This is a genomic window from Catenuloplanes indicus, from assembly GCF_030813715.1.
Taxonomy (GTDB): Bacteria; Actinomycetota; Actinomycetes; order Mycobacteriales; family Micromonosporaceae; genus Catenuloplanes; species Catenuloplanes indicus.
Window position 1 is genome coordinate 7,018,290 of the sequence record NZ_JAUSUZ010000001.1, and the last position, 113,085, is coordinate 7,131,374.

A 113,085-nucleotide genomic window follows, 5' to 3' on the forward strand; every position below is an offset into this window, starting at 1 on the left:
CCGCTGTCCTCGTTCACCGAGATGAAGGACGACGGGAGCACGCTGGGCGGCTGCTGGATCTACACCGGCGTGTTCAAGGACGGCGTGAACCAGGCCGCCCGGCGCAAGCCGCGGTCCGAGCAGGACTACGTGGCGGCGGAGTGGGGCTGGGCCTGGCCGGCGAACCGGCGCACGCTCTACAACCGCGCGTCAGCGGACCCGTCCGGTGCGCCGTGGTCCGCCCGGAAGGCGTACGTCTGGTGGGACGCGGAGAAGGGCGAGTGGACCGGGCACGACGTGCCGGACTTCGAGAGGACGAAGCCGCCGTCGTACCGGCCGCCGGAGGGCGCGGCCGGCGTGGACGCGATCGCGGGCGACGACGCGTTCATCATGCAGGGCGACGGGAAGGGCTGGCTGTTCGTGCCGAGCGGGCTCATCGACGGCCCGATGCCGACGCACTACGAGCCGGCCGAGTCGCCGATCCGCAACCCGCTGTACGGGCAGCAGGGCAACCCGACCCGGAAGATCTACGTACGCGCGGACAACGTGATCAACCCGAGCCCGCCGGAGCCGCACAGCGAGGTCTTCCCGTACATCTTCACGGTCAGCCGGCTCACCGAGCACCACACGGCCGGCGGCATGAGCCGCACGCTGCCGTACCTGGCGGAGCTGCAACCGGGCCTGTTCGTCGAGGTGTCACCGGCGCTGGCCGGCGAGCTCGGCCTGCGGCACATGGACTGGGCGCACCTGGTCACCGGGCGGTCCGCGGTGGAGGCCCGGGTGTTCGTCACCGACCGGCTGCGGCCGCTGCGTGTCGAGGGGCGGATCGTGCACCAGATCTGGCTGCCGTACCACTTCGGCACGAACGGCGTGGTCACCGGCGACTCGACGAACGACCTGTTCGGCATCACGCTCGACCCGAACACGCTGATCCAGGAAAGCAAGATCGGCACGTGCGATCTGGTGCCGGGGCGGCGTCCGAGGGGTCAGGCGCTGCTGTCCTACGTGGCCGCCTACCGGCGCCGCGCCGGCCTGACCGACGACCACGTGACGCCGATCCAGACGACTGGGGATGACGATGGGTAACCTCTCCGGCCCGGGGAACAACAGCCTGTACGGTCCGCTGGATCCGGCGCCGGACGCGGGATATGCCGACGCGCCGCCGCGGATGGGGTTCTTCACCGACACCAGCGTGTGCATCGGCTGCAAGGCGTGCGAGGTGGCCTGCAAGGAATGGAACGGCGTGCCCGCGGACGGGTACGACCTGCTCGGCCAGTCCTTCGACAACACCGGCGGGCTGACCGCGAACTCGTGGCGGGCCGTGCACTTCATCGAGCAGCCGATGCCGGCATCGGTGTCCGCGGTCGACGCGGCGCCCGCCGCCGCGCCCGCGCCGGCCGCGGTGGCGCTCGGCATGCCGGGCATCGGGCCGCCGGCCGGGGAGGCACGGCCGGACTTCCGCTGGCTGATGATGTCCAACGTCTGCAAGCACTGTACGCACGCGGCCTGCCTGGACGTGTGCCCGACCGGTGCGCTGTTCCGCACCGAGTACGGCACCGTGGTGGTGCAGGAGGACATCTGCAACGGCTGCGGCTACTGCATCCCGGCCTGCCCGTACGGCGTGGTCGACCAGCGCAAGGACGACGGCCGCGCGTGGAAGTGCACGCTCTGCTACGACCGGATCGGCGACGGGCTCACGCCCGCGTGCGCGCAAGCCTGCCCGACCGAGTCCATCCAGTACGGCGAGCTGTCCGAGCTGCGGGAACGGGCGGCGGAACGGGTGGACGCGCTGCGCGCGGCGGGGGAGACGACCGCGCGGCTGTACGGGCACGACGAGAACGACGGGGTCGGCGGCGACGGCGCGTTCTTCCTGCTGCTGGACGAACCCGAGGTGTACGGGCTGCCGCCGGACCCGGTCGTCACCACGCGCGACCTGCCGGCGATGTGGAAGCGTGCGGGCGTGGCCGCACTGACGATGGTGGGAGCGGCGATAGTGGCGTTCGCGGGACGGTCGCGGTGAGTACACCGTCCGGCATCCCGTCGCGGGACGGTGTCGGTAAGGCCGGGCAGGGGGTCGATCGGCGGGGTGAGCGGGACGTAGTGGGCCGGCCGGATTCACCCGGCCGACCGGGCCGCCGGGACAGGTCGCGGTCGCGGTCGCGGGAAGAGATCATGGTGCCGGAGGCCGAGTTCCGGTCGTACTACAACCGGCCGATCGTCAAGGCCGCGGTCTGGAAGCACGACATCGCCGCGTACCTGTTCACCGGCGGGCTCGCGGCCGGGTCCGCGCTGCTCGGCGCCGGTGGCGACCTCACCGGGCGGCCCGCGCTGCGCCGCGCCGGACGCCTTGCCGCGCTCGGTGCGATCGGCGCCAGCACGTACTTCCTGATCGCCGACCTCGGCCGGCCGGCGCGGTTCCACCACATGCTGCGGATCGCGCGGCCGACCTCGCCGATGTCGATGGGCACCTGGATCCTCTCCGCGTTCGGCGGCGCGGCCGGAGTGGCGGCCGCGGCCGAGATCGCCCCGGCGCTGCTGCCCGAACGCGGGCTGCTCGGGCTGGTCCGCCGCGCGATGCCGCTCACCGGCCGGGCGACCGGGATCGCCGCGGCGGCGGCCGCCCCGGCGCTCGCCACCTACACCGCGGTGCTGCTGGCGGACACGGCCACGCCGTCCTGGCACGAGGCGTACCCGGAACTGCCGTTCGTCTTCGGCGGCAGCGCGCTGGCCAGCGGGGCCGCGGTCGGGCTGATCGCGGCGCCGGTCGCACAGAACGGCCCGGCGGCGCGGCTCGCGGTCGCGGGCGCGGTCATCGAGCAGATCGCGGCGCACCGGGTCGAGCACGGGATGGGACTGCTCAGCGAGCCGTACCGGCAGGGCCGGGCCGGGAAGCTGCTCAAGGTGAGCCGGGCGCTGACGATCGCGGGCGCGGTGGGCGCGGTGCTCGGCCGCCGTAGCCGGGTGGTGTCCGCGCTCTCCGGGGTCGCGCTGCTGGCGGCCTCGGCGGCGACCCGCTTCGGGATCTTCGACGGCGGCATCGCCTCGGCGCGGGATCCGAAGTACACGGTGATCCCGCAGCGCGCCCGGCTCGCGGACCGCACGGCGGGTTCCGGCGGCACCGGGGGTCTGGCCGGCGCAGGGAGTTCCGGCGTCACCGGCGCTTCGGCCGGGACGCCCGCGGCCGGCGGTATCGCGGTCACCGGCGGTGCGGTCCTCGGCGATCGCGGTGACGGCACCGCCGACGCCGCCGGCCACTCCGCCGATGACGACTCCGTGCGGTGACCACGACGCTCGCACCGGCCGGCTTCCGGACCGGGCCGGGTGCGCGCCCTCGGGGCCGCGGTCGGCGGATCGGCCTCGGCGGACCGTCCGGTGAGGGACGACCGCCGAGGCCTGATGACGCCTCCCTGAGACGGTCAGCGGCGGTTACGGTCCGGCAGGTCGGCCTCGATCCGTTCCTTGCGGACGCGCCCGCCGACCGTCTCCTCGTCCTGTACGGTCTCCGTGCCGAGACGGACCCGCTCGACCGGCACCGCCTCCGTGCGCACCACCGGACGTTCCGCGTGCAGCGTCACCTCGTGCTCGGACTCGCTGATCGCCGGGCCGGCGAACGCGTCCTCCCGGTTCGCGTCCGTGATCGGCTCGCGTTCCAGGCGCACCTCCTCGCGCTGCACCGGCACGGTGGTCCGCACGTCCTCGGTGACCACGTACTTGCGCAGCCGTGCCGTACCGGTCGCGTGCCGTTCCGTATCCACGTGCAGACGTTCCTCGGAGCGGGTCATCGCGTGCCGGCCGGCGTTCTCACCGCCGGCGTAGTACGCGTACAGGCGCTGCACCTCGGACTGGTCGAGCGGCTCGTCGGCGTCGCTCTCCACCCGCGGCGCACCCTTGATCGTGGACTTGTCGAACGGCACGAACAGCTCCCCGTCGCGCAGTTCGGCCGCGCCGAGCGGGATCAGCGTGTCGCGCAGGCCGAACAGGCCGGTGCGCACGCTCACCCACTCGGCGCCGGTGCCGTCCGCGCCCGTCCACACCTGGTCCACGGTGCCGACGCGGTCACCGTCCCGGTCGAAGACGGTGCGGCCAGGAAGGGAGTTCCAGTGCTCGGACGTGATGCTCATGGTTCCTCCTCGTGTCGCGGTGCTGGGTGCTGCGATACCCGCGTCACACAGCGCGAGTCAGTCGGACACGAAAGGTGACATGAGTGAGCGGACCGCTCATGTCAACGAACGATCAGCGTACGTCCGTCCTGGTCAGCCGCGCGCAGCTCGCCGATCACGGGGTGACCCGGCACCTCGCCCGCGATCAGTAGACCGCCGGACGTCTGCGCGTCCGCGAGAAGCAGAAGTTCATCCTCGGGTACGCCGTCCGCGTCCAGATGCGGCCGGACCCAGTCCAGATTGCGCCGGGTGCCACCGCTGACGAACCCGTCCGCGAGCGCGGCCCGCGCGCCGTCCAGGTAGGGCACCGCGGACGCGTCCACGAACGCGGTCACGCCGCTGGCCCGCGCGAGTTTGTGCAGGTGGCCGAGCAGCCCGAAGCCGGTCACGTCGGTCGCGGCGACCGCACCGGCCGCCACCGCCGCGTCGGCCGCGTCCCGGTTCAGCGCGATCATCGCGGCCACCGCGTGCGGGAACACCTCACCGGTCGCCTTGTGCCGGCTGTTCAGCACGCCGATGCCGAGCGGCTTGGTCAGCGTCAGCGGCACGCCGGGCCGCCCCGCGTCGTTGCGCAACAGCCGGTCCGGGTCGACCAGGCCGGTCACCGCCATGCCGTACTTCGGCTCCGGGTCGTCGACGCTGTGCCCGCCCGCGACCGGGCACCCGGCCGACCGGGCCACGTCCAGCCCCCCGCGCAGCACCTCCGCGGCCAGCTCCATCGGCAGCAGGTCACGCGGCCAGGCCAGCAGATTGATCGCGACGATCGGCGTGCCACCCATGGCGTACACGTCGGACAGCGCGTTCGCGGCCGCGATCCGCCCCCAGTCGTACGCGTCGTCCACCACCGGCGTGAAGAAGTCCGCCGTGGACACCACCGCCCGGTCCGCCCCGATCCGGACCACCGCCGCGTCGTCCCCGTCGTCCAGCCCGACGATCAGCTCGCGCTCCGCGTCGTGCGGCGCACCGCGCAGCCCCGCGACCACCGTCTCCAGCTCACCCGGGGGAATCTTGCAGGCACAGCCACCGCCGTGCGCGTACCCAGTCAGACGTACCGTCATGATCCGACTCTCGCACGCCCCTTGCTAGGCTGCTCGCCGAAGGCGATCGAGTGGCTGGTGCCCTCCCCGATCTTCAAAATCGGTGTGACCGAGTCTCTCGGTCAGGCGGGTTCGATTCCCGTCCGCCTTCGCTCACATCATCTCCCGGCTGTTGTCCGGGAGCCGGCGCGTGATGCCCGCGCGGTCGAGCAGTTCCAGGAGCGGGACCGCGACGCGGCGGCTGCAGCCGAGGGCTCGGCGGGCCTCGCTGACGGTGAACGGGCTCGGCAGGGAGGTCAGCACGTGGCCGGCCCGGTCGAGCGCGTCCGGGAGCAGGAAGACGTTGTCGGCCACCCGGAGCAGGAGGCCGGCGCGGACCGCGGCGGCGGCCTCGCGCCGGCCCAGGCCGACCTCGGTCAGGCGGGCGGCCTCGGGCGCGGCGAACGGGGTGTCGCGCAGGTCGTCGCGGATGGTGGCGACCATGCGGGCCAGCCTCGGTGGAACGCCGGAGCCGGCGGCGACCACGCGACCGTCGCGGTAGGACAGCGGGGGAGTGACCAGGGCCTCGACCAGCGCGATGTCGGGCAGGCCGAGGCGGTGGCGGAGTGCCTCGGCGGGAGCACCGGGCTCCAGCGGGTGTTCCGTCGCGTACGTGGTGGCCGCGTCGGCCAGCCGGGCGCCGAGCGCGGACCAGTGCGCGGGGTCGGCCAGCCAGTCGCCGGTGACCGGGGCGATCGTCACCGGGACGCCCATCCGGCGCAGGTCGTCGCGCCGGATCAGGGCGCGGCGGCGCAGCTCGTCGTGCTCGTCCGGGACGCCGGTCACGGCGGCCAGCACGGCGGCGCGGGCGGCGGCGGCACCGCGCCGGCCGAGCGCGGGCGGGGCCACGTCGAGCACGGTGGCGCCGCCGAGCACGCGCGGGCCGGACCGGCCGGGGTCGCGCAGCAGCACCCGGTCGCCGAGGTGCAGCGGCAGCGGGCGGGTGAGGCGCAGGCGCAGCGTGTCCGGGCCGAGCGGGCGGACACGGGCCACGACGGCGGCGGAGCCGACGTGCACGGTGACGGACGGGGGCAGATCGGCGACCGGGAACCCGTCCAGGCGCAGGTCCAGTTCCGTGGTCGGCGCGTAGGCACCGGGCGTGAGCAGCACGGTGCCGCGGCCGGCGGCGTCCCGGTCGACGCCGCGCAGGTTGATCGCGACGCGCGCCACCGGGCCGACCCGCTCGGCGGTCCGGCCGAGTGACTGGAGGCCGCGCACCCGTACCGGGCGGCCGTCCAGGCTGAGTTCGTCGCCGACGTGCAGCCGGCCGGTGCCGAGCGTGCCGGTGACCACGGTGCCGGCGCCGCGCACGGTGAAGGCGCGGTCCACCCAGAGCCGTACCGGTGCGGTGGGGTCCGGCTCCGGCAGCGCGGCGACCAGGGCGTCCAGCGCGCCGCGCAGCTCGGGGATGCCGAGACCGGTGGTGCCGCTGACCGCGACGACCGGGACGCGGCCGAGCGACGTGCGCGCGACGCGGTCGAGCGCGTCGGCGATCACGGGCTCCGGCGGGGCCAGGTCAGCGCGGGTCACGCAGAGCAGCCCGTGCCGTACGCCGAGCGCGTCCAGCGCGGCCAGGTGCTCCTCGGACTGCGGCATCCAGCCGCCGTCCGCCGCGACGACCAGCATCGCGGCCGGGACCGGGCCGATCCCGGCCAGCATGTTCGGGACGAACCGTTCGTGGCCGGGCACGTCCACGAACGCCACGGTCTCGCCGGACGGCAGCCCGGTCCAGGCGAAACCGAGGTCGATGGTCATGCCGCGCCGCCGCTCCTCGGCCCAGCGGTCCGGCTCCATCCCGGTCAGCGCGCGGACCAGCGTGGACTTGCCGTGGTCGACGTGCCCGGCGGTCGCTACGACATGCATGCGGTGTGCAGCTCCGGATCGCGTTCCACCGGTACACAGCGCAGGTCCAGCAGCAGCCGGCCGCGTTCGACCCGCCCGAGCACCGCGGGGTCGCCGAGCCGCAGCCGGCGCGCGTACGTCTCGGGCAGCGCGACCGCCCAGGACGGCAGCGTGTGGCCGGGGGCGCCACCGCCGCCGACGACCGCCTCGGTGGCGACTGGCACCGCGTCGACGCCGTCCGCCCGCAGCTTCCCGGCCAGCGCCTCCGCCCTGGCTCGCAGCGCGGCCGGCTCCTCGTCCAGCGCGGCCAGCACGGGCACGGCCGGGTCGCGCAGCGTCGCCTCCAGCGCGGCCAGCGTCAGCTTGTCCACCCGCAGCGCCCGTGCCAGTGGGTGCCGCCGCAGCCGTTCCACGGTCGCCGCGTCGCCGAGCAACAGTCCGGCCTGCGGCCCGCCGAGCAGCTTGTCGCCACTCGCGGTCACCAGCGTCGCGCCCGCGGCCAGCGCCGTCGCCGCGTCCGGCTCGTCCGGCAGCCCCGGGTGCGGCGTCAGCAGCCCGGACCCGATGTCGGCCACCACCGGAACCCCGAGACCCGACAGATCCTCCACGGGTACGGCCGAGGTGAACCCCTGAACCACGAAGTTCGACGGGTGCACCTTCAGCACGAACCCCGTGTCCGGCCCGATCGCGCCCGCGTAGTCGGCCGCGGTCGTCCGGTTCGTCGTCCCGACCTCCCGCAGCCGGGCGCCGGTGCTGACCAGCAGGTCCGGCAGGCGGAACCCGTCGCCGATCTCCACCATCTCGCCGCGGCTGACCACGATCTCGCGCCCGGCGGCCAGCGCGGTCGCGGCCAGCACCAGCGCGGCGGCCCCGTTGTTGACCACGTGCACGCCACCGGCGCCCGGCACCGCGGCCGCTAGCGCCGCCATCGCGGTCCGCCCGCGCCGGGCCCGCCGCCCGTCCGCCAGATCGAGTTCCACGTCCGTGTACCCGGCCGCCTCCACCACCGCGCTGACGGCATCCGCGGACAGCGGCGCCCGGCCGAGGTTCGTGTGCACGATGACGCCGGTTGCGTTGATCACCGGCCGCATGCCCGCGGCGGGCAGCGCGCCGACCGCGGCCGCGATCACGTCCTCCGGCGCGATCTCGCCGCGCCGGGCCCGCTCCTGCGCGGCCACGACCGCGCTCTTCACCGCACCACGCCCGAGCCGCGCACCCGCGGCCACCAGCCGCGGATCGGCCAGCGCCGTGTCGGTCCGCGGAATCCGCCGCCGGAAGTCGGTCATGCTCCCGACCGTAGTACAGCGCCGACTGGCGGCAACCCGGCGGATACCGAGGGCTTACGGGAGGGCACCCGGTCGATTCGTCAGCCGCCGGGCGGGCACGCCGAATGAACAGGTGCAAGCGCAACACCCCGCCGACAGGAAAGAGTTACTCTTGCGCCGCTTCGCCAGCCGGGTCGTCCTCGCCGTTCTCGCTCCCGCCGCCGCCCTCGGCATGACGCTCGTCGCTCCCGCGGCCCCCGCGTCCGCAGCCGTGGCGACGACGGCGCTCGAGGCGCAGGTCGTCACGTTGACGAACGAGGCCCGGGTGAAGGCCGGTTGCAAGAAGCTGACCGTCAATGCCAACCTGACGCAGGCCGCGCAGGCGTTCTCGAAGGACATGGCGGACAAGAACTACTTCTCCCACACCGGTAAGGACGGCTCGAACTTCGTGACCCGTGCGAAGCGGGCGGGGTTCAAGAAGACCGCGACGGGCGAGAACATCGCGTGGGGTTACAAGGACGCGCAGGGTGTGGTGAAGGGCTGGATGAACAGCCCGGGTCACCGGAAGAACATCCTGAACTGCAAGTCGACCCTGATCGGTGTCGGTGCGGCCCGTAACGCCAAGGGTGTCGTGTACTGGACCCAGGAGTTCGGCAAGTAATGCGCACAAAAGGCCCGAGGCGGCTTGGGTTCTAGCAGTCGTCGCAACACCCCAGTTCAGGGGATGCGATGGACTTCGAGATCCGGGATCGGTCGGTTGTTCAGGGCCGTCGGCGTCTGACCCGCGAGCGTGAGGTTTATCTTGCGCTCGTGGGTCAGGGTGTCGGAACAGCGGAAGCGTGCAGGATCGTCGGGATCAACATCCGGACCGGCCGGCGGTGGCGTAACGGCCGGAACCCGACCGGCCGAAACGTCGGCGCGGCGCCGATCACGGCCGTGACGGCGCCGTCGGTGCGAGGCCGGTTCCTCAACGAGGACGAGCGTGTGTATATCGCCGATCGGCATCGTGAGCAGGTCACGGTCCGGCAGATCGCCGTCGAACTGGACCGTGACCCGGCGACGATCAGCCGTGAGCTACGACGTAACGCGCATCCGGTCAGTGGGGACTACCGGCCCCATGCGGCGCAGGCGCGTGCCGAGGCGCGCCGTTCGCGTCCGAAGATCAGCAAGATCGCTGCTAATCCTGCACTGCGCCAGGCCGTTCAGGACGGGCTGGACCTCAGGTGGAGCCCTGAACAGATCGTGCGACGCTTGCGGCGGGACTTTCCTGAGCGCCCGGAGCTGCACGTGACGCACGAGACGATCTACCAGGCCCTCTACGTCCAAGGCCGCGGTGAACTGCGTCGCGAGCTGACCAAGGCGCTGCGTACCGGCCGCGCGATGCGTCGCCCTCGCCGTCAGACGCAGCAGCGCACACCCCGGATGGCCACCGAGATGGTCATGATCAGCGAACGCCCCGCCGAGATCGAGGATCGAGCCGTGCCAGGTCACTGGGAAGGCGACCTGATCATCGGTAAGGACAACCGCTCCGCGATCGGCACCCTGGTCGAACGCCACACCCGCTACGTCATGCTCGTGCACCTGCCGGCCGGCCGCACCGCAGACCTCGTCCGTGACGCCCTGACCGCCACCATCGGCCGCCTGCCCACGCACCTACGCCGTTCGCTGACCTGGGATCAAGGCATCGAGATGAGCCTGCACCAGCAGTTCACCATCGCCACCGACACCCCGGTCTACTTTTGCGACCCGCACTCACCCTGGCAACGCGGCAGCAACGAGAACACCAACGGCCTGCTACGCCAATACTTCCCGAAAAGCACCGACCTGTCCGTCCACGACCGCGACCATCTCGACACTGTCGCCGCCGAACTCAACGGACGCCCACGCAAAACGCTCGGCTGGGACACCCCAGCCGAGCGCTTCGCTAAACTCCTGGCCGAAACCAGCTGACCACTGTGTTGCGACGACCCCTGGAATCCGCCCGGACGCCCCGGGCCTTTTCGCTTTCTCAGCCCTCGGAGGCGGTGAGTTCCTGTGCCGGCTCCGGGAAGCCGTAGCGGGCCGCGTGTTCCGGGTTCGCCGGGTCGATGAGGCGGATGCCCTCGGCCGCGAGGCGCTCGTTGATCTTGTCGAGGTTCTCGCGGACCAGCTCGGCCTCCTCGTCCGTGGTCTTGCCCCGGTGCGGCTTGCCGGCGTGCTCCATGGTCGCGTAGTCGAGCTTGTCCGCCGGGGCCTTGCGGGCCGTCTTCGGCGGCTTGACCCGCTCCGCGGTCTTCAGCACGTCGGCCATCGGCGTGCCGGTGGCGAGCGCGTCGAACTCGCTGGCGTTGAGCGTGACCCGCCGGGCCTCGCCGTCGCCGTGCGCGTCGAAGATGTCCACCACCACCACGTCCAGCGCGGCGTCGTCGATGCTCTCCACCTCGGCGGGGAGCGCCTCCAGCTGCACCGGCCCGGTCATCAGGTCGGGGTGCTCGAGCACGACGATGCGCACCACATCAGCGTCGTCGCCGATGACGGCGCCGCTGAAGTCGGACACGTGGACGGTCTTCTTACCCATAGGGTGAGCTGCTCCTTCAATCGGCCGTGTGGCACACGGACCCTGAGAACCTACCCGACAGGCGTACGAAACTCAGAAGTGCCGCTCCGCCAGGCGCCGCCGCTGCTTCTCGGACATGCTGCCCCACAGCCGCAGCCGGGCCACGCCGCCGTCCGGGTACACGTCGAGTCGCACATGCGTCACCTTGGGCGCGTCGCTGACCGCGAACCGGTGCCGGGTGTCCGGCTGCGCGCGGGTCCGCGGCAGCAGCTCGACCCAGTCGCCGGGCGTGTCCAGCGAGCGTGCGTCGGGAATCCCGCGCAGGCGGAACTCGCCGGGCGCGTTGCCCTTGAAGTGTGACGTGTCGATCTCGGCGAGCTGGATCCGGCCCGGCACGCCGAGCCGGACCAGCACCCAGTCGTTGCCGTCGTCGCGGCGCCGGGACGTCTCCCAGCCCTCGCCCATCGACCGGGCCAGGCCGGGGAGCAGCATCTTCGGTGCGGAGCCGTAGAACATGTTGCTGCACGCGGTCACCGTGCCGCCGTTCTCGGCCGCGGCCAGGTCGAACACCTCGGGCAGCAGCGCCGGGTCGGGGACCGCCTCGCCGTGCACGCGCAGCCGGGCGACACCGCCGTCCGGGTAGATCCGCAGCCGGACGTGGGTCCAGACCCGGTCGTCGGCGTGCACCCGGAACGTGTTCCGGGTGTCGCCCTTGAGCGCGGACCGGGGCAGGACCGGCGTCCACGACGCGGCCAGCAGCTCGTCCGGCGACGGGTACCCGGGCAGCCGGGTCGCCTCGACGGACGCGGCCGGCGGGTAGTTGCCGGTGAAGAACGCGGTGTCGATCACCACGCCGTGGATCACGCCGGGCGCGCCGAGCCGGACGACGGCCAGGTCATGGTCGTCGCCGGTGCCGCGCGGGCGGCGGCGCCGGGTCTCCCAGCCGTCGTAGAGCTGGCCGCGCGCGCCGAAGCTCTGCGGCGTGAACGCGGGCGCGTGGTCGTTGATCAGGTCGGCCGCGAACGCGAAGAACTCGTCGCTGGCGTACATCACGCCGCCGCCGAACGCGCGCGCGGCCAGGTCGGGCATCTGCTGCCAGTCGGTCATGCCGCACCCCGCTCCAGCAGACGCCCGTTCGGCTCGCCGACCGTGGGTATGCCGCGCAGCCAGCTGCCCAGCACCACCCCGGTCAGGACCCGGTCGTGGTACGGCGAGACCGGGTGGCGGTGCTGCAGGCGATTGACGTCGACGCGCTGGGTGGTGTCCGGGTCGAAGACGACCAGGTCCGCGTCCGCGCCGGCGGCCAGCCGGCCCTTCGTGTCCAGGCCGGCGAGCGCGGCCGGGCCGGACGCCATCCAGCGAACCACGTCGCTCAGCGAATGGCCGCGCTCCCGGGCCTGGGTCCAGATGATCGGCAGGCCGAGCTGCAGCGACGCGATCCCGCCCCAGGCCGCGGCGAAGTCGCCGGTGTCCGTGCGTTTGAGCTCCGGCGTGCACGGCGAGTGGTCGGAGACGATCAGGTCGATCACGCCGTCCGCGAGCGCGGCCCAGAGCGCGTCCCGGTTGCCGGCGTCCCGGATCGGCGGGCAGCACTTGAACTGCGTCGCGCCGTCCGGGACCTCCTCCGCGGTCAGCGTCAGGTAGTGCGGGCAGGTCTCGGCCGTGATCCGTACCCTCTCGGCCTTGGCCGCCGCGATCAGCGGCACCGCCTCGGACGAGGAGAGGTGCAGGATGTGTGCGCGTGCGCCGGTCTTCCGGGCGGCCGCGACGACGCGTGCGATCGCGGTGTTCTCCGCGCTGCGCGGCCGGGACGCGACGAAGTCGGCGTAGCTGGCGGAGGATTCGTGGCCGGCCACCAGATCCGGGTCCTCCGCGTGCACCAGGAACAGCGCGTCGACGGCCCGGAACGCCTCGGTCAGCTCGGCGGGTGACAACGGCGGGAATTCCGGCACACCGGAGTCGATCAGGAACGCCTTGAAGCCGAACACACCCGCGTCGCGCATCGGCGCGAGGTCCTTGACGTTGCCCGGCACCGCGCCGCCCCAGAAGCCGACGTCCACCTGGATCTGCCCGGCCGCGGCCTTCCGCTTGACGGCCAGCGCGTCCGCGGTGGTGGTCGGCGGCAGCGAGTTCAGCGGCATGTCGACGATCGTGGTGACGCCACCGGCCGCGGCGGCCCGGGTCGCGCTGGCGAACCCCTCCCACTCGGTCCGGCCGGGCTCGTTGACGTGCACGTGTGTGTCCACCAGGCCGGGCAGCAGCGCGAGCTTGCCCAGGTCCTCCTCGCGGTCCGCGCGCAGCGGCGCGTCATAGGCCGCGATCCGGGCGATCCGGCCGTCCCGCACCGCGATCGCGGCCGGCCGTTCGCCGTCCGGGGTGATGGCCCGCCGGGACCGGACGACCAGGTCGAAATCCGTCACATCCGCCTCCTTGGTACTGAGGTGGTCTCGGACCCGGGATCGGCGTTGATCACAGGGTGGGGGTCACAGGCCGGCGAGCCGGTCCTCGGTGAAGCCGCCGAGTTCGTCGTCGTCGAGTGCGCCGCAGCGTAGTCCGCGCAGCAGGAACCCGGCCAGCGCGCGGGCGGTGGCCGGTTCGTCCAGGATGCCGGTGTCGCGGCGGTCCAGGTAGGCGGTGAGTCGGTCGCGGGCCGCGGCGGCGCCGTCCCGGAAGAACGCGTAGGTGGCCGCGAACCGGGTCGGCAGTTGCGCCGGGTGCAGATCCCAGCCCTGGTAGAAGCCGCGTTCCAGCGAGCGCCGGACCAGTCGCGCGTGCAGCGCCCAGGCCTCGGCGATCCGGTCGTCCGTGCCGACCGGCAGCACGTTGGTCGACCCGTCGGACAGCCGCACGCCGGTGCCGGCGGCCGCGACCTGCATGACCGCCTTCGCATGGTCCGCGGCCGGATGCTCCATGCTCTGGTAGGCCGCGCCGATGCCGCAGGCCGCGCTGTAGTCGTAGGTGCCGTAGTGCAGGCCGGTGCAGCGGCCGTCCGCCGCGGTGATCATCCGGGCGACCGTGGCGGTGCCGTCCGCGCCCAGGATCGCGGTCGGCGTCTCGATCTGAATCTCGAACCGCAGCGCGATGCCGTAGGCCGCGTCCAGCCGCCCGCACACGGCCGCGAACGCGGCGACCTGCGCCGGATCGCTCACCTTGGGCAGCGTGATCACGAAGTTCACCGGGAGTTCCGCCGCGCCGGCGAACCAGCGATCAAGAAATACGTCGAGGGTACGGAGAGAGCGCCGCCGCGTGTGCGCCTCCATCGACTTGATCCGCAGGCCGACGAACGGGGTGCTCCGCTCGGCGGCGCTCAACGCCGTGGCGGCGGCCTCGGCGGCCGCGTCCTCCTCGTCGTCGGCGCGGATGCCGTACCCGTCCTCGAAGTCGATTCTCAGGTCCTCGATCGGCTCCGCGGCGAGCTTGGCGGTGACGCGTGCGTGCAGGTGCTCCGGGTACGGCAGCGCGGGAGCGGTCTCCAGGGCCGCGCGCGCGAGGCCACCCCACTCCGAGACCAGGTTCTGGTGGAACCGGTCGGCCGGCACGTAGACCGTGTGCACCGGCTGCCGGCCGTGCCGGTCGCCCGGATAGCGCGTGCTGAGGTGCGTGTCCACGGCCGCGAGCCGCGCGTCCAGCTCCGCGTGGATCCCCGGGTCCAGTCGCATGCGCTAGTCGATCAGCTCGTAGGCCGGCACGGTCAGGAAGTTCGCGAAGTCGTCCGCGAGCGCGACCCGTTCGAAGAGCCCGCGCGCGTCGCCGAAGCGGCTGCGCCGGAATCCGTCCTCGCCGAGCTGTTCCCGGACCTCGGCCAGCACCTCGTCCTCCAGCCGGCGCACCAGCTCGGACGTGATCGGGGTGCCCTCCTCGGTCCGTACCCCCTGGTGGATCCACTGCCAGATCTGGGAGCGGGAGATCTCCGCGGTGGCCGCGTCCTCCATCAGGTCGTGGATGCCGACCGCGCCGTTGCCGCGCAGCCACGCCTCCAGGTAGCGCAGCGCCACCTCGACGTTGCCGCGCACGCCCGCGTCCGTCACGCTGCCCGGTGTCGCCGCGATGTTCAGCAGGTCGTCCGCGGTGACGTGCACCTCCGGGCGCTGCCGGGTCACCTGGTTCGGGCCGTCCCGCAGCGTGGCGTCGAAGATCTCCCGGCACACCGGCACCAGGTCCGGGTGGGCGACCCACGAGCCGTCGAAGCCGTCCCGGGCCTCACGTTCCTTGTCCTCCCGCACCTTGCCGATCGCGACCGCGTTGACCTCCGGGTCGCGGCGGCTCGGGATGAACGCGGCCATCCCGCCCATCGCGAACGCGCCGCGCCGGTGGCACGTGGCGACCAGCAGTTCGGTGTAGGCGCGCATGAACGGCGCGGTCATCGTCACGGCCGCGCGGTCCGGCAGCGTCACCCGGAAGTACTTGATGATGCTGAACAGGTAGTCCCAGCGGCCCGCGTTCAGCCCGGACGCGTGGTCGCGCAGCTCGTGCAGGATCTCGTCCATCTCGAACGCGGCCGGGATCGTCTCGATCAGCACGGTCGCGCGGATCGTGCCGCGCGGGATGCCGAGGTGGTCCTGCGCGTAGTTGAAGACGTCGTTCCAGAGCCGCGCCTCCAGGTGCGACTCCATCTTGGGCAGGTAGAAGTACGGTCCGGAGCCGCGCTCGATCAGCTCCTGCGCGTTGTGGAAGAAGTACAGCCCGAAGTCGACCAGCGCGCCCACGCCGGGTGTGCCGTCGCCCCAGGTGAGGTGCCGCTCGTCCAGGTGCCAGCCGCGCGGCCGGACCACGATCGTCGGGTACGGCCCCGGGCCCAGCTCGTAGTGCTTGCCCTCCGGCGAGTCGAACGTGATCGTCCGGCGCACCGCCTCGTACAGGTTGACCTGCCCGCCGATCACGTTCGCCCAGTGCGGCGTGTTCGCGTCCTCCAGGTCGGCCAGCCACACCTTCGCACCGGAGTTCATCGCGTTGATCGTCATCTTGCGCTCGGTCGGGCCGGTGATCTCCACCCGGCGGTCGGTGAGGTCGGCCGGTGCGGCCGGGACCGTCCACGCGCCCTCCCGCACGTCCACGGTCTCCGGCAGGAAGTCCAGCCGGCCAGTGCGGGCGGCCTCGGCCCGGCGCAGCGCGCGCAGTGCGAGCAGCTCGTCCCGCCGCGCCGCGAAGTGCCGGTGCAGGTCCGCGACGAACTCCCGGGCCTCGGGCGTGAGGATCTCGGTCATTACCCCTCCAGGCGTCAACGGTATACCGAAATGATCACTGCCAGGAGTGCCACCACTACGGCGGCGAGCGCGAAAGCGATCAGCAGATGGCGGGCGTCCGCGCTCGGCTGCGCCTCCGCGGGGAGGTCACTCGTGAGGTGGCCCAGGTCACCGTGGGTGCGTGCGGCCAGCACCGCGTCGACCCGGGTGGTGAATTCGTCCAGGGACAGGCGCCCGGCCGCGGTGTGCCGCTCGAGGTCGGCGACAACGCGCTGCCGGTCCGCGTCCGATGCGCGTAGCCGGGGGTCGGTCACCGGCACAGACTACGCAACTTTCCGACCCCCGGAACACGTCTTCTTCGATGTACCCTCAGCCAACTCATCATCGGCCTACTTCCGGCCTTGGAGGACTCAGTGTCGAACTCCCCAGGCGGGTTGCTCATCATCGAGCGGCTGCTGCGCGACCGGGACGGCGTGTGGCGGCAGATCATCGACGAGCGGCAGCTCGGCTCGATCAGCCTCCAGATGCTGGCGAGCTCCTCGCTCAGCTTCGCGCTCTACGGCGTCGTGCTCGGCGCCTCGCACAGCTGGGTCCAGGCCGCCTCGTCGTTCGTGAAGCTGCCGCTGCTGTTCCTCGCCACGCTGGCCATCTGCCTGCCCACGCTCTACCTGTTCAACCTGGTCTTCGGCGCGCGGCTGTCGGTCATGCAGGCGGTCACGCTGATCCTGGTGCCGATCACGGTCACCGCGGTGCTCACGCTGGCGTTCGCGCCGATTAGCCTGTTCTTCCTGATCACGTCGAACAGCTACTCGTTCTTCAAGCTGCTCAACGTGGCGATCCTGGTGCTGACCGCGATCGTCGGGCTGCGGTTCCTGACCGCGGGGATGACCGCGTTCAACGAGCACCAGCTCAAGCTCGCGCTGGTCGCCTCCGCGGTGGAGAAGGAGCCCGCGCCGGAGCCCGCGCCGGCGCTCGTGGGCGCGAACGGGGCCGCGGCCGCTCCGGTGCCGGCCGGGCCCACCGGCGACGGCGTGCTCGCGGTCGGCTGGGAGCCGTACGCACAGCCGCGCCGGCCGTCCGCCGCGGACCTGCCGCCCGGGCAGCGGCCGGCCAGCATGACACTGCTCTACATCTGGATCGGCCTGTTCGGCTTCGTCGGCACCCAGCTGGCGTGGACGCTGCGCCCGTTCTTCGGCAGCCCGGACGAGCCGTTCGCGGTGTTCCGCGACGTGAACGGCACGTTCTACGCGGACATTCTGACCACGATCGGCCGTCTGATCGCCGGTTGAGAATCTTTCACCGGTCACGGTGAGCCGTTTCGCGTTTCTCTCCGTATCTACCCCCGACGGGGTGGGACGAACCGTGGAGGCGCAGATGGCATCGCTGGGGCGAGACGACACGGACTCGCAGAGCTGGCGGCGTCCGGTCTCCTACGGCAGCTACGACTACGAGCCGACCGGACGGCCCGGCCGCCGGCGGGCTCCCGAGCACGACGAGTACGCATCGCCGGCGCCGTTCACCGCGTACGGCACCAGCGGTGCGTACCCGACCTACAACGACGGCTCGGACCCGTACGCCGGCTTCTCCGGCGCGTCCGGGCCGGCGGTCGCCACCTCCACGTACCGCGCACCAGCCGCTGCGGCTGCTCCGGTGGCTCCGGCCGCTCCGGCCTGGGAGGCGCCCGCGGACCCGTGGGCGACCGTCGGCTACGAACCGGCCCCGACACGCGCCGCCCGCCGCCGCGATGCCGACAGCCCGCGCCGCGGTCCCCGGTTCATGCTGGCCGGCGCGCTGATCGTGGCCGTCGCGGCCGGGGCCGGCACCGCCGGAGCCTGGTACGGCGCGAACCGCGTCGGCGTCGCCAACCAGGCCGGCAACTCCACCAGCACCCAGCTGGTCGGCGCGGACGGCGAACTCACCAGCACCGCCGAGCAGGTGCTGACCGGCGTGGTCTCGATCGAGGTCCGCACCGACGACGGCGCGTCCTCCGGCTCCGGGTTCGTCATCGACGACGCCCAGCACATCATCACGAACAACCACGTGGTCGAGGGCGCCAGCCGGGTCACGGTCAGCGGCCAGGACGGCGAGAGCCTGGACGCCGACGTGATCGGCACCGACCCCGGCATGGACATCGCGGTACTGCGCATCGCCCCGTCCGACACGCTCGAGCCGCTGCCGATGGGCAAGTCCAGCACGCTGCGCGTCGGCGAGACCGTCCTCGCGGTCGGCGCCCCGCTCGGCCTCTCCGGCAGCGTCACCTCCGGCATCGTCAGCGCCGTCGACCGCCGCGTCCGCCTCGGCGGCGAGGGCGCCACCCGCCAGTCCGCGGTCCAGACCGACGCCTCCATCAACCCGGGCAACTCCGGCGGCCCACTGGTCAACTCGGCCGGCGAGGTGATCGGCGTCAACACCGCCATCGCCACGCTCGAGGGCGGCGGCTCGATCGGCATCGGCTTCGCCATCCCGATCGAACGCGCCGCCGAGGTGGCACAGGCGCTGATCGCGGCCGAGGGCTGACAGGCTTCAAAGCTGTTTTCCGGCTTCCGGCGTGGTGCGGCCCGCATGCTCCCGCGGGCACCGGCCCGGCCCGGTCTGGAGGCCCGGCCCGGATACTTCGCGCTGGCCGCCGCGCTGTTGCCGGCCCGCGCCGCCGCTGCGGGCCGCAATGGCGTCCCTCCCTCAGCGTTCGCTCCACCAGCGCTAGATTCACGCGTTCCTCAACGTGAGCCGGAAAAGCCCGAGGCGGACGCCCCGGGCCTTTCCCTGTTACTTGCCGAACTCCTGGGTCCAGTACACGACACCCTTGGCGTTACGGGCCGCACCGACACCGATCAGGGTCGACTTGCAGTTCAGGATGTTCTTCCGGTGACCCGGGCTGTTCATCCAGCCCTTCACCACACCCTGCGCGTCCTTGTAACCCCACGCGATGTTCTCGCCCATCGCGGTCTTGGCGAAACCGGCTCGCTTCGCCCGCTGCACGAAGTTGCTGCCGTCCTTGCCCGTGTGACTGAAAAAGCCCTGCTGCGCCATGTCCGTGGAAAACGCCTGCGCTGCCTTGGTCAGGTTGGCGTTCACGGTCAGCTTCTTGCAGCCGGCCTTCACCCGGGCCTCGTTCGTCAGCGCCACGACCTGCGACTCCAGCGTCGTCGTCGCGACAGCGGCCGACGCGGAGGCCGCGGGGGCGACGAGCGTCATGCCGAGGGCGGCGGCGGGAGCGAGAACGGCGAGGACGACCCGGCTGGCGAAGCGGCGCAAGAAACTCTCATCTCTGTCAGTGGGGTGCTGCGCTTACACCCGTTCATTCGGCCGCACGCCCGGACGGCTGACGAATCGACCGGGTGCCCTCCCGTAAGCCCTCGGTATCCACCGAGTTGCGCGGCTACGTACGGCGCAGGGAGCGGGTCAGCGCGGCCGCGATCGTGGTGGCCAGGATCCAGCCGGCCGCGATCAGCGCGTAGGAGAGCCACTGGTACGCCCCGGCCGGCAGGAACGCGGTCTGCTGGCCGAAGTCGACCAGCGGGAGCAGCAGGTCGAGCGTGTAGATCACGGCGTGGAACGCGGGTGCCTCGTCCGGCTTCGCGGCGCGCGGTGGGTGCGCCGAGTACGCGGCCGTACCGGCACCGAGCAGCACCAGCAGCCAGAGCGCAGCCAGCAGCGGGCGGTAGCCGTACCCGACCGTGACGTCCTGGAGCACGCCCCAGACCCGGGCCGGCCAGCCGGCGGTACGGGTCCGTGCCCGCTGCCGGGTGAGCAGCACCGCGCGCGCCGCGTCGTCGTCGCCCTGGGCGCGGAGCACGGACGCGAGCTGCTCGTACGGCTGCCGGTGCGCCTCGGCCGGGTCGCGGGCCAGCCACGCCCGCCGGTCCGTCTCGGTGGCCGGCGGCTCGAGCGTCTCGTACGTGAGCCCGGTCAGGTGCAGCGCCTCCGGCCAGGTCGCCGGGTCGTCGCGCAGTAGACCGACGCGGGCGTGGCGCAGGTCGACCGGGCCGGTCACCGCGGTCGTGCGCATCCGCAGCTCGGGCACTTGCAGCCGCCACAGCCGCAGCGCGAACGGCGCGCTCGGCCGGACGTCCGCCGGATCCGGCGACGCGGTCAGCGTGGCCGTGTCCAGGCAGAGGACGCTGCCGATCCGGCTGCCGGAGACCTGCACCTGCCCGACGGCCGAGAAACCGTCGCACAGGTTCACCGTGTTGCTCGCCACCACGCCGTTCAGGTTGAGCGCGACGCCACCCGGGTTGGTCAGCGAGGCGCCGTTGAAGCTCGCCGGGCCGTTCAGCACCGAGTCCTCCAGCCCGACCCGGCCGTCTGCCACGATCCGGCGCGCGTCCAGCGTGCCCTGCAGCGTCATCCACTCGGCGCGCAGCGCGGCGCCGCCCGGGTTCGACAACCGGGCGCCGCGCAGCGTGAACGTGCGGCTGATCTCCGCGTGCGCGGCCCGGATCTCGCCGGTCGCGGTGAACGCGCCGCCGAGGAAGAGCCCGCCGGCCAGCGTGGCCGCGTCCAGCCGCAGCGCGACCCGGCCCGGGTTCGTCATGGTGGCGTCCGTGAAGCTGACCGCGCCGGTGATCCGGGCGTGCCACATCCGCAGCTCGCCGTCGAACATCGCGCCGCGGGCGAAGACTCCGCCCTCGACCACCAGGCTGTCCGCGCCGAGCACGCCCCGGGCGGCCGCGAGGAGCGCGTTCGGCTCGTCGATGCGTTCCGGGGCGGACGGCGCGACGCACCGCGCCCGGTCCAGGTCGACGTCACCGGAGATCCGTCCCTGGGACACGACGATCAGGCCCTCGATGTCCGCGCGGCCGGCCGCCAGGTCGCCGCCGATCGTGATCCGTTCCGCCTGTAGCGCGATGCCCGCGGAGCGCACGCGCGCCCGGTCCAGCACCAGGCCGCCGCTGATCCGGGCGCCGGGCATCCGCAACTCGCCGTCGACCCGCGCGCCGTTCAGCTTGAGGTGCCCCTCCACGATCACGTTCGACGCGTGCAGGCCGGGCAGCGTGCACCGGGCGAAGCTGATGAAACCGAGCCGCGCCCAGTTGATCACGGGCATCCGCTCGAACTCGCAGTCATCCAGGATGATCGGCGCGTCCACCTGCGCGAACCGCAGCGAGAACTCGCCGGTGATCCGTGCGCCGGACAGACGGAGCGAGGCCCTGGCCCCGGGCGCCGGCGCCTGAGCGCCGAGCAGCAACCGGGTCAGGACCTCGCCGCTGACCTCGCGTTCCCCGTCCGGGCCGGCCGTGACCGGCGTACCCGTGGGGAAGGCCTCCCAGAGACGTCGTTCGAGCGTGTTCACACACTCATGATCGTCGCTGGGGGCAAATCTAGACGATCGACATGTGTACGTGGTCCTCGTGCGTACTGTCGCCGGAGTAGGCACTCCAGCCCGTCGCCGGGAACCACACCATCTGGTTCCAGATCACGTAGAGGATGCCGAGCCGGTCGGCGTTGCGGACCAGGAACGCCATCAGGTCGTTGCCGTACTTCAGCTCGTCGTCGGTGTCCCAGACCGAGAAGCCGCTGTTCTGCAGCGACCAGTCGCAGGCACGCCCCTTGGGATGCTCCCAGATGTCACCGGTACGGAAACACCCGACGAACCGGTTGAAGCCGGCCTTCTTCACCTCGTTGTACGCGTGCAGCGTGCGTGGCGTCAGGCAGCCGCTGGTGGTCGGGTCGTCCTGGGTGCAGGACTCGGCCGGCCATCCGCTGTTCGCGCCCGGCCCCGGTGCCGCGATCGGCGAGGTGGCGGTGACCAGGCCCCGCGTGGTGACGTTGCCGCCGACCAGGGTGAGCGCCTTCTCCGCCTCCTTCTTCTGCTTGTCGATCGCGGCGAGCGCCTTCTGCTCCGACGCCACCTCGGCGTCCAGCTCGGCCTTGGCCCGGTCGATCGTGTCGCGGGCCTCAAGGAACTCGTGCAGCTTCGCGTCGTTGTGCGCGGCCAGCTCGTTCAGCGAGGTCATCCGGCTGATGAAGCCGGTCGGGTCGGCGCTGCCCAGCATCAGGCTCGGGCCGGTCAGCCGGCCCTGGCGGTACTGCTGGGAGGCCATCTCGCCGACCTGCTTGGTGAGCCGGTCCACGTCGGCCTGGGCCGCGTCGAGCTGCTTGGTGATCTCGGCCTGCTTCTTCTTCGACGCGTCCAGCACGGCCTTGGCCTCGAGGTACCGCTTACCCGTGGACTCCAGAACGTCACCCAGAGTGGCGTTACCGCCGGCGTCCGGGTTGTTCGGCGCCGCGCTCGCGGGGGAGAGCGGTGCGGTCAGCAGCGCCACCGCGGTGGCGGCCGCGGCGACCGCTGCGGCACATCGACGACCGAGTGGGGTCATCAGAACGGATTCCTCTCGTCGTGCTGGGAAGCTCTCGTCGGCGGCGGTGATGATCCGCCTTTCCCTGGGACTTACGGAGTCGGGGGCGCGGCGGTTCGATGTCGCCGGGCCCACGCGGAGAGCGTCACGGCAAAGAAGGGTACGTCAACCTTCGGACGAATGCTTAGGTCAGGGCACGTGCCCACGCACCGTGACCGGGAAATAGGCGGTGTGCTCCGGCCGTACCGGATAGCGTGTCCCGTCTATGCGAACCGAACGATTCAGAGAGTGTCTGACTGCGGACGCGGCGCGTCTGCGCGAGGCGATCGTCGCGGCGGCGCCCGCACCGGTGCCGACCTGTCCCGGCTGGACCGTGACCGAGCTGGCCGACCACGTGACCCAGGTCTACCGGCACAAGACCGTGGTGCTGCGCACCGGCGCGTTCCCGGAGGAGCTGCCGCCGGCCCCGGCGGGCGGCGTGCTCGACCGCTACGACGCCGCGTACGCGGAGCTGGTGGCCGAGCTGGCCGCGCGCGATCCCGGCGAGACCGTGCCGACCTGGTACCCGCCGGATCAGACCGTCGGTTTCTGGGCCCGGCGGATGGCACACGAGACCGTGATTCACCGGGTGGACGGCGAGTTGGCGGCCGGGCTGCCGCGCGCCCGGATCCCGGCGGACCTGGCGGTCGACGGCGTTGACGAGGTGCTGGTCCGCTTCCTGGACCACGGCTCCCGGCACTGGCCGGACGACTTCGCGACGCGCTGACGACGCTGGACGGCCGGACGGTCCGGGTGTTCACGACCGCCGGTGGGTCCTGGTGCGTCCGCCTCGCACCGGACGCCGTGACCGTCACCACCGGCGAGCCGGACGCGGACGCCACGGTCTCCGGTGACCCGGTCGACGTGCTGCTCTGGCTGTGGCGCCGCGGGGGCGCGGGCAACCTGAGCACCACCGGCGACGCCGCGCTGATCGCGGTGCTGCACGACCTGATGGCCAAGCCCACGCTCTAGCTCCGGGGACCAAGGGGCCGCCCGCCCCGGCACCCGTCGAGAATCGGCGCGCGGGGTGCGGGGCGGGCGGGTCCCGGCCGGTGCGGCCGGGAGGTCAGATGCCCGGCGTGGCCGGGTGGAGGTCGTCGGCCTCGTTCGGCATCAGGATCCAGAGCATCGGGTAGATCAGCAGCTGGCTGCCCGGGACCGCCAGCAGCACCAGCACGAACAGCAGCCGTGCGACGTTGGCGTCCAGGCCGAAGCGCCGGCCGAGCCCGGCGCAGACACCGGCCAGCAAGCGGCCCTCACGCGGCCGGACCAGGCCCTGACTGCGGAAATGGGTGTGCACGCTAGCCATTCTCGGATCACTCCTCTGTCGTCCTGCTTCCTGACTCCAGAGTCCTCGGATCCGCACACCACGACATCGGGGAACGGCCCGACCCGTTCCCCGATGTCGTGTCTCAGGGTCAACCCAGAAGCTGGTCGAACGACGGCGCCGACTCGAACGGGTCGACGACGGTGACCGGCTCGCGCGCCGCGATCAGCGCGGCCAGCTCGCCGGCCGCGCGGTCGATGCGCTGCGCCAGGCCCTGGTGCGCCTTGCCGCCGCCGCTGCCCCAGTCCTCCGAGGCCGCGTAGACGCCGGTCGGCACGACCACCGAGCGCAGGTAGGCGAAGAGCGGCCGGACCGCGTGCTCCAGTACCAGCGAGTGGCGCGGCGTGCCGCCGGTCGCGCCGATCAGCACCGGCTTGCCGGCCAGCGCCTCCTCCTCGACCACGTCGAAGAACGACTTGAACAGGCCGCTGTACGACGCGCGGAACGTCGGCGTGACCGCGATCAGTCCGTCCGCCGCCGCGACCGCGTCCAGCACCTCGCGCAGCGCGGTCGGTGCGAAGCCGGTCAGCGTGTTGTTGACCACGTCGTGCGCGTGGTCGCGCAGCTCGATCGTGCGCACCTCCACCTCCTCGCCGCGAGCCCGCAGCTCACGGGCGGTCGCGGTGGCGAGGTGGTCGGCGAGCAGCCGGCTGGACGACGGCTGGCTCAGTCCGGCGCTGACCACGAACAGTCTCCGGGTGCTCATGCCTGCGCCTCCGCCAGGACGTCCTTGGACGCGGCGGCGGCGACCAGCGACGCGTGCGTGGGTGCGTCCGGGATGTGCGCCGGGCGGCCGATCGCGAACTCCTTGCGCAGCACCGGCAGCACCTCCTCGCCGAGCAGGTCGAGCTGCTCCAGCACGGTCTTCAGCGGCAGCCCGGCGTGGTCGATGAGCAGCATCATCCGCTGGAAGTCGCCGAAGTGCGTCCGGTAGCTGAGCAGCCGCTCGATGACCTGCTGCGGGCTGCCCACGGTCAGCGGCGTCTCCCGGCTGAAGTCCTCCAGCGTCGGGCCGTGGCCGTAGACCGGCGCGTTGTCGAAGTACGGCCGGAACTCGTCGATCGCGTCCTGCGAGTTCTTCCGCATGAAGATCTGCCCGCCGACGCCGACGATCGCCTGGTCCTCCGCGCCGTGGCCGTAGTGCGCGAACCGCTTCCGGTAGAACTCGATCATGCGCTTGGAGTGGTCGAACGGCCAGAAGATGCCGTTGTGCAGGAAGCCGTCACCGTAGTAGGCGGCCTGCTCGGCGATCTCCGGGCTGCGGATCGAGCCGTGCCAGACGAACGGCGGCACCCCGTCCAGCGGGCGTGGCGTGGACGTGAAGCCCTGGAGCGGCGTGCGGAACTTGCCCTCCCAGTCCACGACGTCCTCGCGCCACAGCCGGCGCAGCAGCCCGTAGTTCTCGATCGCCAGCGGGATGCCGGTGCGGATGTCCTGGCCGAACCACGGGTAGACCGGGCCGGTGTTGCCGCGGCCCATCAGCAGGTCCACCCGGCCGTCCGCCAGGTGCTGCAGCATCGCGTAGTCCTCGGCGATCTTCACCGGGTCGTTCGTGGTGATCAGCGTGGTCGCGGTGGAGAGGATGATCTTCTCCGTCTTCGCCGCGATCCAGCCGAGCATGGTGGTCGGTGACGACGGCACGAACGGATGGTTGTGGTGTTCACCGGTCGCGAAGACGTCGAGCCCGACCTCCTCCGCCTTCAGCGCGATCTGCATCATCGCCTTGATGCGCTCGTTCTCCGTGGGGGTCCGCCCGTTCGTCGGGTCGGTGGTCACGTCGCCCACGGAAAAGATCCCGAACTGCATTGGCATTGGTCCCGCCTCCGTCGTACCGCTGATTCGTTCAAATCTTAACTATTACGTCGGCAAGTAACCAGGCCTGGTCCCGCACTATTCCGCCGCCGGCCGCGCTCACCGAGACGCGGCTCACTCCCGCTCAAGATCATCGAAGGTGCGAGGTGCCCGCTCCGCGTCCGAGTCCGCGCGGAGCCGGCTTCCGTCACCTCCGTAGCGGCAGGGCGGACACGCGCAGGTAGATCTCGCGCACCGCGCCCGCGTCCGTCGGCGCGCGGCGGCAGAGGCCGCGCACCCGTACCCACAGCTCGCCGTCGAGCGTCACCCGTTCCAGGATCTGCTCCACGATGATCATCAGCTGACCCACGCCGAACTTGTAGTCCTGCTCCTTCAGCGTGAGCTCGTCGCCCGGCCGCAGCCGGGGCCTCGGACTGCCGGTCACCGGACCGCCCCCGAAGGTGCGGCCGGTGTCTTCCGATGATGCATGACGACGCTCCCTCGATCCGATGTAGAGGGCGGCGCCGTCCAGGTGGTGGGGCCATCCTGCCGGAACCGTGCGGGTCCCGGAGCCCGGAAACCCCGATCGGCTGATCACTCGTGCGAGTGGGATAGGTTCCTCGGTCATGTCCCGCGTCGTGACGCTCGTGCTCGTCGACCCCACCGGTGCCGTGCTCGGTGCGCTCCCGCCGTACGAGGTGCCGATGCCCTGGTGGCAGGAGGTCGCCGACGTGGTGGACGGCGCCCGGCAGCACTACGGCGTGGACGTCACCGTGCTGCGGCTGCTCCGCGCGTCCCGCGACCGGCCGCACGGCGGCGAGGTGGTCTACGCGGCGGAGCTGCGCGGCCCCGGAACGCCGTCCATCGTGGACGCGGACGGGGCCGACGTCGCGGCCCTGACCCCGCACGCGCGGCGGGCGCCGTGGGCCGAGGCCGGCGGGCCCGGCGCGACCACGGCCTGGGCCGCGGACCGGCTGGCGGCGCGCGGCCGGCTCGTGGTCCGCACCCGCCAGCAGCGCACCTGGAACCTCTCCGCGATCTGGCGGGTGGAGACCGTGTCCGCGGACGGCGGCGGGCCCGGTCCGGTCGACATCACGCGCGACCCGGCCTGGATCAAGCAGGTGCCGCCGTTCTTCGCGCACGAGGCCGCGGTGCTGCGCTGGCTCGGCCGCGCGCTGCCCGGCGCCGCCCCGGAGCTGCTGGACGCGGCGGCACCGGGCCGGCTGCTGCTCGCGCACGTGCCGGGCACCGAGCTGTACGAGGCCGGCGCCGCGGAGCGCGACGAGCTCGCCGCCCGCATGCACCGGATCCAGCTGCGGGCCGCCGCGGACCTGGACCGGCTGCTCGCGGACGGCCTGCCGGACCTGCGCGGGCACCGGCTCGCCGACCGGATCCGGGTGGTGCTGGCCGCGTACGCGCCGGACGACCCGGCGCTGACCGCGCTCGCGGACGGTCTGGACGCGCGGCTGGCCGCGGTCGCGGCATGCGCGCTGCCGGACACGCTGGTCCACGGCGACCTGCACCCGGGCAACGCGATCGGCCGGCCCGGCGCCCGGGTGATCATCGACTGGGGTGACGCGTTCGCCGGGCACCCCGCGTTCGACATCCTGCGGCTGACCGACGGCGTGCCGGAGGCGCCCGAGTTGATCGCGTCGTGGGCAGCGCGCTGGCGGGCGGACGTGCCCGGCTCCGACCCCGAGCACGCGGTCGCGCTGCTGGCACCGGTCGCGGCGCTGCGCAACGCGGCCGTCTACGCCGGGTTCCTGGACCGGATCGAGCCGTCCGAGGCGCCGTTCCACGCAGCCGACGTGCCGTTCTGGCTGGACGCCGCGCGTGCCCTACGGTGAGTGAATGACGTCGATCGATCGATACCTGGCGGAGCTGCACACGTCCGGCGTGCTGACCGATGCCGCGCTGGCGCGGGCGTTCCGGGCGGTGCCCCGGGAGATCTTCGTGGCCGCGGGCTTCCGCGGTCCGGACGGCGGCTGGACCACCGCGGACGACCCCGGCTTCCAGGACGCGGTCTACCGCAACGCCGCGCTGGTCACGAAGGTGCACGGCGGCGAGCCGGTCAGCTCGTCCAGCCAGCCGTCGCTGATGGCGCAGATGCTGACCGCGCTGGACGTCGCGCCCGGCCACCGGGTGCTGGAGATCGGCGCCGGCACCGGCTACAACGCGGCGCTGCTGGCCGCCCTCGGCGCGGACGTGACCACCGTCGAGGTGCAGGAGGACGTGGCCGCCGCGGCCGGGGCGGCGCTGGCCCGGGCCGGTGTCACCGGCGCGCGGGTCCGCCGAGCGGACGGCTGGGACGGCGCGCCCGACCTCGCGCCGTTCGACCGGATCATCGTCACGGTCGGCGTCGCCGGCTTCTCCGCGGCCTGGTGGGAGCAGCTGACCGCGGACGGCGTGGTGGTGGCGCCGGTCGCGCACGGTGGGCTGCAGCCGGTGATGACGGTCCGGCGGACGCCGGACGGCCCGCGGACCCGGGTGCTGTGCCCGGCCGGCTTCATGACCGCGGCGGGCCCGCTGTTCGCCCGGCACCCCGGCTCGCACCCGCCGCCGGTGCTTCCGCCGCTGCCGGCCGAGCTGCCGCCCGTACCCTCGACGGTTCTGGATCTTGATCTTCGGGTCTATCACGACCTGTGGTTCGCGGCCGCGGCCCAGGACCGGCGGGTGACCTCGGTGCCGGCGCTGCTCGCCGACCATCTGGGCGGGCTGGCGCTGTTCGAGCCGGGATCGCTGGCCATTATGCTGCCGGACGGCCGGATCCGCCCGCACGGCCCGGACGGGGAGCGGCTGGCGAGCGACCTCGCGGCGCTGGCGGCCGGCTGGCAGGCGGCCGGATCGCCGCCGCTGAGCGCATGGTCGGTCACGCTGGCGCCCGGCGGCGACCCGGCGCACCCGATCTGGTTGCCCGCCGGGTTCGCCGTGACGGCCGGTTAGCCGCCGGCCGCCCGCTTCTTCAGCTCCTCCTCGCGGTGCCGCAGGTCCGCCTCCCACCTGTTCAGCAGGTCCTCGTCCTCGCGGCGGGACTTCTGCGGGCTGCGCAGGAAGGCCGATCATCGTCCGGTGCGAGCGGGCGGGCGCTCCGTCCCCGCAGAAACCGCTGCCCGGGCGCCACGCACCGGCGGAACCGGCCACCGGCCTCCGCGGGCGGCCGGCCACGAACCGGGCGATCGCGCAGATCGGGGTCACGAGCAGGATCAGGGAGACACGCCGGAAGAACCGGACCGTACGGACAGAACCTCAGGCCGGGGCGGTCCCGAATTGCTCATCTGGGACGTTTCCCGGTCGATGGCGAGACGAGGACCTTTCGAGGAGGCCGCGATGGAGCGGGGCGGAGCGGCCGGTGTGCCGGGGCTGCGGCCGTCACCGTTGCTCGTCGCGGCCACGCTGATCGCGCTCTGGTCCGTCGTCTGGTTCGTGGTTACGCTGGTGCACCCGTTCACGCCCGCGTTCGCCGGCTGGCTGGCCACGCCGGTGCAGCCGCTGCTCGGCGCGGCCGCCGCCTGGCAGGCCGCGGGCGCCGACGGTCAGGGTCCGACCGCGCAACGGTTCTGGCAGCGCTTCGGGCTGGCGTCCGCACTGGCCGGGATCGCCGCGGCCAGCAACGCCTCGGACTGGCTCACCGCACCACGGCACCCGCCGCCGGCCGCTCCGCTGACGGTCTCGCTGCACCTGGTCGGCGGCGTCCTCACGCTGTGGGCGCTGCTCGGCCTGCCGGTCGAACGCGCTCGCCGGGCCGGGTTGCGCTTCGCCATGGACATGACGATCGTGCTGCTCGCCACCGGTCTGTTCCTCTGGTACGGCGTGCTGCGCCACGCGGACGGCGGCCCGCTGTCGTTCACCGGGTCCACGCTCCCGCTGGTGCTCGGCGCGGTCGCGGTGACCGCGCTGGTCGCGTTCGCCAAGCTCGCGGTCGGCGGCGTGGACGGCGTCGACCTGGCCGCGACGCACCTGCTCGGCGCCGCGTTCGTCAGCGGGCTCGCGACCGGCGCGCTGCACCCGCTGCTGGGCGACCGCGCCGGTCTGCACCCGGAGCAGCTCGCGCTCCCGGTCACGTACCTCCTGGTGATCCTCGCGGCTGACCGGCAGCGGCGCGCCGCCGGCGTGACGGGACCGGAACAGACCCGGCGCGAGTCGTTCAGCACCGTGCCGTACGTCGCGGTCGGCGCCACCGGCGTGCTGCTCGTCGCGGTCAGCTGGCGCGACCCGGTGGCCGGTGTGATCGCGGTGGTCGCGATGGTGCTGACCGGCATCGTGATCGCCCGGCAGCTGCTCGCGCTGGCCGAGAACGGCCGCCTGCTCACCCGGGTCGACGCCAGCCTCCAGGAGCTGCGCCGGGTGCAGGACGAGCTGACCACGCAGGCCACCCACGACGGGCTCACCGGCCTGGCGAACCGGGCCCTGTTCGAGCGCCGCTCGCGCGAGGCGATGGGCGAGCTGACCGGTGACCAGGTCCTGCACGTCGCGCTGATCGACCTGGACGACTTCAAGGGCGTCAACGACCGGCTCGGCCACGCGGTGGGTGACGCGCTGCTGGCCGTGGTCGCGGAACGCCTGCAGCGGTGCGTCCGGTCCGGCGACACGGTCGCCCGGCTCGGCGGCGACGAGTTCGCGATGATCCTCGAGCACGCCACGCCGGAGAGCGCGACCACGGTGATGACCCGGGTCGCCGAGGTGCTCGGCGAGCCGATCTCCGCACACGGTCACGACCTGCTGGTCCGCGCCAGCGTGGGACTGGCCCAGGCCGGCGTCGGCGACACCCCGGACGAACTGCTGCGCCGCGCGGACGTGGCGATGTACGCGGCGAAGGCGGCCGGCAAGGGGCGCTACGCGCACTACAGCACCGACCTGGACGCGCACCAGGCCGCGGACGCCCGGCTCGCCGCGGACCTGCAACAGGCCATCGACTCGGCGCAGTTCGACCTGCTCTACCAGCCCATCGTGCGGCTCGCGGACGGCCGCTGGACCGGCGCCGAGGCGCTGGTCCGCTGGCGGCACCCGGCCCGCGGCCTGATCAGCCCGGAGGAGTTCCTGGCCACCGCGGAACGCACCGGCCTGATCGTGCCGCTCGGCGACTGGGTGCTGCGTGCGGCCTGCGCGCAGGCGGTCCGATGGCGCGCGCTGTTCGGCGACGACGCGCCGGTGATCGGCATCAACGTCTCCGACCGGCAGCTGCGGGAGACCGGGTTCGCGTCCCGGGTGACCGAGCTGCTGCACGCGGCGGCGCTGCCGGCGGCCGCGCTGTCGGTGGAGATCACCGAGGCGACCGCGCTGGGCGGCGGGTCGGCCATCGCGATGGTGGGTGAGTTGCGCCGGTGCGGGATCCGGGTGACGCTGGACGACTTCGGGGCCGGGGCGTCGTCGCTGGATCTGCTGCGCCGGGCGCCGGTGCAGGGGCTGAAGATCGACAAGGCGTTCGTCCGCAACATCGACGGCGAGGCGTCGTCGCAGGAGGTGGTCATCTCGGCGGCGATGGTGCGGATCGCGGCCGGGTTGCAGCTGACCGCGTCGGCGGCCGGCGTGGAGACCGCGGCGCAGGCGGCCGCGCTACGCGACATGGGCTACCTGTCCGCACAGGGCTACCACTTCGCGCCACCGCTCACGGCGGACGAGTTCACCCGCCACCTGACGGCGTCCCCGCGGGCCACCTCGGTGCCGTCCGGCTGACCGGCCTCAGCGGTAGTTCAGCTCACCGGCCCGGACGGCGGCCGCCAGGCGATTCTCCGGCGGTGCGAGCGGGCAGGCCCAGCGGTCGTCGTAGACGCAGGACGGGTTGTACGCGTAGTTGAAGTCCAGGCGCACGGCGGAACCGTCCAGCAGCGTCAGGCCGCGGCCGAACGTGCCCTTCACCGTGTCGGTCAGGTACCGGCCGGCGCCGTACGTCTCACCCGGTGCTGTCGCGTCCCGGAACGGCAGGAAGATCCCACCGCCGTATGCGGAGATCCAGAACAGCGTCAGGTCACCCCAGGGCGTCTCCGCGATCCCGATCCGGCGGTACGAGATGGTCCCGTCCGGCCCGCCCGTGTCGATCTCCAGAGGTGGGCCGGGCGGCGCCTCCCGCACCGGGCAGTCGGCGGCGAACGCCGGGTCCGGCGGGAAGTACCGCAAACCGGTGAACGACGCGCGGTCCACGATCGGGGACTGCGGGTGGGTGCGGAAGAGGTCGTCACGGGCGGCGCGGAAGCCGGCGAGGTCGAGATCGGAGAGGTGCATCGCGGCGACCCGCTGTCGCCAGTCCGCCAGGTCCAGCAAGTCCATGATCATAACCGTACCCCGGCTCGGGGTGTTGGTTGTTCAGATTTTAAAGAGTTAGGCTGGCCGGGTGAGCGAGACGCTTCCGCTGAACGCCGCCGAACTGCGCGCCTGGCGCGCGGTGATCGACGGCAGTTGGCACCTCCAGACCCGGCTCGATGACGAGCTGCGGGCGGATACCGGGCTCAGTATGGCGGACTATCACGTGCTGGTGCTGCTCAGCGAGGCGCCGCAGCGACGGCTGCGGATGGGCGAGATCGCAAGCCGGCTGGTCTTCTCGCCGAGCCGGCTGACCTATCAGATCTCGGCGATGGAGAAGCGCGGGCTGGTGCGGCGGCAACCGTGCCCGGACGATCGCCGGGGGAGTGAGGCGGTGCTCACCGAGGACGGGCTAGGCGCGCTGCGAACCGCGGCGGCCGGGCACCTGACGGCGGTGCGCCGCTATCTGGTCGACGACCTAGACGAGACCGAGGCCGCGGTGCTGACCCGGGTCTTCACCCGGCTTCAGGCGAGACTGCGGGACAACGGGTAGACGTGGGCGCCGCACCGCGTGCGGCGCGCCTTCCCGTCCGTCGCAAGCCGGTCAGCCGACGATCAGGTACATCGCGGCGGTGCCCAGCGACACCATGAGTGCCATCGCGATGAGCAGCGGGCGCTCGGAGTCGACCTCGGGGGTGGTGGTCTCGGTGGTGGCGGCTTCGGTGGTCATGGTCTCTCCTTCAGGACCCGGCTGCGTCCATAACGGTAGGGCGCGGCCGGTGGGCGGTGATCCTGGTTTCGTGCCAGGGGGTGGCGGGGGATTACCGGGGCGTCGTAGAGCTCGGAGGTAGCCGCGTGGACGTCGAGGAGTGGTTTCTCACCGAACGGGAACGAGGCAACCCGTCCAGCGCTATACCCACCTGGACCACCGGCAACCTCGCAGAACCACTTGTTCACGGAGATTCATACTTCGATCGCCTCGTGACGGAAGTGGAGACGCTGGGGGCGGGCGACCACCTGTTCTTCACGGACTGGCGCGGTGACCCGGACGAGCGCCTCCGGCCGGCCGGGCCGACCGTGGCGGAGCTGTTCTCGGCCGCGGCCCGGCGCGGAGTGATCGTCAAGGGGCTTATGTGGCGTTCCCACCTGGACAAGCTGCAGTACTCCGAGGAGGAGAACCGGCACCTCGGCGAGTCCGTCGCGGACGCGGGCGGTGAGGTGCTGCTGGACCAGCGGGTCCGGCGCGGCGGCTCGCACCATCAGAAACTGGTGGTGATCCGCCGTCCGGGCACGCCGGAGCGGGACGTGGCGTTCGCCGGCGGCATCGACCTCTGCCACAGCCGCCGGGACACGGCCGCGCACGACGGGGACCCCCAGGCGGTACGGATGTCGACGCGCTACGGCGCGCGCCCGCCCTGGCACGACGTGCAGCTGATGCTGCGCGGGCCGGTGGTGGGCGCGCTCGACCTGACGTTCCGGGAGCGCTGGTCCGACCCGCACCCACTCGACTCGCGCAGCCTGCTGGCCTGGGCGCGGGACCTGACCGCCGGCGCCGACCTGCACGCGGACACGCTGCCCGATCCGCTGCCGGACCCGCCGGAGTGCGGCCCGCACGCGGTCCAGGTCCTGCGCACCTATCCCGACCTGTCGTTCGACCGGGGCTACCCGTTCGCGCCGGACGGTGAGCGGACCATCGCTCGCGGCTACACCAAGGCGATCCGCCGCGCGCGGCAGCTGATCTACCTGGAGGACCAGTACCTCTGGTCCGCCGAGGTCGCCGCACTGTTCGCGGACGCGCTCCGGGACAACCCCGATCTGCACCTGGTCGCGGTCGTGCCGCGGCACCCGGACGTGGACGGCGCGCTCGCGCTGCCGCCGAACCTGGTCGGCCGCGCCCAGGCGATCGAGGTCTGCCGGCGGGCCGGCGGCGACCGCGTGCACGTCTTCGACGTGGAGAACCACGCCGGTGACCCGGTCTACGTGCACGCCAAGGTGTGCGTCACCGACGACACCTGGGCCAGCATCGGCAGCGACAACTTCAACCGCCGCTCCTGGACCCACGACAGCGAGCTGTCCTGTGCGGTGCTCGACCTGGACGGTACGTTCGCCCGGGATCTGCGGCTGACGCTGTGGCGGGAACACCTGGACCGCGACGACGGCGACGACGCCGACCTGATCGACCCGGCCTCCGCGATCAAGGTGATCACCGAGGCCGCGCAGCGCCTCGACGACTGGCACGCCGGCGGCCGGACCGGACCGCGCCCGCCGGGCCGGTTGCGCCCGCACACGCCGGAGCGGCTGGGGCCGCTCACCAAGGCGTGGGCGCTGCCGGCGTACCACCTGATCTACGACCCGGACGGCCGCCCGCTGCGGGACCGCCGGGCGAACACCTGGTGACCGGCTCAGGCCGCTGAGCCGGTCCTTCGGGCGGTGAGGCCGTCGACGAGGACGTCCAGCGCGTCGTCGATGGTGGACTCCCGCTGTGCGTCGGTCATCGGCGCCAGCAGGTCGAGGAACATGGTGGCCAGTCCGTGCACGGTGGCCCAGTGCGCGATGACCGCCGGGCCGAGGTCCTCCGGGCGCAGGCTCCCGGTCTCGATGAGCCGGGTGAGCGCGCGCAGCAGGAACGAGTCCGGCTCGCGCCGGTCGCCCGCGATCCGGACGTCCTCGGGGGTGCCGGGGATGCGCAGGCCGACCGGGCTGCCGCCCATCGCGGTCCGGAACAGACCCGGTTCGTCGAGTGCGAAGCGGATGTAGGACCGGCCGACCTCGCGCAGGTACGCCTTCGCCGCCGCGCGCGGATCGGCGGGCGCGGCCGCGTCCACCGCGTCGAGGTGCCGGCCCATCGCCTCGCCCATCTCGCTCTGCGCCTGGAGCGTGACCGCGGACCTCAGCGCGGCGAGCGTCTTGAAGTGACCGTACGCGGAGTTGGGCGCGACACCGACGAGCCGGGTGACCTCGCGCAGCACGACCGCCTGCGGGCCGCCCTTCCGGGCCAGGCCGATCCCCGCGGTGACCAGGGCGGCGCGCAGATCGCCGTGATGGTACGTGGTCCGCTTCTCCGGCATTCAGAGATCTTGACACACCCGGCGGCGGGACCAATACTCACACTGTCCAGATCCGCGGTAATGAAAGTTGGTTCCCCGTGACGCCAACGGTTGTCCCCCGGCCGCCCGCATCCCGGCGACGGCGCGGCAGACGTGTCAGCTGGACCCTCGTGGCGCTGTTGTCGCTCGCGGTGGCCGGGTACTTCGTCGGTCAGTACATGACCGGAACGCTGGACGAGCTGGCCGCGAAGGAGGTCGGGCTCGCCACGACCTACGCGCCGCAGCCGTTCTGGGTCGAGATCGTGTTCTACGTGCACATCGTCTCGGCCGGGCTGGCGCTGGCGGTCGGGCCGTTCCAGTTCGTCAGGGCGATGCGCCGCCGTTTCCCGGTCGCACACCGGTGGGCGGGCCGCGTCTACCTGGTCTCGATCGCGTTCGCGGCGCCGTCCGGGCTGGTGATGGCGTTCTACAGCTCCGCCGCGTTCGTCGGGCTGTTCGGGTTCGGCACGCTCGCGGTCCTCTGGGGATGGACGACCTGGCACGGGTACCGGGCGATCCGCGCGCGGGACATCGCCGGCCACCAGGCGTGGATGATCCGCAGCTTCGCGCTGACCTTCGCCGCGCCCACGCTCCGGCTGTGGTTCGGCCTGCTGATCGGCGTGCAGCTGCTGATGGGCCGGGCCTCGGAGATCAGCGTGGACGAGATCACCGGCATCGCGTACGCCGCGGTCCCGTTCCTCTGCTGGATGCCGAACATCGTGGTGGCCGAACTGATGATCCGCCGCCGCAACCTGCCCGGCCTGCGCTTCTCCCCGTCACCGACGTCCCCGCGGGCGGTCGCCGCGTGACCTACTTCGGTGTCCAGAGCCAGGCGCGCGCCTTGTAAGACTTGATCATGACGGGCGTCTCGGTGAAGTCGGCCGCGTCGAGGCGCGCGTTGCCATCGGCGACCGTGTGCGGGTAGAGGCGGTCGGAGATCAGCGCGGCCAGCAGCAGCGCCGGGTCCGCCTCCAGCACGGTGCGCAGCGCGGCGCTGTCGACCAGCCGGTTCGTCTCGATGATCGTGGAGTCGGAGTAGCCGAGCGCGGCCGGCCGGATCTTGCCGAGCGACGCACCCATCCGCAGCCGCAGCGGCGTGGCGTACCGGTCGCGCTCCGCCCGCAACGCGACGGCGGTGCCGTGCAGCAGGTGGGCGAGCGCGCGCGGCAGGTCGATGTTGGCGGGCAGGATGACGCTGATGCCGTCGCCGGCGACCTGACGGTCCGTGTCGGTCAGCGCAAGACTCATCTCACCCAGCGCCTCGGTGACCACGTGCAGGATGCGGCGCTGCATCAGGTCCCGCCCGTCCGCGTCGTTCGCGCTGTAGCCGACCGCGTCGACCGTGAACATCATCCGCAGCGCGTGCCGCGGCGACCCCGGCCGGGACGGCTGCGGCACCTCGGCCACCGGATCGGGTGCGGCCGGCCACGGGCCGGCGGACGAGCCGGCCGTCGGTGCGTCCCAGCGCGCCGGATCCGGCGGGGCCGTGCGGGAGCCGGCGGACGATCCGCCTGAGGTGGCCGGCCGCTCGGGCGCCGGATCGGACGCGGCCGGCCACGGGCCGGCCGGCGGAGTACCACCGGGAGGTGCGGACGCCGGCGCCGCGGGCGCGCGCCGCAGGTTCTCCAGCGCGGTCGACGCGTCGTCCAGTTGCCGGGTCAGCCAGTGGCCGAAGCGGCGGTCGTCGGTGACCGGGTCCAGCCCGCCGTCCCCGCGTGACCGGGCTGCCGCCGCGGCCTCGGAGAGTTCCCGCAGCGAGCCGGCCGCGATGCCGAGCATCCCGCTCAACCGCGCGGCCTCGGCCGCGAGGCGGGCCCGGTCGATGCCGGGCTCGCGCATCGAGCCGATCCGGCGCTGGTCGCCGGTCCAGATCCGGTAGAGGTAGCGCAGTACCCCGGCGTGCCTCAGGTAGCGGGCCAGCGGCGGCAGCTCGTCCTCGCCGGCCCCCCAGGTGAGCGCGGTCAGGTTCGCCTCCGGCCCGGTGACCACCAGCCGGCGTTCCCGGCGGGTGTCCTGGCGCGGCGACAGCTCCCATCCGCAGGCGTGGTCGCCGAACCGGATGCGGTCGTCCTGCCAGCCGGTCTGCGTGGCGAACTGGGGCAGCGCGGCCCGGTCCGGCGGACGGTCCGGGTGTGCCGAGGGCGCCCGGTAGACGCGGGCGGTGCCGATCAGCGCGTCGACGCCACCGGCCGCGGCGTCGTCCAGCCAGCGGTCCATCTCCACCCAGCCGGCGTCGTCGCCGCCGGTCAGGACCGCGGAGAGGACGAGCACGTCCCGGTCGCGGCGCAGAATCGCGCGAAACCCGCCGCCCGCCGGCCCGAAGCCGCCATCGCGGGACCGCTCGGCCGGCCGGAGACCGTCGCCGGGCCGTTCCCGGGCGGCGATCGCGGCGACGCGCGGGCCGCCGCGCCAGTCGCTCGGCATGATCCGCAGTGGGGAGCCGGGGACCCGCGCGTCCATGCCCAGCACGTCGCCGCAGGCGGCCCAGAGCAGCTGGATCTGGTGCCGGGCAAGGGGCGCGGCCGGGCCGTCGAGCGGCGCGAAGGCGTGCAGGACCAGTGAGGTCACGGATCCACTCTAGGCAGCGGCACGGCCGGAAGCGCCTACCCGAACGGGTAGCGGTGATCGCCGCATGCGACTTGTGTCACCAAAAGGCTACGGATCGTACTGGATCCCGGATTTTTAGCAGGTCCGGAACGCGACCCGGACGCAGGATCGAGGCATGACACGGACGATGGAGCCACCGGAGGTGGCGTTCACCTGGCGGCTGCACGCCGGGCTGGAGTCGATGGCGGCCCGCGCGGACGCGAAGGCCGGAATTCTGCTGGCGCACCAGGGCGGCGCGTTCGTCCTGGGTGTCACGGCGATCCAGGTCGACCACGGCGGCTGGATCATCGGTCCGGCGATGGCGCTGGTGGTGGCCGCGATGGGCGTGGCGATCGCGGTGATAGTGCCGAGTCTGCGGCCGAGGAACCGGGTGGAGGCGGACGGGGACTTCGTCTACTTCGGCCACCTGCGGGAATGGCATCCGCCGACGCTGGCGGAGCGGATCGAGGCACTGAGCAAGGAGGACGAGATCGCCATGGTCACCCGGCAGTTGGTTACACTGAGCCGGATCAACTGGCGCAAACACCGGCTCTTGCAGATCTCCCTCAGCCTGACCGTTTCCGCGATGAGCGTCGGGGCCGCGGCCGTGACACTCCTCTAGAGAGCGCACGCCGGAGGATCCGTGGACCATGAATTCCCGTACCCGGAGTGGGGTCCCGGCACGTTCCTCGCCCAGCTGGCTCCGGAGCTGGTCGCGGAGCTGCTCGCGCTCGGCGTGCGGCGCCGGTTCGAGGCGGGGCAGGTGCTCATCCGGCAGGGCGCTCGCGGCACCCATGTGGAGCTGCTGCTGCTCGGCTTCGTCAAGGTGACCACGCTGGCCGGTGACGCGGACACGCTGCTGTCCATCCGCATGCCCGGTGAACTGCTCGGCGAGACCGCGGTGCTGACCGGCGCGCCGCGCAACGCGACCGTCACCGCGTGCGGGCGAGTGATCTCCGTGGTGCTGCCCGGTCCGGTGTTCGAAGGATTCCTGCGCCGCCGGCCGGACGCGATGCGCCTGGTCACCGCGTCGGTCGTGGGCCAGCTCCAGTTCGCCAACCGGCGGCGGACCGACTTCGGGGCGTACCCGGCGCACATCCGGCTGGCCCGCGTGCTGATCGAGATCGCGGACGGCTGCGGCCGGTCCCGCCCGGACGGCAGCGTCGAGATCGGAGTGACGCTCAGCCAGCCCGAACTCGCCACGATGATCGGCATCGCGCAGGCCACGGTGCAGAAGGCGATGCAGGAACTGCGCGGCAAGGGGCTGATCGAGACCGGCTACCGCCGGCTGGTGGTCTGCGACCTCCCGGCGCTGCGCGCGATGACGAACGTCTGAATTCTCCCGGACCCCCTATTTCTACCTGGTTGCTCCCCGCGCCCGGCCGCACGATCAGAGGCACACGCACCTCACGTGTGACCGTTACGAGGGGGAGACAACGATGACGGGAATGTTCGGCCGAGATCGCGAACATCGCGCGATCTCGGCTCTGCTGCGCCGGGGCGGGGAGGGCCCGGCCGCGGTGGTGATCGAGAGCCCGCCCGGCGGTGGCCGGACGCGGCTCCTGGCGGAGATCGGGGCCGGTGCGCGCGCGGCCGGCCGTACGGTCCTGCGACTGCCGGCCGGTCCGGTCGACGCGGCCGGGCTGGACCGGCAGCTCGCGTCCGCGGCGGCCCGGCCCGCCGGTGACGGCCCGGCGCCGCTGCTGATCGACGATCCGCAGTGGACCGACCCGGCGGTGGCGGTGGCGCTCGCGGGCGCCCGCCGCACCGCGCGGGTGCTGCCGATCCTGGCCCGCCGGGCCGGCACCCGGCTGCCCGGGCTGGACCCGCTCGACCTGGCACGGGTGCTGCACGTACCGCTGGGCCCGCTCGGTCCGGACGCGACCGCCGCGGTGCTGGCGGCGCTGTTCGGCGCCGAGCCGGACGCGGCGTTGCGCGGGATGGCGGCCGTGGCGGGCGGCCTGCCCGGCCCGCTGATCGAGCTGGCCCGCGGCCTGCGGGACGAGCGTCTGGCCGTGGTGGAGGGCGGGCACGCGACGCTGCGTGACCTGCGGCTCCCCGCGGTGGTCCGGGACCGGATCGGGCACCGGGTCGGCCTGCTCACGCCGGTGGCGCGGCATCTGGTGCAGGTCGCGACCACCCTGGACGAGGAGTTCGGCCTGCGCGAGGTGGCCGGTCTGCTCGGCGGCCCGGCCGCGGCGCTGCTGCCGGCCGTCGACGAGGCGCTCACCGCGGGGCTGCTGGCCGGCCGCGGCGAGCGGCTGTCCTTCGCGCACGACCTGGTCCGCGCGGAGGTGACGAGGACGATTCCCCGGGCGGTACGGGTGGCGCTGCACGACGAGGCCACCTGCCTCGACCGGGGGGCGCCCGGCGGCTTCCGGACCCGGCCTCCGATGACCGGCGGGCCGCGTACCGCGCTGGCGGACCTGCACCGGGACACGGCGCGACCCGGTCATGCCCGCCCGCCGGTGCAGCGCACGCGGCTCGCCGGTGACCGGTTCCGGCCGGCGGCGGGCCCGGCGGTGTCCGGGCTGAGCGAGCGGGAGCGCGAGATAGCGCTGCTGGTCGCGACCGGGCTGACCAACGCCGCGATCGCCTCGAAGATCGAGTTGTCCCCGCACACCGTCAACTACCACCTGCGCCAGATCTTCCGGAAGCTCGGCATCGCCTCCCGCGCCGAGCTGGCCGCGCTGATCTCCGGCGACGACGGGCCACGCTGATCCGCGGGGTCCCCACCACGAGGAACGCCGCGATCCCGCCCCCGGATCGCGGCGCTCACCCTTCGTCCAGCGCGGCGAGCAGGCGGTCGGTGACCGGCGTGACCGCGAAACGGCGTGCGGCGAAGGCGAGCGCGGCCCGGTGCTCGTCCGGGGTGAAGTCCGCGACCGCGTCCGCGACCAGGAACGGCGCGATGTCCCGGGTGAACGCGTCCGCGGCAGTGAACAGACAGCCCAGATGCGCGAAGACACCGCAGACGATCAACTGGTCCCGCCCGGCCGCGGCCAGTCGCGCGGCCAGGCCGGTGCCGTGGAACGCGCTCCACCGGGTCTTGCGGATCACCACGTCGCCGGCCCGCGGTGCGAGCGCCGGATCGATGTCCCGGTCCTCCGGCACCGCCCGCATGCCCGGGCCCCACAGGTCGTGCAGCAGGCCGCGGTCCGCGCGCGTGGCGCCGCCGGGCTGCGCGCTGTAGAACACCGGCATGCCGTGCCGGCCGGCGGCGTCCCGTACCCGCGCGATGTTGGTCAGCAGCGTCGTGGTGGGTGAGCTGCCGGCGGGCAGCGCGCGGGTGAAGAACCGCTGCATGTCGTGGATGAGCAGCGCCGCACGGCGCGGATCGGGCCGCCAGGACGGCCCGCCGGCCGGCCGGTCGAGATCTTGCGGCATCGGGTACGGCGTGATCGCCGGGATCGGCATCGGAGCTCCCTTCAGGCGCGCAGTGCGGCGCCACCGTCCACGTAGAGGTCGTGCATGGTCACGTGCCGGGCGCGGTCGGAGACCAGGAACGCGACCGCGTCCGCGACGTCCGACGGCGACGCGACCCGGCCGAGCGGGATGCCGGTCCGGAACGCATCGGCGGACCCGGCGATCGCACCGGCCGGTGTGGAGCCGAGCGCGCGCAGCATGCCGGTGTCGGTCGAGCCCGGGGCGACCACGTTGCACCGCACGCCACTCCCGGCCAGCTCAAGCCCGAGGCAGCGGGTGAAGTGCGCGGCCGCGGCCTTCGCGGCCGCATAGGCGGCCAGATGCATCCGGGGTACGCCGGCCGCGTTCGAGCCCACGGTGACGATCACGCCGGTGCGGCGGGCGGCCATCCGGCGGCCGACCGCGCGGCTGACGTGGAAGACACCGGTCGCGTTGACCGCGAAGACCTCGGCCCAGTCCGCGTCGCTGGTCTCCAGCACCGGCCCGGCGCACAGCACCCCGGCCACGTTGACCAGGATCGCGATCGGGCCGACGGTCGCCTCCACGTCGGCGACCAGCCGCTCGACGGCGCCGGCGTCCCGGACGTCGAGCGGCCGATGGTGCCCGGCACCGTGCAGGTCGGCGCCGATGACCGTGGCGCCGTCCGCGGTCAACGCCCGGACCACGGCTCGCCCGATGCCACCGGCCGCGCCGGTGACCAATGCGATCCGCCCGGCCAGCGGACCGGTCATGACGTCGCTCCGGCCGACGCGTCGTAGCCGTAGAGCCAGTCGCGGTCCGGGGGAGTGGCCAGGCGGCGGTCGCGGCGGCGCTGCCGCACGCCGTCCGGCAGGTGGTGTTCGGCGTCGGCCACGCGGATCGCGGTCGCGATCCGGTGGGCCCGCGCGCCGCGCACCGAGTCGTACCGTTCCAGCGGCGCCCGTCCGCTCAGGCAGCCGGCCAGCGCCACCGCGTCCTCCAGCGCCTGCGACGCTCCCTGTGCCAGCCACGGCAGCGCCGGGTGCGCGGCGTCGCCGAGCAGCACCAGCCCGCCCCGATGCCGGCGCGGCACCGGCGCGCCCGCGTAGAGCGGCCACACCCGGCCCCGGCCCGCGGCCGCGGAGAGCAGCGCGCGGACCGAGCCGCACCACTCCGCGTACCCCATGATCAGGCGTTCCCGCGGCACCGCGGGGGACCGGGCCGGCGCGGTGGCCACGACGTTGACCATGCGACCGCCGCGGACCGGGTAGGCGACGCAGTGCCGGCCCGGACCGAGCCAGACGCGCACCCGGTGCGGCCGGACCAGATGCGCCGGCAGGTCGTCCGCCGGGACCACGGCCCGGTACGCGACGTGCCCGGAGAAGCGCGGCCCGAGCCCGCCGTCGCCGCCGAGCACGCCACGCAGCGCGGAGTGCACACCGTCCGCGCCGATGACCAGGTCCGCGGCGTACTCGCCGCCGTCCGCGAAGCGCAGCCGCACGCCGTCCCGCCCGACCGACGCGCCGACGCAGCGACGGCCGAGGAACAGCCCGGCGCCGCCGCCGGTGTCCACCGCGGACAGCAGCGCGGCGGACAGCTCGCCCCGGGTGAGCGCGAGATACGGCACGCCGTACCGGGCCTCCGCGTCGTCCAGCGCGGTGCGGCCGATCAGCGAGTTGTCCCGCCAGCGGCGCAGCTCGACCGCGTCCGGCCGGACCGTGCTGTCCGGGTGCGGCAGCGCGCCGACCTCGCGTAGCGCGCGGGCGCCGTTCGGGGTGATCTGGATGCCGAGCCCGACCCCGGACAGGCCGGGGTGGTCACGGCGGTCGAAGACGTCGCAGCGCAGTCCGGCCCGGGCCAGCGCGGCGGCCGCGGCCAGCCCGCCGATCCCGGCGCCGACCACGGCGATCCGTGGCTGGTGCATGGTTCCTCCTAGTAGTAGGACAGCGCCCTGGCCCAGTCCTCGTCCGGGCCGAAGAGCGCGCGTGGCTTGACCACGTCCGGCGCGGCGGTGAGCACGTGGTGCGGGACCAGGCCGCCGGGCGGCAGCGCGGTGACGTCCGCGGGCACGCCGTACCGGCTCCGGATCGCGCCGGCCAGCGCGTCCGCGGCGGACCGGTCCGCCTCCAGCTCCACGACCAGCCGGTCCGGCAGCGCGCGGGCACGCCAGAACAGCACGCCGGGCAGCGCGAGGACCAGCTCCTCCAGGTCACCCGGGGTGACGGTGACGCCCGCGACCCGGTGCCCGGCCGCACCCCGGCCCAGCACGCGTACGGCCGGCAGTGCCCACCCGCACGCGCACGGCTCGTCCGACACCTCGACCAGGTCCTCGGTGTCGTAGCGCAGCAGCGGCATCGCCTCGCGGTAGAGCGGCGTGACCACCAGGTGCCCGCGCCCGGCCGGTGCGGCGTGTCCGGTCACCGGGTCGCGGACCTCGAAGATCGCCCGGTCCGCCCACAGGTGCAGGCGGCCGGCCGGGCACTCACCGGCCAGGCTGCCGCACTCGGTCGCGCCGTACTCCTCGACGACCGTGGTGTTCCAGAGGCGCGCGATCCGGGCCCGTCTGGCCGGGCCGAGCGGTTCGCCGCCGACGAACAGCGCGCGCAGCGCCGGGAAGTCGCGGGCCGGCTCCAGCCCGGCCGCGTGCGCGGCGGCGGCCCAGAACAGCGTGTCGGTCGGCATCGACCAGGTGAGCGTGACGCGCAGGTCGCGCAACACCCGGACCACCCGCGCGTACGGCATCGCGGTCGACCGGTTGTCGGCCGGCACCACGGTCGCACCGCGCATGCGGGCCGCTGCCTGCGCCAGATGCCCCGTGATCATCAGCGCGTACGGCGTGCGGACCAGGAACGTGTCCGTGTCCCGGATGCCGACCCACTTGCGCGCGTACCGTTCCGCCAGGTCCAGCCAGTCGTGCTCGGTGTAGTACGACGAGGTGGGCGTGCCGGTGGTGCCGCTCGACTCGTGGTACGTGGCCAGCCGCCGCCGGTCCACCGCGAGCAGCCCGAACGGGTACGCGTCGCGCAGGTCCGCCTTGGTGGTGAACGGCAGCGCCGCCAGCCCGGCCCGGTCCACCGGCACGCCACCCCGCGCGCGGTAGAACGGCGAGCGCGCCGCCGCCGCGAGCGTCTCCGGCAGCCGCGCGTCCTGCACTGCGGTCAGCCCGTCCGGGTCCGTCCAGTCGCCGATCTCCGGCCGGTCAGACATGGGCCAGCTCCTCGAGGCGAAGCAGCCGGGTCGCGTTGTCCACGGCGACCGCGCGCCGGTCCGCCACGGTCAGGCCGAGCGCGCCGAGCTTGGTCACCTCCACCCGCGGGTCCTGCAGCGGATATTCCGTGCCGAACAGCACCCGGTGCGCGCCCAGCCGGCGGACCGCGAGCCGGGCCACCGCGGTGTACGCGCCGGACGTCTCGGCCAGCACGTTCGGCAGCGCGGCCAGCCGGTGCAGCCCGTCGGTGTCCAGGCCGTTGCCGCCGCAGTGGCCGAAGACGAACGTGGTGGCCGGCCGGGTCACGGCCAGCGCGGCCAGGTCCTCCGCGCGGGCGCCCGGCCGGCCGAGGCAGACCACGTAGACCGGGTGACCGACGTCCGCCGCGATCCGGGCCAGCGCGGCCACGCCCGGCTCGCCGAGCGTGAAGCCGTGCACTGCCGGGGAGATCTCCAGGCCGCGGAAGCCGGCGGCCGCGCGGCGGTACTCGTCCGGGCCGCGGCGCGGGTCGGCGAAGTAGAACGGGACGAGCCGGCCACCGGACGCGGCGGCCGCCCGGCGTACCCCCTCGTTGTCGGGTCTCGTCGCGGAGCGGCCGCCCTGGCTGAGCTGGCGGGAGAGCCGGTCGATGCCGACCACGCCGCCGGCGCTCACCGCGGCGGTTCCGATGCCGGCCCGGTCCATGGCCGCGAGCAGCGCGGACGGCTCGCCGGGGCCGGGCGTCAGACGCGCGTGGAAGTCGATGATCATTGTTCCACGCAGGTCTCGTCGATCGGGTAGCCGACGTGCCGGTCCGCGTCCGGCAGACAGCCGAGGATCTCGTCGCCCGGGCGCAGCGCGGTCGAGTTGAGCACCGCGCCGCCGGGGCCGAGCACCCGCACGTGCCAGTCGTCCTGCACGATCAGGTTGACCGGCTCGCCGCCGGGCGCGACCGCGTCGATGGAGAGCAGCGGCCGCGTCTCGATCTTGATGCGTCCCACCGTGACCGGGCGGGTCCGGCCGTCCGCGCTCACCGCCAGCACCCGCCCGCCGGCCCGCAGCTCGCTCAGGTACGCGGTCCGCTCAGCGGAGACCAGCGTGTACGACATGATCGCGCCCGCGTTCACCCGGAACGGCCGAGTCGGCATGTACGGCAGCGGGTGCGTCTCGCTGGCGCAGAGCACCAGCCCGCGCGACCGGGACCCGATCAGGATGCCCTCGTCCGGCCGCAGCATGGTGCAGGTGTCCACACAGGCACGGTCACCGGGCCCGGCGTGGGTGACCGCGGTGACCCGCAGCGGTACCAGCGGCAGTTCGGCCGTGGGCGTGCGCACCGCGGCACGCAGCCGGGTCGCGTCGCCGACCCGCGCCGGGGCCAGCAGCACGCCGTGCGGGCCGTGTTCCAGCACCGCGTGCTGCACGGCCGCGTCCTGCGGGTCGGCGGCGACGGTCACGATCGTGCCGGCCGCACCGGCGGCCGAGGCGAGCACGATCTCCAGCGGGATGTAGGTGGGGTCGGCGAAGCGCAGCAGCGTGTAGGCGTCCCGGGCCGCGCTCGCGCACGCCACCGCGAGTGTCTCCGGGCCGGTGACCTCGACGTACCGGCCCCAGCGGGGCCCGGTACCCGGCGGTTCACCGGTCGTGACGATCACATCGGCGGTCTGCTCCGGGTCGTCGGTGATCAGCACCCGGAGCACGGTCGGCGGCAGCGTCGCCAGCAGGTCCGGGTCGTCGGAGACGATCGCGTCCAGGCCCTGGTGCAGCGCCTCCTCGCAGATCTCCTTGGTCAGGTCGCCGGTCGCCCGAACGTCCAGCCAGCACTGGGTCATCATGGTTCCCTTCTTCGGAGGGTCAGAGCAGCGCCGGTACGCGCTGGTCGTGGACGAGGGCGGCGACGGATCGGGTCATCGCGCCCGGGTCCGGCGCCTCGAAGATCAGCCGGCCGACGGCGGCGCCCGCGGCACCGGACCGCAGTGCGGTGCCCAGGTGCTCCAGGACCGCGGTGGCGCCGCCGTCGGTCGTGCCGCCCGCGGCCAGCACCGGGATCGGGCAGGCCGCGGTGATCCGGGCGATCTGGGCGGCGTCGGCCGGCAGCGCTGTCTTGACCAGGTCCGCGCCGATCTCGGCCGCCACCGTTACCGCGTGGGCCACCAGGTCCGGGTCGCGCCCGTCGCGGATGCCCGGCCCGCGCGGGTAGATCATGGCGAGCAGCGGCAGTCCCCACCGGTCGCAGGCGTCCGCGACCGAGGCCAGGTCGGCGAGCTGCCGCGCCTCGGTCGGCGACCCGGCGTTGACGTGCACGCTGACGCCGTCCGCGCCCAGCCGCAGCGCCTCCTCGACGCCGGTGACCAGCACCTTCGCGTCCGGGTCGGGCGCGATGCCGGTGCTGGCGCTCAGATGCACGATCAGCGACAGACCCCGGAACCAGCCGGTACGGACGTGCCGCAGCGCGCCCTTGTGCAGCACCACCGCGTCCGCGCCGTGGTGCGCGGCCGCCCGCAGCAGCGGGTCCAGCCGGCCGTCCCGGACGATCGGGCCCGCGCCGATCGGGTGGTCCAGCGCCACCACCAGCAGTCCCCGGTCGCCGTGCCGGTGCAATCGCTCCCGGCGCATCCGCCGGGCGAACGTCTCATTCACCGGCATGGTGCACCGACCTGGGAATTGCAAATCCACATCGCTTCTCCAAAGCGTCCGTTCAGCCCTTTCACCGAGGACGCTAGGTTCCGGCGCGGCGCGGTCCCACTACCTCTCCGAGCAGCCCGTTGCCCGGTCGGGTAGTTGTCCGCCGGAATGGCGCGGTGGCACGGTTTCCCCGGAATCCGCACCCATTTACGCATCTGATTGCAAAATTGAGGGGGAGATCGTGACCGCACCGCTGCGTACCGGCCCGGAGCCGCTCACCGCCGCGCGGGCCCGGGCCGTGCTGCGGGACGGCGTGCCCGCGTTCGCGGTGCTGCGCCGCGGCGACGGCCCGGTGGAGGTGCTGGTCGGCGACGTGCACGAGCACGCGCTGATCGCGGATCTGCCGCTGCCGCCGCCGGACGCCCCCGGCACCGGGCCGGACCTGGTGGCCGTGCTGCCCTACCGGCAGATCGCCGAGCGCGGGCTGGCCTGTGTGGACGACGGCGTGCCGCTGCTGGCCATGCCGGTCCGCGCCGCCGGCCGGCTGACCACGGCCGAGGCGCTGGCCGCGCTGCCGGACGACCGGGTGCCGCTGACCGGCGGCGGGTTCGACGTCTCCGACCGGGCGTACGCGGACGCGGTCCGCCGCGTGGTGACCGGCGCGATCGGCCGGGGCGCCGGCTCCAACGTGGTGCTGCGCCGCCGCTACCGGGCCGTGGCGCCGGACTGGTCGGCCCGCGCCGCGCTCGCGGTCCTCGGCCGGCTGCTGCGCGCGGAGACCGGCGCGTACTGGACGTTCCTGTTCCACGGCGGCGGGCGCACGCTGATCGGCGCGTCCCCGGAGTGCCACGTGCGGCTGGCGGACGGGCGTGCCACCATGCACCCGATCAGTGGCACCTACCGCTACCCGCCCGGCGGCCCGACCGAGGAGGGCCTGCGCGCGTTCCTGGCCGACCGCAAGGAGTCGGAGGAACTGCTGATGGTCGCGGACGAGGAGCTGAAGATCATGGCGCGGGCCTGCGCCGGGCCGCGGCTGACCGGGCCGTACCTGCGCCCGATGTCACGGCTGGCGCACACCGAGTACCTGGTGACCGGCCCGGCCCGGCTCGGCGCCCGCGACCTGCTGCGCGAGACGCTACCCGCGCCGACGGTGACCGGCAGCCCGGTGCCGAGCGCGTGCCGGGTGATCGCGGCGCACGAGCGGGACGGGCGCGGTTACTACGCCGGCGCGATCGCGCTGGCCGGGCGCGCGGGCGGCCGGCGCACGCTCGACTCAGCGCTGCTGATCCGCACCGCGGACGTGGACCCGCGCGGCCACGTCGAGATCTCCGCGGGCGCCACGCTGGTCCGGCACAGCGACCCGGCCGTGGAGGCGGCGGAGACCCGGGTGAAGGCGTCCGCGCTGCTGGCCGCGTTCTCCGGCACCGTCGCCCCGGCCCGGCCGGTGCCCTTGCCGCCGCTGCCGGCCGGGCTCCTGAGCGCGCGGAACGCGGGACTGTCCCGGTTCTGGCGCGGCGCACCGGTACGGCCGGCGGGCGAGCTGGCCGGCCGGCGCGCGGTGATCGTCGACGCGGAGGACGGCTTCACCGCGATGCTGGCGGAACTGGCCCGCGCGCTCGGCCTCGCGGTGCGCGTGACCCCGCTGACCACGTACCGTCCGGGGCTCGAAGATCTTGTGATTCTCGGCCCCGGGCCGGGTGACCCGCGCGACCTTGCCGACCCGCGGATCGCCCGGCTCCGCGCGCTGGCCGGGGAACTGGTCGCGTCGCGCGCGCCCACGCTCGCGGTCTGCCTCGGTCACCAGGCGGTCGCGGCCACGCTCGGCCTGCCGATCCGCGCACTGCCCCGGCCGGAACAGGGCGTGCAGCGCGTGGTGCGGCTGGACGGCCGGCCGGAGCGGGTCGGCTTCTACAACACGTTCGCGGCGCTGTCCGGCGTGGACGCGATCGACTGCCCGCTCACCGGCGACCGGGTCGGCGTGCTCCGCGACCCGGCCACCGGCGTGGTGCACGGCCTGGCCAAACCCGCGCTGCGTACGGTCCAGTTCCATGTGGAGTCGCTGCTGACCGAGAACGGCCCGGCCGTCCTTCGCCGCCTGATGACCGCATGCTTTTCACCGGCAATTGTGTAATGTGGCGGAACCGTTTGCCGCGTATTCCCTTCCGTACGGCGGGAGATCGCCCGATAGTCGTTCGGCCGGGCCACCCGAAAGGGTGTTCTCGGTCGCGCGCGCGATCGCCCACAATCGGCACCGAATGCGCCGGGGGTCCGGGACGGAGCACGATGCAGACTGATGACCTGATCGGCCGGGAGCGGGAGTGGGCCGCGCTGGCCCGTGCGGTCGCGGCCACGGCCGGTGGCCGGGGCGGCTGCGTGGTGCTGTCCGGCCCGCCCGGCATCGGCAAGTCGCACCTGGCCCACCGGGCCGCCCGGGTGGCCGGCCGGGCGGGGCTGATCGTGGCGTACCGGGCCGCGATGGAGGTGGACCGGACCGCGCCGCTGTTCAGCCTGGCCGGTGCGCTGGCGAAGGCGGACGTGCCGGAGCTGGCCTGGCTGCGCGGCGAGCGGCCGGAGCAGTCCACGCCGGAGCGGCTGGGCCGGGTGCTGGACGATCTCGCGGCGGACCGGCCGTTGCTGGTGATCGTCGACGACGCGCAGTGGATGGACGAGTTCAGTGTGCTGGCCGTGCGCACACTGGTGCCCCGGCTGGCCTCGTCCGCGGTCCGGTGGCTGTTCGTGCGCCGGCCGGGCACCGGTGGCGCGGCCGGGGACGCGCTGGACGATCTGGTCACGCTGGGCGCGGAGGAGATCGTGGTCGGCCCGCTGGCCGAGGCGGACGTGGAGCGGCTCTGCGCCGAGTGCGTGGGCGTGCCGGTGGACGCGACCGTGCTGGCCCAGGCCGACCGGTGCGGCGGCAACCCGCTGTGGATCACGTCTCTGCTGGCCGGCATGCGGGCGGAGGGCCAGCTCGCGGTGGTCGGCGGGCGGGCCACGCTGCGCGGCGGCGACGTGCCGACCAGCTTCATCGGCGCGGCACAGCAGCGGCTGCGCGGCATGCCGCCGGAGGCCCGGCTGCTGCTGCGCGCCGGGTCGGTGTTCGCCCGCCCGTTCCGGCTCGGCGAGGCCGCGGCACTGCTGGCCCAGTCGGAGGAGTCGCTGTGGGCGTTCGCCGAGGACGACGTCACGGACGGCATGCTGGTCCCGGCCGGTGACGCGTTCGCGTTCGAGCACGACATGCTGCGCGAGGTCGTCTACAACACGATCCCCGGGCCGCTGCGGGACGGCCTGCACCGTAAGGCCGCGGCCGTGATCAGCGCGTCCGGCGGGCTGCCGACCGAGGTCGCGGACCACCTGATGAAGGCCGGCCCGGCCACCGCGGCGGACCAGGCCGAGCTGCTGCGTACCGCGGCGGCCGGGATCGCCGCGCTCGCGCCCGGCGCGGCCGCGAACCTCTACCTGCACGCGGTCGGCGGGTTCGGCCCGCTGGACCCGCGCCGGGCCGCGTTCACCGCGGAGGCGGTGCCGCTGCTGGCCTCGGCCGGCCGGCTGGACGAGGCCCGGCGGCACGGCGAGGCCGCGTTCCGTTCCGGGCTGGACGCGACCACCGCGGCCCGGCTCTGCCTCGGGCTGGCCGAGGCCTGCAAACACGCCGGCCGCAACGACGAGGCGGTCGACTACACCAGCCGCGGGCTGTCCCGAGGCGGCGTCGCGCCGGACGTCCGGGCGAGGCTCTGCGCCGTCCGGGCGCACGCGCTCTTCTACGAGGGCGAGCTGAGCGAGGCGGACCGGGCCGGCGCGGAGGCACACACGATCGGCGCGGACCCGGGCGCCGCCGTGTTCGGCCTGACCGCACGCTCGCTGGTCGCGGCCGCGCAGGGCCGGCTCGCCGACGCACTCGCGCACGCGCGGACCGCGGTCGCGCTGGCCGACGACGCCGGTGGCGAGGCCGTGCACCGGCACCCGCAGATCTGGCTCGGCAGCGCACTGACCATGGTGGACCGGCCGGACGAGGCCGAGCGGGTGCTGCGCGCCGGCCGGGCGGAGTCCACGCTGCTCGGCACCGGCTGGTCCGGGCCGCTCTGGCACTACTACGAGGCCGGGCTGCTGGCCGCCCGCGGCGACCTGCCGGACGCGATCGGCACCGCCGCGGCCGGCGTCGAACTGGCCGAGCAGCAGGCCGTGTGGCAGCTGACGGTGCCGCTGCTCGGCACGCTGATCCGGCTCAGCCTGCTCCGCGGCGACCCGGCCGGCGCGCGTGGCTACGCGGAGAAGATGCGCGAGCGGACCCGGACCGGGATCACCGCCGCGCCGGAGGACGTGCTCTGGCCGGAGGCGCTGCTGGCCTGGCAGGAGGACGGCCCGGAACCGGCCGTCTCCCACCTCCGCCCGCTCTACCAGCAGATCGAGGACCGGCCGGTGCTGATCGGCCAGGACCCGGGCGCCGCGGCCGTGCTGGTCCGGATCGCCATCGCGGCCGGCCGCACCGAGCTGGCCGAGGCCGTGGTCCGCGCGGCCCGCGCGCTCGCCGGCCGCAACCCGGACCTGCCGTCGCTGGCCGGCGCGGCCGCGCACGCGGAAGGGTTGCTGCGCGGCGACGTCACGCTGCTCCGCGAGGCGGTCGGCCGGTTCCGGCAGGGACCGCGGCGGCTCGCGCTCGCGGCCGCGCTGGACGACCTGGCCGCGCTGGACAAGAAGCCGGGTGCCGCGGCCGAGGCCGCCGAGCTGCGCGAGGCCTGCGGCGCCGCGGCGGTGCCCCGGCAGCGGCGCAACGGCAGCCGCACCGACCTGACCCCGACCGAGCTGCGCGTCGCGGCCCAGGTCGCCCGCGGCCGGCGCAACCGGGAGATAGCGGCGGAACTGTTCGTGTCCCCGCACACGGTCGACACCCACCTGCGGCACATCTACGCGAAGCTCAACATCAACAACCGGCCCGCGCTGGCCACCTGGTACACCAACCATCACGTGAACACGTGATGTAACCCGTACTCCGCCTGGCGAAGGATGGCCCTCGGTGGTGAGGTCGCCGAACAAGGGGGAACGGGGCGGGGCGCGTGACCGTGCAAGCAGGCAGGATTCCGGTGCTCATCGTCGGAGCGGGCCCGGTGGGCGCGGTCCTCGCGCTCGAGCTGGCGCATCACAGCGTGCCGTGCACGGTGGTGGAGCGGTCACCCGAACCGCCCCGCCACCCGGGCGTCATCTTCCTGGACGGCCGGAGCATGGAGCTGCTGCGCCGGCTCGGGCTGGCCGCACGCGTACGGGACGAGTGCCGGATCGTGGGCCCGGCCGGCGGCGTGGTCTGGACGAGGGGGCTGGACCACGCGCCGGCCGGGATGTGGCCGGCGCCGCCGGAGCCACCGGCCGACGCGGTGGACGGCACCGCCGCGCTGGAGACCGGGCTCTGGGTGCGCGGCGCCGCACTGGCCGCGTTCCTGCGCGCGACGCTGCGCCGCAACCCGCTGATCGACCTGCGCGAGGGCTGGACCTTCACCGACCTGCGGGTGGAGGGCGACCGGGTGCTGGCCACCGTGCTGGAGCAGCGCACCGGCGTACGGCACGCGCTCGAGGCCGCGCACCTGGCCGGCTGCGACGGCGCGCGCAGCACGGTCCGCCGCTGCCTCGGTATCGGACTCGACCGGATCGGCCCGCCCGCGCGCCGCTGCGCCGTCCTCTTCCGCAGCTCGGACGCGGTGCTGGCGGCGCACGCGGAGGCCGCGCCGGAGATCGTCGCGGGCGAGGCGACGCTCACCTGGCAGGGCGACGGCGACGCCTGGGTCGGCACCGTGCCGCTGGCCGACGGCCCGCCCGCCGCGGTCGACCCGGCCGAGGTGCTGCGCGACCGGCTCGGCCTGGACGGCACGTACGACGTGCTCGCGGTCTCCGAATGGGACGAGTCCCCGGCCGTCGCCACCCGGTACGCGCAGGGCCGCGCCTACCTGGCCGGTGCCGCCGCGCACCGGCTGCGCGCCGCGGTCGGCCGCCGGGCCGGCACCGACATCGCGGACGCGGTCGACCTCGGCTGGAAACTCGCGGCCACGGCGTGCGGCTGGGGCGGTCCCCGGCTGGCCGCCAGCTACGAGAGCGAGCGCCGGCACGCCGCGCTGATCGACCGGGAGCTGCACGACCTGGCCGTGCAGACCCGGCTGCGGTTCGGCCGGCTGGCCGGCGCCGGCGCGTCCCGTGAGCTACTGGCCGGGTTCGTGGCGCAGGAGGCGCACCAGGCCGGTGACGCCGGGATCACGTTCGGCCGCCGGCTGGCCGATTCGCCGGTCGTCTGCCACGAGCCGGACAGCCCCGGCGACCTGCCGTGGGACCGGATCATGCCCTCCACCTGGCCGGGTAGCCGGGCACCCGCCGTACCGCTCGCGGACGGCGCACCGCTGTTCGACCGGCTCGGGCCCGAGTTGACGCTGGTCGACCTGGGGTCCGGGGGCGCCGGGCGCGCGCTGGCGGAGCGCGCCCGGCGCCGGGGCATGCCGATGACACACCTGATCGCGACCGGCGCCGCCTGGGACCGGCGGTACGTGCTGGTCCGCCCCGACCACCTGGTCGCCTGGCGCGGCGACGCACCGCCGGCGGACTGGACCGCCGTGCTCGACACGGTCACCGGCCACATCTCCCGTGAACACGTGATGTCCCGTGATCCGTTCGCCGGTGAGACTCGGTCGACCCCGCTGACGACCGAGAGGACGGACCGACCGTGACGGCTGCGATCGCGTTCACCGACAGCTGCCCGACGCTGCTGAGCAGCACCGTCATCGCCGGCTGGCGCAGGCGCCTGGCCCGGGACCGGAACCGGGAGCGCAGCCACTGGCGGACCAAGACCGCCTACTACCGCGCGGCCGCCGCGCTGCTGTCCGACGGCACCGGCCGGGTGCCGGGCTGGCGCGACGTGGTCGACGCGGTCCTGCCGCAGGGCAGCCGCACCACGTTCTACGAGGTGGCCGGCGAGCACGCGCGGCACCCGATGGTACGCGAGCTGGCCCGGGACGGCTCGGCCGACTCGATCCAGCTGGCGCTGGCGTACCGGCGGGTGGACGCGGTCGCGCAGCTGATCGACGAGACCAAGGTGTGGTCCTTCTGGGAGTACCGGGAGGAACTGGTGCGCCGGCTCGTGGCGGAGACGCCCGGGCCGGACGAGGCGGGCAGGGAGGTGCGGGCGGCGCTGCTGGCGTGGGCCGCCGACCACCCGGAGCTGGCCGCAGCACTCGACCACGCGCCACCGGCCTGCGCCGTGGAGGACCTGGTGGTGCTGGGCGGGGGACGCGCGATGGCGTTGCGCGTCGCCCGGGAGCTGGCCGGACTGCTGCACGCCCGCTGAGCGTCCCGGCGGTCCAGGGCCCAAGGGGGCTTCAGCTCTGGGCCGCCGGGGTCGTTCGGCCGTCTTGACAGCCGTCGATGCCGGTCGTTGGATGTGTTACCGGGAGGTAACGCCATGGCCGCCGGACCCGCCGTCCTCGCCGCACTGCTCACCGCCTCGCTGCTGCACGGGCCGGTGACGGCGCCCGCGTGCGACGCACCCGTCCCGAGCACCACCCAGCCCGGCTATCTGGTCGCGGACCCGGACTGCGACGTGGACGGCACGCCGTTCACGCCGGTCGCGGGCTCGGCCGTGCACACCGGCATCGAGCGGGGCGCGGCGTACCGGATCGAGGTACCGCGCCGGTGGAACGGCCGGCTGGTGATCTTCGCGCACGGCTACCGCGGCGACGGTCAGGTCGTCTTCGTCAGCAACCCGCGCCTGCGCGAGCACTACCTGGACCGCGGCTACGCCTGGGCGACCTCCAGCTACCAGCTCAACGGGTACGAGGTCGGCCAGGGCGTCCGCGACTCGCACGCGCTGATCGAGGTGTTCAGCCGGGTCACCGGCCGGCCGGCCCGCTCGGTGCTGATGACCGGCGAGTCGATGGGCGGCCACGTCACCGCGGTCGCGATCGAGGAGTATCCGCGCGCGTTCACCGGCGCGATGCCGGTCTGCGGCGTGCTCGGCGACACCGCGCTCTGGGACTACTTCCTGGACGCGAACGTGACCGCGGCCGCGCTGGCCGGTGTGCCGATCCGCTTCCCGGACGTGCCGGACGCGTCCTACGACGCGGAATGGCGCGCGCGGGTCACGGCGATCACGGCGAACCTCGGGCTGCCGGCGTCGCTCACCCCGGCTGGGCGGGCCTGGTCGGACGTGGTCGAGCGGCGCACCGGCGGCGAACGCCCGGGCTTCGCGGAGTCCTTCGCGTTCTGGAACGCGGTGACGTCGCTGGAACCCTTCGCCGACCTGCCGTTCCTCTTCGGACTCTATCCCGGCCTCTCCGGCCGGGCGGAAAACGTGTCCGGAAACCGCCACACCGTCTACCGGACCGACGACGGACCGCGACTCACCCCGGCCGAACTGCGGCTCAACCGGGACGTCCTGCGCGTCGCGCCCACGCTGCCGCCGGACCCCGGCCTCGGCAGCATCCCGCGCGTCGACGGCCGGCCCCGCGTGCCGGTGCTCTCGCTGCACACCACCGGCGACCTCTTCGTGCCGTTCTCGATGGAGCAGATCTACGCGCGTCGCGCGCACTCGCCGCTGTTCGTCTCGCGAGCGATCCGCGCGCCCGGCCACTGCGACTTCACCCAGGCCGAGCTGCGGGCCGGCTTCGACGACCTGACCCGCTGGATCGCCACCGGGCACCGTGCCCCCGGCGACGCCGTCCTGAACCCGCGTGCGGTCGCGGCCACGTCGTTCGGCTGCCGCTTCACCACGGAGACGCGCGCCGGTTTCCCGCCCTGCCCGTGAAGCTTTGGATATTCCCGCTTCCGGCGTGGCCGCTGGGGCTCCTGCGGGCTCCGGTCGCGTCGTGGTCACCGAAACCCCGCTGTCGTCTTTCGGATAGCGGGGGCGCGCGGGTGCAACCCGGCGGCGGCCGGAGCCGTCTAGTGGCTGTGGAGCCGGTGAGGGCCACCCTTCGTGACGCACGGTGAGCATTGCCGTTCTGACCGCAGTGTGGCCGTTCGTCTGGTTGATATCCCTCCCGGGCCACCGTTTCATGTGTTCCTGGGTGGAACGACAAAGGGACGGATCCGGATTTATCCGGTGGGGGACGGAGTGCAGCCCGCGATGACGAGGTGGACGATCGGCGCCCGGCACATCGCGATCATCGCCACGGTACTGGCCGTGATGCTGATCGCGAGCCTGCTCGTGGTGGCGAGGGTGACGTCCGGCAACTACGGAGCGTCAGCTTCGCCGTACCGGCCGAACCCACGCGCCGCGAGCACGCCGGAGCCGGGCGGCCAGGCCGCGTCCGCGGCACGCGGGCCGATGCGCGCGGAACCGCCGACCCGGCAGCGCGCGTACGACGGGCCGGAGGGCACCCAGCGCGTCACCGGCACGCCGTCGATGAGCCTCACGTTCGACGACGGCCCGTCCCAGTACACCGACGAGGTGCTGGACCTGTTGGACAAGCACGGCATCAAGGCCACGTTCTGCGTGATCGGCAGCCAGGTGCGGTCGCATGCGGCCCAGATGCGCCGGATCGTCGCCGAGGGACACACGCTCTGCAACCACACCTGGAATCACGACTTCCAGCTGGCCGAGCGCACGCCGGAGCAGATCGTCAAGGACCTGGTGCGGACGAACGACGCGATCCACACGGTCGTACCGAACGCGAAGGTGCACTACTTCCGCAACCCGGGCGGCAACTTCAACCACCGTACGGTGTCGGTCGCGCAGAACCTCGGCATGGTGCCGCTGCACTGGAGCATCGACTCGCGCGACTGGGAGACCAAGGACGCGAAGAAGATCTGCGACCTGGTCGAGGCGAACGCGCACCCGGGCGCGGTGGTGCTGCTGCACGACGGCGGCGGCGACCGGCGCGAGACGACGAAGGCGCTGAAGAAGCTGCTGCCGTTCCTGAAGGCGCGGTACGACCTGGTGGCGATGCCATAGGTGCGGCCGCCCCGCCGGACGGCCGCACCCGCGGATCAGACGAGCTTGGCGTCGACCGTCTGCGGCACGGCGCCGAGCGCGGCCGAGATCGGGCAGCCGGCCTTCGCGGTCTCCACGTGGGCCGCGAAGGCGTCAGCGTCGATGTTCGGCACCGACGCCTCCACGGTCAGCGCGATACCGGTGATCTTCGGGCCGTCGCCGAGCGTGACGGCGGCGGAGGTGCGCACCGAGTCGGCCTTGAAGCCGGCACCGGCGAGCACGTTCGCCAGGAACATGGAGAAGCAGCCGGCGTGCGCGGCCGCGACCAGCTCCTCCGGGTTGGTCCCGGATCCGTCCTCGAAGCGGGAGACGAACGTGTACGGGCCCTCGAAGACGCCGGAGCCGAGCGCGACGGTGCCGGCACCGCCCTTGAGGTCGCCGTTCCAGACAGCGGATGAGGTACGAGTTGGCATACCGGTGATTCTGCCCGGACCGCCCGCCGCTGCCCAGACCGCCCCATGCTCGGCAATATCCGCGTTCGGTGGTGCGGCGGTCGCATCCGGGTGTAGAGCAAGCAGGTAAGGGGTCCCGCCCGGGGCCGAAGGAGGCGGGTCATGTCCGGAATCGTCGTCGGAGTCGATGGATCGCCCGGGGCGGAGACGGCCGTACGCTGGGCCGCCGCCCGATCCCGGGCCAACGGCGCGCCGCTGCGGCTGATCCACGCCTACTCGCTGCCGGTGCCGTACCCGGCGTCGCCGTTCGGCCCGGCCGGCGACGTCACCGGCGACGCGGGCGCGTACGCGAAGGCCGCCGAGGCGGTGCTGACCGGCGCGGCCCGGGTCGCGGCCGAGGCCGGTGCCGCCGCGGTGAGCACGGAAGCGCTGGCCGGCGGCGCGTCCGGCGTGCTGATCGAGGCCTCGGACGGCGCCGGCCTGGTCGTGGTCGGCTCCCGCGGCCTCGGCGGCTTCACCGGTCTGCTGCTCGGCTCGGTCGGTGTGCAGGTCTCCGCGCACGCGAAGTGCCCGGCCGTGGTGGTCCGCGAGCCGGCCACGCCCGGCGGCCCGGTGGTGGCCGGAGTGGACGGGTCCGCGCCGTCGCACGCGGCCGTGCTGTTCGCGTTCGCGGAGGCGGAACGGCTCGGCGCCGAGCTGATCGCGGTGCACGCGTGGGGCCTGCCGACGCCGGTCGACCCGGCGCTGATGGCGTTCCCCACCGCGCAGGACCGCGACGACTACGTGACCGCGGCCGGCCAGGTGCTGCACGACGCGCTGACCGAGGGCCGGTCCCGGCACCCGTCCGTCCGGGTCCGCGAGCTCGCGGTGGAGCGCGGCGCGTCCGCCGGCCTGCTGGAGATCGCGGAACACGCCGCGCTGGTCGTGGTCGGTTCCCGCGGCCACGGCGGTTTCGCCGGGCTGCTGCTCGGCTCCACCAGCCAGTACGTGCTGCACCACGCGCACTGCCCGGTGGCGGTGCTGCGCGCGGACGTGGACCCGGAACCGTCGGAAGCCTGACTCGGCACCGTCATTGCCGCGTATAAGTTTGTCGATACGTTGACTTCCCGGGGCCCGAGGTGCGGGTCCCGGGGAGGACGAGACCCGTGTTACGCAGAACCGTGATCACGGCGGCAGCCGTCCTCGCCGTCGTCCTCGGCGTGCAGGGCGGCGCGGAGGCGGCCCCGGCGCCCGGCGTGCCCGGCGCCGGTGACAGCTACTATCCCGACTACGGCAACGGGGGTTACGACGTCGGTCACTACGACATCCGGTTGCGCTACCACCCGCAGACCGACCGGTTGACCGGCACCACCACGATCCTGGCCACCGCCACCCAGGACCTGTCCGCGTTCAACCTGGACTTCGCGCTGCGGACCACGTCCGTGCGGGTCGGCAGCCGGCCGGCCACGTTCGCCCGGGAGGGCGACCACGAACTGGTCGTCACGCCGGCCCGCCCGCTCCTGGCCGGCCAGAGCACCACGATCGTGGTGACGTACGACGACGTGCCGTCCTCGGTGGTCGCGGCCGGCTACACCGCGTGGAACCGCACACCGGACGGCGCGCTCGCGGTCGGCCAGCCGGAGAGCGCCTGGTGGTGGTACCCGGGCAACGACCACCCGACGGACAAGGTGACCTTCGACGTGTCCGTGCTGGTGCCGTCCGGCGTGGAGGCGATCTCCAACGGCTCGCCGACCAGGTGGGCGCAGCCGGAGCTGCGCGGCTGGGACCGCTGGTCCTGGCGATCGGCCGCACCGCAGGCCACCTACCTGGCGTTCCTGGCGATAGGCGACTTCGACACGTACGGCGACGAGACGCCGGACGGCCAGCCGGTCATCACGGCGTACAGCACGCGCCTGGACGACGTCAGCGCCGCGGCCGCCCGCAGCAGCATCGAGCGGACCAGGGAGATCCTCGACTGGCAGGCCGGCCTGTTCGGCCCGTACCCGTTCGGCCCGCGGGGCGGCGTGGTCAGCGGACCACGTGACCTGGGCTTCGGCCTCGGGGCGGTGCCGCCGGGATCGGGCACGCCGGGAGCGGAGTGCGCTATTCCCTTATCTTCGCCAGGAAACCCGCGACGTGCGACAGCATCCGCGCGATCTTGTCCTCCTCGCTGAGTGAGTCGCGCAGCGGTGTGCCGGGGCCGGCGCCCGGGCGGCCGCGGATGTAGAGCGAGCAGGTCAGGTCCGGGCAGATGTAGGTGCCGACGGAGTCGCCCTGGCGGCCTGCCTTGCCGGCCTTCGGCGCGACCATCAGCGGTACGCCGCCGTCGTGTGTGGTAAGGCAGAGGGAGCAGATGCCGTGGCGGGCGGTGCGGGCGACGGATGGGGTGGGGAGGCGCAGCGTGACCGCGATCAGGGAGTCGCCGGGGACGGCCAGGTAGGCGCGTTCCGGTGACTTCGGGTCGCGCCAGCCGAAGAAGTCCAGGTCGTCCCAGGGGCGGGTGGCCAGGTCGCGCGGGATGAACGCGCGGGTCGCCTCGCCCTTGGAGCAGTTCACGAACGCGGCGCGGATCTCTCGGTCGGTCAGCGGTTCCATGCGGACGACGCTAATTTGCCTAAAACCTTTAGGCAAATCAATAATGGGGTATGGCACGTGCGGGGTTGACCACGGAACGGCTCGCGCAGGCCGGTGCGGAGCTGGCGGACGAGGCGGGCTTCGACGCGGTGACGCCGTCCGCGCTGGCCCGGCGGTGCGGCGTCGCGGTCGCGAGTCTCTACTCGCACGTGGCCAACGGGCAGCAGCTGCGCGCCCGTGTGACGATGCTGGCGCTGGAGGAACTGGCCGGCCGCGCGTCGGAGGCGCTGGCCGGGCGTGCCGGCCGGGACGCACTGGTCGCGCTGGCCGGCGTCTACCGGGACTACGCGCGAGCGCATCCGGGCCGGTGGACGGCGGCACAGGCGCGGCTGGAGCCGGCGGACGCGGCGGCGAGCGCGGGTGTGCGGCTGTCCGGGATGACGCGGGCGCTGCTACGCGGTTACGACCTGCCGGAACCGGATCAGACACACGCGGTACGGCTGCTCGGCAGCGTGTTCAACGGCTGGGTCAATCTGGAGGCGGCCGGTGCGTTCGCGCACAGTGCGCCGGACTCCGCGGAGAGCTGGACACGTTCACTGGACGCACTGGACGCGCTCCTGCGCGCCTGGCCACGCAGTTGACCCGCGCCTGGCACCGCGGCCGACCCGCAGTGCGGACCCGCGGCCGAGCCGCGGCTGACACGCGGTCGCCCCGCAGCTGACCGGCCGCGATCGGAGAACGTGTTCTCGCTGTTGAAGCCGCAAATCCTCCGCGCCTACGCAAAACGATTTTCATCGCGCCAATCGGATTTCCCGGGTGTTACACCCTTGTAAATCATCGAAGGCTGTGAATAGCCTGTTTTAAGGACGCGTCAGGGCGATCACCGCCGCACGGTCCCAAATCCGCTTTTAGTGGTCTTCATGGGGCAATGGCCTGCTCCGGAGGAAACGCCCCGACCGGGCTGCGGGGACGACAGGCAGGCGGTCTGCGGCGCGGCGTCGCAGCGAGCCATGGACCGTCACGCTCCATCCGCGTACATCTCGTGAGGAGTGCACGTATGCGTGTGTCATCGAGGAAGCGATCCCTGGCCCTCGCGGCCGCCGCCACACTGGCCGCCGCCGGTCTCGTCACCGTGGCCACCGGCACCGCGAACGCGGCGGCCAAGCTGGACAACCCGTACGCCGGTGCCAAGGTCTACGTGAACCCGGACTGGTCCGCGAAGGCCGCGTCGAGCGGTGGGCAGGCGATCGCGAACCAGCCGACCGCGATCTGGCTGGACCGGATCGCCGCGATCGAGTCCGGCTCGGCCGGATCGAACACCATGGGCCTGCGCGACCACCTGGACGCCGCGCTCGACCAGGGTGCGAACCTGATCCAGGTGGTCATCTACAACCTGCCCGGCCGGGACTGTGCCGCGCTCGCGTCCAACGGCGAGCTGGGCCCGACCGAGCTGGCCACCTACCAGAGCGGCTACATCGACCCGATCGTCGAGATCATCGGCGACCCGGCGTACGCGAACCTGCGGATCGTCACGATCGTCGAGATCGACTCGCTGCCGAACCTGGTGACGAACGTCAGCCCGCGGCCGACCGCGACGCCGGAGTGCGACGTGATGAAGGCCAACGGCAACTACGTCCAGGGCGTCGGGTACGCGCTGGCGCAGCTCGGCGCGCTGCCGAACGTCTACAACTACATCGACATCGGCCACCACGGCTGGCTCGGCTGGACCGACAACTTCGCCGGGTCCGGCCAGGTGTTCCTCCAGGCCGCACGGGCCAACGGCGCGGAGCCGGCGGACGTGCACGGCTTCGCCGCGAACGTGGCGAACTACGGAATCCTGGACGAGCCGTTCTTCGAGGCGACCACCGTGGTCGGCGGCAGGACGGTCCGGGAGGCCACCACCTGGGTCGACTGGAACAACTACGTCGCCGAGGTGGAGTACGCGCAGGCGTACCGTCAGCACCTGGTCGGGATCGGCTTCGACGCCGGGCTCGGCATGATCATCGATACTTCTCGCAATGGCTGGGGCGGCCCGGACCGGCCCACCCGGGCCAGTACGTCGACGGACCCGAACACGTTCGTCAACGAGTCGCGTCTGGACCGGCGCATCCATCTCGGCAACTGGTGCAACCAGGCCGGTGCCGGGCTGGGCGAGCGGCCGAAGGCGTCGCCGGCGGCCGGTATCGACGCCTACGCGTGGATCAAGCCGCCGGGTGAGTCGGACGGCGCGTCCCGGGAGATCGCGAACGACGAGGGCAAGGGCTTCGACCGGATGTGCGACCCGACCTACCAGGGCAACCCGCGGAACAACAACAACATGTCCGGCGCGCTGCCCGACGCACCGCTGTCCGGCCACTGGTTCCAGGCACAGTTCGAGGAGCTGCTGGCGAACGCGTACCCGCCGCTCTGAGTCATTCCCGCTCAGCCGGCAGCCGGCAGCCGGTCGGGAACCTCGTGCACACGCTTCGCCGAGGTGTGCATGAGGTTCCGGCGTGTCACCGTGGCGCTCCGGCCGGGTCGTCGAGCAGCGTGCGGCAGGCGGCGGACGAGCCCGACCCGCGCGCGGCCGGGAACCCCGGCCACTGTGGACGCCCGGCCCACCCCCAAACAGTGGGCCGAGCGCACCCGCCATTGTGCACCCACCGCGCTCGCCTGCGTCCCGGTGCGGCCGGGCCGGCCGCGGTCACGCGCCGACCAGCAGGGTCAGCAGGTCCCCGGCCTCGGCCGGGCTGCCGTAGCGGTAGCCCTGACCGTGGTCGCACCCGCGGTCACGGGCGGCGTCGCGCTGGGCGTCGGTCTCGATGCCCTCGGCCACCGCGCGGATGCCGAGGTCGTGCGCGGTCGCCACGATCTGCGCGAACAGCACGCCGCTGTGCTGTTCGTCGGTGGGCAGCAACGCGGTCAGGTGCCGGCGGATCTTCGCGACCGCGAGCGGCAGCCGTTCCGCGGTGTCGCGCAGCAGCGCCGCGTCCGTGAAGCCGCACAGTGCCAGTTCCATGCCGCGGTTGCAGAGCGTGCGCAGCGAGGCCAGCGGCTGCCGCTCGGAGAGCGCCGGACCGTGGTCGATCTCCAGCGTCACCCGCCGCGGGTCGAAGCCGCTCAGCGTCAGCGCCTGCTGCAGGTCGTGGGCGAGCTGCGGGTCGCGCAGTTGCCCCTCGGACAGGTTGATGTGCACGCGCAGCGACTCGGTGACGGACAGCGCGGGCCAGGACGCCACCTCCTGGCAGGCCGCGGACATCACCCAGCGGCCGAGCGGGCGGATCAGCCCGGTGGCCTCCGCGGCCGGGATGAAGTGTGCGGCCGTGACCAGTCCGGTGTGCGCGGGCGTCCAGCGCATGAGCGCCTCCACGCCGATCACGCGCTCGTCCGCGAGTGCGACGATCGGCTGGTAGCGCAGGTGGAACTCGCCGTTGCGGAGTGCGTCGAGCAGTTCGGCCGCGAGTGCGTCGCCGGCCGGGACCGTCGGGTCGAGCGCGTGGTCGAGCACCCGCCGGTCGGCCAGCACGGCGGCGAGCGCGGACTCCTCGTCGCGCGCGGCCTCGTACCGGACCACCGCCTCCTGCAGGCACCGGTCCAGCGTCTCCGGCGGGCACGGCTTGTTCAGGAACCGGAAGACCTGGCCGTCGTTGATCGCCCGGATCGCGGCCGCGGGCTCGGTCTGGCCGGTGAGCAGCACACGCGTGGTGAGCGGCGCGGCGACCCGCACCCGGGCCAGGAACGTGGCGCCGTCCATGCCGGGCATGCGCATGTCGCTGACCACCACCGCGAACGGGCCCTGCTCCGCGATCGCGGCCAGCCCGGCCTCGCCGCCCTCGGCGACCGTCACCGCGTACCGGCTGTGCAGTTGCCGGCGCAGCCCGGAGAGGATCTTCGCGTCGTCGTCCACCAGCAGCAGGCGGGGCTTCACGCCGGGACCTCCGCGCTGACCGGCAGGCAGACCGTGAACCGGGCGCCCTCGCCCGGCGCGGACTCGACCCGGATCGCGCCGCCGTGCTTCTGCACGATGCTGCTGTATGCCATGCTCAGCCCCTGACCGGTGCCCTTGCCGACGCCCTTCGTGGTGAAGAACGGGTCGAAGATGCGCTCCCGGACCGCGTCGGTCATGCCGGTGCCGTCGTCGCTGATCACGATCTCGGCCCGGTCCTCGTACCGCCGGGTGGAGATCGTGATCGTGCCGAGCGGCGGGTCCGGCTGCTGCGCGCGCCGGGACTCGATCGCGTGCGCCGCGTTGACGATCAGGTTCAGCACGACCTGCTTCAGCTCGCCCTCGTAGCACGGCACCATGCCCACGTCCGGGCTCAGATCGAGGGTGAGCTGCGCCTGGTACTTCCATTCGTTCCGGGCGACCTGCGCGGTGCTCTCCACCGCCCGGTTGATGTCGGTGTCCCGCCGGCCCTGGCCCGGGTGCGAGAAGTCCTTCATCGCGCGGACGATCTGCGCGACCCGGTCCAGTCCTTCCAGCGACTCGGTGACCGCGCCCGGGATCTCGTCGACCAGGAAGTCCAGGTCGATGGTGTCCAGCGCCGCGCGCAGCCCGGCCATCGCCTCGGCCGGGTCCGGGTGATCCGCCGCGCACACCTCGCTGACCCGCTTGACGAGCCCGAGCAGGCCGTCGAACGACTCCGCCACGAACCGCGTGTTGTCCGAGACGAACTGGATCGGTGTGTTGATCTCGTGGGCGATGCCGGCCGCGAGCTGGCCGATCGCCTCCAGCCGGTTCGCGGCATTGAGCTGCCGTTCCAGCTCGCTGACCCGGGTGACGTCCGCGCCCACGCCGATCAGGCCCTCGATCACCCCGGCCGGGCCCCACCGGGGGAGCACGCTGAGCAACAGGCTGCGCGACGGTCCCATCGTCACCCGCTGGTCCAGCACCGGCCGGCCGGTCGCCAGCACCTGCGCCTCGACCTCCGGCAGCACGCGGGACAGCTCGTCGGTGACCGGCAGCTCCGCCTCGGTCCGGCCGAGCACGTCCGCGTCGCGGTCGAGCCCGCGCATGGTCAGGAACGCCGCGTTGTGCCCGTGGTAGCAGCCGGCGAAGTCCTTCCAGTAGGTCAGCTGCGGGATCGACGAGAGTACGCCGTCCAGCAGCGCCTTCTCCGTGGACAGCTCCGCGGCCAGCGCCTCGGAGCGTTCGATCGCGGTCAGCAGCGTCTCGTCGGCCTCGCGGCGGGACGTGACGTCGTGCTCCACGCAGACGATCCGGACCCGGCCGTCGTCCTCGTGCACCCGGTGCAGCTCGATCTTCAGCCAGTACTCGTGACCGTCCCGGGTGGTGGCCAGGAAATCCGGAATCATGCCCTGGTGATCGTCGGTGAGGTAGTCGCCGAGGTCGCCGAGCGGCTGGGTGCCGGCGAGCATGCTCTGCCGGGTACGGCCGACCGCCTCCGCCTCGGACCAGCCGGTCATCGCGGTGAACGCCGGATTGACCCACTCGATCACGCCGGTCTCGTCCGTGATCACGACGGCGTCGTCCATGTTGCGGGCGACCAGATCCTTCGCGGTACGCATGTCGCGGGTGAGCGACCGGATCATGTCGCGCTGCTGGTCGACGGTGCGCAACAGATCCTCGTAGGAGGGCGGTGAGTCGGACATGTCGCCCTCTCCGAGCCGGTGCCGGGACTCCGAGGATCCGATCGGCCCGGTGCGGCCCGACCTGAGCGGTTTCCCGCTCACCGGGTTCAGCCGCATTTATAGTCGAATGACGGCTCAGGGGGTGCGGGTGTGCTGACTCAGCGGATTCTCATGGTCGACGACGAGCAGCGCATCCTGGACGCGTTCCGGCGCAGCCTGCACGGCCGTTACGAGCTGGACACGGCCAACTCCGGCGCGGACGGGCTGGCCAAGGTGCACGGCACCGCGTACCCGTACGCCGTGGTCGTCTCGGACATGCGCATGCCCGGCATGAACGGCGCCGAGTTCCTGGCCGGGGTGCGCGAACGCTCGCCGGACACCGTGCAGATCATCCTCAGCGGCCAGGCCGACCTGGGCGACACGATCGCCGCGGTCAACGACGGCAACCTGTTCCGCTTCCTCACCAAGCCGTGCGAACCGGCCGAGCTGGCCCGCGCGCTGGACGCCGCGCTCGCCCAGCACCGCCTGATCATGAGCGAGCGGGAACTGCTCGAACGTACGCTGGACGGTGCGGTCAAGGTCCTGACCGAGCTGATGGCGGCCGCGCACCCCGTCGCGGCCGCGCGCACCGAGACCGTGCGCACGCTGATCGACGCGTGCGTGTCCGGGCTGCGGCCGAAGGACACGTGGGAACTGCGGCTCGCCGCGATGCTCGGCCAGGTCGGCATGATGGCGGTCCCGCCCGAGGTGATCGCGCGGGCGACCGACACCACGGACGTCGACGCGGAGGCGCTGGCCATGTTCCGCGGGCACCCGCAGCTGTCCCGCGAGCTGATCGGCCGGATCCCGCGGCTGGAGCGGGTCGCCGCCTGGGTGGCGTCCCAGCCGGTCACGCTCGCGGAGGCGCAGGTGCCCACGCCGCGCGCGACCGAGGAGTCCGGCGGCGCGGCGAAGCAGATCTACGAGACCGTCACCGCGTTCGTGGTCGCGGTCGAGTCCGGGCTCGCGCCCGGCGCCGCGGTGGTCGAGCTGGCCCGCAACCCGCGGTATCCGGCCGAGATGCTGGACGCGGCGGTCCGCGCCTACAGCGCCAACGAGGTCCGCCGCCCCCGGCAGGTCAAGGGCAAAGAGCTGGTGGTCGGCATGCTGATGAACCAGGACGTGGTCACGAAGACCGGCATGACGCTGGTCCGGGCCGGCGAGGTGCTGACCGAGTCGCACGCGATCCGCCTGCGCCACTTCGCCGAGGGCGTCGGCGTGGTCGAGCCGATCAGCGTCCTCGCCTGACGCCGATCACCATGACAGCGCCGATCAATACGACAGCGTCACGACGTCCATCAGCGTGAGGTCGTGGCCGGTGGGTCACTGGCCCGGACCGGCGGTCACGCGTTCGGCATACTTACGCGCCTTGGCGAGGACCTTCGGGGGCAGCGCCGGGGCGTCCAGCAGGCGCGGCTGGAGCTCGCGCTCCAGCGTCATGGCCCGGAACGCGAGCCCGACCGTGACCTCGTGCGGCGGGCGGTGCTCGACCACGATCCGGTCGCCGGCCCGCACCTCGCCCGGCGCGATCACCCGCAGGTAGGTGCCGGGCACCGCGCGCTGGGTGAACGTCTTGAGCCAGCCGGGCACGTCCATCCAGCGGGCGAACGTGTTGCACGGCTCGCGCGGGACCGAGACCTCCAGCACCAGGTCGGCGCCGATCCGCCAGCGCTCGCCGATCAGTGCGTTCGTGACGTCCAGGCCGGCCGTGGTGAGGTTCTCGCCGAACACGCCGCCGGGCAGGTCCCGGCCCAGCTCCGCGGCCCACACGTCCAGGTCCTCGCGGGCGTAGACGTAGACGGCCTGGTCGTCGCCGCCGTGGTGGCGGTTGTCGAAGATCTGGTCGTGCACCAGGCCGCTGCCCAGCCCGGTCGCGCGGTCGCCGGGCGCACGGACCAGCACCGGCCCGTCCACCGGACGCTTGTCGATGCCGGTCTTGCGCACCGTGCCGGGCACGCGGCCGGGCACGGCCAGGTTGACGGAGAGCACGTGAGCCACCACGCGGGAAGAGTACACGCTCTCCGTACCCCTCGATGATCTAGTGAACGCGCAGCGACCAGGCGCGGACGCCGCCGACGATGCCGGCCGTGTTCGGCACGATCACCACGTCGTCGCCCATCCGCAGCAGCTGCTCCGGGATGATCCGCCGGGAGTTGCCGCCGCCGATGTAGAGCCGGTCCCAGAGGAACACCGGGCGCAGGCCCTCGACCACCCGGGCCACCCGGCGCGACCAGAACGAGTCGCCGAGCCGGCGCCGCTCGTGCTCGCCGATGTACGTGTCGTACGACATGCCCCAGCGCACCGGCGCCTGCGAGAACTCCAGGTGCGGCGCGAGCCGCCCACCGTCGAACAGCGCGCAGCCGAGCCCGGTGCCGAGCGTCAGCACCAGCTCCAGCCCGGTGCCGGCGACCACGCCCGCACCGTGCACCTCCGCGTCGTTGAGCACCAGCGTCGGGCGGTCGAACGCGGCGCCGAGCGCGGACCGGGCGTCGAAGTTCGCCCAGGCCTTGGCCAGCTCCGGGTCGATGCGCGTGCGCGGCCCGGCCTTCGTGATGTAGTGCGGGGTGGCGACCACCACACCGTGCCGGATCATGCCCGGCATCCCCACCGTCACCCGGTCCGCGGGCGGCAGCTGGTGCGACAGCTCCACCAGCGTCTTCACGAAAAGATCAGGATGCAGGGGGTACGGGGTGGGGACGCGCAGCGGCTGGGCACGCATCGTGCCGGACTCGTCCAGCACGGAGGCCTTGATACCACCGCCACCACAGTCGATCGCCAGGGTCGTATGCACGCCGACTAGTGTGCCAAGCCCTGCCCGGGTCCGCGCTCTGGCAGTCTGTATCGATGATCCAAGCGGTGGTATTCGACCTCGACGGCGTGCTGATCGACACCGAGCCGGTGTGGGAGGAGGTGCGCCGCGGGCTGGTCGCGGAGTCCGGCGGCACCTGGCTGCCGGACGCGCAGACGCGGCTGATGGGCATGAGCACCGGCGAGTGGTCCCGTTACCTCGCCGAGGACCTGGGCGTCGGCGGTACGCCGGAGGAGGTCGCGGCCGAGGTGCTGCGGCGGATGGCGGCCCGGTACGAGACCGCGCTGCCGCTGATCCCGGGCGCGGTCGAGGCGGTGCGGCGGATCGGCGCGGAGTACCGGCTCGCGGTGGCCAGCTCGTCCGCGCGCGTGCTGATCGACCACGTGCTGGCCGCGGCCGGGATCACCGCGCTGTTCGAGACCACGGTGTCGACCGAGGAGGTGCCGCGCGGGAAGCCGGCGCCGGACGCGTACCTGACCGCGGCGTCCCGGCTCGGGCTGGCGCCGGAGCGGTGCGCGGCCGTGGAGGACTCGTCGAACGGGCTGCGGTCCGCGTCCGCGGCGGGGCTCGCGGTGGTGGCGATCCCGCAGCCGGCCTACCCACCGGCCGGCGACGCGCTGATGCTGGCGGACAGCCTGCTGACGTCGCTGGCGGAGCTGACCCCGGAGCTGATCGCCTCGCTGCGCGACTGACCGGACCGCGGACCCCTCCGCCCGCTGCTCCGCGTGGCGGGGTTCCGGGTGCCCCCGCGGGCGCCGACGGGGTGTCACGCGCGCTGTGCCACGAGATCGTCGGGCGCCGGCCCGCAACGAGGAGGACCGGCGCCCGGAATCCACACCGGGACCTACGCGGGGGACGCCGTGCAGGGCGTGCCGTTGAGCGTGAAAGCAGTCGGTGCCGCGGGCGCGGCGCCGGTGTAGGACGCCTGGAATCCGGTGCTGACCGTGCCACCGGCCGGGACCGAGCCGTTCCAGGCGACGTTCGCCGCGGTGAGCGTGCTGCCGGACTGCGTCCAGCTGCCGTTCCAGCCGTTGGTGAGCGTGACCGTGCCGCCGACCGTGAACGCGACCCGCCACGAGCTGATCGCGGCGCCGTTGTTGGTGACCCGCAGCTCGGTGGTGAGCCCGGTCGACCACTGGTTGACCGTGTACCGCACCGCACACCCGGCCGGGCCCGGCGTCGGGCTGCCGGTCGGGCTTGCGGTCGGGGTCGCGCTGCGCGTGGTCGTCGGCGTCACCACCGGGCCGGCCGCGATCGCCAGGTCGTAGGCCCGCTGCGGGACGAACTGGCCGGCGCCGGCGATGCAGCCGTCCGCCTCGCCGGGCAGCTTGATCCACAGGTACGCGTCCAGGATCGGGTCCTCCACCGCGTCCGTGGACGGGATGCCGATCGCCCGGCCGGCCGGGTCGCACCACTCGCTGCCGGCCGGCCCGTTGCCGTTCCGGCTGGTGTCGATCACGCCCTTGAGCGAGGAGTCGCCGGTGGCCGCGATCACCGCTTTGACGTAGGGGACGGCCTCCGCGTTGGTCCGGTAGTTCGAGACGTTGACCGAGATGCCGTCCGCGCTGTTCGCGATGTCGGCGCGGACCAGCCGGGCGGCCATCTCGGCCGGCGCCAGCCACGCCGAGTGTGCCGCGTCGAAGTACACCTTCGCCTGTGCGGACGCTGCCTTGAACGCCTTGCCCGCGTACGCCATCGACGCGTACACCTCGTTCTGCTGCGACTGGTCGAGGCAGCTGGTCATCAGCGCGAGCACGTCCGGCTCCAGGATGATCGCGGCGGGCCGGCCGCGCAGCCCGGCCGCGACCTGGTCGACCCACGCCCGGTACGCCGCGTGGTTCGCCAGCCCGCCGGAGCTGGCGCCGCTGCAGTCCCGGTTCGGGATGTTGTAGACCACCATGATCGGAATCTTCCCGGCCGCGGCGGCCGCGCCGACGAACGCGTCGACCTCGCCCGCGACCGTGCCCGGGTTGTTCGCGGTGAACCAGCGGCCCTGTGGCACGCTCGCGATCCGGTCCCGGATGACGGCGGCGCGGGAGTCGTTCGGGTTGGCGGCGACCCACCTCGCGGCGTTCGTGGCCGGGTCGACGTAGTAGGGCGATTCGGCTGCGGCCGCGGTGGACGGCAGCAGCAGGCCGGCGCCGGCCACCGTGGCGGCGGCGACCGCCACGGCGGCCAGGACGGATCTGGGGCGCATGGGTGCTCCTCGCAGGCGGTGGGATCGAAGGTCGACGGGAGCGCTCCCACGACCTTACTCATCAACCTGCGTCTATGCAAAGCAGAAGTCCGCCGCCCCCGCGGTGCAGCGCGGGGGCGGCGGACCGGGGAACGCCTGTTACGCGTGCAGCTCCGGCAGGAAGCTGATCACGCCGAACTCCGCGCCGCTCGGGTCGGCCAGGATCGCGTACGACCCCATGGTGGCGGCGCGCATGCCGGCTACCACGGACCCGCCGAGCGCCACGCACCGGCCGGCCGTGGTCGCCACGTCCTCGGCCTCGAAGCAGGTGAGCCAGCGGGCCGCGCCCTCGGTGACGCGCATGCCCGCGACCACACGCGCGCTGCTGGTCAGGTACTCCGAGTACCGCACACCGGGCGCGTACTCCGCGTTCTGCTCGGTCCACTGGAAGATCTTGCCGTAGAACGAGGAGATCGTGTCCGGGTTCGGCGTGCTCAGCTCGAACCAGCAGGACGCGCCGGGCTCCTCGTTGATCTGGGCGCCGCCGAACGCGCCCTTCTTCTCGAATGCGCCGAAGACCGCGCCGTCCGGGTCACGGAACAGCGCGGCCAGGCCGCCGTTCGGCATCTCGTGCGGCGCGCGCAGCACGGTGCCGCCCGCGTCCGCCACCAGCACGGAGACGGCCTCGATGTCCTCGACCGCCACGTAGGTCGCCCAGGCGCTGCCGCCCAGGTCAGGAGCGTCGTCCGAATGCGACAGACCGGCCGCCGCCAGGTCACGCAGCCGGAAGGTCCGGTCGTCGGTCTTCCAGCCGAAGAGCTCGCCGTAGAACGCTGTAGCGTCGGCGGACTCCTCTCCGATGAGCTCAGCCCAGCACGGGGTGCCCTGTGGGTAGCCTCTGACTCGCACCGCCAACCTCCTTGTCGCCTGCGGTTTGATCCGTGATCATTCCGGCGTTACGTCACTCTGCGTGTAGCCGACCCTTGTGGAGCCGCTTCCGGGCCGAAGGGTGTTCGGCGTCCACACTGGGTGATCCGCGTCGTCGTATCGACGGCACCGGTTGACGTCCACCTTACGGGTTACCTACACGCAGAGCTACAGAAGTTGGGTCCGAAATCGGTCAGCTCACACGAGAAAGCGCGCTACTGCTCACGTGGAGTTACTTGTAGGGTGCATCGAGTGTCTTCTTGATCGCACGCGTCACCTGCACGTTCCGGCTGCACGTGCGAGCGCTCGTGCATTCGGTCGAGCTTCGCCATCACCGGCGTGGCCGCTACGCCGTGTAGCACGACCGAGATGATCACGACGAAGCCGGCGGTAGCCCAGAGCAACGGAGCGTCCGGGATCTCGGCGTGCCCGAGCGCGTACGCGAGGTAGAAGAACGTGCCGACGCCCCGTATGCCGAACACGCCCACCACCCAGTGCTCGGCACGCCGGCCCGGTGCCCCGATCAGCGACAACCGGCCGGCCAGCGGGCGGATCAGGAAGATCAGCGCAAGGCCGGTCGCGGCCGCGCCCCAGGTCAGCGGCTTCAGCAGCCCGTCCACCACGGCGCCGCCGAGCAGCAGCAGGAGCAGCACGGTCAGCAGCCGCTCGATCTGCTCCGAGAAGTCGTGCAGCACCTGGTGGTACTCGTGACCGCGCTCGGCGCCACGGATCGCGCGCGCGGCCACGAAGACCGCGAGGAAGCCGTACCCGTGGATCATCTCGGTCGCGCCGTAGGCGAGGAACGTCGCGGCCAGCGCCATCAGGCCCTCCGCGTGCAGCGCGGGCCGCAACCGCTCCGGACGCGCCCGGAAGAACAGCCAGCCGAGCAGCCAGCCGACCACGGTGCCACCGGCCACCCCGGCGGCGATCTTCCAGCCCACGTCGACGAGCGCCCAGTGGCCGGCGGAACCCCAGGTCAGCCCCGGGATCATGGCGAGCGCCAGCGCGACGAACGGGAACGCCAGACCGTCGTTCAGCCCCGCCTCCGCGGTGAGCGAGAACCGGACCTCGTCCTCCGAGTCCTCCTCGTCGGTCGGCTCGCCGACCTGCACCTCCGCGGCCAGCACCGGGTCGGTCGGCGCGAGCGAGGCGGCCAGCAGCAGCGCGGCCGCCGGGCCCAGCCCGGCCCAGGCCCAGCCGAGCAGCGCGACCGCGGCGATGGTCAGCGGCATCGCCAGCGCCAGCAGCCGCCACACCGCCGACCAGCGCCGCAGGCCGAGCGGCCGGTCGATCTTCAGGCCGGCGCCCATCAGCGCCACCAGCACACCCAGCTCGGTCAGGTGCTCGGTCAGCTCCGGGTGGGCGAGCGGGTCCAGGTCCGGCAGCGGTGACGGGATCGCGAAGACCACCATGCCGAGCCCGAGGAACGCTATCGGCATCGAGAACGGCCGGCCCTCCACCAGGCGAGGGAGCAGGCCGGCCAGCAGCGCGCCGGCGCCGAACAGAGCGAACGCCAGATCTATCATGTCCATCGGCGCGGCTACCGGAGCAGACCGAGCGGAGACTCGTCGAGCAGCGCCAGCAGCGCGGCCGGGTCGTCGTAGACCGCCACCGCACCGGCTCCGGCCAGCTCGCTCTTGCAGGTGCCGCCGCAGGTCAGCCCGATGCACGGCAGGTCGAGCCGGCCGGCGGCCGCCGCGTCCCAGACCGAGTCGCCGACGAACACCGCGCGGGCCGGGTCGACGCCGGACTGTGCCAGCGCGGCCTCCAGGATGTCCGGCGCCGGCTTGCTGCCGCCCTCCGGCGCGTCCGCGGACGACGTGGCCGCGGTGATCGCGTCGTCCGCGTCCAGCGCCGCGCGCAGCGCGGCCAGCTCCTCCGCGTCCGCGGACGAGGCCAGCACCACGGTCAGGCCGCGCTCCGCGCACGCGAACAGCAGCTCGCGCGCGCCCGGCAGCGGCCGCAGGTCGTCCCGGTACCGCGCGTAGAAGGCCTTGTGTGCCTCGCGCAGCGCGTCGTCCTGCGCCGGGTCGCGGTCGTCGCCCAGCAGGTGGCCGGGGATCCGGTCGCCGCCCATGCCCACCGCACGGTGGATCACCGCCATCGGTACGTCGTGCCCGTACTCACGCAGCGCCGACCACCAGCTCACGGCATGCAGGTAGGTCGTATCGACCAGCGTTCCGTCCACGTCGAAAAGCACACCGCGTCGCTCACCCATGCGGACGCCAGTACCCCTTTTCCGGTTTCTTAGCACGTACCGGGTTCTCGGGTGACCCACGGCGCAACCGGCAGGGAGGCCCCTCGGGCCGGCCGCTGCCCGCGGGAGCATGCGGGCAGCACCCCCGCCGGAAGCGGGAAAGTCCTTTGTTCCTAAGGGTTTTCGCGGTCCTCGGAGAGCAGGATCTCGAACCACACCGTGGAGCCGCGGACCGTCGGGTCGGTGCCCCAGGCGTCGCTGAGTTCCTCGATCAGGCCAAGACCGCGGCCGCGGCTGCTGAGCGTGTCGGTGTGCGCGCGGGTCACCGTGCCGCGCGTGCCACTGTCCTGAACGGAGACGAGCAGCCGCTCGGGCGTCAGGTCGATGTGCACGCGTGCGGCGGTGCCGGCGTGCAGCAGCGCGTTCGTGGTCAGCTCGCTGGTGCAGAGCACGGCCGCCCCGATCACCGCCTCCGGCACGTCCCACGCGGAGAGCTGCACCTTCATCCACTGCCGGACGCGCCCCGGCATGGTCGGCTCGGGTGGCACGTTCATCGTCGCGGACCGGCTGGGCGTGCTGGCGTACTCGACCGCGAGCACGGCCACGTCGTCCTCGGTGGCACCCGCGACCGCGGACGTGGCCAGCGCGCACAGGTTGCGCGGGTCGCCGCTGACCGCCTCCGCCACCGACTTCGCCAGCGCGGCCAGGCCGTCGTCCAGCTCGCGCCGGCGGCGCTCGATCACGCCGTCGCTGAAGAGCAGGATCGTGTCGCCGGGCGAGAGCGCCGTCGTCATCGCGCGGTGCGCGCCACCCAGGCCGAGCGGGGTGCCGGTCGGTACGTCCAGGTAGCCGACCGTCGCGAGTTGTCCCTCCGCGCTGGCGTGCCGGATCAGCGGTGCCGGATGACCGGCGGACGCGATCGTCAGCCCACCGTCCCGCTGGTCAAGCAGGCCGTAGGCGACCGTGACGAACAGCTCGTGCGAGCGGGTGCCGGTGCCGAGCATGCCGACCAGCTTGTCCAGCCCGTCCAGCACCACCACCGGGTCCGGGTTGGCCAGCGCGAGCGCGCGCAGCGCGGCCCGGACCTGGCCCATCAGCGCGGCCGCGTGCATATCGTGCCCGGCCACGTCGCCGAGCACGATCGCCAGCCGGCCCTCGGGCAGCACGAACGCGTCGTAGAAGTCACCGCCGGCCGCGCTGCCGTCGATGCCCGGGTCGTACCGTGCGGCGACCCGGAACCGGTCCAGGTTCGGCAGGTGCTCCGGCAGCATGCTGCGCTGCAGCAGCTGCGCGGTGCCGTGCTGGGTCTCGAACCGGCGGGCGCGCTCCGCGGCCTGGCCGATCAGGTCCGCGGCCGCGGTCAGCTGCGCACGCTCCGCCGGCAGCCACAGGTGCGCGTGCCGGCGGCCGAACGTCAGCGCGCCGCGCAGCGAATGCGTGCTCAGCGGGATCGCGGCCATCGCGCGCTGCCGCTGGTCGTGCCGGTCCGCCGCCACCTCGCGCAGCGGCGTGCCGTCCTCGGTGAACGCGGCCGTGCCGGACCCGGCCGCCTTCGCCAGCGGACTCGGCGAGTCCAGCGGGAGCCGGCGCCACAGCGGGGGCAGCCGCTCGTCCGCCTCGTCCAGCAGCTCGCCGCGCACCCGGCGGACCACCCGCCACCCGCTCGCGTCGTCCACGCCGAACGTCATGTGGTCGACGTCGAACGCGCTCAACCCGTACCGCAGCGCGACCCGGGCCACGTCGTCCAGCGTGACCGCGCCGGCCAGCGCGCCGGTCAGCTCGCCCAGGCTCTGCAGCCGGCTGGTCGCCTCGGTGGTCTCGGTCGCGACCGTGAGCACGCCGATCGTGCGGCCCTGGGAGTCCCGGACCACGGAACAGCCGCGCGTGAAGACCGCCTGCTCCGGCTCGCCGGCTGGCGAGCGGACCAGCGCGACCGCGGTCTCCGCCTCGCGGAACGGCTCGCCGGTGCGGTAGACGCGGTCGACCACGTCGCCGACGCCGGGCGTCGCCCACGCCTCCTCGAACACGTCCGCGGCCGGGCGGCCGAACGCGGCCGGATGCTTGCCGCCGAGGATCGTCGCGAACGCGTCGTTGTAGATCAGCGTGTACGCGTCGCCGTACGCCAGTGACATCGCCACCGGCGAGCCCATGATGAGCTCGATCGTGGCGCGCAGCGCCGGGTCCCAGCCGCCCGGCACGCCGAGCGGCGTGGTGTGCCACGGATGGCTCGCCAGCAGACCGGCGGCCGTCCGATGGGCAGGGTCCTCCTCCACCTGGCCCCCGGCTTGCGCCGTTGGGGAGGCGGAGACTGCCCGGACGACCGCGCGTGCCATGCCATGAGCGTATCCGGGGTCATCCGATCGGGCGATCGGGTCCCGGTCCGTCCGGGGGATGCGGTAGCGCTGCGTGATCATGTGTGACGCGTTGTGGTGCTCAAAGATGAGACTTCTTGCATTTCGCTGTGTACAGGCCGTTCGTTTGTCTCAGGGGCGTCTTAAGCCTTGTGGGTACGGTGTATGCAGTGCTTATAGTCGGCGCGTGACCGACGTGGGGCCTGAGGCGAGTTCCGACATCCGCAGGCCCGCCGGCGTCCTCGACTTCGTGGCCGCACTGCAACAGCTCGACGAGTCCATCGTCGGGAATGCCGTTTTCCACATTTCCCGCCGTAATGCGACGCTGCCGCCGGTGTCGCCGGGAGAAGGGGAGGGTGTGCGGATTCCGGAATCCGGCGTGCCTGGCGGCATGCGGGGGGAATCGCATTCTTCGGATGTCGGGTTTATGTCAGCTAAGTCATTACTGTCGGTAGTTGACGTAGAGGCGTCGGGTTCCCAGCGTGTGGAACCGGCGGTACCGGCTGCGTCGGTGTCTTCCGGTGCGGCCGGCGCCTCGGCCGCTGCGGTCGCCTCGGTGGCTGCGGTCGCCTCGGTGGCTGCGGTTGCCTCGGTGGCTGCGGTTGCCTCGTCGGCTGCGGCTGCCTCGGGTGATGCGGACGCGTCCGCTACTGGGGCTGACTCGGCGGCCTCGGACGGTCCACCCGTCTCGGGTGCTTTGCCTGCCGCGGTTTCCGGAATGCCGCGGGATGCGGTGGCCGCTGCGGTGGCGCGCGCCTCGACCATGGCCGCATCACCAGGCCTTCAGGGCGAACTCGCCGGAACGCCCCGGGCGGAGACGCGCATTCCAGCGTTTCGGGCGGCGCGGTCCGTGCCGGGCGTGCCGGTGACCCCGGCGGCGGGACCCGCCGGTCGCGATCGCCGGGAACCGCTGCCAGCGCTCGGAACTCGTGATGGTGGCAGGCACGTTCCGGACCCCGGCAGGTCCGGCACGCCGGATGAGACCTCCGCCGGCGGGAAATCCCGCGGCGAGCTATTGGCCGGACCGTCGGCGGAGCCGACGGATGGAGACGAGACAGCGGCCCCGGGGGCGGCCGCGGCAGCACCGGTCGCGGACGCGGCCGTAGGCACGGCGCCGGGGACCGGCGGCGGACAGGACGCGACGTTCGCCGAAGGGGGCGCAACAGTGCTTGCGAACAGTGAGAACGACACGCAGGCGGGCCAGGACGCGACGGCGTCCCCGGCCGGGAATGGCATCACACCACAGCACCCGGCCGAGCCGGACGGGAGCCCGGCTCCGGAGTCCGCCGGGATCGCGCCCGCGGAATCGCCCGCGCACGCTGCGGGAGCTTCGCCCGCGGGACCGCAGGCGTCCCCGCCCGTGAAATCGGATGAGGCTCCCACGGCGCCCGGTGCCGCGGCCCCCGTTGAACCTGAGCCGGAATCCGGTGAGACGACGCAGCCTGCCGGGCCTGAGGCTGATGCGGGAGCAGGCGGTGGCCCCGCCCGGTCTGAGGCCGGCACGGGTCCGGGCGATGGTGCCGCTGCGCCCGAGGCTGGCGTGGCCCCCGAGGCCGACGCCGATGCCGGACCTTGGGATGAGGCTGAAGTACCAGGTCAAGAGGCAGCCGGCGGGGGAGCGGAGACCGCACCGGCCGCGGAAGCCGGGACCGCGCCGGTAGCCGACGACGCCTTCGAGGAGGATGCGTCGGAACGGACCGGGGAGATCATCGTTCTGCTGTCGGCCGGCGAGGACGAGGCCGACCGTACCGGCGAGATCGTGCTTCTGGCCCCCGCCGCCGGCGCGGTCACCGCGGTCACCGGTGCGAATCCGGAGCTGCGCGCGAGCGCGCACGAGGAGACACTCGCGCTACGCGCGGCGGTGGACCCGTGGAGCGGCTCCGAGGATTCGGACGTGACTCTCCACCTCGCCGTACCCCTGAAGGCCTCGGCTCCGCGGGCGGAGATTGCGGCGGTCCCGGCTTCGCACCCGGAGGCTGCGGCGAGGGCGGTTCTCCAGCCCGAGACTGCCGCCGGCTCGGCTCCGCACGCGGAGGCTGCCGCGATCCCGGCTTCGCCGGCCGGAGCTGCGGCGAGTGCGGTTCCCGACCCGGAGGCCGCCGCCGGCTCCACCTCGCACGCGGAGGCTGCGGCGAGTGCGGTTCGCCACCCGGAGACCGACGCGGGCGCGGCTTCCCACGCCGGGGCTGCCGCCGGCCCGGATTCGCACGGGGAGACCGCCGGGACCCCGGCTGCGCACCCGGAGACGTCCGTGACCACGCATCCGCACCCCGGGATCGCGGCAGGCGCGGCACCACGCCCGGAGAGCCCGGCGGCCCCGGCCGGCTCTCCGGACTCCGATCCCGGGTCGCACCCGGCCGCGGATCCGCACGCCGCCGTGACCAGGGTGACCGGGTCGTACCCGGTGCTGAGCGGCGCCCGTCCGCCGGTGCGGCCGGAGGTGGTCAACGAGGTCTCCGGCGGCTATCCGGTGATCAATTCGAGCCTGACCGGCGGATCAGGCGCCTACCTGTCGCTGAACGGCAACGCGGCCGCGTACGCCGCGCTGAACCGTGCCTCCGGCGCCTACCCGGCCGTGCCGGACCCGGATGAGCGGGCCGTGGGAGCCGCCCGGGTCGTCGGGCCGCCGCGGCGGTTCGTGGGGTCGGCGCAGCCGGAGATCTCGGCGGAGCAGGCGCCGCGGCGGCGGAGTGACGTCTGGGTCGCGGTGCTGCTGGTGGCCGTGGCGGCGGTGGTGATCCTGGGCGTCGCCTACGCGATCGCGGTGAGCTGAGAACATGACGCCGGGGAGGTCGCCCTCCCCGGCGGGACGGATCAGCCCTGGAGTTCGTCGGTGGCCGGCTGTGGCCTGCGGCGCTCGGCGTCATCGGCGATGATGACGGTGGCGACGAGCATGGCGACGACGACGGCGAAGAGCCAGGACGCGTCGGTCGCGAGGCTCGCCGAGACGGGAGCGTGGATCGCGGCCAGGAGGAAGCCCAGCCAGGCGAGGCGCCGCTGGCGCGGCGTCAGGAATCCGGTGACTCGCTGCTGCATTCGGGCAAGTCTGCCTTGCGATCACCGGGTCACACTCACCTTTTCGGCCGATACCGATACGTCCGTCCGTACCCTTATCGGTATGTGTTGATCTTGCTTCGGGCTGTCCGATCGGCGGGCGTGAGCGCGGGTCGCCAGGCATGATCACGAGGTGCCTCTCCTCGCGCTCGCCTATTTCGGATTCATCAGCCTCGGTCTGCCGGACGGACTGCTCGGCGTGGCCTGGCCGTCGATGGCCGCGGACTACCGCGTACCGCTGGATGCTCTCGGGTTCCTGACGATCGCCGGGATGATCGGGTATTTCACCTCGAGCGTGGCCGCCGGGTTCGCGATCGGGCGGGTGGGCGTGGGCTGGCTGCTGGCGATCAGCACGGGCCTGGCGTCGCTGGCGCTGACCGGCTACATGAGCGTGCCGAGCATGGCGCTCGCGGTGGTGTGCGCGCTGGCGCTGGCGCTCGGGTCCGGCGCGATCGACTCGGGGCTGAACGCGTACGCCGCGACCGCGTTCGGTCCGCGGCACATGAACTGGCTGCACGCGTTCTTCGGGCTGGGCGTCGCGATCGGGCCCCTGATCATGACCGGTGTGCTCACCGTGGGACTCCCGTGGCGCTCCGGTTACGGCATCGTGGCGGTCTTCCAGGCCGGGCTGGCGATCGCGTTCGCGCTGACCGTACGGCTGTGGGCGCGCACCGCGCCGACGGAGGCGCCGCGCCCGGCCGCGCCCGCGCACACGCTGCGGATCCCCGCGGTCTGGCTCGGGATCGGTGCGTTCATCTGCTACGTGGCGATCGAGGCGGTGGCCGGCCTCTGGGCGTACACCGTGCTCACCCAGGGCCGGGACGTGTCACCGCGGGCGGCCGGTCTGATCGTCTCCGCGTACTGGGGCGCGCTGTTCGCCGGCCGGGTGATCTTCGGCTGGGTGTCCGAGCGGATCACCAGCCACCGGATCCTGGTCGGCGCGCTGATCGGGATGGCGGCCGGCGCCGCGCTGATCTCGCTGCCCGCGCCGGCCTGGGTCGCGGCCGCCGGCCTGGTCGTCGTCGGGTTCTTCGCCGCGCCGGTCTTCCCACTGCTGATCCTGACCACCGCGGACCGGGTCGGCGCCGCGCACGCGGACCGGGCGATCGGCCTGCAGGTGGGCTCGTCCAGCCTGGGCGCCGCGCTGGTCCCGGCGCTGGTCGGTGTGCTGCTCAACCGCGCCGGGTTCGGCTGGCTCGGCCCGGTGCTGCTGGCGCTGTCCCTGTTGCTGGTCGTGCTGTACCTGCTGGCCTCACGCCCCCGGGCTCACGGCCTGGCCTCGTGACCGGGCTCGCCGCGCGTGCGGCGCTGCTCCTTGAGACGAGCCTCCCACAGGTGCCGCTGCCCGCCCGCGAGCGTGTCCCGGGCGGTGCGCTCCAGCTCGCGGAAAACCGAGACGTACCCGTCCTCGTACTCCTCCACCAGCTGGAACGTCCACCGCCCGGCGATCACGTTGCGTCCGATCAGCTCGGTCTGCACGCGGTCGGCGAGCTCGTGGTGGCCGGCCTCGCGGAGCTTCTCCACCGCACCGTCCAGCTTGAAGTCGGCCTCGCCGGTCAGCTGGTGCATCGCGTACAGGTGCCCGCGCGCCCGTTCGGTCGTCTCCAGCGCCTCGGTCAGCCGGCCGAGCGCCTCGACCGTCACATCGTCGATCTCCACGGCGCGGTCAATACCCATAACCATCCGGGGGTACGCCGTAGAGCGCGACATTCCTGGGTGAATCGGTCTTCATGTCGGCCGTCCGGCTGAGGCGGGCCGTGGGCGCGGGCGGCTAGCGTCACTCCACATGACTCTCGGGTCTTCGGGCTCCGCCGATCAGCACACCGCCACCCAGCGGGCACGATCCGCGCTCGCCGGTCTGATGTCCTCGGTCGGCTCGCTCGGCCTCGCCACGGCCGCCTCCGCGCCGGCCCTGCTCGCCGCGATCGACCAGCACGCCGCCGCGATCCGGGACAGTCTCGAGGCTGACCTGCGCCCGCTGTCCGCGATCGCGCTGGCCGGGTACGTCGAGGGCCTGCGCGACGCGGCCCGCGAGCACGGCTGGCACATGCCGGAAGGGCACATCGACTTCGCCACCGGTGACTGGGTGCTGACCCGCATGCTCGCGGTCTGCGCGCTCGCCCAGGCGCTGCCCGCCCGCACCTGAGGTGCGAGAGCGGGGCGCGTCCCGGGTGGGACACGCCCCGCTTCTCCGGGGGGACGGTTCAGTTCTCGTCGCGCCGGACCGCGTCCGGCGGCGGCACCGGCTGCGTCGGCTCCGCGCCGGCGGGCTCGCCGCCCGACCGGCCGGGCCGGTACGTCGTGCCCGTACCGGGACCGTCCGTGGCGAGCGGCGCCAGCTTGCCGGACGGCGCCACGCTGCCGGACTGGTAGAGCCCGCGACCGGTGTTGATCGCCTGCGTCGCGTCCAGGTCGGGCGCGGGCGTCGCCGGATCGTCCTGGCGCGGGATGACCGCGGTCCGGTCCGACATCTGCCGGTTGGCGTCGTCGCGCCCGGCCGCCTCGGCCTCGGCCCTTTCCCGGGCCGCGCGCTCGTCGGTCTCCCGGGCCGCGCCCTCGTCGGTCTCCCGGGCTGCGCGCTCCTCGGCCTCCCGCGCCGCGCGCTCCTCGGCCTCGGCCCGCTCGGCGGCCAGGCGTGCCTCGGCCTCCGCCTGCTGGGCGGCGATCCGCTCGCTCTCCCGGCGCTCCGCCGCGCGGCGTTCCGCGTCGCGGCGCTCGGTCTCCTCCGCCTCCAGGCGGGCCTTGCGCTCCGCCTCCAGGCGCTCGGCCTCGGCGCGGGCGGCCCGTTCGGCCTCGGCACGCGCCTCGACCTCGGCCGCGTACTCCCGGGCCCGGGCGCGGATGACCTCGGTCTCGGTCGCGGCGCGGGTCAGCCAGGTGTCCCAGCGGGACTGCATCGGGCGGACCAGGCCGCCGCCGACGCCGACGATCAGGATGCCGGCGATCGTGGCCAGCACCGCGATAAGCACCGGCGTGGTGACGGTGGTGGCGATACCGGCCTGGTTGAGCGCGGCGATGACGCCGAGCCCGACGATGAACGCCCAGGCGAAGCCCGCGATGAACCGGCCGTACGTGAGACCGCCGAGCGCGGCCCGGATGAGGTCGCGGACCGCACCGGCGATGGCGGCGGCAACGACCACGATCACGATCGCGATGAACGCGCGCGGCAGCCAGGCCACCACGCCGGAGATCAGGTCACTGACCGGATTCGGGCCCCAGACGCCGAACGCGAGTTGCAGCGTGAGCAGCAGCACCGCGTAGTAGACCAGTTTGGCGAGGATGTCGCTGGCGTCGTACCGGGTGCGCTCCAGCGCGCGGCCGATGCCGCCGCGTTCCACGGCCCGGTCGAAGCCGACCCGTTCCAGGATCTTGTCGACGACCTTGCGCACGCCCTTCGCCACGACATATCCGACGGCCAGGATCGCGATGAACGCGACCGCCTTCGGTACGAAGAGCAGCACGGATCGCCACATGTCGGTGATCGCGTCTGCCATTCGGGTCCCTCCTCGCAGAAGCTCGACGAACCGGGCTCGGGGAAGCTCGGTTCACCGAGCCATACCCGGGCCTGGGCAGATAAAAACCGCCGGGCCCAGGAGCGGCGGGCCCGGCGGTCATGACACTCGACGGGAACTACGGCTGCGGGCGGTCCACCTCGCCGCGCCACGCGCCGGTCTCGACGCCGGCCCGGTCGGACTCGATGAACTCCTTGAAGCGCTTCATGTCGCCCTTCACCCGGCGATCGATGATGCCCAGCTTGTCACCGGCCTGCTCGGCGACGCCCTCCGGCTCGAAGTCCATCTGCGCGGTGACCCGGGTGTGCGTCTCGTCCAAGCGGTGGAACGTGATCACGCCGGACTGCTTGACGCCACCGGTGGACGTCCACGCGACGCGCTCGTCCGGCAGCTGCTCGGTGATCTTCGCGTCGAACTCGCGCTTGACGCCGGCGATCTCGGTCTTCCAGTGGGTGTCGGTGTCCGAGGTCTGCCGGATCTCGGTGACCCCCTCCATGAACCGGGGGAACTCCTCGAACTGGGTCCACTGGTTGTAGGCGGTGCGGATCGGCACGGCCACGTCGACGTGTTCGGTAACGGTACCCATGAATTCCTCCTTCTTCCGTTCTGCGCGGTGCGCGTTCCCGGCGGGCCTGGTCCGGCGCCGGCCGGAGAGTCGTCCGGAGGGGCCTCGCGGCCTCGCTCCTCGACTACTGAGCTACCCGGTCAGATCGCGATCAAACAAAGTCAGCCCGCCGGGTCCTTCGGCGGCAGCGGCGGATCCGGGTCCTCGACGCCGCCCTGCAACGCCCGGCCACGCGCCACCTGAGCGTTGATCTCCACGCCGAGCATCACGGCCGAGTTGATCAGGTAGAGCCAGACCAGGAACGCGATCACCGCGCCGAGGCTGCCGTACGTGCGGTCGTACGAGCCGAAGTTCGCCACGTACAGCCCGAAGCCGAAGCTGACCAGCGCGGCCGCAAGCAGCGTGACGAACCCGCCCACGGTCAGCCAGCGGAACTTCGGCTGCCGTACGTTCGGCGCGATCCAGAACAGCAGCGCCAGCAGCAGCATCCCGACGAGCACCAGCACCGGCCACTTGGCGAAGCCCCAGATCCGCAGCGGAGTGTCGCCGAGGTGCAGGGCCTCACCGACGGCGTCCGCGATCGGGCCGCTGATCGCCAGCCCGAACGCGCCGATCGAGAGCAGCAGCAACGCGGCCGCGGTGAGCAGGATCTGCAGCGGGCGCAGCTTCCACCATGGCCGGCCCTCCTCCACGCCGTAGATCGCATTGGACGCGCGGGTGAAACCGCCGACGTACCCGGACGCGGACCAGAGCGCGCCGATCACACCGAAGCTCAGCAGCGCACCGGCCGAGGTCTGGCCCAGCACCGTGTCGTGGATGAAGGTGGTGAACGACTCGTTGTCCAACAGCGACCGTGCACCCAGGTCGTACAGGATGTCCAGGATCGTGTCGACCGCGGCCTGGCCCTCGGACACCAGCCCGACCAGCGCCACGATCACGATCGCGGAGGGGAAGAGCGAGAGCACGGAGTAGTACGTCAGGCTTGCCGCCCAGTCCGAGCAGTTGTCGTTCACGAAGCCCACACCGGCCCGCCACAGTATTCCGCGCCAGGTCCGCCAGCGCAGTTGCCGCAGCCGGTCGGGCAGGCGAAGGGACTCGGTCGCCGACGCCATGACGCGCCTCCGCTGGTCAAAGGGTGGCTGGTCCATACCCGGGGTACTCATGGGCCAAACTGACCAGAGCAGCCACGGAAGATATAGGGGCGAACATGGACACCGCGGACGCGATCATCGTCGGAGCCGGCCACAACGGGCTGGTCGCGGCGAACCTGTTGGCCGACGCCGGCTGGGACGTGCTGGTGCTGGAGGCGACGCCGCATGCGGGCGGCGCGGTCCGCTCCGGGCACGTCACCGCCCCCGGTTACCTCTCCGACCTGTTCAGCGCGTTCTATCCACTCGGGTACGCGTCCCCGGTGATCAAGCGGCTCGGCCTCGGCGAGCACGGCCTGTCCTGGCGGCACGCGCCGGACGTGCTCTGTCACCTGCTGCCGGACGGCCGGTCCGTGACGATGAACCGGGACATCGAGGTCACCGCCGCGTCCGTGGAGGAGTTCGCGCCCGGCGACGGCGAGCGCTGGAAGAACGCGTACCGGGACTGGCAGGACGTCGCCACCCCGATGCTGGACGTGATCACGTCGCCGTTCCCGCCGGTCCGGGCCGGCCTCGGCCTGGCCGCCCGGCTGCGCGTCTCCGGCGGCCTGCGCCTGGCCCGCCGCCTGCTGCTCTCCGCGCGCGAGCTGGGCTCCGAGCTGTTCCGCGGCGAGGGCGCGAAGCTGCTGCTGGCGGGCAACGCGCTGCACACCGACCTGTCCCCGGAGGAGGCCGGCGGCGCGGTGTACGGCTGGCTGCTGGCCATGCTCGGTCAGCAGGCCGGCTGGCCGGTGCCGGTCGGCGGGGCGCAGCGGCTCACCGACGCGCTGGTCTCCCGCCTGGTCTCGCGCGGCGGCCGGATCGTCTACGGCGTGCGCGCGGAACGCGTCCTGGTCGCGCGCGGCCGGGCGATGGGCGTGCGCTCGGCCGGCGGCACCGACTGGCGGGCCCGCCGCGCGGTGCTGGCCGACGTGCCCGCGCCCTCGCTCTACCTCGACCTGGTCGGCGCGCGGCATCTCCCGCCGCGGCTGGTCGAGGACCTGGCGCACTTCCGCTGGGACGGCTCCACCATCAAGATCGACTGGGCGCTGTCCGGCCCGGTGCCGTGGAAGAACCCGGCGGTCGGCCGGGCCGGCACGGTGCACCTCGGCGCGGACCTCAACGGCCTCACCCGGTACGCGGCGGAGCTGGCCTGCGGCGAGCTGCCCACCGAGCCGTTCCTGCTCGCCGGGCAGATGACCACGGCCGACCCGTCACGGTCGCCGGACGGCACCGAGTCGCTCTGGGCGTACTCACACCTGCCGTTCCGCACCGCCTGGGACGCGGAGCCGGTGGCCCGGCAGGCCGAGCGGATGGAGGACGTGCTGGAGCGGGCCGCGCCCGGCTTCCGGCAGCTGGTGGTGGCGCGGCACGTGGCCGGCCCCGCCGACCTCGAGCGGGAGGACCCGAGCCTGGTCGGCGGCACGGTCGGCGGCGGCTCCCAGGCCGCGTTCCAGCAGCTGTTCCTGCGCCCGATCCCGGGCCTGGGCCGGGCGGACACGCCGGTGGACCGGCTGTTCCTGGCCGGTTCGTCCGCGCACCCGGGCGGCGGCGTGCACGGCGCACCCGGCGCGAACGCGGCCCGGGCCGCGATCGCCCGGGACCGTGCACTCACCGGCGACCTCTACGCCTCGGCGATCCGCGCCGCACACCGCGCGGTCTACGCGGACCGGTAGGGACGGCGGCCGGTGGGGGCGGTGGCCGATGGCCGCGGCGGCTGCCACCGGCGCCAACGCCGGTGGCGGTGGCGGGCGGTGCCGGTGCCGGTGGAGGTCGGCGAGGGTGGCGACGGGCAGCGGGCGGCAACGGCCGGTAGCGGCGACGGTTCGGCAGCGTCGGCCGGCGGCGGTGAGCCGGCAACGGCAACAGCCGCTAGCGGCGAGGTTCGGCGGCGGCCAATGGCGGCGAGTGGGCAGCGGCCGGTGGCGGCGACGGTTCGGCGGCAGAGGCCGCCGGCGGCGACGGCTGACAGCGGCGATGGCTGCCGGTGGCGATGGCATCCGGCGGCGACGGCCGCCGGCGGCGACGGTTTGGGCGCCGCGATCGGCGGCGGTCAGTGGCGGGGAGCCGGCCAGCGGCAACGGCCGCTAGCGGCGATGGTTTGGCGGCGGCCAGTGGCGGCGAGTGGGTAGCGGCGACGGTTCGGCGGCCGCGTTCGGCGACGGCCGCCGGCGTCGACGGTCCAGCAGCGGTGGCCAGCGGCGATAGGGCCGGCCGGGGCACCGGCCGGTAGGGCGGCGGCCGGTAGCCGGCGATGTGCGATCAGGACGCATCGTGATCGAATCGCCACCTATCGGCCCCGATCCGATCTTTGCAGCTCAGAGCCGCACACGGCAGGTCACAACATCAACACGGTTGCCCGTACCGAGCCTGATTTATGGGCTTTTCTGGGTGTTTTGCGACGTGAAGAGCGGTCTCGTGGGGTGGCGCGGACCACTCTTCGGCGTTTAGATTTCATTTCGATACAGGCCTTGACTGGCCAGTTGTTAGCGCTAACACTTCACCTCAACCACCACGGCGAAACATCGGGAAACCTTCGGGTAACTCCGACGACATCTGGCCGCGAGGCGGTGCGGGGCACCGTTCGCACCGTCGGCGACCAGCTGCGGGCACCACCGTGGGGCTTTCCAGAACTCAAGGGAGAGAGCATGAAACTCGCGAGGCTCGCTGCCGCGGCCATAGGCCTGACCGTCGCATTCTCCGTGACCGCCTGTGGCTCGGCGGAGAAGGCCGGCGAGTCCGGCGGCGACACCGGTTCGGCGGAGGGCGCGCTGGTCGGCGTGACCATGCCGACCAAGGTCTCGGAGCGCTGGGTCGCCGACGGCAACAACGTCAAGGCCGCGCTGGAGAAGCTGGGCTACAAGGTCGACCTGCAGTACGCGGAGAACGACATCCCGACGCAGGCGAACCAGATCGACAACCAGATCACCCAGGGCGCGAAGCTCCTGATCATCGCCTCGATCGACGGCACGGCGCTGACCAGCCAGCTGGAGAACGCCAAGGCCAACAACATCCCGGTGATCTCGTACGACCGGCTCATCCGCAAGTCGCCGAACGTGGACTACTACGCCACGTTCGACAACGAGAAGGTCGGCGTCCAGCAGGCCACGTCGCTGCTGGTCGGCCTGGGCCTGAAGAAGGCGGACGGTTCCGACGGCGACAAGAAGGGCCCGTTCAACATCGAGCTCTTCGCCGGCTCGCCGGACGACAACAACGCGACGTTCTTCTTCAACGGCGCGATGAAGACGCTGAAGCCGTACATCGACAACGGCACGCTGGTCGTCAAGAGCGGTCAGACGGACTTCAACACCGTCTCCACGCTGCGCTGGGACCCGGCCACGGCCCAGCAGCGCATGGAGAACATCATCACCACGACCTACACCGGCAGCAACAAGGTCGCGGGCGTGCTGTCGCCGTACGACGGCATCTCGATCGGCATCCTCTCCGCGCTGAAGAGCAACGGCTACGGCACCGCCGCGCAGCCGTGGCCGATCGTCACCGGCCAGGACGCCGAGGTCGCGTCGGTCAAGTCGATCATCAACAACGAGCAGTACGCCACCATCTACAAGGACACCCGGCAGCTCGCCGACGTGACCGTGAAGATGGCGGACGCGGTCCTCAAGGGCGGCACGCCGGAGGTCAACAACACCACGGACTACGACAACGGCAACAAGGTCGTTCCGTCGTACCTGCTGGAGCCGGTGATCGTCTACAAGGACAACTACAAGGCGACGCTGATCGACACCGGTTACTACACCGAGGACCAGCTCAAGTAAGACCCCGTTTCATCCCGGCGGTGGGCCTCGGCCCACCGCCGGTCACCTTTAGAGCAACGAGGAGCAACCGCCGTGGCCGACGCGCTACTGCAGATGCGGGGAATCACCAAGACATTCCCCGGCGTCAAGGCGCTCTCCGACGTGAACCTCACCGTCAAACGCGGCGAGATCCACGCCATCTGCGGGGAGAACGGGGCCGGCAAGTCGACCCTGATGAAGGTGCTCTCCGGTGTGTACCCGCACGGGACGTACACCGGTGACATCGTTTTTGACGGTCAGGAGTGCCACTTCTCGGATATCCGGGACAGCGAGAAGCGTGGCATCGTCATCATCCACCAGGAGCTGGCGCTCAGCCCGTACCTGTCGATCGCGGAGAACATCTTCCTCGGCAACGAGGTGGTCCGCCGCGGCCTGATCGACTGGAACGAGACGAACGACCGGGCGGCCAAGCTGATGCGGCGCGTCGGCCTGGTGGAGAACCCGACCACGCCGGCCATGGACATCGGCGTCGGTAAGCAGCAGCTCGTGGAGATCGCCAAGGCGCTCTCCAAGGAGGTCCGGCTGCTGATCCTGGACGAGCCGACCGCGGCGCTGAACGACGAGGACTCCGCGCACCTGCTGAACCTGCTGCGCGAGCTGCGCGCGCAGGGCATCACGTGCGTGATCATCTCGCACAAGCTGAACGAGATCAAAGCGATCGCCGACTCGCTTACCATCATCCGCGACGGCCGCACGATCGAGACGCTGGACATGCGGGCGGACAACGTCACCGAGGACCGGATCATCTCCGGCATGGTGGGTCGCGACCTCGAGCACCGGTACCCGCCGCACACCTCGAAGGTGGGCGCGGAGGTGCTGCGGATCGAGAACTGGACCGTCCACAGCCCGACCCAGCAGGGCCGCAAGATCATCGACAACGCGAACCTCACGCTGCGCCGTGGGGAGATCGTCGGGCTGGCCGGCCTGATGGGCGCCGGCCGCACCGAGCTGGCGATGAGCGTGTTCGGCCGCGCGTACGGCGTGGACATCTCCGGCAAGATCTACAAGGACGGCAAGGAGATCCGCCTCCGCACCGTCGGCGACGCGATCGAGCACGGTCTCGCGTACGCGACCGAGGACCGCAAGCGGTACGGCTTGAACCTGATCGAGGACATCCAGCGCAACGTCTCCGGCGCGAGCCTGGAGAAGCTGGCCAAGGGCGGCTGGGTCAACGAGAACGAGGAGTTCAAGGTCGCGGAGCAGTACCGCCGGGAGCTGAACGTCAAGGCCCCGAGCGTCGCGTCGGTCACCGGCACGCTCTCCGGCGGCAACCAGCAGAAGGTCGTGCTGGCCAAGTGGATCTACTCCGACCCGGACGTGCTCATCCTCGACGAGCCGACCCGGGGCATCGACGTCGGTGCGAAGTACGAGATCTACACCATCATCAACGCCCTCGCGGACCAGGGCAAGGCGATCCTCGTGATCTCCTCCGAGCTGCCCGAGCTGCTCGGCATCTGCGACCGGATCTACGCGCTCTCCGCCGGCCGGGTCACCGGCGAGGTCCCACGCGCGGAGGCGACCCCGGAGCGACTCATGCAGTTCATGACCAAGGTTAAGGAGTAAGGCCGCGATGAGTAGCGTCGCGCCGGCGACCGGCGGTATCACCACCAACACGGCCAAGGTGCCCGGTGGAGGCGGCCCGAAGGGCACCAACGGCGGGTTCTCGATCAACCTGCGACAGAGTGGCATCTACATCGCGTTCGCCCTGATCGTGGTGGGCTTCGCGGTGGCCACGGACGGCCAGCTGCTGGGCTTCCAGAACATCAGCAACATCATCATCCAGCACTCGTACATCCTGATTCTCGCGATCGGCATGATCCTGATCATCATCGCCGGCCACATCGACCTCTCGGTCGGTTCCGTGGTCGCGACCACCGGCGCGATATCCGCCGTCCTGATGGTCAACATGGACGTGCCGTGGCCGCTGGCCATCGTGCTGACGCTGATCGTCGGCGGCCTGATCGGCGCCTGGCAGGGCTACTGGGTGGCCTACTTCGGCATCCCCGCGTTCATCGTCACGCTGGCCGGCATGCTGCTGTTCCGCGCGGTCGCCATGCAGGTCCTGGGCAACCAGGGCATCGGCCCGTTCCCGGACGAGATCCGCACGATCGCCAACGGCTTCACGCCCGGCACGCTCGGCAACGTCGCGCTCGGCCCGCTCGGCGGCGCGGACATCATCACGCTGCTGGTCGGCATCCTGGTCTGCGCCGGCATGGTCGTCTCCCAGCTGCGCACCCGCCGGGCCCGGATCGGCTACCAGCAGTCGGTCGAGCCGATCGCGATCCTGGTGGCCCGCAACGTGGTCGCGATCGCCGTGATCATGACGATCGTGGTGCAGCTGGCCCGCTTCAAGAACCTGCCCTGGGTGCTCGTACTGCTGGCCGGCCTGGTGCTGCTCTACACGCTGATCGCGAACCGGACCGTCTTCGGCCGGCACGTCTACGCGATCGGTGGCAACCTGCAGGCCGCGTCGCTCTCCGGCGTCAAGGTCAAGCGCGTCACGTTCTGGCTCTTCGTCAACATGGGCGTGCTCGCCGCGGTCGCCGGCATCATCCTCTCCGGCCGCCTCAACGTCGCGCTCCCCGGTGCCGGCAACACGTTCGAGCTGGACGCGATCGCCGCGGCCTTCATCGGCGGCGCCGCGGTCCAGGGCGGTGTCGGCAAGGTCGTCGGCGCCATCACCGGTGGCCTGATCATGGCCGTCATCAACAACGGCATGTCGCTGCTCGGCTCCGAGCCGGCCGAGGTCATGCTGGCCAAGGGCGCGGTCCTGCTGCTCGCGGTCGCGCTGGACGTCTGGGCCAAGCGCCGCGCCGGCGCCACCCGCTGATCACCCCGCTGCACCGGCGGCGGTCCCTTCCCCGGGACCGCCGCCGATTTTTGTTTACCCGCTTCCGGCGTGGCCGAGTGCCGCATGCTCCCGCGGGCCCCGGTCGTCGCCGGTGCTCCGCCCTGCCCGGTCCGCGGCCACTTCCGGAAGACCCGGTGGGCGGCGCCGGCGGAGGTGCCGGTCAGACCGGGACGACGTCCGCGACCACGCAGGCGATGTTGTCCGGTGCGCCGCCGTCGTAGGCCAGCGCGATCAGCGCGTCGACGGTCTCGGCCGGAGCGGCACCGGTGCGGAGTGCCGCCTCCAGCGCGGCCGGTTCCACCACCGCCGAGAGGCCGTCGGAGCACAGCAGATACCGGTCGCCAGGCCGCGCGACGTGCAGCGACAGGTCGGGTGCCGGGTCGTGGCCCAGCGCCCGCACCAGCAGCGCCCGCTGTGGGTGCGACCGGGCCTCCTCGGCGCTGAGCCGCCCCTCCGAGACCAGCGACTGCACGTACGTGTGGTCGACGGTGATCCGGAACAGCGTCCCGTCCCGCAGCAGATAGGCCCGGGAGTCGCCGACGTGGACGAGTGCCAGCTGGGAACCGGACCAGAGCAGCGCGGTCAGCGTGGTGATCGCGGTCGGCTCGTCGGCGGCGCGGATCGCCTCGTCGGCGGAGCCGATCGCCTCGGACAGCGCGTTGAGCAGGCCACCGGCCGGCAGATCGGCGGTCTCCAGCGGCTTCAGCGCCTCGATCGCGGCGCTGCTGGCCCGCCCGCCGTGCGCGCCGCGCATGCCGTCGGCGACCGCGAGCAGCCGGGTGCCGGCGTACGCCGTGTCCTCGTTGGTGTCCCGCTCGAGGCCCGCGTCGGTGCGGACGGCGTAGCGGATGCCGAGTTCGGTGGATCGGTCTGACATGGGGGAGCCCCTTCCCGACAGGTAGTCGACGAGGAAGGTGGCGAGCTGCTCGCGGGCCTGCGCCTCGCGCGCGATCCGGTCCCGGAACGCGGTGACGGCCGCGGCGGCGTCCGGCGGCGGCATGGCGCAGACGTCCCGGATCTGCGCCAGCGGCATGCCGAGCCGGCGCAGCCAGGCGACCAGGCGTGCGCGTTCCAGCTGCTCCGGTGCGTAGAGCCGGTAGCCGGACGACGGGTCCACGACGGCCGGTGGCAGCAGGCCGAGGTCGTCGTAGAGACGCAGCGCCCTGGGCGAGAGTCGGCTCAGGCGGGCGAACGCCCCGATGGTCAGCAGGGACACGCGACTCACCTTCCTCTCGTACCGGCCGGTCGGCCGGTACGAGAAGGAGCCTGCGGGTTTCCCGAGGGTGAAGGTCAAGCCCTCTTCATCAGGTCGTCGCAGTCGCGCTCGTCCGGGAGGAGCGGACGGAGCTGGACGGTGTACTTCTTACCGGCGGACGTCCACGGCGTGATCGCGGTGGCGCTCTCCGCGGCGGCGAGCACGTCCTTCGCGGCCTGCGCCTCCGCGCTCACGCAGCCCATGTCGAGGCCCTCGCCGAGCGGCGTCCCGGGCAGCGCCGGACCGGGCCACGCCTTCTCGGTCTGCGCGGGGTCGCCCTCGGCCTGCTGGAACGGCATGGCGACGCCGGCGATCGCGGCGGGCTGGTAGTCGGCCGGCTCCTTGACACGGCCCGGGCCGAGCGTGGTCTCCAGGTCCTGCAGCGCGATGATCAGGCCGCTGAGCAGCTCGCGGTCGCGGACCTGCTCGGCGGAGAGGCCGTTCGCGGCACCGGCGGCCTCGGCCAGCGCGTACGCCTCGACGGTCTGCACGCCCTGCTCGGTCAGCAGCGTGAAGCGGGTGGTCTGCGCGTCCGCGACGCCGGGCTGACCGAGGTCGACGCCGTTCTGCACACCGGCGGAGCGGGCGCGCTCGACGAGCACGTTGACGTCCGCGGCCTCGACGTACTGCACCTGCAGGTTCGGCAGCGCGGGGCCCGGGTACTGCTTCGTGGTCGGACCCTCGGTGATCACGCGGCCGTCCGCGTACACACTGATCATCGGGATCCGGGTGGCGAGCATGGCCGGGGTGACGAACCCGCCGGTGTAGTCGACGCGCAGAACCAGCGTGCTGCCGGTGATCTCCGGGATGTCGCCGGTCGGCTCGACGGCGCCCGCGGTGGCGGACGCGGAGCCGGCGGCACCCTGGGCGGCGCTGTTCGAGTTCGCACAGGCGCCGGTCAGCAAGAGGGTGGCGGCCGCGGCGCCGCCGAGGAGGGCGCGCGCGGGACGGGTGAGTGTCGGCATGACCTGTATGACGAGCGGAACCGGGTACGGGTTCCGCCGTTATGAGGGGGTTTTCTCCGCCGCGGCCTTCTGCCGGGACGCGACGTCGGCGAGCCGGCGCAGCGACTCCCGGTTGCGCTGGTGCAGGACCAGGTCATTCAGCTTGGTGTGCGCCCATTTGAACGGTCCGGCGACCGGTTCCTCGACGAACGTGATGTGCGTTGCATCGCTGCCGTGCGGACGAAGTTCCATGGTGACGGTCGCCTCGCCGACCGGCCAGAGCCCGACGCGCAGCACCAGCCGCCGCTCCGGCTCCGACTCGACCACCCGCGAGCCGTCGTGCAGCGAGAACGGCCACGGGCCGGCCTTGTGGAACAGGCGGGCACCGGGCGCGGGCCAGTTCTGGTCGACGTCCCGGATGTGCACGGTACCGACCACCCAGTCGCTGTACGTCCAGCCGTCCGCGAGCGCCGCCCACACCTGCTTCGGGGACGCGGGGATGACCTGCTCGACCTTCGCCATGCGAGGCGGATACCCCGGCTGGGCCCGCGGCTAACCGCGATGTTCCGGCAAGCCGCCAAAACAATGCCGCAAACCGGGAATAATTGCATTTGTGCGTATCGCGATGATGGCCTCCGGAGGGGCGGCCGGCGAGCTCTCGGCCGCGCTCGGCCGGCTCGGGCACGACGTGCGCGAGTACGACGCCGCCGGCAAGCGCGCCGGTGAACGGCTCGGCTCGACCTGGGCGGACGGTTCCGGCTGGGCTCCGGAGGTGATCCACGCGCACGGCTGGGCGGCCGGCGTCGCCGCGCTCGCGTCCGGGGCCGCCCCGCTGGTCCAGTCGTTCCAGGGCCTCGGCGGACCGCAGGCGGACGGCGAACGCCGCACATACGAGCGCCTGCTCTGCCGCGTCGCCGACCGGATCGTCGCCGGTTCGACCGACGAGGGCGGCGAACTGCTGCGGCTCGGCGTGCCCCGAAACCGGATCACGCTGATCCCGCCCGGCGTCGACTGCGAGCTGTTCACCCCGGTCGGCGAGCCGATGCCGCGGACGCGCCCGCGCGTGCTGGCGGTCGCGGACGGCGCCGCCTGGGCCGGCGACCTGGTCCGTGCGATGCGGATGGTGCCGGACGCGGAGGCGGTCGTGCTCGGTGCCCCGCCATCCCTGGCCGCCCTGGCCGAGCGCTGCCGCGTCGCCGACCGGGTCGTGCTGCACCCGTCGGTGCCGCGCAACGGCCTGCCGGCCTGGTACCGCTCCGCCGACGTGGCGGTCTGTGCGCCCTGGCGCGACCCGTCCGGCAGCGCGCCGATCGAGGCGATGGCCTGCGGCGTGCCCGTGGTCGGCACCGCGACCGGCCTGGTCCGGGACGCGGTGATCGACGGCCTGACCGGCGAGCTGGTGCCGCCGCGGGACCCGCGCGCGCTCGGCATGGCGATCCGCGCGCTGCTCGCCGACAACGTGCGCCGGTTCACCGCCGCCACCGCAGCGCTGGACCGGGCCCGCCAGGTGTACCCGTGGCAGCGCGTCGCGGACCGTACCGCCGTGGTGTGTCTCGAGGCCGGTGGCCAGGCGGTGCCGGTCGAGGCGGAAGAGCTGTCCGTGCCGTCCTGAGATCCAGATCAAGATCTGGATCTTCCCGCTTCCGGCGTGGTCGCGTCCCGGTGCTCCCGCGGGCACCGGTCGGCCGCGGGCGGCCTCCCTGCCGGTTCCGTCGTGGCCGGACCGGACCGGGCCTGCTGCGGAGTGGTACCGGTCCAGGAGCGGAAGGCGCGGTAGAAGGAGCCCGGGTCGTCGTAGCCGAGCAGGAACGCGATCTCGGTGACCGAGACGTCCGCGCGGTCCAGGTAGGCGCGGGCGAGCGCGTGCCGGGTGCTGTCGAGCACGGCCTGGAAGGTGGTGTGCTCCGCGGCCAGGCGGCGTTGCAGCGTGCGGCCGCTCAGCGCCAGGCGGCGGGCGACGCCGGCTGCGGTGCCCGCACCGGCCGGCAGCAGCTCGACCAGCGCGGCCCGGACCCGTTCCGCGGTCGACTCGGCGCGCTCCAGATCGGCCAGGCGGCGGCGCAGATCCGGCGCGAAGACCCGCCACATCTCCGCGTTCTCGGTCAGGAACGGGCGGCGCGCGTCGTGCGCGGCGAAGACCACCTCGGCCTCGGCGCCGTGCTGGAACGGCACGCCGAGAAAGTCGCGCCACGCCTCGGCGACCGCGCCGGCCGGCGGATCCGGCGTCGAGAACCGGGCCGGCACCACCCGCGCCCGGGTGGCGAGCCGGGCCAGCGCCACCCAGACGGCCAGCTCGTACGCGACCAGGCCGGGCGGCGGTACCGGCACGGCCGGCCAGCGCATGGTCAGGTGCAGCTCGTCGCCGGGCCCGACGAGCACGCGCTGCGGGCCGATCAGGCGCTTGTGCGCGGCGATCCGCTCCGCCGCGCGGCGCAGGTTCGGGCTGCACAGCGCCGCGAAGATCGGCGGGTGGAAGGTCTCCGTGCTCATCCGCTCGGCCGCCCGCACCGGGAACGCGGGATCGCCGTAGGCCTCCTCCATCGCGGTCCAGCAGCGGAAGAACTGCTCGGGCGCGAGCGTCACCGGGCCGCGGACGAACAGGTCGCCGGGCAGCCCCGCGGCCCGCAGCACCGGGCCGGCCGGGATGCCGAGGTCTGCGAACATCACCGCGGCCGCCGGGCTGAGCGCATACCCGGCCGGACTCACCGGCATGTCACCGGATCGGCCGGCAGACTCGCCACGTCGACGTCCAGGCCGGTCGCGTCGCGGGAGAACCGCCACAGCGCGCGGATCGCCCGGCCGGCACCCGGCCGGATCAGCCGGCGGGCGACCGGCGGACCGGAGATCTGCAGGCGGGGGCCGACCATGGTGCCGCCCTGGACGCGCGGGTCGGTCGCGGCGCGCAGCTGGCTCAGTGCGCCGCGCTCCACCGACATGCCGAATCTGCGCGCCATCGGGAACATGATGGCACCGCGCGGGCCGGCGGCGGTGGCGCGGTCCATCAGGTCCGAGTTCGCGAAGCCCGGGTGCGCGGTGACCGCACGGGCGGACCGGCCGGCGGCCCGGAACTGCCGCTCCAGCCCCTGGGCGAAGTGGCGGTTGGCGAGCTTGGAGTCGTCGTAGGCACGCCAGCCCTCGTACCCGCGCGGGGTCGTGGGGTCGAGCGGCCGGCCGAAGTGCTGTGCGCCGCTGGTCAGCGTCACCACGCGCGCGCCGGGCGTGCGGGCGATCGCCGGCAGCAGGTGCGCGGTGAGCGCCCAGTGCCCGAGGTGGTTGACGCCGAGGTGGATCTCGAAACCGTCCACCGTGGTGGCCGGCGGCACCGCCATCACGCCGGCGTTGTTGATCAACAGGTCGATCGTGCGGTGCGCGGCCAGGATCTCGCCGGCCGCCCGCGCGACGGAGGCCAGCTCGGCCAGGTCGAGCAGCACCACGTCGACGGTGGCGCCCGGGTGGTCGGACAGGATCCGGTCGCGGGCCGGCAGCGCCCGGGCCCGGCTGCGCGCCGCCATGATCACGTGGGCGCCGCGGGCCGCGAGCGCCGCTACCGTCACCAGGCCGAGGCCGCCGCTGCCGCCGGTCACCACCGCCACACGTCCGTCCTGCCGTGGGATGTCCGCCGCTGACCAGGGCATGTCCGCCACCTCCGGGAAGTCGTTCGCCGTCCCGGACGACGCTATGGAACCCGGAGAACGCACACAGTGGCAGAACGCGCCAGGCCGGTGCCCGATCGCGCCACGGGTCAGGCGGCCGCGGCGATCGCCTTCTCCCAGCCGGGGGCGAGCGTGATGCCGTACTGCAGCGGCGGGACGTCCGCGTCGGGGTAGGTGATGCCGAGGTGCCGCCAGAAGTCGACGAAGACCCACGAGTCGGTGAGCGCGTACTCGTCGTCCGGGTGGGCCCGCCGCTCGTCGTCGGCGTCCAGGTCATCCTCGGTGACCGGGGTCAGGTAGTCGGTGATCTCGGCGGCGTCGACGCCGAACACCCCGGCCACGGTCGCCGGGTCGGAGTTCCAGCGGTGCTCGGTGCCGGACTCCTCCTCGAAGTAGTCCGGGCGGGACGTGAACCGGTCACGCTCCTGCCCGGCCTCGAAGACCAGGTGACTCCAGAAGTCGTCCTCGAACGCGGAGACGCAGCTGGCCACGGTGCCGAGCCGGAGGCTGACCACGCGCGCGATCTCGACCGCGGCCTCCGCACCGGTGCTCGGCCACATCACCACGGTCCAGCCGTCCAGCGGCTCGAACACGTCCACCTGATTACCGGGGTCGTCGGCCGTGCCACCGAACCGCGCCTCCACGCCACGCTCCGCGGCGTACGCGACGACCAGCCGCGCCACCTCACCGGCGTCGTCGTGCCGGAAGGCGCCGAGCTCCTTGACACCGCTCACGGTTGGACCCCTCCGTCTCGACCTCGCCTCATCGTATGAGGGGATTCATGACGATTTCAGGGATTTGCCGGACCGGTCGCACCGATGGCGGCCGTGACATCCGCGGGCAGCGGACAGGGACGCTCGGGCGGCAGCAGCGCCCGCGCCGCCGTGGGATCGGTGGCGGCACACGTGTGGACCTGGCGCGCGAGCGGCGTGACGTCCTCGATCGAGGTGGTCCACTCGTTCACGTACCGAGCGGAGGCCGCGCCGGACAACCCGACCTGCAGCGACCGGTACGGCAACGCGCTCAGCCGCAGGTCCCGCTCGGGATCCCACTGCACGCGGACGTCGCTGCGCCGCACCGCGCGCGACCACTCGGCGCGGCTCGCGTGCCCCCGCCGCGGGCCGTAGTGGCTGAGCACGGCGGTGCGCAGCGCGTTCTCCAACCCGGCCCGGTCGACGGTGATCGCGAGGACGAACTCCTGGCCCGGCTTCGTGGCCCAGCCGCTGCGGTACATCATCCAGAGGAACGACGGCTTGATCCATGTCATCCGGCCGAGGCGGAACGGCGGCACGAACCGGCCGGCCGCGAGCGCCGGCAGCGCGATCTCCGGTGAGTACGCCTGGTAGACCGTGATCGTCCGGTCGGTGAAGACGGCGCGGACCTGCCGGGCGGGGACGGTGTCGGACACGGTCCGATGATCACCCGCCCGGCGCGGTGGCGCGATCGAATAACGGCTCAGGCGTTGAAGATGGCGGAGAGCTGGTCGCGGAAGCGGCGCTCGTCCTCGGTGACCACGTCGCCGCCGATGCCGAGGATGCCGCCGGTCGGCGCGGCCGTGACCACCTGCTCGGCGATCGTGACCAGCCAGTTCGCGTACGCCCCGGCCTGGCCCTCGTCCACCTTCTCGCGCAGCAGCGTGTTCGCCTCGCGTGCGCGGGTCAGTACGTCCGCGATGTAGGCCTCCGGGTCGCTCGGCGTCAGCGCGGGCAGCTCCTCGCCCGCCTCCGGGTCACCCACGCGGGTGATCAGCTCGTTCGCGATCTCGGTGACCAGCCAGTTGCCGGACTCGCGTCCGGCCGCGATGCCCTCCAGGCCGGCCTGGTTCTCCTGGAGCGTGCGGCGGGACCCGTCCGACTCCGCGGCCGACGCGGCCGTCAGCACCGCGTGCGGAAGGCCCACGAGCAGGCCCCACTCCTGGTCGGAGAACCCGAGCTGGCTGAATACCGGCTGCTCCGTCACTGCGACACCTCTCGGTTCTTGTGGTGGGGGAAAGTCAGGGAGGATCATGCCAGTCTTACCCGGCGGTCGTGCGCCGGAACCCCGCTCACCACTCCCGCCACTCGTCACAGAGCGTGCCCGCCTGCTCGGGCGTGATCCCCGCCCGCGTCGCGAGCCCGTCGAACGCCGCGCACGCCGCCTCCCGCCGGATCGTGTCGATCATCCCGTGGCGTTCGTCGAGCGCGTTGAGCCGATCGACGAACGCCTTCGGCACCAGCTCCGGCTCCGCCGGGCCCTCGCCGATCGCGCGCCGCAACGTCGTAGGCCGCGCAGGCCGCGACGCCGGCCGCCGGCGCGAGGCGCACACCGTGATCATGTCGTCGTCGGCGTGCGTCACCTGCACCGCGCCGAATGCGCCCCGTCCGGCAACGGCATCGCGGCCACGTCGCCCACCCGTGGGGTCCACTCGGTCACGGGCGGGACGGTGTCGCGGGGGTACGACAGGATCAGGAGATCGCGTCGGTCACGCCCGGCTCGGCGGGGCCGAGGTGGACCGGCTCGCGGCCGGTGACCACGTCGAAGACGGCCTTGACGTGCGCCAGGTGCTCGCGGGTGGAGGCCTGGCGCCAGTTCGCCGGGTACGCGTCGCGGACCGAGTCGTCGCCGACGCCGGAGGTGTCGATGCCGAGCTCGCGGCAGAGCGCGACGGAGCGGGCGATGTGGAAGCTCTGGGTGACCACTATCGCGCGGTCGACCCCGAAGATCTCCTTCGCCCGGAAGCACGAGTCGTACGTGTCGAAGCCCGCGTAGTCGCGCACCACGTGCTCCGGCGGTACGCCGTTGCGGACCAGCCAGGCGTACATCGCGGTGGGCTCGTCGTACTCGTGGCGGCCGTTGTCGCCGGAGACCAGGATGGCCTGCACCTTGCCGGTCAGGTAGAGCTGCCGGGCGGTCTCCAGGCGGGCGGCCAGGAAGTCGCCGGGCTCACCGGTGCGCAGCACCTGCGTGCCGAGCACCAGTGCGACCGGCGCGGCCGGGACCGACGCGATCGTGTGCACGTGTCCCTCGGCCCGGCCGCGGATCCAGCTCTCGCTGGCGATCACGGTGACGGTGGCGGCGATGCCGCCGACGGCAGCGATCAGCGCCACGCGCCACCAGGTGAACCAGGACAGCCGGGAAAGGAGGCGTTTCACCCTTCGAAGTATGCGTCAACTGATCAACGGCGGGATCGGACCGCTGATCCGGGGATCAGGTAGTTGAAGCTGGCGATGCCGCCGGCCGCCTCGATCCAGTCGGAGAGCCGGCCCATGCCGGTGGCGCCGCCCAGGTCCACGAAGTCCGCGGTGAACCATACGTTGGCGTGGCCGAGCAGCAGGACTCCGCCCGTGCCGGCCAGCAGCGTGCGGCGGGTCACATGGTGGTGTGCGGTCACCGGCCCAGTGCAGCGCAGGCCGGCCAACGCATCAAGGAATGCGGATGTACGTCAGCCGACGGACAGTGAAGGTGATCGATCCTGCCACGGTGCGGCCTGCTCCAGCTGGGCGGCGAGGCGCAGCAGCAGGTCCTCGCGGGCGTGGCCGGCGGCGAGCTGGACGCCGATCGGCAGGCCGGTGCGGCTCTGGCCGAGCGGCAGGCTGATCGCGGGCGTGCCGGACACGTTGAACGGCGCGGTGAACGGGCCGTACTCCAGGATCCGGCGCAGCCACCCGCGCGCGTCCTGGCCCGGGTCGTCGTAGCGCAGCGTGCCGTGCGGTGCGGGCAATTGACCGAGCGTGGGCGTGACCAGCACGTCGTACCGGGTGAAGAACGTGCCGACCGGGTGGGTGACCCGGTGCTGAGCGTCGAGCATGGTCAGCACGTCCAGCGCGGTCGCGGCCTCGGCCTCGCGGAGGAACGCGCGGGAGACCGCCTCCAGTAGCGACGGGTCCGGCCTGCGGCCGCGGCCGCCGCGCAGCACCGCGAGGCCGCTGGCGACGCCGCCCAGCATCAGCGCCTCGATCACGTCCTCGGCGGCGAACTCCGGGCGGGCCGGTTCGACTCGGTGACCGAGCCATTCGAGCAGCTCGCCGACCGTGGTGGTGGCGTCCGCGACCTCCGGGTCCACGGGTACGCCGGACCACGGCTCGACGCAGATCGCCACGCGCAGCGGCTCGGGCCGCGCGTCGATCTCGTGCGCGTACGGGCGTACCGGCGGCGGGGTCCGGTGCTTCTCGCCGTGGTGCGGCGCGCTGATCGCGTCCAGCAGTCGCGCGGCGTCGCGGACCGTGCGGGTGAGCGCGAACTCCTGGACCGCGCCGAAGCCGATCTCGCCCACGGCCGGGCCGACCGGCAGGCGGCCGCGGGTCGGTTTCAGGCCGACCAGCCCGCACGCGGCGGCCGGTACCCGGATCGAGCCGGCGCCGTCGCTCGCGTGCGCGAGCGGGACCGCACCGGCCGCGACCAGCGCCGCCGCGCCGCCGCTGGAACCGCCGACGCCCCGGTCCGGTGCCCACGGGTTGCGGGTGGGGCCGTGCAGCACCGGCTCGGTGGCGAAGCTCAGGCTCCACTCCGGCGCCGTGGTCTGGCCGAGCGTGACCAGGCCGGCCGCACGGAAACGGGCCATCAGTTCGGTGTCGGCGCTCGCGACCGCGCCCATGATCGCGCGGCTGCCCAGCCGGAACGCGGTGCCGCGGGCGACCGGGCCACTGTCCTTGATCAGGAACGGTACGCCGCCGAACGGGCCGTCCGGGTCGTGCGTGAGCGCGGGCTCGTAGAGCGGGCCGGTCAGCGCGTTGAGGTCCGCGTGCGCCGCGGCCAGCGCGCGCCGGGCCGCGTCCTCCACCTCCACCGGCGTGACCTGGCCGGTGGCGATCAGCTCGCGCAGGCCGGTGGCATCGTGGCTCGCGTACTCGTGTACCTCCATGCGCACAGCGTGGCGGCCGGCGGGCGTACCCGCGATCGGTTTTTTGCTTGCTAAAGGTTTCTTTCTAAAGCATTCTCTAGGGTATGGCCGACTCGATCAGACTCGACGACCCGCGCGCGCTGCGGGCCTATGCCCATCCGCTGCGCCTCAGCCTCGTCGGGCTGCTGCGCCGGAACGGGCCGATGACCGCGACCCAGTGCGCGGCCGCGCTCGACGAGAACGTGCCGAACTGCTCGTTCCACCTGCGCCAGCTCGCCAAGTACGGGCTGGCCGAGCGGGTGCCGGGGGCGGATGCGCGGGAACGGCCGTGGCGCGCCACCGCGATGGACACGTCCTGGGCCGACGACTCCGACGACCCGGAGATGCGAGCCGCGGCCGACCAGCTGAACGCCGTGATCCTGGGGCGGTACATCCGGCTCGCCGAGGCCTACCTGGCGACGCGCGCGGAGGAGACGGTCGAGTGGCGGCGGGCGGCCGGCTTCGGCGACTACATGATCTACGTGACCGCGGCGGAGCTGTCCGCGCTGTCCGAGCGGTTCGACGAGCTGCTCGCGCCGTACGGCGACCGGGAGCGGGCGGCCGACGGTGCGCGGCCGGTCAGCGTGGTGCAGCTCACCATGCCGCGGGACGAGCCGTGACCCTCCTGGCCCGGCGCGGCGGGCTGCTGCGCGAACCGATGTTCCGCACGTACTGGTCCGCGCACGTGGTGTCGTTGGTCGGGGAGCAGATCTCGTACCTCGCGCTGCCGCTGCTGGCCGTGCTCACGGTCGGCGCCGGCCCGGCCGAGATGGGCTACCTGACCGCGGCCGCGCTCCTGCCGAACCTGCTGTTCTCGCTGGCCGCGGGCGCGTGGGTGGACCGGCGGCCGGCCAAGCGGCACATCATGATCGGGGCGGACCTGGTCCGGGCCGGGCTGCTGCTGGTCGTGCCGGTGCTCGCGTTCGCCGGGTTACTGCAGCTGTGGCACCTCTACGTGATCGCGTTCCTGACCGGCACGCTCACGCTCCTCTTCGAGGTGGCCAACAACAGCCTGTTCGCGTCCGTGGTCCCGCGCGCCGACTACATCGGGGCGAACTCGCTGCTCAACGGCGCGCGGGCGATGTCCTACGTGGCCGGGCCGAGCGCGGGTGGCCTGCTGGTGCAGACGATCACCGCGCCGTTCGCGCTGATCGCGGACGCGGTGTCGTACCTCGGGTCCGCGATCCTGCTGCTCCGGATCCGGCCGGACGAGAGCGCGGCCGTGTCCACCTCGTCCTCGCCGGAGGAGAGTGGCGTGCTGAGCGGGTTGCGGTACATCGCCCGGTCCGCCGTGCTGCGCTCGCTGCTGCTCGGCGTGACCGTGCTGAACCTGTTCAACTACGTCTTCCACGCGCTGTTCATCCTGTACGTGACCACCGCGCTCGGGCTCTCCGCGGGGCAGCTCGGCGTGCTGATCGGCGTCGCCTCGGTCGGCGGCCTGCTGGGCGCCGTGATCACCGGCCCGCTCACCCGCCGCTTCGGCGTCGGCCCGGTCGCGATCGCCGGATTCGTGGTCTTCCCGCTGCCGCTGGTGCTGGTGCCGCTGGCCGCCGGTGGCGAACCTACGATCATGGCGATGGTCTTCGCGGCCGAGTTCCTCAGCAGCATCGGTGTGATGATGCTGGACATCACGGTCGGCTCGCTGCAGACCGCTGCGACCCCGCTGACCCGGCTCTCCCTGGTCAGCGGCGCCAAGCGCACGGTCAACTACGGCGTACGGCCGCTCGGCGCGCTGCTCGGCGGCTTCCTCGGCGAGACGATCGGCATCCACCCGACGATCTGGATCGCCTCGGTCGGCGCGGTCACCGGCACGCTCTTCGTCCTGTTCTCCCCGATTCGGCGCCTCCGCGAGCTACCGGACCAGCCGGACTGACCGCGGGCTCCGGCGGCGGTGCGCGACCGCCGCGCCGCGGCCGGGAGGCGGCGGCGATCGTCGCGGGAGCGTGGTGACCAGCGCCGGAACCGGCTCCGGCCGGCGGACCGGAGCGGAGCGGAGCCAGCGGAGTCGGAGGGGGAGCCGGAGGTCTGCCCGCGGGAGCATGCGGAACGCGGCCACGCCGGGAGCGGGAAAGCCCGCTCAGGAAGGCTCGTGCGGCCCCGCCGTGCCGAGCCGGTGGTCGATGTCGTTGGCGTGGTCGGCCACCGCGGCGCCGGTGACCGTGGCCCTGAGCGGCAGGACCTCGATGCACCGGCGGACCGCGTGGGCCATCTGCGGGTTCGGCACGCGCATGGAGATCGTGCAGTGCGGGACCCAGCGGCCCGGGCGGTAGTGCTCCCACACCTCGACACCGGCCGCAGCCAGTCGTTCGTGGACCGCGCGGTGGTGCGCCAGCAGCTCCTCGGTCGGCGTGATCCCCAGCCAGAGCACGCGGCCGACGAACTGGCCGGTGAAGTCCATGCTCAGCGCGAGCCCGCGGCCGACCTCCAGACCGCTCAGCGCGGACGAGACCGCGTGCGGGTCCAGCCGCGGCGCGGCCGCGAGCGAGACGTGCGGGCGGTGCCGGTTGCCGAGCAGCCCGGCGAGCGTCGGCACGCCCTCGGCCTCCAGCGAGCGCCACAGCGTCCTGATCCGCCGGGTCGCGTCGACATCCAGGTAGAGCTCGATCGCGGCAACCACGCGGACACGTTAGACGATCATCGGCCGGGTGGGCGCACGGGGAATCGTGGGGCGCTCAGCCGATCGGGGGCCGGAAAACGGTGACTCGAATGTGACTATGCGCGCAGATCGCGTTCGAACGGGCCTGCGACAGCGGCGGGGGGCGGCGAGGGTGCGGGTCAACCCGGCGTGAGCAGGGAGCGCTTGGCCACCACCGTGACGGACAGCGTCTTGTAGCCGACTGTGTCGAAGAGGACGGTCATCTTGTCCTCCTCGTAGCCGAGAACCATGCCGGTGCCCCACTCCTGGTGCATGACCGTGCTGTGCACCGGGAACAGCTCGGCCGCGGCCGGCTCGCCGGCGGCCGCGGCGGCCGGCGCGGGGGAGACCGGGGCGTCGGCGGGCGGGTTGAGGCAGTTGTCGCAGTGGCCGCACGGCTCGGGCGCGTGCTCGCCGAAGTAGGCGAGCAGGATCTGGCCGCGGCAGGACCGGGTCTGGGCGAACGCGCGCATCATGTCGATCCGCGACCGCTGCACCGTCTGCTGCCGCTCCGCCTCGGCGACCGCGAGCTTGGCGGCCTCGGCCGCGGGCGGCGCGTAGTTCGGCGCGAGCACCTTGGTGGTGCCGATGGTGGCGACCGAGTCGACCTGTTCCAGCAGTGCGAGCAGCTGGCCGAGCTTGCGGGTGCCGAGGCCGGTCTTCTCGCGCAGCTCAGCCTTGGTGTGCGCGCCGGTGCGCAGCACGGCCGCGAGCTCGCGGACCTCCTTCTCGTCGACCGCGCCGCCGGTGAAGTACCGCTGGATGTTCTCGTCCTCGGCACGCCAGAGCAGCAGCGCGCGGGCCGGTGCGCCGTCCCGGCCGGCCCGGCCGATCTCCTGGAAGTAGCTGTCCGGCGAGTCGGGCAGCGCGACGTGCGCGACCCAGCGGATGTTGGGCTTGTCGATGCCCATGCCGAACGCGCTGGTCGCGACCATCACCTGCACCTTGTCCGCGAGGAACGCCTCGTGCCGCTCCTCGCGCATGCCGGTCGACATGCCGCCGTGGTAGAACGCGGCCTCGTAGCCCGCTTCGCACAGTTTCTCCGCGAGTTCCTCGGCGGCGCGTCGGGTGGCCACGTAGACGATGCCCAGGCCCTCGTCCTCGTCGAGCAGCGCGGTCAGCCGCCGCCAGCGGTAGTTCTCGTCCGGGCAGTAGGCCACCTCGAGGAACAGGTTCGACCGGTCCAGGCCGGAGATCATCGGCTTGACCTCGCGCAGGCCGAGCCGCTTGATGATGTCGTCGCGGACCGGCGGGGACGCGGTCGCGGTCAGCGCGAGCACCGGCGGGCGGCCGATCGCGCGGATCAGGTGGCCGAGCGCCAGGAAGTCCGGCCGGAAGTCCGGGCCCCACGCGGAGATGCAGTGCGCCTCGTCCACCGCGACCAGCGCCGGGCGCAGTGCGCGGATCTCCACCTGCATCGGCTCGGAGGCCAGTTGCTCCGGCGTGGTGAACAGGAACCGGGCCTCGCCGTTGCGGATCGACTCGAGCGCCTCGGCCTTCTGGTTCGGCGTCTCGGCGGAGCTGATCCGGACCGCGCGCAGCGCCGGCGTGCCGTACTCGTTGAGCGCGGCGATCTGGTCCTGCTGCAGCGCGAGCAGCGGCGAGACGACCACGGTCGGGCCGGGCAGCAGCGTGCCGGGGATCTGGTAGAGCGCGGACTTGCCGCCGCCGGTGGGCATGACGACCAGCGCGTCGCGCCGTTTCATCACGGTCTTCATCGGCGCGAGCTGGCCGGGCCGCAGCGTCCGCCAGCCGAAGTGCTTCTTGGCGGCGCGCTTGATGCGGGAGGAGAGCAGGGGGAGTGTGATCATGGCGCGGTCATTGTCCCCGTTCGGTTGGCCCGCGTCGATGCGGCGAAGGCGTGTGTGCCGTGATTTTCCCGCATTTGCGAGGCGACAAACGCCACTCCCATGGATGCCTTCGACAGGTTAGGCTAACCTAACGCGGCGATCTTAGATTGCTCTATGTGTGCGGGTCCGCTGTGCCCAAAACCGGGAGGAACTGGCATGGAGCACGTCTTCGCCGGTACGACCGCGCTGGTCACGGGCGCGGCGCAGGGGATTGGTGCGGCGGTCGCGCGGGCGTTGGCGGACCGGGGTGCCCGAGTCATCGCCACCGACCGTAACGAACAACGACATGATCACCCCAACATCGAGCGGGTACGTCTCGACGTCACCGACGCCGACGCGGTCCGCGAGATCACCAGCGTGGCCGGGCCGATCGGGCTGCTCGTCAACGTCGCCGGCATTCTCCGTCTCGGCCCGGTCACCTCGCTGAGCGACCGCGACTGGGCCGACACGTTCGCGGTCAACGCCACCGGCGTCTTCAACCTCAGCCGCGCGGTCGTACCCGGCATGGTCGCCCGCCGGGACGGCGTGATCATCACGGTCGCGTCCAACGCCGCGGGCGTCCCGCGCGCCGGCATGGCCGCGTACGCCGCGTCCAAGGCCGCCGCGGTGATGTTCACCAAGAGCCTCGGTCTGGAGGTCGCGCGGCACGGCGTGCGGTGCAACACGGTCTGTCCCGGCTCCACCGACACGCCCATGCAGCGGGCGATGTGGAGCGAGGGGACCGGGCCGGCCGCGGTGCTGCGCGGCGACCCGGAGTCGTACCGCGTCGGTATCCCGCTCGGCCGGATCGCCGAGCCCGAGGACGTCGCGGACGCGGTGCTGTTCCTCGCCTCACCGGCGGCGCGGCACATCACCATGCACGACCTGTACGTCGACGGCGGCGCCACCCTGCGCGCCTGAGCGGAGGTTCACTCGATGACCGACCTGAGGACACAAGCGGCCACGGAGCTGATCGACGACTACCGTCCGGGGTCGTCGTTCTTCTTCGCCTCCCCCCGGCACACGCTGCTGGCCGAGGGGGTGGCGGTCGGCGTGCCCGGCCGGGCCGCGGACCTCCCCTCGTACGTGTCCGGCATGCTGGGCGCGCTGCGCGAGGCCGGTGACGACGCACCGATCGCGGTCGGCGCGATCCCGTTCGACGGCACCGCGGCCGCGCAACTGTACGTGCCGATGTCGGTGCGCCGGTCCGCGCCGCCGTCCGGCCGGACGTTCGCGGCGCCGGTGGAGAACGGTTACCACCTGCGCCCGGTCCCGGAGCCCGCGCGGTACACCGAGGGCGTCACCCGGGCACTGGAGATGATGGACGGTGACGCGCTCACCAAGGTCGTGCTGGCCCGGTCGCTGCACGTCACCGCGGACGCGCCGGTCGACCTGCGCGACCTGGTCCGGCGGCTGGCGCACCGGGACCCGCGCGGCTACACGTTCGCGGCCGACCTCCCGCACGGCCGCACGCTGGTCGGTGCCAGCCCGGAGCTGCTGGTCTCCCGGTTCGGCAGCCGCGTGGTGGCGAACCCGATGGCCGGTTCCGCGGCCCGCAGCACCGACCGGTACGAGGACGTGCGCCGCGCCGCCGCGCTGCGCGACTCGGAGAAGGACCTGCGCGAGCACGCGGTCGTGGTCGAGTCCGTGGTGGAGGCGCTGCGCCCGTACTGCAAGGAGATCGAGGTGCCGGTCCGGCCGTCCGTGGTGCCGACCGCGACCATGTGGCACCTGGCCAGCCGGATCGCGGCCGAGGTCGCGGACGACGCGATCTCGTCGCTGGAACTGGCGCACGCGCTGCACCCGACGCCGGCGATCTGCGGCGTGCCGGTCGACGCGGCCCGCGCCGCGATCGCCGAGATAGAGCCGTTCGACCGCGGCTTCTACACCGGCATGGTCGGCTGGGCGGACGCGGCCGGGGACGGCGAGTGGGTGGTGACGATCCGCTGCGCCGAGGTGGACGACCGGTCGATGCGGCTCTACGCCGGCGCCGGCATCGTGCCCGGCTCGTCGCCGGAGTCGGAACTGGCCGAGACGACCGCGAAGTTCCGTACCATGCTGCGCGCGATGGGGCTGGGCGATGAGTGAGCGTTCCGCAACGTCGTCCCAACCCGATTGCGCCCGATCAGGTGCGCCTGAGCCGGCCGTTGACGCCCTCGCGAGGTTGCAGAATGCTCACTGACTTCACGCCGTGGCCCGACGCGACCGCGCAACGGTATCGGGCGGCCGGGTACTGGCAGGGCGAGACGTTCTCCGGATGGCTGCACGGGCTGGCCGCGCGCTTCGGCGAGCGGGTGGCCGTCGTGGACGGTGCGCGGCGGTGGAGCTATGCCGCGCTGAACGAGGCCGCCTCCCGTACCGCCGGGGCCTTCGAAGATCTTGGGGTGTCCCGCGGCGACCGCGTGGTGGTGCAGCTGCCGAACATCGGCGAATTCCTGCCGATCGTGCTCGGGCTGTTCCGGCTCGGCGCGCTGCCGGTGTTCACGCTGCCGTCGCACCGCCGGGCCGAGATCGGGCACATCGCGGCCGCCACCGACGCGGTCGCCTACGTGCACCCGGGCGTGTGGGAGCGCTTCGACCACCACCGGCTCGCGGACGAGGTGCGGCCGCTCGCGCCGTCGCTGCGGCACGTCGTCACCCCGGCGGACCTCGCGGACGGCAAACCCTTCGACGGTACGGACGTGAGCGCCGGCGACGTCGCGTTCCTGCAACTGTCCGGCGGCAGCACCGGCCTGCCGAAACTGATCCCGCGCACGCACGACGACTACCTCTACAGCATCCGCGCGTCCGCGGAGATCTGCCGCCTGTCGTCGGACACGGTCTACCTGGTCGCGCTGCCGATCGCGCACAACTTCACGATGAGCTCGCCCGGCGTGCTCGGCGTACTGCACGCGGGCGGCCGGGTGGTGACGTGCCCGGCGCCGAGCCCGGCCGTGGCGTTCCCGCTGATCGCGGCGGAACGGGTGACGATGACCGCGCTGGTGCCGCCGCTCGCGATGGTCTGGCTGGATTCGGCCGCGTCGTCCGATGCGGACCTGTCCTCGCTGCAACTGCTGCAGGTCGGCGGCGCCCGGCTCTCCGACGAGGCGGCCGCGCGGGTGGAACCGGTGCTGGGCTGCGCGTTGCAGCAGGTGTTCGGCATGGCCGAGGGCCTGGTCAACTACACCCGGCCCGACGACCCGCCCGCGCTGGTGGTCGGCACGCAGGGACGGCCGATCTCGCCGGACGACGAGATCCGGATCGTCGACGCGTCCGATCGGGAGGTGCCGGCCGGCGAGGTCGGGCATCTGCTGACCCGCGGGCCGTACACGATCCGCGGCTACTACCGGGCTCCGGAGCACAACGCGGTCGCGTTCACGGCGGACGGCTTCTACCGGACCGGTGACCTGGTGCGGCAGCTGCCGAGCGGGCACCTCGTGGTCGAGGGCCGGGCCAAGGACCAGATCAACCGGGGCGGGGAGAAGATCGCGGCCGAGGAGGTGGAGAACCAGCTGCTCGCCCACCCGGCCGTGCTGGACGCCTCGGTCGTCGCGGTGCCGGACCCGGTGCTGGGCGAACGGACCTGCGCCTACCTGATCCTCCGGCCCGCCGCGCCGTCGCTGACCGCGGGGCAGGTACGCGCGTTCGTCCGGTCGAGGGGCCTCGCCGCCTACAAGATCCCGGACCGGGTCGAGTTCGTGGACGCGTTCCCGCAGACCGCGGTCGGCAAGATCAGCAAGGCACGTCTCCGTCGCAGGGAAGGGCTTTCGTGAGCATTCCGGTCGTCGATCCGTACCCGCTGCCAGAGGTTTCTGATCTTCCGCGTGGGCGGGTGTCGTGGACCGTCGACCCGGCGCGTGCGGTGCTGCTGGTGCACGATCTCCAGCGGCACTTCCTCCGTTACTACACGCCCGGCACGTCCCCGCTGGACCCGATGCTGGACGCGATCGACCGGCTGCGCGCACGGGCCGCCGCGCTCGGGGTGCCGGTGGTGTTCTCCGCACAGCCCGGCGGTCAGACGCCCGCGCAGCGGGGGTTGCAGCAGCAGATGTGGGGCGCCGGCGTCGGTGCGGGCGTGCCCGCGCAGATCGTGGTGCCGCTGTCCGACGGCGAGACGCTGATGCCGAAGTGGCGCTACAGCGCGTTCCACCGCACCACGCTGGACACGCTGATGGGCACCCGCGACCAGCTGGTCATCTGCGGCGTCTACGCCCACATCGGCGTGGCGGCCACGGCCGCGGACGCTTTCATGCGCGACATCCAGGCCTTCGTCGTCTCCGACGCGGTCGCCGACTTCAGCCGTGCCGACCACGACGCCGCCCTCACCCGCATCGCCGACCACTGCGGCGTCGTCCTCCCCACCGCCGCCGTCTTCCCCACCTGATCCTCCGGGGCGGCCGGCCGGTCACTCGCCCGACATCGCCGGCCGCCCCGGATCCACGCCCACCGGACCGGAATGGGACTGCCGATCGGCGGGCATCCCACGGAAAACGACGGTGAGCCGCGGCCCGTCGGCCGAAGCGGTGGGGTCGACGTCCGTCGTTGGATCGGTGGGACACGCGGTTTTCGGCACCGGGCGGGGTGGGACATGCACGCGGCGCACTACCTGGCCGAATTACGGCAGATCGTCCGGTCGGCCGGCGACGAGAAGACCGACTCGCACGGCAACACCTGGAGGCGGCAGGGCGGCGAGTTCGTCTGCCAGTCGTGGGAATGGCGTGCGAGCATGTGTGAGGCTGGCGGCCGGCTCAGCGTGCGGATCACGGCGGTGGAGCCGGAACGGTGATGAGTTCTCGCGCCGGCGCCCGTCATACCTACGTCAGGACATGACGGGACGTGAGGATGACGCGATGAGTGAGACCGCTCTTACCGAGCCGGCGTTCTCCGGGCTGGCCGAACGCCACCGCCGGGAGCTGCACGTGCACTGTTACCGGATGCTCGGCTCGTTCGAGGACGCCGAGGACACGGTGCAGGAGACCTTCCTGCGGGCCTGGCGGCGGCGGGAGACGTTCCAGGGACGGTCGACGTTGCGGGCCTGGCTGTACCGGATCGCCACCAATGCCTGCCTGGACCTGCTCGCCAAGGTACGCCCGGAAGCGGCCACCGGCGGCGAGGTGCCGTGGCTGCAGCCGTACCCGGACCGGTTGCTCGACGAACTGCCCGCCGGCGACGCGGACGAGCCGGAGACCGTCGCGGTCGCACGGGAGACGATCGAGCTGGCGTACCTGGTCGCGGTCCAGCATCTCGCGCCGCGCCCACGGGCCGTGCTGATCCTCCGGGACGTGCTCGGCTGGCCGGCCAAGGACGTCGCGGACCTGCTCGGCGACTCGGTCAACTCGGTGAACAGCGCGCTGCAACGGGCCCGGGCCGGCATGCGGGAGCACCTGCCGGCCGAACGGCAGGACTGGACCGGCGGCGTCGAGGACGCCGGCACGCGGGAGCTGGTCCGCCGCTTCACCGAGGCCAGCGTGGCCACGGACGTCACGGCGCTGGCCGGGATGCTGCGCGACGACGTCCGGTTCTCGATGCCGCCCACGCCGGGCCTGCACCGCGGCCGCGACGCGGTGGTCAACGACTGGACCCGGGACGGCTTCCCGGACCTGACCGGCCTGCGCGGGGTCCCCACCGCCGTGAACCGGCAGCCCGCCGTCGCGTTCTACCACTGGCGGGAGCGGGAACGGGCGTACCTGCCGTTGACGCTCGACGTCCTGCGGATCACCGGCGGCGCGATCACCGAGCTGACCACGTTCCACGCCGACCGGTTCGCCCGGCTCGGCCTGCCGGAGCGGCTGCCCGCGGACGGCACCGAGTAGACCCCGGTGCGCACCCTCACGCTGCGCGCCGGTGCCCGCGTCCCGGTGGTCGCGGCGGAGTGGCACGACGCGTTCGCCGTCGTGACGCGCGGCCGGGTGCGGCTGGAACTGCGCGACGGCACCCCCGGCCCGCTCCTCGGCCGCGACGCCGCCTTCTGGCTCCGCGGCACCGGCGTCCGCGCGCTGCGCAACCCCGGCCGCCGCACGGCCACCCTGCGTGTCATCACCCTCAGGAGGACCGGCATGACCAGCATGAACACCGCCCGGCCGGCCTGGCGTCGCCTCGCCGGGACGGGCCTCGCCGCCACGTTCGCCGCGGCCGTGGCCACCACGCTCGCGGCCGCGCTGGCCCGGGCCGCCGGGGTCGGTCTCGACATCGACGGCGAGGCCATCCCGTTGCCCGGCTTCGCCCTGGTGACCGGCGTCTGCTCGCTCGCCGGTGTGGTCATCGCGGCCGCGCTGCGGCGGTGGAGCGTCCGTCCCGCCGCGCGTTTCGTCCGGATCACCACGGCGCTGACCGCGATCTCGCTGATCCCGCCGTTCCTCGTCGGCGCGGACACGGCGACCGTCGCGGCCCTGGTCGCGCTGCACCTGATCCCGGCAGCGGTGATGATCCCGGCCCTGGCCCGCACGCTCCGCACCGGCTGAGCCGAGCACCGGGCCGATCCAGAGCGCGGCGGTCGCGGGTTTCCTCGGGACGGCGGGCCGGCGGGGGAGCGGGAGTGGGCTGCGTTTCGCGGGTGATGGACGGCGGCCGGGTGCGGACAGCTCGGCGACCGCCTTGAGCAGCGGCGCCGGTTCCGACGGCCTGGTACCGCGCAGGGCGAGCAGCGGCACGGCCGAGGAGACAGGCGCAGCACGCGGTCGCGAATGGCCCGGCGGCACCGGTCCGGCGGCGGGGAGCCCGCCGCCGGACCGGTCCGGTCAGTGCGTGGTGACCGAGGCCGTCACCGACCACAGGATCGCGCTCGCGACCTGCGGATACAGGCCCTTCGGGTGGGCGCGGAACAGCGGCTCCGTGCCGAACAGGACGGTCGCGGTGCCGGTGGCGGAGACACCGGAGACGACCGCGGCCTGGCCGGCCGCGTCGGCCGGGCCGCCGGTGCCGTCGTCGGACGCGCGCCAATGGCCGGCGACCAGCGGTGTTGCCGCGTACCGCTGCTCGGCCACCACCCCCGCGCCCAGCCCGGTGAACCACAGCGGCGAGTAGACGAACGAGTGCGGCAGCGCGGTCGTGCCGACCGGGCCAGGGCCGTTGAGCACGGACACCACGCCGTTCGCGTCGGAGCGGCCGGCGACCGCGGTGACCGCGAGCAGCCCGGCCTCGCTGTTGAACCGGGCACCGGTGACGCCGCGGGTGATCACCGCGCGCACGGACGCGACCTGCGTCTTGGCGCCGGGATTCAACATGGACCAGGACAGACCGGACGAGACGTACAGCGCGGAGACGCCGGCCAGCGACGCGCCCGCGTTCAGCGCCGAGGTGGAGACCGGCCGGACCTCGAAGCCGAGGTCACGCAGGACCAGCAGCTCGTCCGCGGCCGCGGCGGCGGCGATCACCGGGCGGGTGAGCGGGACTCCGGTGGCACCGCGCGGCGCGGCGGTGAACCGCACGCCGTA

105 protein-coding genes, 1 tRNA gene and 2 pseudogenes (2 of these 108 running past the window's edge) are annotated in these 113,085 nt (G+C 73.0%); 48 read left to right on the forward strand and 60 right to left on the reverse strand.

The genetic code is table 11. The features are described 5' to 3' along the window. The 3 genes from fdh to nrfD form a co-directional block, all read left to right on the forward strand. Positions 1-1,065, forward strand: partial view of a formate dehydrogenase gene (fdh, locus tag J2S42_RS31865; RefSeq protein ID WP_307245112.1) — the final stretch only. It extends 2,196 nt beyond the left edge of the window; 1,065 of the gene's 3,261 nt are visible here — the last part of the coding sequence; its start codon lies off the left edge, out of view; the stop codon is at positions 1,063-1,065. After that, positions 1,052-1,999, forward strand: coding sequence for a 4Fe-4S dicluster domain-containing protein (locus J2S42_RS31870; RefSeq protein ID WP_307245114.1), 948 nt, complete (start codon positions 1,052-1,054; stop codon positions 1,997-1,999). The genes fdh and J2S42_RS31870 overlap by 14 nt, the downstream gene beginning before the upstream one ends. Before the next feature lie 152 nt (positions 2,000-2,151). Continuing rightward, positions 2,152-3,261, forward strand: coding sequence for an NrfD/PsrC family molybdoenzyme membrane anchor subunit (nrfD, locus tag J2S42_RS31875; protein ID WP_307245115.1), 1,110 nt, complete (start codon positions 2,152-2,154; stop codon positions 3,259-3,261). Positions 3,262-3,395: 134 nt separating this feature from the next. Here nrfD and J2S42_RS31880 read toward each other — a convergent pair whose 3' ends face one another. Both J2S42_RS31880 and selD read right to left on the reverse strand, forming a co-directional pair. Then, a complete protein-coding gene (locus J2S42_RS31880) occupies positions 3,396-4,100 on the reverse strand; it encodes a PRC and DUF2382 domain-containing protein (RefSeq protein ID WP_307245119.1) in 705 nt (234 codons plus the stop codon). Between the two features lie 101 nt (positions 4,101-4,201). Further along, a complete protein-coding gene (gene selD, locus J2S42_RS31885) occupies positions 4,202-5,197 on the reverse strand; it encodes a selenide, water dikinase SelD (protein ID WP_307245121.1) in 996 nt (331 codons plus the stop codon). 38 nt (positions 5,198-5,235) lie between these two features. Here selD and J2S42_RS31890 point away from each other — a divergent pair. Continuing rightward, a tRNA-Sec gene (locus J2S42_RS31890) sits at positions 5,236-5,329 on the forward strand. Here J2S42_RS31890 and selB read toward each other — a convergent pair. Both selB and selA read right to left on the reverse strand, forming a co-directional pair. After that, on the reverse strand, positions 5,330-7,078 hold the full coding sequence (gene selB, locus J2S42_RS31895) for a selenocysteine-specific translation elongation factor (RefSeq protein WP_307245123.1): 1,749 nt from the start codon (positions 7,076-7,078) through the stop codon (positions 5,330-5,332). Beyond that, positions 7,066-8,343, reverse strand: coding sequence for an L-seryl-tRNA(Sec) selenium transferase (gene selA / locus J2S42_RS31900; protein ID WP_307245125.1), 1,278 nt, complete (start codon positions 8,341-8,343; stop codon positions 7,066-7,068). Before selA ends, selB begins: the two co-directional genes overlap by 13 nt. Positions 8,344-8,494: 151 nt before the next feature. Here selA and J2S42_RS31905 point away from each other — a divergent pair, with 151 nt between their 5' ends. Beyond that, positions 8,495-8,983 (forward strand): CAP domain-containing protein, encoded by a 489-nt coding sequence (locus J2S42_RS31905; RefSeq protein WP_307245127.1) that lies wholly within the window; start codon positions 8,495-8,497, stop codon positions 8,981-8,983. A gap of 68 nt (positions 8,984-9,051) precedes the next feature. Further along, positions 9,052-10,272 carry an IS30 family transposase gene (locus J2S42_RS31910; RefSeq protein WP_307239284.1) on the forward strand — a complete coding sequence of 407 codons (1,221 nt, stop codon included), beginning with the start codon at positions 9,052-9,054 and terminating at the stop codon, positions 10,270-10,272. 58 nt (positions 10,273-10,330) lie between these two features. Here J2S42_RS31910 and J2S42_RS31915 read toward each other — a convergent pair whose 3' ends face one another. From J2S42_RS31915 to J2S42_RS31940, 6 genes are all read right to left on the reverse strand, one after another. After that, a complete protein-coding gene (locus J2S42_RS31915) occupies positions 10,331-10,879 on the reverse strand; it encodes a hypothetical protein (protein ID WP_307245129.1) in 549 nt (182 codons plus the stop codon). A gap of 72 nt (positions 10,880-10,951) precedes the next feature. Then, positions 10,952-11,965, reverse strand: a complete 1,014-nt coding sequence (alc, locus tag J2S42_RS31920; protein ID WP_307245130.1) for an allantoicase — start codon at positions 11,963-11,965, stop codon at positions 10,952-10,954. Further along, positions 11,962-13,278 carry an allantoinase AllB gene (gene allB / locus J2S42_RS31925; RefSeq protein ID WP_307245132.1) on the reverse strand — a complete coding sequence of 439 codons (1,317 nt, stop codon included), beginning with the start codon at positions 13,276-13,278 and terminating at the stop codon, positions 11,962-11,964. The genes alc and allB overlap by 4 nt, the downstream gene beginning before the upstream one ends. A 63-nt stretch (positions 13,279-13,341) precedes the next feature. Continuing rightward, complete coding sequence (locus J2S42_RS31930; protein ID WP_307245134.1) at positions 13,342-14,517, reverse strand: DUF6986 family protein; 1,176 nt, start codon at positions 14,515-14,517, stop codon at positions 13,342-13,344. Positions 14,518-14,520: 3 nt separating this feature from the next. Beyond that, positions 14,521-16,062, reverse strand: a complete 1,542-nt coding sequence (aceB, locus tag J2S42_RS31935) for a malate synthase A (RefSeq protein WP_307245135.1) — start codon at positions 16,060-16,062, stop codon at positions 14,521-14,523. A 14-nt stretch (positions 16,063-16,076) separates the two neighbouring features. Then, on the reverse strand, positions 16,077-16,355 hold the full coding sequence (locus J2S42_RS31940; RefSeq protein ID WP_307245137.1) for a DUF1707 SHOCT-like domain-containing protein: 279 nt from the start codon (positions 16,353-16,355) through the stop codon (positions 16,077-16,079). Between the two features lie 99 nt (positions 16,356-16,454). On the opposite strand from J2S42_RS31940, the gene J2S42_RS31945 reads away from it, so the two are divergent. Then, a complete protein-coding gene (locus J2S42_RS31945; RefSeq protein ID WP_307245139.1) occupies positions 16,455-17,330 on the forward strand; it encodes a hypothetical protein in 876 nt (291 codons plus the stop codon). A gap of 61 nt (positions 17,331-17,391) precedes the next feature. Then, a complete protein-coding gene (locus J2S42_RS31950) occupies positions 17,392-18,558 on the forward strand; it encodes a S1C family serine protease (RefSeq protein WP_307245141.1) in 1,167 nt (388 codons plus the stop codon). A 249-nt stretch (positions 18,559-18,807) separates the two neighbouring features. Here J2S42_RS31950 and J2S42_RS31955 read toward each other — a convergent pair whose 3' ends face one another. From J2S42_RS31955 to J2S42_RS31965, 3 genes are all read right to left on the reverse strand, one after another. Beyond that, complete coding sequence (locus tag J2S42_RS31955; protein ID WP_307245143.1) at positions 18,808-19,296, reverse strand: CAP domain-containing protein; 489 nt, start codon at positions 19,294-19,296, stop codon at positions 18,808-18,810. 124 nt (positions 19,297-19,420) lie between these two features. Further along, complete coding sequence (locus tag J2S42_RS31960; protein WP_307245145.1) at positions 19,421-21,334, reverse strand: bactofilin family protein; 1,914 nt, start codon at positions 21,332-21,334, stop codon at positions 19,421-19,423. Between the two features lie 28 nt (positions 21,335-21,362). Next, positions 21,363-22,361, reverse strand: a complete 999-nt coding sequence (locus J2S42_RS31965; protein WP_307245147.1) for a coiled-coil domain-containing protein — start codon at positions 22,359-22,361, stop codon at positions 21,363-21,365. Between the two features lie 244 nt (positions 22,362-22,605). On the opposite strand from J2S42_RS31965, the gene J2S42_RS31970 reads away from it, so the two are divergent. Then, the gene (locus J2S42_RS31970; RefSeq protein ID WP_307245149.1) at positions 22,606-23,106 is read left to right on the forward strand and encodes a maleylpyruvate isomerase N-terminal domain-containing protein; all 501 of its coding nucleotides are present in this window, start codon (positions 22,606-22,608) and stop codon (positions 23,104-23,106) included. A gap of 26 nt (positions 23,107-23,132) precedes the next feature. Next, positions 23,133-23,351: a hypothetical protein gene (locus J2S42_RS31975; protein WP_307245151.1), complete on the forward strand. Its 219-nt coding sequence runs from the start codon at positions 23,133-23,135 to the stop codon at positions 23,349-23,351. A gap of 94 nt (positions 23,352-23,445) precedes the next feature. On the opposite strand, the gene J2S42_RS31980 is transcribed toward J2S42_RS31975, so the two are convergent. The 4 genes from J2S42_RS31980 to J2S42_RS31995 all read right to left on the reverse strand — a co-directional run bounded on the left by J2S42_RS31980 (position 23,446) and on the right by J2S42_RS31995 (position 25,942). Then, positions 23,446-23,688 (reverse strand): PspC domain-containing protein, encoded by a 243-nt coding sequence (locus J2S42_RS31980; protein WP_307245153.1) that lies wholly within the window; start codon positions 23,686-23,688, stop codon positions 23,446-23,448. A 109-nt stretch (positions 23,689-23,797) separates the two neighbouring features. After that, entirely contained in the window at positions 23,798-24,412 is a 615-nt protein-coding gene (locus tag J2S42_RS31985; RefSeq protein WP_307245154.1) for an FMN reductase, read from the reverse strand. Further along, positions 24,409-25,512 carry an LLM class flavin-dependent oxidoreductase gene (locus J2S42_RS31990; protein ID WP_307249153.1) on the reverse strand — a complete coding sequence of 368 codons (1,104 nt, stop codon included), beginning with the start codon at positions 25,510-25,512 and terminating at the stop codon, positions 24,409-24,411. The genes J2S42_RS31985 and J2S42_RS31990 overlap by 4 nt, the downstream gene beginning before the upstream one ends. A gap of 193 nt (positions 25,513-25,705) precedes the next feature. After that, positions 25,706-25,942, reverse strand: coding sequence for a hypothetical protein (locus J2S42_RS31995; protein ID WP_307245156.1), 237 nt, complete (start codon positions 25,940-25,942; stop codon positions 25,706-25,708). A gap of 181 nt (positions 25,943-26,123) precedes the next feature. Here J2S42_RS31995 and J2S42_RS32000 point away from each other — a divergent pair, with 181 nt between their 5' ends. The 3 genes from J2S42_RS32000 (at position 26,124) to J2S42_RS32010 (ending at position 31,170) form a co-directional block, all read left to right on the forward strand. Further along, the gene (locus J2S42_RS32000) at positions 26,124-27,344 is read left to right on the forward strand and encodes a phosphotransferase family protein (protein ID WP_307245157.1); all 1,221 of its coding nucleotides are present in this window, start codon (positions 26,124-26,126) and stop codon (positions 27,342-27,344) included. Between the two features lie 4 nt (positions 27,345-27,348). Continuing rightward, a complete protein-coding gene (locus J2S42_RS32005) occupies positions 27,349-28,440 on the forward strand; it encodes a protein-L-isoaspartate O-methyltransferase family protein (RefSeq protein WP_307245159.1) in 1,092 nt (363 codons plus the stop codon). A gap of 384 nt (positions 28,441-28,824) precedes the next feature. Continuing rightward, positions 28,825-31,170 carry a putative bifunctional diguanylate cyclase/phosphodiesterase gene (locus J2S42_RS32010; RefSeq protein WP_307245161.1) on the forward strand — a complete coding sequence of 782 codons (2,346 nt, stop codon included), beginning with the start codon at positions 28,825-28,827 and terminating at the stop codon, positions 31,168-31,170. A gap of 6 nt (positions 31,171-31,176) precedes the next feature. Here the strand turns inward: J2S42_RS32010 and J2S42_RS32015 are convergent, their stop codons facing one another. Further along, complete coding sequence (locus tag J2S42_RS32015) at positions 31,177-31,761, reverse strand: DUF1684 domain-containing protein (RefSeq protein ID WP_307245163.1); 585 nt, start codon at positions 31,759-31,761, stop codon at positions 31,177-31,179. Between the two features lie 64 nt (positions 31,762-31,825). Between J2S42_RS32015 and J2S42_RS32020 the strand changes: the two genes are divergently transcribed. Continuing rightward, the gene (locus J2S42_RS32020) at positions 31,826-32,287 is read left to right on the forward strand and encodes a MarR family winged helix-turn-helix transcriptional regulator (RefSeq protein ID WP_307245165.1); all 462 of its coding nucleotides are present in this window, start codon (positions 31,826-31,828) and stop codon (positions 32,285-32,287) included. 51 nt (positions 32,288-32,338) lie between these two features. On the opposite strand, the gene J2S42_RS32025 is transcribed toward J2S42_RS32020, so the two are convergent. Next, a complete protein-coding gene (locus J2S42_RS32025) occupies positions 32,339-32,464 on the reverse strand; it encodes a hypothetical protein (protein WP_307245167.1) in 126 nt (41 codons plus the stop codon). A 125-nt stretch (positions 32,465-32,589) separates the two neighbouring features. On the opposite strand from J2S42_RS32025, the gene J2S42_RS32030 reads away from it, so the two are divergent. Continuing rightward, on the forward strand, positions 32,590-34,131 hold the full coding sequence (locus J2S42_RS32030; protein ID WP_307245169.1) for a phospholipase D family protein: 1,542 nt from the start codon (positions 32,590-32,592) through the stop codon (positions 34,129-34,131). Positions 34,132-34,136: 5 nt separating this feature from the next. Here J2S42_RS32030 and J2S42_RS32035 read toward each other — a convergent pair whose 3' ends face one another. Next, complete coding sequence (locus J2S42_RS32035) at positions 34,137-34,802, reverse strand: TetR/AcrR family transcriptional regulator (RefSeq protein ID WP_307245171.1); 666 nt, start codon at positions 34,800-34,802, stop codon at positions 34,137-34,139. Between the two features lie 149 nt (positions 34,803-34,951). On the opposite strand from J2S42_RS32035, the gene J2S42_RS32040 reads away from it, so the two are divergent. Beyond that, a complete protein-coding gene (locus J2S42_RS32040; RefSeq protein WP_307245173.1) occupies positions 34,952-35,629 on the forward strand; it encodes a DUF2306 domain-containing protein in 678 nt (225 codons plus the stop codon). A gap of 1 nt (position 35,630) precedes the next feature. On the opposite strand, the gene J2S42_RS32045 is transcribed toward J2S42_RS32040, so the two are convergent. Beyond that, positions 35,631-37,388, reverse strand: coding sequence for a CATRA conflict system CASPASE/TPR repeat-associated protein (locus J2S42_RS32045; protein ID WP_307245175.1), 1,758 nt, complete (start codon positions 37,386-37,388; stop codon positions 35,631-35,633). A gap of 154 nt (positions 37,389-37,542) precedes the next feature. Between J2S42_RS32045 and J2S42_RS32050 the strand changes: the two genes are divergently transcribed. From J2S42_RS32050 to J2S42_RS32060, 3 genes are all read left to right on the forward strand, one after another. Continuing rightward, on the forward strand, positions 37,543-38,028 hold the full coding sequence (locus J2S42_RS32050) for a Pycsar system effector family protein (protein WP_307245176.1): 486 nt from the start codon (positions 37,543-37,545) through the stop codon (positions 38,026-38,028). 21 nt (positions 38,029-38,049) lie between these two features. After that, complete coding sequence (locus J2S42_RS32055; RefSeq protein ID WP_307245178.1) at positions 38,050-38,742, forward strand: Crp/Fnr family transcriptional regulator; 693 nt, start codon at positions 38,050-38,052, stop codon at positions 38,740-38,742. Positions 38,743-38,845: 103 nt separating this feature from the next. After that, positions 38,846-40,126: a helix-turn-helix transcriptional regulator gene (locus tag J2S42_RS32060; RefSeq protein ID WP_307245180.1), complete on the forward strand. Its 1,281-nt coding sequence runs from the start codon at positions 38,846-38,848 to the stop codon at positions 40,124-40,126. 55 nt (positions 40,127-40,181) lie between these two features. On the opposite strand, the gene J2S42_RS32065 is transcribed toward J2S42_RS32060, so the two are convergent. The 7 genes from J2S42_RS32065 to J2S42_RS32095 are packed head-to-tail and all read right to left on the reverse strand — an operon-like array spanning position 40,182 to position 46,620. Continuing rightward, positions 40,182-40,823: an isochorismatase family protein gene (locus J2S42_RS32065; protein ID WP_307245182.1), complete on the reverse strand. Its 642-nt coding sequence runs from the start codon at positions 40,821-40,823 to the stop codon at positions 40,182-40,184. A gap of 11 nt (positions 40,824-40,834) precedes the next feature. Then, the gene (locus J2S42_RS32070; RefSeq protein ID WP_307245184.1) at positions 40,835-41,563 is read right to left on the reverse strand and encodes an SDR family oxidoreductase; all 729 of its coding nucleotides are present in this window, start codon (positions 41,561-41,563) and stop codon (positions 40,835-40,837) included. Further along, on the reverse strand, positions 41,560-42,714 hold the full coding sequence (locus J2S42_RS32075) for an FAD-dependent monooxygenase (protein WP_307245185.1): 1,155 nt from the start codon (positions 42,712-42,714) through the stop codon (positions 41,560-41,562). The genes J2S42_RS32070 and J2S42_RS32075 overlap by 4 nt, the downstream gene beginning before the upstream one ends. A gap of 8 nt (positions 42,715-42,722) precedes the next feature. Continuing rightward, positions 42,723-43,997 carry a phenylacetate--CoA ligase family protein gene (locus J2S42_RS32080; protein ID WP_307245187.1) on the reverse strand — a complete coding sequence of 425 codons (1,275 nt, stop codon included), beginning with the start codon at positions 43,995-43,997 and terminating at the stop codon, positions 42,723-42,725. Next, positions 43,990-44,748, reverse strand: a complete 759-nt coding sequence (locus tag J2S42_RS32085; protein ID WP_307245189.1) for an amidohydrolase family protein — start codon at positions 44,746-44,748, stop codon at positions 43,990-43,992. Before J2S42_RS32085 ends, J2S42_RS32080 begins: the two co-directional genes overlap by 8 nt. Further along, a complete protein-coding gene (locus tag J2S42_RS32090) occupies positions 44,745-45,809 on the reverse strand; it encodes a 3-dehydroquinate synthase II family protein (RefSeq protein WP_307245192.1) in 1,065 nt (354 codons plus the stop codon). The genes J2S42_RS32085 and J2S42_RS32090 overlap by 4 nt, the downstream gene beginning before the upstream one ends. 19 nt (positions 45,810-45,828) lie before the next feature. Then, complete coding sequence (locus J2S42_RS32095) at positions 45,829-46,620, reverse strand: 2-amino-3,7-dideoxy-D-threo-hept-6-ulosonate synthase (protein ID WP_307245194.1); 792 nt, start codon at positions 46,618-46,620, stop codon at positions 45,829-45,831. A 220-nt stretch (positions 46,621-46,840) separates the two neighbouring features. Between J2S42_RS32095 and J2S42_RS32100 the strand changes: the two genes are divergently transcribed. From J2S42_RS32100 to J2S42_RS32125, 6 genes are all read left to right on the forward strand, one after another. Then, on the forward strand, positions 46,841-48,730 hold the full coding sequence (locus J2S42_RS32100) for an anthranilate synthase family protein (protein ID WP_307245196.1): 1,890 nt from the start codon (positions 46,841-46,843) through the stop codon (positions 48,728-48,730). 152 nt (positions 48,731-48,882) lie between these two features. Then, positions 48,883-51,573, forward strand: a complete 2,691-nt coding sequence (locus tag J2S42_RS32105; RefSeq protein WP_307245198.1) for a helix-turn-helix transcriptional regulator — start codon at positions 48,883-48,885, stop codon at positions 51,571-51,573. 104 nt (positions 51,574-51,677) lie between these two features. Beyond that, the gene (locus J2S42_RS32110) at positions 51,678-53,300 is read left to right on the forward strand and encodes an FAD-dependent monooxygenase (RefSeq protein WP_307245200.1); all 1,623 of its coding nucleotides are present in this window, start codon (positions 51,678-51,680) and stop codon (positions 53,298-53,300) included. Next, the gene (locus J2S42_RS32115) at positions 53,297-53,917 is read left to right on the forward strand and encodes a hypothetical protein (protein ID WP_307245202.1); all 621 of its coding nucleotides are present in this window, start codon (positions 53,297-53,299) and stop codon (positions 53,915-53,917) included. The genes J2S42_RS32110 and J2S42_RS32115 overlap by 4 nt, the downstream gene beginning before the upstream one ends. Before the next feature lie 114 nt (positions 53,918-54,031). Continuing rightward, a complete protein-coding gene (locus J2S42_RS32120) occupies positions 54,032-55,372 on the forward strand; it encodes an alpha/beta hydrolase family protein (RefSeq protein ID WP_307245204.1) in 1,341 nt (446 codons plus the stop codon). Between the two features lie 321 nt (positions 55,373-55,693). Next, the gene (locus tag J2S42_RS32125) at positions 55,694-56,521 is read left to right on the forward strand and encodes a polysaccharide deacetylase family protein (RefSeq protein ID WP_307245206.1); all 828 of its coding nucleotides are present in this window, start codon (positions 55,694-55,696) and stop codon (positions 56,519-56,521) included. Between the two features lie 35 nt (positions 56,522-56,556). Here the strand turns inward: J2S42_RS32125 and J2S42_RS32130 are convergent, their stop codons facing one another. After that, a complete protein-coding gene (locus J2S42_RS32130; RefSeq protein WP_307245208.1) occupies positions 56,557-56,973 on the reverse strand; it encodes an OsmC family protein in 417 nt (138 codons plus the stop codon). 141 nt (positions 56,974-57,114) lie between these two features. Here J2S42_RS32130 and J2S42_RS32135 point away from each other — a divergent pair, with 141 nt between their 5' ends. Both J2S42_RS32135 and J2S42_RS32140 read left to right on the forward strand, forming a co-directional pair. Then, a complete protein-coding gene (locus J2S42_RS32135; RefSeq protein WP_307245210.1) occupies positions 57,115-58,011 on the forward strand; it encodes a universal stress protein in 897 nt (298 codons plus the stop codon). Positions 58,012-58,097: 86 nt separating this feature from the next. Next, entirely contained in the window at positions 58,098-59,105 is a 1,008-nt protein-coding gene (locus tag J2S42_RS32140) for a gluzincin family metallopeptidase (RefSeq protein ID WP_307245212.1), read from the forward strand. On the opposite strand, the gene J2S42_RS32145 is transcribed toward J2S42_RS32140, so the two are convergent. Next, positions 59,035-59,526, reverse strand: a complete 492-nt coding sequence (locus J2S42_RS32145) for an FBP domain-containing protein (RefSeq protein WP_307245214.1) — start codon at positions 59,524-59,526, stop codon at positions 59,035-59,037. The two genes, J2S42_RS32140 and J2S42_RS32145, sit on opposite strands and share 71 nt — an antisense overlap. Before the next feature lie 50 nt (positions 59,527-59,576). On the opposite strand from J2S42_RS32145, the gene J2S42_RS32150 reads away from it, so the two are divergent. Together J2S42_RS32150 and J2S42_RS32155 are read left to right on the forward strand one after the other, a co-directional pair. Continuing rightward, the gene (locus J2S42_RS32150; protein ID WP_307245216.1) at positions 59,577-60,146 is read left to right on the forward strand and encodes a TetR/AcrR family transcriptional regulator; all 570 of its coding nucleotides are present in this window, start codon (positions 59,577-59,579) and stop codon (positions 60,144-60,146) included. 447 nt (positions 60,147-60,593) lie between these two features. Continuing rightward, positions 60,594-61,915 (forward strand): annotated as a pseudogene (locus J2S42_RS32155) (glycoside hydrolase family 6 protein); the annotation flags it as partial. Positions 61,916-62,188: 273 nt separating this feature from the next. Here the strand turns inward: J2S42_RS32155 and J2S42_RS32160 are convergent. Next, the gene (locus tag J2S42_RS32160; protein WP_307245218.1) at positions 62,189-63,412 is read right to left on the reverse strand and encodes an EAL domain-containing response regulator; all 1,224 of its coding nucleotides are present in this window, start codon (positions 63,410-63,412) and stop codon (positions 62,189-62,191) included. Then, positions 63,409-65,097, reverse strand: coding sequence for a PAS domain-containing sensor histidine kinase (locus tag J2S42_RS32165; protein WP_307245220.1), 1,689 nt, complete (start codon positions 65,095-65,097; stop codon positions 63,409-63,411). Before J2S42_RS32165 ends, J2S42_RS32160 begins: the two co-directional genes overlap by 4 nt. Before the next feature lie 129 nt (positions 65,098-65,226). On the opposite strand from J2S42_RS32165, the gene J2S42_RS32170 reads away from it, so the two are divergent. Next, positions 65,227-66,363, forward strand: a complete 1,137-nt coding sequence (locus J2S42_RS32170) for a response regulator (RefSeq protein WP_307245222.1) — start codon at positions 65,227-65,229, stop codon at positions 66,361-66,363. Positions 66,364-66,438: 75 nt separating this feature from the next. Here the strand turns inward: J2S42_RS32170 and J2S42_RS32175 are convergent, their stop codons facing one another. Together J2S42_RS32175 and J2S42_RS32180 are read right to left on the reverse strand one after the other, a co-directional pair. After that, entirely contained in the window at positions 66,439-67,113 is a 675-nt protein-coding gene (locus J2S42_RS32175; RefSeq protein WP_307249155.1) for an MOSC domain-containing protein, read from the reverse strand. Positions 67,114-67,153: 40 nt separating this feature from the next. Beyond that, on the reverse strand, positions 67,154-67,906 hold the full coding sequence (locus J2S42_RS32180; RefSeq protein WP_307245224.1) for an ROK family protein: 753 nt from the start codon (positions 67,904-67,906) through the stop codon (positions 67,154-67,156). Between the two features lie 53 nt (positions 67,907-67,959). Here J2S42_RS32180 and J2S42_RS32185 point away from each other — a divergent pair, with 53 nt between their 5' ends. Beyond that, on the forward strand, positions 67,960-68,616 hold the full coding sequence (locus J2S42_RS32185; protein ID WP_307245226.1) for an HAD family hydrolase: 657 nt from the start codon (positions 67,960-67,962) through the stop codon (positions 68,614-68,616). 152 nt (positions 68,617-68,768) lie between these two features. Here the strand turns inward: J2S42_RS32185 and J2S42_RS32190 are convergent, their stop codons facing one another. From J2S42_RS32190 to J2S42_RS32210, 5 genes are all read right to left on the reverse strand, one after another. Continuing rightward, entirely contained in the window at positions 68,769-70,121 is a 1,353-nt protein-coding gene (locus J2S42_RS32190) for a glycoside hydrolase family 6 protein (protein ID WP_307245228.1), read from the reverse strand. Between the two features lie 138 nt (positions 70,122-70,259). Then, positions 70,260-71,009, reverse strand: coding sequence for a VOC family protein (locus J2S42_RS32195; protein ID WP_307245230.1), 750 nt, complete (start codon positions 71,007-71,009; stop codon positions 70,260-70,262). Positions 71,010-71,242: 233 nt separating this feature from the next. Continuing rightward, complete coding sequence (locus tag J2S42_RS32200) at positions 71,243-72,559, reverse strand: cation:proton antiporter (protein ID WP_307245232.1); 1,317 nt, start codon at positions 72,557-72,559, stop codon at positions 71,243-71,245. Positions 72,560-72,567: 8 nt separating this feature from the next. Further along, positions 72,568-73,245, reverse strand: coding sequence for an HAD family hydrolase (locus tag J2S42_RS32205; RefSeq protein WP_307245234.1), 678 nt, complete (start codon positions 73,243-73,245; stop codon positions 72,568-72,570). Between the two features lie 152 nt (positions 73,246-73,397). Continuing rightward, the gene (locus J2S42_RS32210) at positions 73,398-75,557 is read right to left on the reverse strand and encodes an ATP-binding SpoIIE family protein phosphatase (protein WP_307245236.1); all 2,160 of its coding nucleotides are present in this window, start codon (positions 75,555-75,557) and stop codon (positions 73,398-73,400) included. A gap of 1,558 nt (positions 75,558-77,115) precedes the next feature. On the opposite strand from J2S42_RS32210, the gene J2S42_RS32215 reads away from it, so the two are divergent. Continuing rightward, positions 77,116-78,348: a hypothetical protein gene (locus J2S42_RS32215; RefSeq protein WP_307245238.1), complete on the forward strand. Its 1,233-nt coding sequence runs from the start codon at positions 77,116-77,118 to the stop codon at positions 78,346-78,348. Between the two features lie 41 nt (positions 78,349-78,389). On the opposite strand, the gene J2S42_RS32220 is transcribed toward J2S42_RS32215, so the two are convergent. Next, positions 78,390-78,611 carry a hypothetical protein gene (locus tag J2S42_RS32220; protein ID WP_307245240.1) on the reverse strand — a complete coding sequence of 74 codons (222 nt, stop codon included), beginning with the start codon at positions 78,609-78,611 and terminating at the stop codon, positions 78,390-78,392. Positions 78,612-78,762: 151 nt separating this feature from the next. Here J2S42_RS32220 and J2S42_RS32225 point away from each other — a divergent pair, with 151 nt between their 5' ends. Then, complete coding sequence (locus J2S42_RS32225) at positions 78,763-79,914, forward strand: MFS transporter (RefSeq protein ID WP_307245241.1); 1,152 nt, start codon at positions 78,763-78,765, stop codon at positions 79,912-79,914. Here the strand turns inward: J2S42_RS32225 and J2S42_RS32230 are convergent. Further along, complete coding sequence (locus tag J2S42_RS32230; protein WP_370879305.1) at positions 79,896-80,312, reverse strand: hypothetical protein; 417 nt, start codon at positions 80,310-80,312, stop codon at positions 79,896-79,898. The two genes, J2S42_RS32225 and J2S42_RS32230, sit on opposite strands and share 19 nt — an antisense overlap. 103 nt (positions 80,313-80,415) lie before the next feature. On the opposite strand from J2S42_RS32230, the gene J2S42_RS32235 reads away from it, so the two are divergent. Beyond that, complete coding sequence (locus J2S42_RS32235; protein WP_307245245.1) at positions 80,416-80,775, forward strand: DUF6401 family natural product biosynthesis protein; 360 nt, start codon at positions 80,416-80,418, stop codon at positions 80,773-80,775. A gap of 58 nt (positions 80,776-80,833) precedes the next feature. Here the strand turns inward: J2S42_RS32235 and J2S42_RS42045 are convergent, their stop codons facing one another. From J2S42_RS42045 to J2S42_RS32250, 4 genes and pseudogenes are all read right to left on the reverse strand, one after another. Beyond that, positions 80,834-81,100, reverse strand: a complete 267-nt coding sequence (locus J2S42_RS42045) for a hypothetical protein (RefSeq protein WP_370879306.1) — start codon at positions 81,098-81,100, stop codon at positions 80,834-80,836. Between the two features lie 194 nt (positions 81,101-81,294). Beyond that, a pseudogene (locus J2S42_RS32240) lies at positions 81,295-82,123 on the reverse strand (mechanosensitive ion channel family protein); the annotation flags it as partial. Between the two features lie 136 nt (positions 82,124-82,259). After that, a complete protein-coding gene (locus J2S42_RS32245; protein WP_307245246.1) occupies positions 82,260-82,727 on the reverse strand; it encodes an SRPBCC family protein in 468 nt (155 codons plus the stop codon). Positions 82,728-82,867: 140 nt separating this feature from the next. Further along, complete coding sequence (locus J2S42_RS32250) at positions 82,868-83,818, reverse strand: YihY/virulence factor BrkB family protein (RefSeq protein WP_307245248.1); 951 nt, start codon at positions 83,816-83,818, stop codon at positions 82,868-82,870. A gap of 95 nt (positions 83,819-83,913) precedes the next feature. Here J2S42_RS32250 and J2S42_RS32255 point away from each other — a divergent pair, with 95 nt between their 5' ends. The 4 genes from J2S42_RS32255 to mmsB all read left to right on the forward strand — a co-directional run bounded on the left by J2S42_RS32255 (position 83,914) and on the right by mmsB (position 90,478). Beyond that, positions 83,914-85,509 carry a phytoene desaturase family protein gene (locus J2S42_RS32255; RefSeq protein ID WP_307245250.1) on the forward strand — a complete coding sequence of 532 codons (1,596 nt, stop codon included), beginning with the start codon at positions 83,914-83,916 and terminating at the stop codon, positions 85,507-85,509. Between the two features lie 972 nt (positions 85,510-86,481). Further along, entirely contained in the window at positions 86,482-87,609 is a 1,128-nt protein-coding gene (gene chvE, locus J2S42_RS32260) for a multiple monosaccharide ABC transporter substrate-binding protein (RefSeq protein WP_307245252.1), read from the forward strand. 93 nt (positions 87,610-87,702) lie between these two features. Further along, positions 87,703-89,211 (forward strand): multiple monosaccharide ABC transporter ATP-binding protein, encoded by a 1,509-nt coding sequence (mmsA, locus tag J2S42_RS32265; protein WP_370879450.1) that lies wholly within the window; start codon positions 87,703-87,705, stop codon positions 89,209-89,211. Between the two features lie 7 nt (positions 89,212-89,218). Continuing rightward, positions 89,219-90,478: a multiple monosaccharide ABC transporter permease gene (mmsB, locus tag J2S42_RS32270; protein ID WP_307245256.1), complete on the forward strand. Its 1,260-nt coding sequence runs from the start codon at positions 89,219-89,221 to the stop codon at positions 90,476-90,478. Between the two features lie 181 nt (positions 90,479-90,659). Here mmsB and J2S42_RS32275 read toward each other — a convergent pair whose 3' ends face one another. The 3 genes from J2S42_RS32275 to J2S42_RS32285 all read right to left on the reverse strand — a co-directional run bounded on the left by J2S42_RS32275 (position 90,660) and on the right by J2S42_RS32285 (position 93,220). Beyond that, a complete protein-coding gene (locus tag J2S42_RS32275; protein ID WP_307245259.1) occupies positions 90,660-91,715 on the reverse strand; it encodes a MerR family transcriptional regulator in 1,056 nt (351 codons plus the stop codon). A 74-nt stretch (positions 91,716-91,789) separates the two neighbouring features. Next, positions 91,790-92,719 (reverse strand): hypothetical protein, encoded by a 930-nt coding sequence (locus J2S42_RS32280; RefSeq protein WP_307245261.1) that lies wholly within the window; start codon positions 92,717-92,719, stop codon positions 91,790-91,792. Between the two features lie 39 nt (positions 92,720-92,758). Continuing rightward, positions 92,759-93,220: an SRPBCC family protein gene (locus J2S42_RS32285; RefSeq protein ID WP_307245263.1), complete on the reverse strand. Its 462-nt coding sequence runs from the start codon at positions 93,218-93,220 to the stop codon at positions 92,759-92,761. 91 nt (positions 93,221-93,311) lie between these two features. On the opposite strand from J2S42_RS32285, the gene J2S42_RS32290 reads away from it, so the two are divergent. After that, positions 93,312-94,310, forward strand: coding sequence for a glycosyltransferase (locus J2S42_RS32290; protein WP_307245265.1), 999 nt, complete (start codon positions 93,312-93,314; stop codon positions 94,308-94,310). An 8-nt stretch (positions 94,311-94,318) separates the two neighbouring features. Here the strand turns inward: J2S42_RS32290 and J2S42_RS32295 are convergent, their stop codons facing one another. The 9 genes from J2S42_RS32295 to J2S42_RS32335 form a co-directional block, all read right to left on the reverse strand. Continuing rightward, complete coding sequence (locus tag J2S42_RS32295; RefSeq protein WP_307245266.1) at positions 94,319-95,410, reverse strand: AraC family transcriptional regulator; 1,092 nt, start codon at positions 95,408-95,410, stop codon at positions 94,319-94,321. Continuing rightward, positions 95,401-96,333 (reverse strand): SDR family NAD(P)-dependent oxidoreductase, encoded by a 933-nt coding sequence (locus J2S42_RS32300; RefSeq protein ID WP_307245268.1) that lies wholly within the window; start codon positions 96,331-96,333, stop codon positions 95,401-95,403. Before J2S42_RS32300 ends, J2S42_RS32295 begins: the two co-directional genes overlap by 10 nt. Before the next feature lie 107 nt (positions 96,334-96,440). Then, entirely contained in the window at positions 96,441-97,085 is a 645-nt protein-coding gene (locus J2S42_RS32305; protein WP_307245270.1) for a hypothetical protein, read from the reverse strand. 56 nt (positions 97,086-97,141) lie between these two features. Then, positions 97,142-97,759: a DUF4291 domain-containing protein gene (locus J2S42_RS32310; protein ID WP_307245272.1), complete on the reverse strand. Its 618-nt coding sequence runs from the start codon at positions 97,757-97,759 to the stop codon at positions 97,142-97,144. Between the two features lie 47 nt (positions 97,760-97,806). Further along, positions 97,807-98,310 (reverse strand): hypothetical protein, encoded by a 504-nt coding sequence (locus J2S42_RS32315; RefSeq protein ID WP_307245274.1) that lies wholly within the window; start codon positions 98,308-98,310, stop codon positions 97,807-97,809. An 85-nt stretch (positions 98,311-98,395) separates the two neighbouring features. Continuing rightward, positions 98,396-98,755, reverse strand: a complete 360-nt coding sequence (locus tag J2S42_RS32320; RefSeq protein WP_307245276.1) for a hypothetical protein — start codon at positions 98,753-98,755, stop codon at positions 98,396-98,398. 40 nt (positions 98,756-98,795) lie between these two features. Beyond that, on the reverse strand, positions 98,796-99,482 hold the full coding sequence (locus J2S42_RS32325) for a SanA/YdcF family protein (protein WP_307245279.1): 687 nt from the start codon (positions 99,480-99,482) through the stop codon (positions 98,796-98,798). A 23-nt stretch (positions 99,483-99,505) separates the two neighbouring features. Continuing rightward, a complete protein-coding gene (locus J2S42_RS32330) occupies positions 99,506-99,721 on the reverse strand; it encodes a hypothetical protein (RefSeq protein ID WP_307245281.1) in 216 nt (71 codons plus the stop codon). Between the two features lie 51 nt (positions 99,722-99,772). Next, the gene (locus tag J2S42_RS32335; protein WP_307245283.1) at positions 99,773-101,191 is read right to left on the reverse strand and encodes an amidase; all 1,419 of its coding nucleotides are present in this window, start codon (positions 101,189-101,191) and stop codon (positions 99,773-99,775) included. An 83-nt stretch (positions 101,192-101,274) separates the two neighbouring features. Between J2S42_RS32335 and J2S42_RS32340 the strand changes: the two genes are divergently transcribed. Next, positions 101,275-101,829: a helix-turn-helix domain-containing protein gene (locus tag J2S42_RS32340; protein WP_307245286.1), complete on the forward strand. Its 555-nt coding sequence runs from the start codon at positions 101,275-101,277 to the stop codon at positions 101,827-101,829. A 38-nt stretch (positions 101,830-101,867) separates the two neighbouring features. Continuing rightward, positions 101,868-103,082 (forward strand): MFS transporter, encoded by a 1,215-nt coding sequence (locus J2S42_RS32345; RefSeq protein WP_307249157.1) that lies wholly within the window; start codon positions 101,868-101,870, stop codon positions 103,080-103,082. Positions 103,083-103,286: 204 nt separating this feature from the next. Here J2S42_RS32345 and J2S42_RS32350 read toward each other — a convergent pair whose 3' ends face one another. Then, positions 103,287-103,826: a 2'-5' RNA ligase family protein gene (locus J2S42_RS32350; protein ID WP_307245288.1), complete on the reverse strand. Its 540-nt coding sequence runs from the start codon at positions 103,824-103,826 to the stop codon at positions 103,287-103,289. A gap of 158 nt (positions 103,827-103,984) precedes the next feature. After that, on the reverse strand, positions 103,985-105,655 hold the full coding sequence (locus J2S42_RS32355) for a RecQ family ATP-dependent DNA helicase (RefSeq protein ID WP_307245290.1): 1,671 nt from the start codon (positions 105,653-105,655) through the stop codon (positions 103,985-103,987). Positions 105,656-105,850: 195 nt separating this feature from the next. On the opposite strand from J2S42_RS32355, the gene dhbA reads away from it, so the two are divergent. From dhbA to J2S42_RS32390, 7 genes are all read left to right on the forward strand, one after another. Beyond that, positions 105,851-106,594, forward strand: coding sequence for a 2,3-dihydro-2,3-dihydroxybenzoate dehydrogenase (gene dhbA, locus J2S42_RS32360; protein ID WP_307245292.1), 744 nt, complete (start codon positions 105,851-105,853; stop codon positions 106,592-106,594). 15 nt (positions 106,595-106,609) lie between these two features. Continuing rightward, positions 106,610-107,761, forward strand: a complete 1,152-nt coding sequence (gene dhbC / locus J2S42_RS32365; protein ID WP_307245294.1) for an isochorismate synthase DhbC — start codon at positions 106,610-106,612, stop codon at positions 107,759-107,761. An 83-nt stretch (positions 107,762-107,844) separates the two neighbouring features. Next, on the forward strand, positions 107,845-109,425 hold the full coding sequence (locus J2S42_RS32370) for a (2,3-dihydroxybenzoyl)adenylate synthase (RefSeq protein WP_307245296.1): 1,581 nt from the start codon (positions 107,845-107,847) through the stop codon (positions 109,423-109,425). After that, positions 109,422-110,036: an isochorismatase family protein gene (locus J2S42_RS32375; RefSeq protein WP_307245298.1), complete on the forward strand. Its 615-nt coding sequence runs from the start codon at positions 109,422-109,424 to the stop codon at positions 110,034-110,036. Before J2S42_RS32370 ends, J2S42_RS32375 begins: the two co-directional genes overlap by 4 nt. Before the next feature lie 204 nt (positions 110,037-110,240). Next, complete coding sequence (locus tag J2S42_RS32380; RefSeq protein WP_307245300.1) at positions 110,241-110,438, forward strand: hypothetical protein; 198 nt, start codon at positions 110,241-110,243, stop codon at positions 110,436-110,438. Positions 110,439-110,478: 40 nt separating this feature from the next. Continuing rightward, on the forward strand, positions 110,479-111,465 hold the full coding sequence (locus J2S42_RS32385) for an RNA polymerase subunit sigma-70 (RefSeq protein WP_307245302.1): 987 nt from the start codon (positions 110,479-110,481) through the stop codon (positions 111,463-111,465). A 6-nt stretch (positions 111,466-111,471) separates the two neighbouring features. Further along, positions 111,472-112,113: a DUF6069 family protein gene (locus J2S42_RS32390; protein ID WP_307245304.1), complete on the forward strand. Its 642-nt coding sequence runs from the start codon at positions 111,472-111,474 to the stop codon at positions 112,111-112,113. A gap of 276 nt (positions 112,114-112,389) precedes the next feature. On the opposite strand, the gene J2S42_RS32395 is transcribed toward J2S42_RS32390, so the two are convergent. Further along, on the reverse strand, positions 112,390-113,085 hold the 3' portion of the coding sequence (locus J2S42_RS32395; RefSeq protein ID WP_307245306.1) for a M14 family zinc carboxypeptidase. 1,800 nt of this gene lie beyond the right edge of the window; 696 of the gene's 2,496 nt are visible here — the last part of the coding sequence; its start codon lies beyond the right edge, outside the window; it ends in the stop codon at positions 112,390-112,392.

Excerpts from the sequence above, each read along its gene's own strand:
- J2S42_RS32210 (WP_307245236.1), bottom strand. The coding sequence starts at position 75,557 with ATGGCACGCGCGGTCGTCCGGGCAGTCTCCGCCTCCCCAACGGCGCAA.
- J2S42_RS32220 (WP_307245240.1), bottom strand. The coding sequence starts at position 78,611 with ATGCAGCAGCGAGTCACCGGATTCCTGACGCCGCGCCAGCGGCGCCTC.
- J2S42_RS32230 (WP_370879305.1), bottom strand. The coding sequence starts at position 80,312 with ATGGTTATGGGTATTGACCGCGCCGTGGAGATCGACGATGTGACGGTC.
- J2S42_RS31910 (WP_307239284.1), top strand. The coding sequence starts at position 9,052 with ATGGACTTCGAGATCCGGGATCGGTCGGTTGTTCAGGGCCGTCGGCGT.
- J2S42_RS31985 (WP_307245154.1), bottom strand. The coding sequence starts at position 24,412 with ATGAGCACCCGGAGACTGTTCGTGGTCAGCGCCGGACTGAGCCAGCCG.
- dhbC (WP_307245294.1), top strand. The coding sequence starts at position 106,610 with ATGACCGACCTGAGGACACAAGCGGCCACGGAGCTGATCGACGACTAC.
- J2S42_RS31990 (WP_307249153.1), bottom strand. The coding sequence starts at position 25,512 with ATGCAGTTCGGGATCTTTTCCGTGGGCGACGTGACCACCGACCCGACG.
- selA (WP_307245125.1), bottom strand. The coding sequence starts at position 8,343 with ATGACCGACTTCCGGCGGCGGATTCCGCGGACCGACACGGCGCTGGCC.
- J2S42_RS32370 (WP_307245296.1), top strand. The coding sequence starts at position 107,845 with ATGCTCACTGACTTCACGCCGTGGCCCGACGCGACCGCGCAACGGTAT.
- J2S42_RS31870 (WP_307245114.1), top strand. The coding sequence starts at position 1,052 with ATGACGATGGGTAACCTCTCCGGCCCGGGGAACAACAGCCTGTACGGT.
- J2S42_RS32025 (WP_307245167.1), bottom strand. The coding sequence starts at position 32,464 with ATGACCACCGAAGCCGCCACCACCGAGACCACCACCCCCGAGGTCGAC.
- J2S42_RS32035 (WP_307245171.1), bottom strand. The coding sequence starts at position 34,802 with ATGCCGGAGAAGCGGACCACGTACCATCACGGCGATCTGCGCGCCGCC.
- chvE (WP_307245252.1), top strand. The coding sequence starts at position 86,482 with ATGAAACTCGCGAGGCTCGCTGCCGCGGCCATAGGCCTGACCGTCGCA.
- J2S42_RS32280 (WP_307245261.1), bottom strand. The coding sequence starts at position 92,719 with ATGCCGACACTCACCCGTCCCGCGCGCGCCCTCCTCGGCGGCGCCGCG.
- J2S42_RS32095 (WP_307245194.1), bottom strand. The coding sequence starts at position 46,620 with ATGCCGGTGAATGAGACGTTCGCCCGGCGGATGCGCCGGGAGCGATTG.
- J2S42_RS32080 (WP_307245187.1), bottom strand. The coding sequence starts at position 43,997 with ATGTCTGACCGGCCGGAGATCGGCGACTGGACGGACCCGGACGGGCTG.
- nrfD (WP_307245115.1), top strand. The coding sequence starts at position 2,152 with ATGGTGCCGGAGGCCGAGTTCCGGTCGTACTACAACCGGCCGATCGTC.
- J2S42_RS32200 (WP_307245232.1), bottom strand. The coding sequence starts at position 72,559 with ATGGACATGATAGATCTGGCGTTCGCTCTGTTCGGCGCCGGCGCGCTG.
- J2S42_RS31970 (WP_307245149.1), top strand. The coding sequence starts at position 22,606 with ATGCGAACCGAACGATTCAGAGAGTGTCTGACTGCGGACGCGGCGCGT.
- J2S42_RS32050 (WP_307245176.1), top strand. The coding sequence starts at position 37,543 with ATGACACGGACGATGGAGCCACCGGAGGTGGCGTTCACCTGGCGGCTG.
- J2S42_RS31930 (WP_307245134.1), bottom strand. The coding sequence starts at position 14,517 with ATGCGACTGGACCCGGGGATCCACGCGGAGCTGGACGCGCGGCTCGCG.
- J2S42_RS32300 (WP_307245268.1), bottom strand. The coding sequence starts at position 96,333 with ATGCCCTGGTCAGCGGCGGACATCCCACGGCAGGACGGACGTGTGGCG.
- aceB (WP_307245135.1), bottom strand. The coding sequence starts at position 16,062 with ATGACCGAGATCCTCACGCCCGAGGCCCGGGAGTTCGTCGCGGACCTG.
- J2S42_RS32105 (WP_307245198.1), top strand. The coding sequence starts at position 48,883 with ATGCAGACTGATGACCTGATCGGCCGGGAGCGGGAGTGGGCCGCGCTG.
- J2S42_RS32185 (WP_307245226.1), top strand. The coding sequence starts at position 67,960 with ATGATCCAAGCGGTGGTATTCGACCTCGACGGCGTGCTGATCGACACC.
- J2S42_RS32015 (WP_307245163.1), bottom strand. The coding sequence starts at position 31,761 with ATGGACTTGCTGGACCTGGCGGACTGGCGACAGCGGGTCGCCGCGATG.
- J2S42_RS32340 (WP_307245286.1), top strand. The coding sequence starts at position 101,275 with ATGGCCGACTCGATCAGACTCGACGACCCGCGCGCGCTGCGGGCCTAT.
- J2S42_RS32135 (WP_307245210.1), top strand. The coding sequence starts at position 57,115 with ATGTCCGGAATCGTCGTCGGAGTCGATGGATCGCCCGGGGCGGAGACG.
- J2S42_RS32235 (WP_307245245.1), top strand. The coding sequence starts at position 80,416 with ATGACTCTCGGGTCTTCGGGCTCCGCCGATCAGCACACCGCCACCCAG.
- J2S42_RS31980 (WP_307245153.1), bottom strand. The coding sequence starts at position 23,688 with ATGGCTAGCGTGCACACCCATTTCCGCAGTCAGGGCCTGGTCCGGCCG.
- mmsA (WP_370879450.1), top strand. The coding sequence starts at position 87,703 with ATGCGGGGAATCACCAAGACATTCCCCGGCGTCAAGGCGCTCTCCGAC.
- J2S42_RS32010 (WP_307245161.1), top strand. The coding sequence starts at position 28,825 with ATGGAGCGGGGCGGAGCGGCCGGTGTGCCGGGGCTGCGGCCGTCACCG.
- dhbA (WP_307245292.1), top strand. The coding sequence starts at position 105,851 with ATGGAGCACGTCTTCGCCGGTACGACCGCGCTGGTCACGGGCGCGGCG.
- mmsB (WP_307245256.1), top strand. The coding sequence starts at position 89,219 with ATGAGTAGCGTCGCGCCGGCGACCGGCGGTATCACCACCAACACGGCC.
- J2S42_RS31880 (WP_307245119.1), bottom strand. The coding sequence starts at position 4,100 with ATGAGCATCACGTCCGAGCACTGGAACTCCCTTCCTGGCCGCACCGTC.
- J2S42_RS32075 (WP_307245185.1), bottom strand. The coding sequence starts at position 42,714 with ATGCACCAGCCACGGATCGCCGTGGTCGGCGCCGGGATCGGCGGGCTG.
- J2S42_RS32335 (WP_307245283.1), bottom strand. The coding sequence starts at position 101,191 with ATGGAGGTACACGAGTACGCGAGCCACGATGCCACCGGCCTGCGCGAG.
- J2S42_RS32085 (WP_307245189.1), bottom strand. The coding sequence starts at position 44,748 with ATGATCATCGACTTCCACGCGCGTCTGACGCCCGGCCCCGGCGAGCCG.
- J2S42_RS32255 (WP_307245250.1), top strand. The coding sequence starts at position 83,914 with ATGGACACCGCGGACGCGATCATCGTCGGAGCCGGCCACAACGGGCTG.
- selB (WP_307245123.1), bottom strand. The coding sequence starts at position 7,078 with ATGCATGTCGTAGCGACCGCCGGGCACGTCGACCACGGCAAGTCCACG.
- J2S42_RS32355 (WP_307245290.1), bottom strand. The coding sequence starts at position 105,655 with ATGATCACACTCCCCCTGCTCTCCTCCCGCATCAAGCGCGCCGCCAAG.
- alc (WP_307245130.1), bottom strand. The coding sequence starts at position 11,965 with ATGACCGACTGGCAGCAGATGCCCGACCTGGCCGCGCGCGCGTTCGGC.
- J2S42_RS32165 (WP_307245220.1), bottom strand. The coding sequence starts at position 65,097 with ATGTCCGACTCACCGCCCTCCTACGAGGATCTGTTGCGCACCGTCGAC.
- J2S42_RS32125 (WP_307245206.1), top strand. The coding sequence starts at position 55,694 with ATGACGAGGTGGACGATCGGCGCCCGGCACATCGCGATCATCGCCACG.
- J2S42_RS32070 (WP_307245184.1), bottom strand. The coding sequence starts at position 41,563 with ATGACCGGTCCGCTGGCCGGGCGGATCGCATTGGTCACCGGCGCGGCC.
- J2S42_RS32385 (WP_307245302.1), top strand. The coding sequence starts at position 110,479 with ATGACGGGACGTGAGGATGACGCGATGAGTGAGACCGCTCTTACCGAG.
- J2S42_RS42045 (WP_370879306.1), bottom strand. The coding sequence starts at position 81,100 with ATGTCGGACCGGACCGCGGTCATCCCGCGCCAGGACGATCCGGCGACG.
- J2S42_RS32345 (WP_307249157.1), top strand. The coding sequence starts at position 101,868 with ATGTTCCGCACGTACTGGTCCGCGCACGTGGTGTCGTTGGTCGGGGAG.
- J2S42_RS32380 (WP_307245300.1), top strand. The coding sequence starts at position 110,241 with ATGCACGCGGCGCACTACCTGGCCGAATTACGGCAGATCGTCCGGTCG.
- J2S42_RS32060 (WP_307245180.1), top strand. The coding sequence starts at position 38,846 with ATGACGGGAATGTTCGGCCGAGATCGCGAACATCGCGCGATCTCGGCT.
- J2S42_RS32065 (WP_307245182.1), bottom strand. The coding sequence starts at position 40,823 with ATGCCGATCCCGGCGATCACGCCGTACCCGATGCCGCAAGATCTCGAC.
- J2S42_RS31915 (WP_307245129.1), bottom strand. The coding sequence starts at position 10,879 with ATGGGTAAGAAGACCGTCCACGTGTCCGACTTCAGCGGCGCCGTCATC.
- selD (WP_307245121.1), bottom strand. The coding sequence starts at position 5,197 with ATGACGGTACGTCTGACTGGGTACGCGCACGGCGGTGGCTGTGCCTGC.
- J2S42_RS32145 (WP_307245214.1), bottom strand. The coding sequence starts at position 59,526 with ATGGAACCGCTGACCGACCGAGAGATCCGCGCCGCGTTCGTGAACTGC.
- J2S42_RS32205 (WP_307245234.1), bottom strand. The coding sequence starts at position 73,245 with ATGGGTGAGCGACGCGGTGTGCTTTTCGACGTGGACGGAACGCTGGTC.
- J2S42_RS32250 (WP_307245248.1), bottom strand. The coding sequence starts at position 83,818 with ATGGCGTCGGCGACCGAGTCCCTTCGCCTGCCCGACCGGCTGCGGCAA.
- J2S42_RS32130 (WP_307245208.1), bottom strand. The coding sequence starts at position 56,973 with ATGCCAACTCGTACCTCATCCGCTGTCTGGAACGGCGACCTCAAGGGC.
- J2S42_RS32005 (WP_307245159.1), top strand. The coding sequence starts at position 27,349 with ATGACGTCGATCGATCGATACCTGGCGGAGCTGCACACGTCCGGCGTG.
- J2S42_RS32295 (WP_307245266.1), bottom strand. The coding sequence starts at position 95,410 with ATGCCGGTGAGTCCGGCCGGGTATGCGCTCAGCCCGGCGGCCGCGGTG.
- J2S42_RS32150 (WP_307245216.1), top strand. The coding sequence starts at position 59,577 with ATGGCACGTGCGGGGTTGACCACGGAACGGCTCGCGCAGGCCGGTGCG.
- J2S42_RS32245 (WP_307245246.1), bottom strand. The coding sequence starts at position 82,727 with ATGGGTACCGTTACCGAACACGTCGACGTGGCCGTGCCGATCCGCACC.
- J2S42_RS32090 (WP_307245192.1), bottom strand. The coding sequence starts at position 45,809 with ATGATGACCCAGTGCTGGCTGGACGTTCGGGCGACCGGCGACCTGACC.
- J2S42_RS32000 (WP_307245157.1), top strand. The coding sequence starts at position 26,124 with ATGTCCCGCGTCGTGACGCTCGTGCTCGTCGACCCCACCGGTGCCGTG.
- J2S42_RS32285 (WP_307245263.1), bottom strand. The coding sequence starts at position 93,220 with ATGGCGAAGGTCGAGCAGGTCATCCCCGCGTCCCCGAAGCAGGTGTGG.
- J2S42_RS32190 (WP_307245228.1), bottom strand. The coding sequence starts at position 70,121 with ATGCGCCCCAGATCCGTCCTGGCCGCCGTGGCGGTCGCCGCCGCCACG.
- J2S42_RS31965 (WP_307245147.1), bottom strand. The coding sequence starts at position 22,361 with ATGACCCCACTCGGTCGTCGATGTGCCGCAGCGGTCGCCGCGGCCGCC.
- J2S42_RS32120 (WP_307245204.1), top strand. The coding sequence starts at position 54,032 with ATGGCCGCCGGACCCGCCGTCCTCGCCGCACTGCTCACCGCCTCGCTG.